We start from the raw sequence: 115,343 nt of genomic DNA, 5'->3' as shown, positions 1-115,343 counted from the left end.
CCGGCGATCTCGGGCGTTCGATCATGCTGAAGGCGCCCGTGACCGAGATCATCCTCGCGCGCCTGCCGACCACGGTCTTCCTGGCGCTCTATTCCGTTCTGCTGGCGATCTGTCTCGCAGGGCCGCTGGCGTTCCTTGCCGCGTCGCGGGTCAACGGTCCCGTCGATGTTGCAATCCGCAGCGTCTTCCAGGTCGGGCTGTCCATGCCGGTCTTCTACATCGGCCTCGTGCTGTTGACGGTCCTCGCAGCCCAGCTGCGCTGGTTTCCGGTCGGCGGCTACGGAACGGGCTTTCTCGACAATCTTCATCACCTGATCCTGCCGGCGCTCAGCGTCGCGCTTTACACCTCGGCCATCATTCTTCGCAATCTCAGGGCCTCGCTGATCGAGGTGCTCGATGCCGACTACGTGCAGTTCGCCCGCGCCAAGGGGCTTTCGCGGCGCATCGTCATGACCCGGCATGTGCTGCGCAACGCACTGGTCTCCACCGTGACGCTGCTCGGCCTTTCCATCGGCAACCTGATGAGCGGAACGCTGGTCACCGAGACCGTCTTTGCCGTTCCGGGCGTCGGCCGGCTGATGCTGGAGGCGATCTTCGCGCGTGACTATCCGCTGATCCAGGGGCTCACACTCACCTTCGCCGTGCTGGTTTCCGTCGTCTTCTTGCTGACGGACATCGTGCAATCCTGGCTCGATCCGAGGCTTCGTCAGTCATGAGTATCGTCGTGCAATCTCCCATCCGTAAGGCGGGTCGCGTGCGCGCCTTCCTCGGCCGGGCCTTCTTACGACCGTCCTTCGTCATCGGCTTTGCGATCCTCGCGCTGTCGATCGCGCTGGCGCTGTTCCCTGGGATGTTCGCGCCCTACGATCCGCTTGCCTTCGACCTGAGTGCAATCCAGCAGGGGCCGAGCCTCGCCCATCCCTTCGGCACCGACAATTTCGGGCGCGACGTGCTCTCGCGCGTCATCTGGGCCTATCGCGTCGACATGCAGATGGCCTTCTTCGCCACGATCTTCGCACTTCTGATCGGCATGACGGTCGGAGCTTTCGTCGGCTATTACGGTGGCATCGCCGACACCATCTTCGGCCGCTGCGTCGATGCGATCATCACCTTTCCCTTCCTCGTTCTGGTCATCGCCATCGTCGCGGTGCTCGGGCCTGGCCTCGTCAACATGTATGTGGCGATCACCGCGGTGAACTGGGTGTACTACGCCCGTCTCACGCGGGCCGAGATCATGGCGCAAAAGGCCAATGATTATGCCGCGGCCGGCCGCGTGCTCGGTTATTCCGACCGACGCATCATCTTCCGGCATCTGCTTCCCAACGCGATCTCGCCGATCATCGTCTACTGGATGACCGATATGGCGCTCGCCATCCTGCTCGGCTCTTCGCTCGGCTATCTCGGCCTGGGCGCACAGCCACCGGCGGCCGAATGGGGCGTGTTGATCGCCGAAGGCCGCAACTTCCTGCTGACAGCCTGGTGGATGAGCCTGATGCCGGGCATCGCCATCGTGCTCACCGGCCTCGGCTTCAGCCTCGTCGGCGACGCGCTGGCCGATCTGCTTCGACCGAAAGGGCGCTGACATGAACCAACTCGAGAAAGAAACGGTTCTGGACGTCCGGCATCTGCGCACGGAATTCGGCCTGCCAGAGCGCCCTCTTGTTGCCGTCGACGATGTTTCGTTTCAGGTGCGGGCGGGGGAGATCCTTGGGCTTGTCGGCGAATCCGGCTCGGGCAAGAGCATCACCTTGCGCTCGATCCTCGGCATCGTGCGGCCACGCGGCCGCGTCGGCGGCGAAATCCTCTGGAAGGGCCGGGATCTGGTGCCGCTCGACGAGGGCGCGCTCAGACGGGTGCGTGGACGCGAGATCGCGATGATCTTTCAGGAGCCGATGTCGTCACTGAACCCGTTGTTGACCGTCGGTTTGCAGATATCGGAAAACCTTGCCGCCCATACCGATCTGGATGGGAAAGCCAGAAAGGCGCGCGCGATCGAACTGCTCGACATGGTCGGCATTCCCGCGGCGCGCAACAGGCTCGGCGATTACCCGCACGAGTTTTCCGGCGGTATGCGGCAACGGGTGATGATCGCCATCGCCCTTGCGTCCAACCCGAAGCTGCTGCTGGCCGATGAGCCGACGACGGCGCTGGACGTGACCATCCAGGATCAGATCCTACGGCTCATTCAGGCGCTCAGCCGCGACCTCGGCATGGCCGTGATCCTCGTCACCCACGACATGGGCGTGGTGGCGGAGACCTGCGATCGTGTAGCGGTGATGTATGGCGGCCGTCTTTGCGAGACAGGACCGACGGCTGATGTCATCGGCGACGCCCGGCATCCCTATTCCCTGGGACTTCTGCGCTCTATCCCGCGCGATGTCGCACCACGCACGCCGCTCTATTCCATCCCCGGAGCACCGCCGTCACTCAACGCCTTGCCGGCCGGTTGCGCGTTTACGGCACGCTGTCCCGTGGCCGGGCCGGAATGCCGGGATGTTCGCCCGAGCCTCGAAGCGATCGGACGGCTGCGCCAGGTCGCCTGCCACCACCGCGAGGAAGCCCTCGTTCATTTCAGCGCACGGGAGGCGGCGCAATGAGCCAATCGATGCAAGAAGCGGCCACGCCGCTACTTTCCATCCGCGACCTTTTCATGCGGTTCGAGAAGCGTCGCTCGCTGTCGGATACGCTTGCCGGTCGGCCGCGGCAGGTCGTCTCAGCGCTCAACGGCGTCGATCTCGACGTGATGCCGGCCGAAACGCTGGGGATCGTCGGCGAGTCCGGTTGCGGCAAGTCGACGCTTGCGCGCTGTATCGCCGGTCTTCACCGGCCGACATCGGGCGATATCCGTTTCGAAGGCGAGAGTGTCATCGACCTCAAGGGCGCCAGGCGACGCGGCTACAACAAGCGCGTCCAGATGATGTTCCAGGATCCCTATACCTCGCTCAATCCGCGCATGACCGTGCGCGATACTCTGCGCGAGGCGATCACTGTCCATCGCATGCGCGAGGGCGCCGGCGTCGACCGCCGTGTCGACGAACTGCTCGACCTTGTGCGGCTGCCTGATGGCGCAGCCGACAAGTATCCGCACGAGTTTTCCGGCGGCCAGCGCCAACGCATCGGCATCGCGCGGGCACTCTCGCTGGAGCCGACCTGCCTTGTTGCCGATGAGCTCGTCTCCGCGCTCGACGTGTCCGTTCAGGCGCAGGTCGTCAATCTGCTGCTGGAACTGCAGGACAATCTGGGGCTGACGGTGCTCTTTGTTGCCCATGACCTCAGGCTGGTGCGCCATGTCTCCCATCGCGTGGCGGTGATCTATCTCGGCGCCATCGTCGAGATCGGGCCGTCGGAGGCGCTGTTTTCCAAGCCGATGCACCCGTACTCGCAAGCCCTGCTGGCCGCGGCCCCGTCGCTCGACCCGACGGAGCGGCGCAGGGCGCCAGCCCTGTCGGGTGAGTTGCCGAGCCCGCTCGACATTCCGCCCGGCTGCCCCTTCCACGTCCGCTGCCCGCACGCAACCGAGCTTTGCCGCCGGGAAAAGCCGGCACTGCGGCCGGTCGGCAACGGCATGACCGCCTGTCACTTCGCCGAAACGATCGGCGGCGCGTGAAGACAAATAGTCAATAGGGAAAGACCACATGACATCGAAAGACAGGCTGGAGGCTTCCGGCCGGATCGAGGCCCTGCGCCGCAAACTCGACGAGCAGGGGCTGGACGGCTACGTCGTCCCGCGGTTCGACGAACATCAGGGCGAGTATTGTGCGCCCCATGACAACAGGCTCGCTTTTGTCACCGGCTTCACCGGTTCTGCCGGCGTTGCGATCGTCATGCGCGACCGCGCGGCAATCTTCGTCGACGGTCGCTATCAGGTGCAGGTTCGCCAAGAGATTGATGCCGACAGCTTCGCCATCGAGCATTTCTACGACGCACCGCTCAAGGACTGGCTGCGGAAGAACCTGCGCAAGGGCGAACGCGTCGGCTTCAATTCGATGCTGCTGCCGTCGACCTGGGACATGGATTGCGGCCAATCGGTTGTCGCCGCTGGCGCCGAGTGGGTCGCCGTAACCGATGATCTCGTCGATGCGATCTGGTCGGACCAGCCCGAACGCCCGCTTGGCAACGTGATGGCCCTGTCGCGCGACTATGCCGGCGAAAGCGTCGCCGACAAGAAGCGCCGCATTGGCCAGATGCTGGCGGAGCAAGGCGCCGACGTGCTGATCGAGGCGCAGCCCGACAACATCGCCTGGTTCCTGAATGTTCGCGGCCGTGACATAGCGTTCAACCCAATGCCGCAATCCTTCATGATCGCCGACAGGGACGGCCGGGTCGAATGGCTCGTCGACCACCGCAAGCTGCCCAATGACCTCTCGGACTTCGAACTCGACGGCGTGACGATGTCCGAGCCGGAGGTGTTGCTCGACCGCGTCCGGACCGCTGCCGCCGGGCGGGTGGCGCTCGTCGATGCCGGCTTTGCCCCATCGGCGGTCGCCCATGCGACGCGCGAGGCTGGCGGCAGCGTGCGCCTTTTGCGCAGCCCGATCACGCTTGCCAAGATGCTGAAGAATCCCGTTGAACTCCAGGGCTTTCGCGATTGCCATCGCCATGATGGTGCTGCGTGGATCAGGTTCTTCGCATGGCTGGAGGCCAATGCGGCCAAGCGCGAGAAGGACGGGCGCCCGGTGACCGAACTGGAGGCGGAGGATCGTATTCTCGCCCTTCGGCAGATGGAGGAGACCTTCGTCGAGCCGAGCTTCCGCTCGATCTCGGCGGCCGCCGGCCATGCCGCCATGTGCCACTATGCGGCCAGCGCCAAGAGCGATGCGCCGATCACCTCGCAAGGCATCTATCTGCTCGATTCAGGTGGGCAGTATTTTACCGGCACGACGGACGCGACGCGCACGACCGCGATCGGAGCTGTCAGCGATGAAGTGCGCCGCACCTATACGGCGGTCCTCAAGGGGCTGATCTCCATGGTCTCGCTCAAATTCCCGAAGGGGACCTACGGCCATCACCTCGACGCCTTCGCGCGCCGGCCGCTTTGGGACCTCGGGCTCGACTATGATCATGGCACCGGTCACGGTGTCGGCCACTTCCTGTCGGTGCACGAGCAGCCGCAGCGTTTCGACCGGCGCGTCAACGAGATCGAATTGCGGCCGGGCATGGTGACGACCATCGAGCCTGGCTATTACAAGGCTGGGGAATACGGCATCCGCATCGAGAACCAGGTGGAAGTGATCGACGACGGCGATGGTTTCATGAGCTTCCGCAGCCTGACGTTGGTGCCGATCGATCTGCGGCTCGCGGATATCAGCCTGCTGAGCGAAACTGAGCGGCAGTGGATCGACACCTACCATTGGCGTGTAGCCAAGACCATGGAAGGGGTGTTCGATCCGGAGACCGCAGCGTGGCTGGCAGCGCGTACCGCGCCGATCGCCAGCTAGCCGAGCGAAAAGCGGCGGCGGGTTTCTTTGATCTACCGCCGTCGGCATTCTCAAAGCGACAATTTTCGACGACGGAGGCTTGCATTGCGGTCTCCGTCGTCTGCTTTTGCCGGGTCGTGTGAAGTTACTTGCCGAATAACGACACTTTGTGATAATTGTCACAAATTGTGTTCGGCCATCTCTGCTGTGATGTTTTGGCTCGAACGACCGGACAGACGGAACGATTATGGCCAGCCGCAAGACAGCCCGCATCATTCAACTCGCCGACGCGCTCTCCGGCCGTCGCGTTCTTCATCTGCGCGATGCCGCTGCCTTGCTCGGGGTTTCCGAGATGACCATCCGGCGGGATGTCGCCGATAATCCCGGGCAATTCACCTTCCTCGGCGGCCACATCGTGCCTGCGGGCGAGATCGATGGCGATATGCCCTATGAGCTGGCGCGCGAGGCCGACAGTCATGCAGCGGCAAAACGCGAGGCCTGTGTCCATGCGGCGCAGCACATTCGTCCGGACGAAACCATCTTTATCGATTGCGGTACGACGCTCGAGTATCTGGTCGATCTCATTCCGGACAATTATTCAATTACTGCAGTCTGTTACTCGTTAAATGTTGCTGACAGGCTGACGCGAAAACCCAATGTCCGCATCGTCATGCTCGGCGGTGTCTATCATCCGGCCTCGGCGTCGTTCTCGGGGAATTCTGGGCTGGAAACGCTCGATTTGCTTGGGATCAATGTCGCCTTTCTCTCGGCCGCAGGCGTGGACCCGGGACGTGGTGCAACCTGCGTGCATTTTCATGAGGTGGCGGTGAAGCAGAAGGTGATCTCGCTCGCGCGCGAAAGCCACCTCGTTGTCGACCTGAGCAAGATCGGCAAGCTGAAGCCCGCATTCTTTGCACCGATGAACGTCTTTCGTTCGGTGATCACCGAGGACGGCGACACGCGCATTCCGGTGATCTGAGACCTCGCCAAAAAATGGCAGCATTTCACCGAAACGCGATAGGTCGCTTGACACGTCGCGTTTCTGGTGGAATGCTAACAAAAATACGATAGAAAAATAACAAAATGAGAATCGCCGCCGACACGGGTAACAGCCGTGCTATCGTGCCGCGATGTCAGGGAGTTCGAGGAGCAATCGCTTGGAAGACCTTGCTGTGAAGAATGTGGCCGCGAAAGCCGTGGCACCTGTGGCCGCTGGCCATAACTGGCCGCGCAACGATGGCATGGAGCTTGATCTCGGCTGGGTTGTCGACCAGCGTGTCAACCTTTCGGCTGCCGAACGACGCGTCTCGACGCTGCCTGGTCGCCGGACGGTGAAGAAGGACGCGCAGGCCGCCTGGCTGCTGAAGGCCGTGACCTGCATCGACCTGACGACGCTCAACGGCGACGACACGACCGAACGCGTCAAGCGGCTCTGTGCCAAGGCGCGCCAGCCGGTTCGCCAGGACATTCTCGATGCGCTTGGCATGGGCAGTCGCGGTATCACCACCGGCGCCGTCTGCGTCTATCATCGTTTCGTTTCGACCGCCGTCGACGCGCTTGAAGGTTCGGGCATTCCGGTTGCCGCCGTCTCCACCGGTTTTCCTGCCGGCCTCATTCCGCATGACGTCAAGCTGCGCGAGATCGAGGCTTCGGTTGCCGATGGCGCCAAGGAAATCGACATCGTCATTACCCGCGAGCATGTGCTGACCGGCAATTGGCAGGCTCTCTATGACGAGATGCGCGACTTCCGCGCCGCCTGCGGCGATGCGCATGTCAAGGCGATCCTGGCGACCGGCGACCTGAAGACGCTGCGCAATGTGGCCCGCGCTTCGCTCGTCTGCATGATGGCGGGCGCCGATTTCATCAAGACCTCCACCGGCAAGGAAGGCGTCAACGCCACCCTTCTGGTGACGCTGGTGATGCTGCGCATGATCCGCGCCTATCAGGAACGCACCGGCATCAAGGTGGGCTACAAGCCGGCCGGCGGCATCTCGGCCGCCAAGGATATCCTCAACTACCAGTTCCTGATGAAGGACGAACTCGGTCGTGAGTGGCTGGAGCCGGACCTTTTCCGCGTCGGCGCATCGAGCCTCCTCGGCGATATCGAACGCCAGCTGGAGCATCACGTGACCGGCGCCTACTCGGCCCTCAACCGACACCCGATTGGATGATCCCGATGACAGTCGCAAGGTATTTTGACGAAATGTCCTATGGTCCCGCACCGGAAGCCGACACCGAAGCTCGCCAGTGGCTGGCGCGCCACAAAGGCGAGTTCGGCCACTTCATCAACGGTGCTTTTGTCGCGTCTTCCTCCGGCAAGGCCTTCGAAACCTTTGAACCCGCAACCGGCGCTCTTCTGGCAAAGGTCGCCCTGGGTAGCGCCAAGGACGTGGACGACGCGGTCGCGGCGGCACGAAAGGCGCAAGGGTCCTGGGCCAAGCTGCCGGGCCATGCACGTGCCCGCCACCTCTATGCCCTTGCCCGCATGATCCAGCGCCATGCGCGGTTGATCGCGGTGGTCGAGGCGATCGACAACGGCAAGCCGATCCGTGAAACGCGCGACATCGACATTCCGCTGGCCGCCCGCCACTTCTACCACCACGCCGGCTGGGCGCAGCTGCAGGAAACCGAGTTTGCCGATCAGGTGCCGGTTGGCGTCGTCGGTCAGGTCATCCCGTGGAATTTTCCGTTCCTGATGCTCGCCTGGAAGGTCGCGCCGGCCCTGGCGCTGGGCAACACGGTCATCCTCAAGCCGGCCGAGTTCACGCCGCTGACGGCCTTGCTTTTCGCGGAACTTGCCGCTGCAGCCGGACTGCCTGCCGGCGTGCTGAACGTCGTGACCGGCGAAGGCGAAACAGGCGCGCTGATCGTCGAGCATGCGGATATCGACAAGATCGCCTTCACCGGCTCGACGGAGGTCGGCCGCCTGATCCGCGAAAAGACGGCTGGTACCGGCAAATCGCTGACGCTTGAGCTCGGCGGCAAGTCGCCTTTCATTGTTTTTGACGACGCTGATATCGATGGCGCCGTTGAAGGTGTGGTAGACGCGATCTGGTTCAACCAGGGCCAGGTCTGCTGTGCCGGTTCCCGACTTCTGGTGCAGGAAGGCGTCGCTCCGCTCTTTTACGAGCGCCTGACGCGGCGCATGCAGACCCTGCGCGTCGGCCATCCGCTCGACAAGGCGATCGATATGGCGGCGATTGTTGCGCCGGTGCAGTTGCAGCGCATCGAGAGCCTGGTCGCCAAGGGCGTCGCCGAAGGCGCGAAGCTTCACCAGCCGAAGATCGAGCTGCCGAAGGGCGGCAGCTTCTATCCGCCGACCTTGCTCACCAACGTGCAGCCGACTTCGATCGTCGCGACCGAGGAAATCTTCGGACCCGTCGCCGTGTCGATGACCTTCCGCACGCCGGAGGAGGCAATCCAGCTCGCCAACCATTCGCGCTACGGCCTGGCCGCAAGCGTTTGGAGCGAAACGATCGGCCTGGCGCTGAACGTCGCAGCCAAGCTTGCGGCCGGCGTCGTCTGGGTCAATGCCACCAATCTCTTTGACGCTGCGGCCGGTTTTGGCGGCAAGCGTGAATCCGGCTTCGGCCGCGAGGGCGGCCGCGAAGGCTGCTACGAATATCTGAAGCCCAAGGCCTGGGTCGGTCGCAAGCTGCGTGCAGCACCGGCAGAACCGGTGTTGAAGCAGGCGTCCGGCGATTTCTCGCTGCCGTCGCTCGATCGCACGGCCAAGCTTTTCATCGGCGGCAAGCAGGCGCGCCCGGATGGCAACTATTCGCGCCCTGTCCTTTCGCCGAAGGGCAAAGTGCTCGGCGAGGTCGGTGAGGGCAACCGCAAGGATATCCGCAACGCCGTCGTTGCGGCGCATGCGGCCTCCGGCTGGGCGTCGGCGACGTCGCATAATCGTGCACAGATCCTCTATTACGTCGCCGAAAACCTGAGCGGCCGGGCGGATGAATTTGCAGACCGTATCGTCGCGATGACCGGCGCCTCGGCAGCCAACGCGAAGGCAGAGGTCGAGGCTTCGATCTCTCGGCTCTTCAGCTACGGCGCCTGGGCCGACAAATACGAGGGCGTGGTCCATCTGCCGCCGCTGCGCGGCGTCGCGCTTGCCATGCCCGAAGCGATCGGTGTCGTCGGTGTCGTCTGCCCGACGGAAGCGCCGCTGCTCGGCTTCATCAGTCTGGTGGCACCGTTGATCGCTACCGGCAACCGCGTCGTTGCGGTTCCAAGCGAACAGCACCCGTTGGCAGCGACGGACTTCTACTCGATCCTCGAGACGTCCGATGTTCCGGCGGGGGTCATCAACATCGTCACGGGCTCGGCGATGGAGCTGGCAAAAACGCTGGCAAGCCACAACGACGTCGACGCGCTCTGGGCCTTCGGCACGCAGGAGCTTTCGACAATGGTCGAAAAGCTCTCGGCAGGGAACCTGAAGCGGACCTTTGTCGACAATGGCAAGGCGACCGACTGGTTCGATCGCTCCGCAGAAGGACAAGCCTATCTGCGCCGCGCCACCGACGTCAAAAACATCTGGATCCCTTACGGCGAGTAAGGGATCCCCATCTCGGGGCGGGGGGAGCCGGCTCGAGAATGCAGCGACTGCAACGTTGCATGGTTAGATTTGGGAGAGCGTGGCGCCGACATGGCGGCACGCAGTTTCACGCCACTCGGGAGCATGCGAGCGGGCGTCTGGAGGAGGGTTGTCTATGCTGAAAAATCTGGACCCGGCGCTCAATGCCGATGTTCTGCACGCGCTTCGTTCCATGGGGCACGGTGATACACTGGTCATCTCCGACACCAATTTCCCATCCGATGCGATCGCCAGGCAGACCACGCTCGGCAAGCTTTTGCGGATCGACAACGTATCTGCTGCACGCGCCGTGAAGGCGGTCCTGTCGGTATTGCCGCTCGACACGCCGTTGCAGCCTTCGGCCGGGCGCATGGAGATCATGGGGGCGCCGACGGAAATTCCCGGCGTGCAACAGGAGGTCCAGGCCGAAATCGACCGCGCCGAGGGCAAGCCTGCGCCGATGTACGGCATCGAACGCTTTGCGTTTTATGAGGAAGCCAAGAAGGCCTATTGCGTCATAACCACCGGCGAGACGCGCTTCTATGGCTGCTTCCTTTTCACCAAGGGCGTCATTCCACCGGAAACGGCCTAGCTGACCATACGTTAGCCTAAGCATCAGCCGCCTGAGCTGATCGTCGTAAGATCTTGAAGTTGTGAAATTTAGCTGGATCTCCGCTTCGTCCTTCGTCGCGGCCTGACCAGGGGAGGCAGGAATGAAGGTTGGTGTTTCGATCCTGGGGATCTTCGTGGCCGATACGGCCTATCTGGCGCGGCGCATGCCCGTTGTCGGCGAAACGATTACCGGCAGCGGCTTTTCGGTCGGGCCGGGTGGCAAGGGGTCGAACCAGGCCGTCGCCGCAGCGCGGGCGGGCAGTCAGGTTTCCTTCATCTCGAAAATCGGGCGCGATACCTTCGGCGAGATGGCGCTTCGTACCTATGCCGAGGCAGGCGTGACACCCAAGATCGTCCAGATGGACGACCTTCCGACCGGTGCGGCCTTCATCTACGTCAACGACCAGAATGGCGAGAACGCGATCATCGTCTATCCCGGTGCGGCCGGGTCGATCGGTATCGACGATGTCGAGGCGGCGCGAGAAACGATCGAAGGATCGCGCATCTTCGTCACGCAGCTGGAGCAGCCTGCGGCTGCCGCCCAGCGAGCGCTCGAAATCGCACATGCGGCAGGTGTCGTCACCGTCTTCAATCCGGCGCCGGCGGAACCCTTCCCGGATGCGATCTACCCGCTTTGCGATTACATCGTGCCGAACGAGACCGAAGCGGCAGCGCTGGTCGGATTTGCTCTTGCCACGGCCGACGATGCGCGGCGGGCAGGTGACGCCCTTCTGAAGAAGGGCGCAAAGTCCGCGTTGATCACTCTCGGCGAACGGGGCGTCCTTCTCCACAGTGAGAGCCAGTCCGTTTTCGTCCCGGCGATGGCAAGCGGCGCGGTTATCGACACGACCGGTGCGGGCGATGCCTTCGTCGGCGGGTTCTCGGCGGCACTGGCGCGGGGATTGGCCCCGGTTGAGGCAGCACGCTTCGGCTGCGCGACGGCCGGGATCTCGGTTACCCGCCGCGGCACAGCACCTGCCATGCCGACCCTTGCGGAGATAGAGGCTCTACTTGGGCGAGGGGCGGCCGCATGACCACGCGCAACGACCCGATCAAGCACTTTTTCATCTGGCCGGCTCTCATCATCGTCCTGGTGATTTCCATCTTTCCGTTGATCTATTCGCTGACCACCAGTTTCATGAGCATGCGTCTGGTGCCGCCGATGCCGGCGCGTTTCGTCGGTTTTGGCAACTATGCGGATCTCTTACAGAACCCACGCTTCTGGCATGTTGCGGGCACGACCACGCTGATCGCGTTCATCTCCGTCGGCCTGCAATATGTGATCGGCCTTTCCGTCGCGCTTGCGCTTAATTCCCGTGTGCCGGGCGAGGGCATCTTTCGCGTCAGCTTTCTATTGCCGATGCTGGTGGCCCCGGTTGCTGTGGCGCTGATCGCCCGTCAGGTTCTCAATCCGACGATGGGTCCGCTCAACGAGTTGATGAGTGCTCTCGGTTTTCCCAATTTGCCGTTCCTGACGCAGACGAGTTGGGCGCTCGGGTCGATTATCGCCGTCGAGGTCTGGCAATGGACGCCTTTTGTCATTCTGATGCTGCTGGCCGGGCTGCAGACGCTGCCCGATGACGTCTACGAGGCCGCGGCGCTGGAGAACGCGACACCCTGGCAACAGTTCCGCGACATCACCTTTCCGATGCTGCTGCCGATCTCTGTTGCTGTCGTCTTCATCCGGCTGATCGAAAGCTACAAGATTATCGACACGGTCTTCGTGATGACGGGCGGCGGGCCTGGAATCTCGACCGAAACGCTGACGCTCTTTGCCTATCAGGAGGGCTTCAAGAAATTCAATCTCGGCTACACCTCGGCGCTGTCGTTTCTGTTCCTGATCGTCATCACGGTGATCGGCCTCGTCTATCTCGCCATCCTCAAGCCGTATCTGGAGAAGCACAAATGAGCGTGCGCACCCTCAAGGGGAAACGGCGTTGGGTCGCGCTCGGCGGTTGCCTCATCTGGCTCGCCATTACTTTCTTCCCGCTCTATTGGGTCCTGATCACGTCGTTCAAGACGCCGATCGCCGTCGTCGGCGGGCCGACCTATCTGCCCTTCGTCGATTTCGAGCCGAGCCTCACGGCCTGGCGCGAACTTCTGTCCGGCCAGCGTGGCCAGTTCTACAACACCTTCCTGGCCTCGACGATCATCGGCCTTTCAGCGTCTGTCCTCGCGACAGGCATCGGCGCGATGGCAGCTTATGCGCTGGTGCGCTTTACCTTCCGCTTCCGGCTGGCCTCCGCCCTAATCTTCGTCGTCATCGCCTTCGGCGGCTTCCTGCTCGGTCGCAATGTGCTCGGCTTCGGGCAGGGGATCTCGCTGATCTACGCCTTCATCGCCGCCTTGGCGCTGGCGGTGTTCTCAAGTCGCTTCCGGTTGCCGGGGCCTGAACTCGGCAACAACGACATCGTCTTCTGGTTCGTCAGCCAGCGCATGTTCCCGCCAATCGTTGCCGCCTTCGCGCTCTATCTGATGTACACCGAAATGGGCAAGCTCGGCTTCAAGCTGGTCGATAGCTATATCGGCCTGACCTTCGCCTATGTCGCCTTCTCGCTGCCGATCGTCATCTGGCTGATGCGCGATTTCTTCGAAGCGCTGCCAGTCGAAGTCGAAGAGGCGGCCATGGTCGACAACGTTCCGTCCTGGCGGATTTTCTTCGGCATCGTTCTGCCGATGTCGAAGCCGGGGTTGATCGCGACTTTCATGATCACGCTAGCCTTCGTCTGGAACGAGTTCCTGTTCGCGCTGTTCCTGACCAATTCGAGATGGCAGACGCTGCCGATCCTCGTGGCTGGTCAGAACAGCCAGCGCGGCGACGAGTGGTGGGCAATCTCCGCCGCCGCGCTGGTGGCGATCATTCCGATGATGGTCATGGCCGGGCTGTTGAGCCGGCTCATGCGCTCCGGTCTGCTGCTGGGGGCGATCAAATAACGACCTGTTTTTCGGCAAGAATTCATTCAAGGGAGGAAAGAATGAGGAAACTGCTACTGACATCAGCGTCGCTGGGTGTCCTTGCCATGGCAAGCACCGGCACGGCACTCGCCTGCGACCCCGATTATTCCGGCGTCGAACTGACGGCGACCACGCAGACCGGGCCTTATATCGCGTCCGCGCTGCAACTTGCGGCCAAGGGTTGGGAGGAAAAGACCTGCGGCAAGGTAAAGGTGGTCGAGTTTCCGTGGTCGGAACTCTATCCGAAAATCGTTACGTCGTTGACATCGGGCGAAGATGCCTTTGACGTCATCGCCTTTGCGCCGGCTTGGGCGCCGGACTTTACCGATTTCCTGTCGGAAATGCCCGCCGACATGCAGAAAGGCGCCGACTGGGAGGATATCGCACCGGTCTATCGCGAACAGTTGATGGTCTGGAACGGCAAGATCCTGTCACAGACGATGGATGGTGACGCCCATACTTACAGCTATCGTATCGACCTGTTCGAGAATGCCGACAACCAGAAGGCCTTCAAGGCGAAATACGGCTACGATCTGGCGCCGCCGAAGACCTGGAAGCAGTATCTCGACATCGCCGAATATTTCAACCAGCCCTCCAACAACCTGTGGGGAACGGCCGAAGCCTTCCGCCGCGGCGGCCAGCAGTTCTGGTTCCTCTTCAGCCACGTTGCCGGCTACACCAGCCATCCCGACAATCCAGGCGGCATGTTCTTCGATCCGGACACGATGGATGCGCAGGTCAACAATCCCGGCTGGGTCCGCGGCCTCGAGGAATATATCCGCGCCTCGAAGCTCGCTCCGCCGAATGCCCTGAACTTCTCTTTCGGCGAAGTGAACGCGGCGTTTGCCGGCGGCCAGGTTGCCGAGTCGATCGGCTGGGGCGATACCGGCGTTATCGGCGCCGACCCGAAGCAGTCGAAGGTGGCAGGCAATGTCGGCTCGGCGTCCTTGCCGGGTTCGGACGAGGTCTGGAACTACAAGACCAAGAAGTGGGACAAGTTCGACCACGTCGTGCAGACCTCCTTCATGGCGTTCGGCGGCTGGCAGGCGGCGGTACCCGCATCGTCGACCAAGCAGGAAGCGGCCTGGAACTACATTCAGTATCTGTCGAGCCCTGCCGTCTCCGGCCAGGCGGCGATCACCGGCGGTACCGGCGTCAATCCCTATCGCATCTCCCACACGACCAATGTCGATCTCTGGTCGAAGATCTTCTCCGAGCGTGAAGCCAAGGAGTACCTGGGCGCGCAGAAGGAGGCGGTGACCGCGAAGAACATCGCGCTCGACATGCGTTTGCCGGGCTATTTCTCCTACACCGAAGTGCTTGAAATCGAACTTTCCAAGGCACTTGCCGGCGAAGTCACACCGCAACAGGCGCTTGATAGCGTCGCTGAGCAGTGGAACAAGCTGACGGACGAATTCGGTCGTGACAAGCAGCTTGCTGCCTATCGCGCATCGATGGGCCTGCCACAGAAATAGGATGAGCCAGCGCCCGCTCCGAAGTGACCGGGGCGGGTTTCTCGATATCTGCGGCCGAGGCGCACCGTCCCGGTTGCAGCTACGCTACAGCGCCGCGCGTCAGATATGGCGCACTAAAGACGCTGTGGCGCTTGAAACCTGCTGCATAAAGTTCTCCTCAGATCGATGTCGATTTGAGGGATTATGCAGTATCCCGGTCGCTTTTCGCGCCGGCTATCGTCAGCAGAAAAGGCGTCAGCATGTCCCAGGTCCGGTTGGAGCAGATCACCAAGTCCTTCGGTAACATCACCGTCATCCCGCCGCTCGATCTTGAAATCGCCGACCGGGAGTTCGTCGTTCTCGTCGGGCCGTCCGGTTGCGGCAAGACGACCACCCTGCGCATGATTGCCGGCCTTGAGACGGCATCTTCGGGCACGGTGCGGATCGGCGAGCGTGACGTCACCGATTTACGCCCGGGCCTGCGCAATTGCTCGATGGTGTTCCAGAATTACGCGCTCTACCCGCATATGACGGTGGCCGAGAACATCGGCTACGGCATGAAGGTGCGGGGCACTTCGAAGGCCGACATCGAAAAATCCGTCGCCGAGGCGGCCCGTATTCTCAATCTCGGCGCCTACCTCAATCGCAAGCCGAGCGCCCTTTCCGGTGGCCAGCGCCAGCGCGTCGCCATCGGTCGCGCGATCGTCCGCCAGCCCGATGTTTTCCTGTTCGATGAACCGCTGTCGAACCTCGACGCCAAGCTGCGCATTGAAATGCGCACGGAAATCAAGCTGTTGCATCGACGTCTTCAGACGACTGCCGTCTACGTGACCCACGATCAGGTCGAGGCCATGACCATGGCCGACCGCGTCGTCGTCATGAATCAGGGACGCATCGAACAGGCCGCCGATCCGATCACCCTCTACGAGGCGCCGAGCAATCTGTTCGTCGCGGCATTCATCGGCGCGCCGAGCATGAATTTCGTCGAGGGAACGCTCGAGCGCGGCGACGGCGGGCTATGGTTCAAGGCGGATGGTGGCATCGCAGCCAGGATACCAGACACACGAGCCGAGAAACTCGGCGCTTTCATCGGTCAGGCCGTCGTGCTTGGCATTCGCCCGGAGCACACGATGGCGTCGGACGTCGATGCGCCGAAGCTCTCCGTGCAGGTACGCGATATCGAGCCCCTGGGGCCGCACACACTGGCGCTCGGCAAGGTCGGTCAGGCAGCGTTCACCGCACAGATCCACGCGGCATCGCGGGTCAGGCCGGACGACACGATCGAGGTCCCGATCGAGACGCAGAAGATGCACTTCTTCCTGAAGCAGACCGGCATGGCGATCGGTCGCTGAGGCAAAGGCGTGGCCGAGGGCAATCGATGCCCCCGGCCACGACATGTCAGTTCTTGGCCGAGCGAGCGGCGGCAAGGAAAGCCAGCTTGGCCGGCAGTTCCAGATGCTTCGACAGGGCAACGCGCTCGGGCGTGTAATGATGTTCGACGTCGAGGCAGTTGACGGTTCCGAGCAGTTCGCCACCGACAACGACGGGGATGTTGGCGACCGATCCGCAGCCGAGTGCCCAGATCGTTTCGTGGTCGCCGAATACCTTGGAGATGTCGACAATCGTATTGGCGACGAAGGTCTGATGCGCCTTGTGCACGATGTCGAACCAGCTGTCGTAGCGGATCGGCTTGGTGCCGGAGGTCGGGTATTCCTCCGGATGCGATGTATAGGCGCGACGGGCGACTTCGTTGACCATGTCGACGGTCATGATCGTGAAGAGCTTGGCGCCGATCACCTGGCGGCAAAGCGTCTGAAGCGCGCCCCATACGGCGTCCGCGTCGATGTCCTTGGCAATCGCCGCGTCGAATTCAGTCAACGCGGCAGCGATCTGTTCACTGTTCATCATAAGTCCTTGGAATGTTGATTAGTTCGCGTGCGCTGCGCTGATGTGCATCAGTTCGCGCGAATAGGGGTCCTTGAGGTCGCCACGCTTGAGGTCGGCGACATCGGCCACTTCGACGATGCGGCCCTGCCGCATCACTGCCAGCCGGTCGCAAAGGAAGGAAACGACTGGAAGGTTGTGGGTGACCATGAGGAAAGTCAGGTTCTGTTCCTGCCGCAAACGCTTGAGCAGGTTCAGGATTTCCGCCTGTACCGACACGTCGAGTGCCGAGGTAGGCTCATCGAGCAACAGCACCTTCGGCTTCAACATCAGTGCACGCGCAATGGCGACACGCTGGCGCTGGCCGCCGGAGAGCTGGTGCGGAAAGCGGAAGCGGAATTTCCGGTCGAGGCCAACGGCGGACATCACCTCTTCGATACGGGCACTGCGATCGCCGATGCCGTGAATGGTCAGCGCTTCGCCGAGCGTGGCATCGACGGTCTTGCGCGGATGCAGCGAGCCGTAGGGATCCTGAAACACCATCTGGCACTGACGGGAGAAGGCCCGGTCGATGCCGTGGCTGCGCGGTTTGCCGAAGACGTTGATTTCGCCGGTCCACTCGGGAGCCAGGCCGGCGATTGCCTTCAGCACCGTCGACTTGCCCGAGCCGCTCTCGCCGACGAGCGCAAAGCTTTCGCCATCGGCAATCTCGAGATTGACGTCGTGCGTGATGTGCGCGTCGCCGTAGAAGATGTCGAGGTTCTTGAGGGAAAGCGCCGTCATTTCTTTGCCCATGCGCTGCGGTCGAGCACGGGAAGCTCGGTCCGGGTTTCGTCGAGACGCGGGATCGAAGCGATCAGACCACGGGTATAGGGGTGTTTGGCATTCATCAATTCGCCCGCCTTGCACTCTTCCACGACCTCGCCGGTGTTCATCACCAGGATCCGGTCGCAGTAGCTCGAAACAAGGTTGAGGTCGTGGCTGATGAAGATCAGGCCCATGCCCTTGCGCTTGACCAGTTCGTCGATGATGTCGAGGACCTGTGCCTGCACCGAGACGTCGAGCGCCGAAGTCGGTTCGTCGGCGATCAGGAGGTCGGGTTCCGGGATCAGCATCATTGCGATCATGACGCGCTGGCCCATGCCGCCGGAAACTTCGTGCGGGTAAAGTTTCGCAACGCGCTCCGGGTCGGCGATCCGGACCGATTCCAGCATGGTCAGAACGCGGTTGTTCACTTCGCGGCGCGGCATACGCTGATGCGTCAGCAAGGCCTCGGCGATCTGTTCGCCGATCGTCATCACCGGGTTCAGCGAGAACTTCGGGTCCTGCATCACCATCGAGATGCGGGCGCCGCGGATTGGGCGCATCTGCCGTTCGGAGCGTGTCAGCAGGTCGATGCCGTCGAAGGTCAGCTTGTCTGCCGTTACCCGGCCCGGTGCGCGCACCAGTTTCAGGATCGAGCGGCCGGTCATCGACTTTCCCGAACCGCTCTCGCCGACGATCCCAAGGCGTTCGCGGCCGAGCGTGAAGGAGAGGCCACGGACGACCTCAAGGTCGCCGCGCGGCGTCGGGAAGGTGACGCGCAGGTTTTCGATTTCGAGAAGCGGGTTCATCAGCGTTGCTCCCCGCTCTTCGGATCGAGCACATCGCGCAGACCGTCTCCAAGGAAGCAGAAGCCGAGGCTGACGAGGATGATGGCAAAGCCTGGCATGGTTGCCACCCACCACTGGTCGAGAATGAAGGAACGGCCGCGCGAGATCATCGCACCCCATTCGGGAAGCGGCGGCTGGGCGCCCAGCCCGATAAAGCCGAGACCGGCTGCCGTCAGGATGATGCCCGCCATATCGAGCGTGACGCGCACGATCATCGACGATGTGCAGAGCGGCAGGACGTGACCAAGATTGACCCGAAGGCTCGACGCACCGAGCAGGCGCACGGCCGAGATGAATTCCGAGTTCTTGAAGGTCATCGTCTCGGCACGGGCGACGCGGGCGTAGCCGGGCCACGACGTTATGGCGATGGCGATGATCGCGTTTTCGATGCCCGGCCCGAGAGCCGCGACAAAGGCAAGCGCCAGGATCAGCTTGGGCAGCGACAGGAAAATGTCGGTGATGCCCATGAGGATGCGGTCGACCCATCCGCCGAAATAGCCGGCTGCAACACCGATCACCAGGCCGGCAGGTGCTGCAAGCACGGCAACCAGCGTCACGATCGCCAGCGTGATACGTGCACCATAGACGACGCGCGACCAGATATCGCGGCCGAGTTCGTCGGTTCCCATCCAATGCTCGGCACTTGGCGGCAGCAGGCGCTCGCCGAGTGCCTGGCGAAGCGGATCATGCGTCGCGATCCAGGGTGCGAACAGTGCGGTCAACACGAGCACCAGGATGATGATCGCGCCGACCACGGCGAGCGGATTGTGCATCAGCGCGCCGAAAATCCGGTAGAACCTGCCAAGGCGCGCTTGCATCGGCGAGGCGGGGCTGTCGTCGATCAGCCAGTCGCGAAGTGTTGTCATGTCCGCTTCTCCCTAGCGCGCACGCGGATCGAGCACGCGATAGAGCACGTCCGATATCTTGTTGATGCCGATGAAGACCGCGCCGATCACCAGGGTCGAGCCGAGGACGGCCGCCATGTCGGCGTTGAGCAGGGCGACGGTCAGGTAGTTGCCGATGCCGGGCCACGAAAAGATCGTCTCGATCATCACGGAGCCTTCGAGCAGGCCGGCATAGGAAAGCCCTATGACGGTGATCAGCGGCACGCGGATCGGGCGGAAGGCATGGCGCCAGATCACGAGCCGTTCCGGAACGCCCTTGACCCGCGCCGTCGTCACATATTCTTGGCTCAACTGATCGAGCATGAAGGACCGTGTCATGCGGGCGATATAGGCAAGCGAGAAGAAGCCGAGGCAGGACGCCGGCAGGATGAGATGCCAGACCGCGTTGCGGAAGATCTCCCAGTCGCCGGCGATGATGCTGTCGACGAGGATAAGGCCGGTGATCGGGGTGACGACGCCGTCGTAGAAGATATCGACCCGACCAGGGCCGCCGACCCATTTCAGCTTCGCGTAGAAGACGGCGAGCCCGACGAGGCCGAGCCAGAAGGCCGGCACCGAATAACCGAGCAGGCCGACGACGCGGATGCCCTGATCGAGCCAGGAGCCGCGGCGGCTTGCGGCGACGACGCCGAGCGGCACGCCGATCAGTACGCCGAGGATGATGCCGAGCGTCGCCATCTCCAGCGTCGCCGGGAAGACCCGGGCGAGATCCTCGATCACCGGCTTGCCGGTTGATACTGCCGTGCCGAAGTTGCCGGTGACCACATCGCCGACATAGCTGACGAACTGGGCGGCCAGCGGTCGATCGAGACCCATTTCCTCGCGGACGCGCTCATAGACGGCGACGGGGGCACGGTCGCCGACGACGGCGAGCACTGGGTCGATCGGCACGATGCGGCCGATGAAGAAGGTGATTGCGAGCAGCCCGATGAAGGTCACGCCAAGCGTGACGAGAAAGCCAAGCAGCGAAAAAAGGCGCCGTCTGCCCGGGCTTTGTGCCCCGGCGCGGCGCGTCGGCGCGGGCGCTGTAGTCGTGTTGTTGTTTGCCACGTGGCGATTCCATCCCTCGTTCGCTTGCGGTCGCGGCTGTCGATAGCGCAAGAATTCGCTTGGAGTATATAAATAAGTTTGCTTAAATCAAAAAAATTTTACTGGTGAGGAGAATCCATTGTGACCGTGCCATCTGAGGATGCAGAGACCGCATCCGCCAGGGCCGCGACTGCGGGCCAGCCGCGGATCGGCGCGCTGTTGCGTGCGCGCCGGCGGCAGATGCATATGACGCTGCAGGCGCTGAGCGATGCTGCGGGGGTATCGGTTGGCTATCTCAGCCAGATCGAGCGCGATCTCGCCATGCCTTCCCTCGGCACGCTTGCGCAGATCGCCCAGGGGCTGAACGCCGAGCTCAACCACTTCATCCTGGCACCGGCGATCGATACCGGTCTGTCACGCGCCAGCGAGCGCATGGTCTTTTCCGTCGGCGGCTCGCCGGTGTCCTATGAGCGGATCGGTGCGGACTTTGCCGGGAACCAGCTATCCAGCTTCGTCATCACCATCCCCGCCGGACACCGCTCGGAGGTGTTCAGCCATGAGGGCGAGGAACTGGTGTACGTCCTGCAGGGCGAAATCCTGTTCGGTCTCGATGACGACGAGACCACACTTACCCCCGGCGACGGCCTGCATTTTCGGGGTATCCAGCCACACTACTGGTGGAACAAGACGGATCGGCCCGTCCGGCTGATCTGGACCGGCACCCTGCCTCTGTTCCGATCCCGTACACCCTTGCCCAACGAGACCGGTATGCCTCAGGCAACCCCCAAGCCGGCGACGACAACAAAAACCAAACCTCATCGAAAATAGGAGAGCGATGATGAGAATGTTCAAGGCCGCGGTTTTCGCGGCATCCCTTATGCTGAGCGTGGCTCCGGCAGCTTTGGCGGAGACCCCGGCCGAAGTGCTGGTGGTTGCCCAGAACATCGACGATATCGTCAGCATCGATCCGGCCGAAGCCTACGAGTTTTCGTCCGGCGAATATGTGACGCAGACCTATGACCGTTTGGTGCAATATGATGCGCCCGACGTCCTGAAGCTTTCGCCTGGTCTTGCCAGCGAATGGACCGCCGACGATGCGGCAAAGACGATCACCTTCACCCTGCGAGATGGCGTCACCTTCTCCTCCGGCAACCCGCTGCGTGGCGAAGATGTTGTCTACTCCTTCAAGCGCGTCGTCGCGCTCAACAAGGCGCCTGCCTTCATCCTGACGCAGCTCGGCTGGACACCTGAAAATATCGACAAGATGGTGACTGCCGACGGCAACAAGGTCACGATCAAGTATGAAGGCGACTTCTCGTCGGCGTTCGTACTCAACGTTCTGGCGGCACGTCCGGCCTCGGTCGTCGACGCGGAAGCCGTCAAGGCGAACGAAGCCGACGGCGACTACGGCAATGCCTGGCTCAAGGCGAACTCGGCCGGTTCCGGCCCGTTCGTGCTCAAGGCTTTCCGCGCCGGGGAACTTCTGAACCTGCAGAGCAACCCGAACTATTTCGGCGGCGCTCCGGCCATCAAGGGCGTGATCATCCGTCACGTTGCGGAAGCCGCAACCCAGCAGCTGATGCTTGAAACCGGCGACGTCGACATGGCGAAGAACCTGACGCCCGACCAGGTCGCAAGCCTTGGGGCCAAGAGCGGCATGAAGGTCGAATCCTACCCACAGGCGGCCGTCCACTTCCTGTCGTTCAACCAGAAGGCCGCAGCCCTGCAGCCGCCAGCCGTCTGGGAAGCAGCCCGTTATCTCGTCGACTACAAGGGCATGACTGACAGCTTCCTGAAGGGCCAGATGGAGGTCCACCAGGCCTTCTGGCCGAAGGGCTTCCCGGGCTCGCTTGACGAGACGCCTTATACCTACGATGTCGAAAAGGCGAAGAAGATCCTTGCCGATGCCGGCATCCAGACGCCGATCAAGGTGACGCTCGATGTTATCAACTCGACGCCGTTCACCGACATGGCACAGTCGCTGCAGGCTTCCTTCGCCGAAGCCGGCATCAACTTCGACATCATCCCGGGAACCGGCAGCCAGGTCATCACCAAGTACCGTGCCCGTACGCATGAGGCCATGCTGCTCTATTGGGGCCCTGATTTCATGGACCCGCACTCGAACGCCAAGGCCTTCGCCTATAACGAAGACAATGCGGACGACAAGTATCAGTCGACGACCACATGGCGTAACGGCTGGGCAGTCCCGGCAGAGCTCAACGAAGCGACGAAAGCTGCGTTGAAGGAAGCCGATCCGGCCAAGCGTTCGGCGCTCTATGTCGATCTGCAGCGCAAGGTGCAGGAAACGTCACCGATCGTGATCATGTTCCAGGCCGCAACTCAGGTTGCGATGAAGGACAAGGTCGAAGGTTACGTCAACGGCGCCACCTCCGACTTCGTCTTCTACCGCCTCGTCAAGAAGAACTGATTCCTGTGCGCGCTCACTTGCGCCAGCGACTGGGCGCGGACATATCAGAGCCGTGGGCCACTACCGCATGTTTCCTTAAATCGCATCCGATTTAAGGACAAAAACATGCAATAATTCAAAGTGCTACAGCGACCTTTGCGCGTCTGAAAAGACGCGCGGCGCTGTAGTGGCCCACGGCACCACGGCCGAATCGGGACTTCTGCGTAGTGGCTGAACCCGTTTCTGCGAACATTGGAGAAGGCGAGTAAAATGGCAGACGTGAAGGTAAGGACGCGAGAAACAGGCGCCACGGCAGTGGTGGGCAGGACCGGCTTTCCGCACGTGACTTCGGTTACCGGCGGCGAACTGGATATCGTGACGGGCCCGTCGCAGCCGGGCTACGGACCGCTTGACCTGCTCTATGCTTCGCTCGCCAGCTGCCTGGTATTGAGCGCCCGCATAGCCGCCAGCCGATTTGGCGTCCTCGACCGGCTGACTGAAGTCAGCGCCAAGGTAACGGGCGAGAAGGCGCATGACGAACCGTCACGCATCGCCAAATTCGACATTCTGTTCGACATCAAGGGTGACTTCGATGAGGCGACGCGGCATGCGATTGCCGAGGCCGCCGAAAACGAAATCTGCACCGTTAGCAACACCTTGCGCGGCAATCCGGAATTCACCACCCGATACGCGGATTGATCCGCCTTCCTGCTGCATACGTCCTTAGGTCGGAAACGAGTCGAGGCGAAAATTATGCAATGGAGCGACAGCGCCTTTCGGGCGCTGTCATGTGGTTCGATTAGGCCATGAACCACGGCTGATTTCAGTCCATGAACGGCGCCAATTCCGCATCGAATTCGACTTCAACCACATTGTTGAACAGCGCCGTTGCGACCATGATCCCGGCAAACGCCACGAGGTTGACGAGTGCCGCATGGTCATAGCGCGCTTTCAACCCATCCCAGATTTCCGCAGGCACCGCATTCGAATTGGCGACGATCGCCCGGCCGAAGTCGATCAGCCGCTGCTCGTCCGAGGTCGGCACGATCGAATGAAAGTCGACGCCGGAATTGGCAAAGGCGCGGCGGAAAAAACCCATCGCGATCGGCGATTTCATCGCCTCGGAGATCGCATGCGACAGCAGCCAGATTGCCCGGTCGTCGAGCGCCGGTCGCAACTCCTCTCTGAGCGTGAACCATTCCGCATAGATCCGGTGGGCTGTGGGCGAATGCAGCAGCGTACGCTTCATGTTGGTCATGCGGCCGCGAACGCGGATCTCTTCGTCATGGGCGGAACGGATAACGTCGGAAGCGGTGTCGTAATCGATCTGGGGAATGTGGCTCACGGTCTTGCCTGTGTTTGAGAGGGCGCGAGGATGCGCCCCTGTCAGATGGAGCTTAGATGTCAGATGGTGCTGAGGAGAATGCTCGTCTCGCTGTTGAGCACGCCTTCGACGTCGCGGACTTCACGCAGGATGCGGTCGAAGTCGCTGAGGCTGTTGGCGCGAATTTCGGCCACCATGTCCCAGGCGCCATTGGTGGTGTGGAGAGCATAGAGTTCGGGCAGGCCGCGAAGGAATTTGATCACCTTTGTGGTCGTGCGCCCGCTGACCTCGATCATCATGATTGCCCGAATGGCGCGCTGGTCATAGTCCTGGCGGACGCGCAATGTGAAGCCCAGCACCGCCCCGGTTTCCAGCAGCCGGTCGATGCGCGTCTGTACGGTTGCACGCGATATGCCGAGAACCGAGGCGACCTTGGAGTAGGGCGCGCGGCCGTCTTCTCGCAGAAGCGAGATAAGCTGGTGATCGAGGTCATCGAAGATATGCATAAAAATCTTATAGATGAGTTGTACAATTTGCGCAATCTTTTGCAAGATTTTGCGCAAGTTTAAAATTTCAACTCGCTTCTTGCGTGCCTACGCTGACCTCATCGAATTTCCCGATGGAGATGAAATCGTGGTTCAGTATGTCGGTGTCGGCAACGTAATCGAGCTGGTCAAATCGATCGGCATTGAAACGTTCCTGTTGGGTCTTGCGGAATATATCGAAGACGATTTCCGCAGGTGGAACGCTTTTGAGAAAACCCCGCGGCTGGCGAGCCATTCGAAGACGGGGGTCATCGAATTGATGCCGACGTCCGACGGCGAGCATTACGGCTTCAAATACGTCAACGGCCACCCGAAGAATCCGAATGTTGGCTTGCAGACTGTGACGGCCTTCGGTGTTCTCTCGGACGTCAGCACTGGTTATCCCTGCCTCGTCTCCGAGATGACGATCATGACGGGTCTGCGCACGGCGGCGACCTCTGCATTGGCCGCAAAGTACCTGGCTCGCCCCGATGCCCGCTCGATGGCGATCATCGGGCTTGGCGCGCAGTCGGAATTCCAGGCGCTCGCCTTCCGGGCCCTGCTCGGGATCAAGCGCCTGCAGGTGTTCGATATCGACATCGAAGCGGCGGACAAGTTCCTGAAGAACCTCGCCGACATGGATTTCGATATCGTTGTCGCCAAGACCGCAGAAGAGGCCGTTGCTGGCGCCGACATCATCACGACGGTGACGGCCGACAAGCGCAACGCGACGATCCTCTCCGACAATATGGTCGGCGCCGGCGTGCACATCAACGCCGTAGGGGGCGACTGCCCCGGCAAGACCGAACTGCAGGGCGATATCCTGCGCCGTGCCGATGTCTTCGTCGAATATCCGGAGCAGACGCGGATCGAAGGAGAAATCCAGCAGATGGCGCCGGACTTCCCGGTGATCGAACTCTGGCGCGTGATTGCCGGCGAGGCTGAAGGCCGCCGGTTGGGCTCGCAGATCACCATCTTTGATTCCGTCGGCTTTGCCACGGAAGACTTTTCGGCGCTGCGCTTCCTTCGTGACAGGATCCAGGGCACGGCCTTCTACACCGAGCTCGACCTGACGACGCAGCCGGAGCATCCGCGTGATCTCTACGGACTGTTCAAGCAGCCGGCGGCCGCTGTCATTGCCGAGCGGAGCGTTGCCTGAGATGAAGAGACTGTCCGTACAGGCGCCGAAGGGTGTCGTGATGATCCGTCCGCACCATTTCGGCCCGAACCCGATGACGGCCAAGGACAATGCCTTCCAGTCGACTGACGAGGCGCGCAAGCCCTCGGCGATCGCAACTGCCGCTTTTGATGAAGTGACGCGCATGGCTGATGGCCTGTCGGCCGCCGGCGTCGCCGTCCACCTGTTCGAAGACGAGACGATGACCCGTCCGGACTCGGTGTTCCCGAACAACTGGTTCTCCACCCATTCGGGCGGACATGTGGCCATCTATCCGATGTATTCGGAAAGCCGTCAGAGCGAACGCCGCGCCGACATCATCGAGATGCTCAAGAACGAGTATCGCGTCCAGGACGTGATCGACTACTCAGGCCTCGAAAAGGACGGCGTCTATCTTGAAGGCACCGGCGCCATGGTGCTCGACCATATCGGTCGCGTGGCCTATGCGGCCCGGTCGAACCGCACCAACGAGGTGGCGCTGGAGCGCTTCTGCACCCACTTCAACTTCGAGCCGATGGTGTTTGGTGCGGTCGACCGCAACGGCAACTCGATCTACCATACCAATGTGCTGATGTGCATCGGTACGGATTTCGCGCTGATCGGCACCAGCATGATCCCCGACGCGGCAAGGCGACAGGAAATTTGCGCGCGGCTGGAGGAAACGGGCCGGCAGGTCATCGATCTCACGATCGATCAGATCGAGAATTTTGCCGGCAACGCGATCGAACTCGACGGCGCCGATGGCCGTGTCGTCGTGATGTCGGCGCGTGCGCTTGCGTCGCTTCGGCCGGACCAGGTCAAGGCGATCGAGGTTTCGGCGCGCGTGCTCGCCTTCGACGTGCCGACCATCGAGCTTGCCGGCGGCTCCGTGCGCTGCATGCTCGCCGGCGTGCATTTGTCACGCAGAGAACCCGCCGGTACGCAAAAGCTTTACGCCGCCACATCCGATCGATAGAAGCACCTCATCCAAGCCAAAGGTACTACAAATGTCGCAAGCAGGCCCCGTCTACAATTTCAACAACATCATCGTCCGCACGCCCTCGACCACCGTCGTCAACGGCCTGCGTGCCGATGACCGTGGCAATCCGACCTATGAGGGCGTGAAGGCCGAGCACGATACCTACATCGCTGCGATGAAGGATGCGGGCGTCAAGGTCACCGTGCTTCCGGCGCTCGAAGCCTTCCCGGATTCGATCTTCGTCGAAGATCCGGCGCTGGTGTTCACCGAAGGCGCGATCCTCCTGCGTCCGGGTGCTGCCACCCGCGTCAAGGAAACCATCGAGATCGAGCCGACGCTTCGCGCGATGTTCGAGACGGTTCTCGATCTGCCGGGCACCGGCCTTGCCGATGGCGGCGACGTGCTGACGACCCGCGAAAGCGTGATGATCGGTCTTTCCGCCCGCACCGACAAGGTCGGCGCCGAAGCGCTGCAGGCGTGCCTCGACAAGCTCGGCCGCAAGAGCGAGATCGTCACCACACCGGAAGGCGTATTGCACTTCAAGACCGATTGCTCGCTGCTCGATGAGGAAACCGTGCTCTCGACCGCTCGTCTTGCCAAGTCCGGCGTGTTCGACCGCTTCAAGCAGGTCATTATTCCCGAAGGCGAAGAGCCGGCGGCCAATGCGCTGCGCGTCAACGACGTCGTCATGGTTGGCTCCGACTTCCCGCGCACGATCGAGATGCTCGACAAGCTCGGCTACAAGGTCGTGCCGATGAAGACGACTGAAATCGGCAAGATCGACGCCGGCCTGTCCTGCATGTCGCTGCGCTGGTTCAGCAACACGCTCTGATCCAGACATAATATTCGCGGAGGAAACATCATGAGAACTTTCAAGTCGGCCCTGTTCGCGGGGATCGCCCTCACCATGGCGGCAAGCGCTGCTTTCGCTGAGGACACCATGCGCCTGGGCATGACGCCGGAGCCGTACATGCCGTTCACGCAGGTCAACGCCGGCGGCGAATGGGAAGGCCTTGAAGCCGACCTGTCGCGTGCCCTCTGCGAAAAGATGGCCGTGAAGTGCGACATCAACCAGATGGCGTGGGATGGCCTCATCCCGTCGCTGAAGGAAAACAAGGTCGATTTCATCATCGGTGCGTTCTCGATCACCGATGAGCGCCGCAAGGTCGTCGACTTCTCGACGCCTTACTACACCGAAGGCACGTCCTTCGTCGGCGCCAAGTCCGACACCAGCGAGATCAAGACGACCGACGCCGCCGACGGCGGTGGCCAGATCATCGATCCGGCCAGCGTCGAGGGCAAGATCATCGGCGTTCAGACGTCGAGCGTGCAATCGGCCTACGTCGCCAAGTATCTGCCGGGCGCCGAGGCCAAGAGCTACGATACCGCCGACAACTCCGTCGCCGATCTCGTCGCCGGCCGCGTCGACTACGTTCTGATCCCGGACCTCTACATCCAGACGTTCCTGAAGTCGCCTGACGGCGCCGACTACGAAGTCAAGGTCGAGGTTCCCAAGAACGCCGTACTCGGCGAAGGTGTTGCCTATGCGGTGCGCAAGGGCGACGCTGCGAACCTCGAGAAGGTCAATGCCGGCCTCGCCGCTCTCGAAAAGGATGGGCAGATCAAGACGCTCGTCGACAAGTGGATCTTCGGCAAGAAGTGATAACGGACGTTTTCGAGGGCGACGGGCCGAGGCCCTTCGCCCTCGATCGCCAAACGGACCGCAGCGTCCGGGGCATCATCGCAGCCTTTGGCTGACGACACCAATCGGGAACAGGTAGCGACGGATGGAGTATTACTGGCAATTGCTTGCCTGGGGCGGCGAGGGCTGGGGCGATGATTTCGCCTGGGGCCTGGTGATGACGCTGCAGGTATCCGTGGTCGCCTATGCGGTCGCGGTCGTCTTCGGGCTGCTGGGCGCTGCCGGCAAGCTGTCGAAGCACCGCTTGCCACGTCTTCTGGCCGATATCTACACGACCGTCGTGCGTTCGCTTCCCGAACTCCTGGTTATCCTGCTTCTGTATTTCTCGGTGGCAAGCGGCGCTGAGCGGCTGCTGAAGCATTTTGGTCTCGTCGCCGAGACGTTTCAGTTCAGCTCGTTCTGGGCGGCAATCATCGCGCTTGCCTTCGTCTCCGGCGCGTTCATGACAGAAGTGCTGCGTTCGGCCTTCCTCGCCGTTCCGCCCGGGCAGATCGAGGCTGCGGTTTCGATCGGCATGCGGCCACGCAAGGTCTTCACCCGTATCGTGCTGCCGCAGATGATGCGCCACGCCGTGCCCGGCATGGGCAATCTCTGGCTTTCCATCACCAAGGAAAGCGCCATCATCAGCGTGCTCGGCTCGTTCAGCGAGTTGCTCTATACCGGCTACCGCGCTGCCGCGGGCACCAAGCAATACATTTTCTTCTACGGGCTGACGGCCGTCCTGTTCCTGCTGATTACGCTTGTCTCAGCCTTGGTGATCGCGCAGATCGAACGCCGCCTTAACCGGGGGCACAATTGATGGAAACGATCTCCAACGTTGTCGGCTTCATGCCGGCGCTCATCAAGGCGACCCCGCTGACGCTGCTGTTGACCGCCGTTGCCGGCGTCTTCGGTCTGGTCATAGGCACGTTTGTCGCGCTCGCCCGGCTTTCGACCCGACGCATCCTATCGATGCCGGCCTATGTCTTCACCTTCGCGTTTCGCGGTACGCCGCTACTCGTGCAGATTTATCTCATCTATTACGGCCTCGGGCAGGTCCTGCCGGGAACCTGGGTTCGCCACAGCTTCCTGTGGCCGTATCTTCGCGACGGCCTGTGGTACGCGATCTTCGCGCTCAGCCTCAACCAGGCGGCCTACAATGCCGAAGTCATCCGCGGCGCGATCAAGGCGATCCCGCGTGGGCAGATCGAGGCCGCAAAATCGATCGGCATGCGATCGTCGATGATACTCAGGCGGATCACGCTGCCGCAGGCGCTGCGATCCTGCTTGCCGGTTCTGACGGGCGATCTGATCATCCTTTTGAAGACGACCTCGCTCGCCTCGACGATCACCATTCTCGAGGTGATGGGCACCGCGCGCATGCTGCAGCGTCAGTCGCTGTTGATCTTCGAGCCGTTGATCGCGGCCGGCATCATCTATTTCACCGTCGTCTTCATTCTGACGCGAGTGATGAACGTCGTCGAAAAGCGGCTGACCCGCTACCGCACGGCGAAGGCATAGGTACACGGCGCGCAGAGGCGCCACGGGAGGAACGATGATGGTCGCAACCGCACTGTCAGTGAAGAACATCCACAAGAGCTTCGGCTCGGTCGAGGTGCTCAAGGGTGTTTCGTTCGAAGCGAAATCCGGCGACGTCATTTCGCTGATCGGCAGCAGCGGCTCTGGCAAAAGCACGCTGCTGCGCTGCATCAACTATCTCGAGACGCCCGACGAGGGCGAAATCTCGGTATCGGGCGAAGTGATCAGGACGTTGAAGGGCAAGGACGGCAAGCTCGTTGCCGCCGACAAGCGCCAGCTCGAGCATATCCGCACCCGCCTCGGCATGGTGTTCCAGAGCTTCAATCTCTGGTCCCACAAGACCATCCTCGAAAACATCATCGAGGGGCCGATGCATGTGCTTGGCATGACGCGCAAGGACGCCGTCGGCGAGGCCGAGGTGCTGATGGAGAAGGTCGGCATCACGCCGAAGCGCGACCACTATCCCAACCAGCTTTCGGGCGGCCAGCAGCAACGCGCAGCGATCGCGCGGGCTTTGGCGATGAAACCCGATGTGATGCTCTTCGACGAGCCGACATCGGCGCTGGACCCGGAACTCGTCAACGAGGTGCTGCTGGTCATCAAGAAACTGGCGGAGGAGGGGCGCACCATGGTGATGGTGACGCATGAAATGTCGCTGGCGCGCGACATCTCCAGCGAAGTCATCTTCCTTCACAAGGGGCTCGTTGAAGAACGCGGCGCCCCGTCGCAGGTCATGCGTGACCCGAAGTCGGCGCGCCTGCGCCAGTTCCTGCAGATGGCTTGAGGAGAACACCATGCGCGACGCGATCCTGTCGAAATTCCTGCCTGAACTCGTCAATATCCGCCACAAGCTGCACGAGATGCCGGAGATCGGCCTGTCTGAAGTGAAGACCTCGGAATTCGTCGCCGGCCTGCTGCAGTCCTGGGGCTTCGAGGTGACGCGCGGGCTTGCAACGACCGGCATCGTCGCGACACTGAAGCGCGGCAACAGCAACCGGTCGATCGGCTTTCGTGCCGACATGGATGCGCTGCCGATGCAGGAAGAAACAGGACTCGCCTATCAGAGCCAGCATCCCGGCGCGATGCATGCCTGCGGCCATGACGGTCACACGAGCATGCTGCTGGGCGCCGCCTGGGCGCTGTCGCAGGATGCGAGTTTCAACGGAACCGTGCATCTGATCTTCCAGCCCGCCGAGGAGAATTTCGGCGGCGGCAAGCTGATGATCGAGGACGGCCTGTTCAAGCGCTTTCCCTGCGAGCGCGTCTTTGCGCTTCACAACTGGCCAGGTCTGCCGGCCGGTACCTTCTCGACGCGCGCCGGTGCCATGGCCGCCTCGATCGATGTGCTGACGCTGACGATCAGGGGCAAAGGCGGCCATGGGGCGCAGCCGGAACTGACGGTCGATCCGGTGGTCGTCGGCTCAAGCGTCGTCATGGCGCTGCAGACGCTCGTGTCGCGCAACGTCTCGCCGCATCAGCCCTCGGTCGTGACCGTCGGTTCGTTCCAATCGGGCTCGGCGTCCAACATCATTCCCGACACCGCAGTGCTGGAGATCAGCATGCGGGCAACCGATCCTGCCGTGCGAAAGCAGTTGCAGGAGCGCGTCGAGCAGATTGCGCGTTTCCAGGCGCAGAGCTTCAATGCCGATGTTACTTTCGGCTGGCAGGTCGGTTATCCCGCGACCATCAACGACGCGGAGGCGGTCGCAGAGGCGCGCGCCGTGATCAGCGAGAAATTCGGTGAAGGCGCGTTCGTCGAACTCGCCCAGCCGTTGATGGGCAGCGAGGACTTTTCCTTCCTGCTCGAAGAGGTTCCCGGCGCCTACGTGCTGATTGGCAATGGTGAGAGCAGCGGGCTCCACACCACGCGCTACGACTTCAACGACGAAATCCTCGAACGTGGCGCGATGTATTTCTACCATCTCGCACGCTCTGCGCTGGTCTGAACCAACACCTGACGGTCGGCTTGCCGACCGTCAGTTTGCCGGCGCGAGATCCCCGAAGACCGTCGGGATAAGCTCCGAAACCGTCGGGTGAATGTGCACCGCATGGGTGATCGTGGTGTAGGGCTTCTTGGCGTACATGACGTCGAGAATGCTCTGAACCGCTTCGTCGCCGCCGGTGCCCAGGATCGATGCGCCGAGGATCTCCTTGCTGTCGGCGTCGACGACAACCTTCATGAATCCCTCGGTCTCGCCTTTTTCGACCGCCCGGCCGACCCGGGTCATCGGCCTCCTACCGACGGCAATCTTGCGGCCGGTCTTGCGCGCCTCGGTCTCGCTCATGCCGGCGCGCCCGAGCGGCGGGTCGATATAGAGCGCATAGGTGGAGATGCGGTCGCTGACGCGCCGCGGCTCGCCGTCGAGCAAGTTGGCGGCGACGATCTCGAAGTCGTTATAGGCAGTGTGGGTGAAGGCGCCGCGGCCGTTGCAATCTCCCATGGCGAAGATGTGCGGCACGTTGGTCCGCAAGGCGTCATCGACCTCAATATAGCCGTGCGCGTCGGTCTTTACGCCCGCCCTGTCGAGCCCGAGATCGTCGGTGTTCGGCCGGCGGCCCGTCGCAAGCAGCAGATGTGAGCCGGTGACCTCCGGCGCGCCCGAGGTGCAATCGACGCCGGCGACGACATCGTCGCCTCGCCTGGCGAAACGAATGCATTCGGCGTTGAGCCGAAACCGGATGCCCTCCTTCTCCAGGATCGCAAGGACCGCATCTGAGACATCTGGGTCTTCGCGGGCAATCAGCTTCGGGCCCTTCTCGATCACCGTTACCTCGGAGCCAAAGCGGCGGAACATCTGGGCGAATTCAAGGCCGATATAACTGCCGCCGACGATGATCAGATGCCTTGGAAGAACATCCTGGTCCATCATCGACACATTGGTGAGAAAAGGCACGTCGTCGACACCGGGAAAATCCGGTACTGCCGCCCGACCGCCGGTGTTCAGGAAAATCTGGTCGGCAGTGAGGATTTCTTCGCCCACCCGGATCGTGTGCGGGTCCTCAAATTGGGCATGACCTTCGATGACGGTGCAGTTTTCCATCCCCTTGAGCCAGTTTTCAACGCCCGTGCGGGCGTCGGTCCTCACCTTGTCCTTGCGCGCCATGACGCGCTTGAAATCGACCGAAACCGGGCCGGTTGTCACGCCGAAATCGGCACCGCGACGCGCCATGTGCACGGCGTAGGCGCTGGCGACCATCGCCTTGGTCGGCATGCAGCCGGTGTTGACGCAGGTGCCGCCGAAGAGCTTGCGCTCGATAAGCGCCACGGCCTTGCCGGCCGCGGCCAGACGACCGGCCAATGATGGTCCCGCCTGGCCTGCGCCGATGATGATGGCGTCGAAATGTTTTGTCATAGGACCGAGGACACCACCCAGAGCGCGAGCAGCACTGCAACGACGTCTTCCAGCAGGGCAATCGGCAGGTCCTTACCGCCGGTGGCTGCGACCAGGCGTTTGCGCGCCTCATAGCCACCAAGCGTGCCGATCACGGCGCCGATGACGCCGGCAATCAGGCCGCCGACCAACGAACCGCCGGCAGTGCCCAGCACCGCACCGCAGAATCCGCCGCTGACGATGCGTGCGCCGAACTGTTGCGGCACCTTGCGGCTCGGTGTGCTCGGCAACTGGTCGGTGACGAATTCAACGAGCGCGAGGAGCCCGAAAATGTAAGGCGTAAAGCGGAAGCCCATGAAGGCTGCCCAGGTGCCGGAAAGCGGCAACCAGCCGGCGGCCGCACCAATGCTGACGGCGGCAGGTGCAGTCATGACGCGAAGGCCGGCGACCACGCCGATGAGAAGCGCGAGAAGATAGATCGACATCAATTCCCCGAACGTTCGCCGGGCGAACCCGCGCCGCCAGCCCCCAAGCGGTTCGGATCGAGCGGCATCGCAACCAAGAGTGAAAGCGGATGTTTCAGGCGGGCCTCAATCAGAGTGACCGACAACGCTGTTGATTGCAACGTCCAATCCTACGCTGCCCCATGCGGTAGTTGATGCTTTCGATCGCGTTACTTGATGTTGGAATTTTTCGCGCGCCGCACTTCCTGCGTGCAGCTCTATTTTTCGTCGAAGACTGACATATATGGAATGGCTTGCCCGGACGACGCGAATATTCCGTGATCAAACTGCGGGACTGAATTTCGAGGGAGATCTCCATGCGCCTGACCAAACTGCTTATCGGGACAGCCTTTGCCTTGACACTCACTGCAGCCGCCGCCAACGCCGACGTCGTGGTGTCCTCCAAGATCGATACAGAAGGCGGTGTGCTCGGCAACATCATCCTTGCTGTGTTGAATGCCAATAATATCAAAACTGTAGACCGCGTACAGCTCGGTGCTACACCGGTGGTGCGCAAGGCGATCACCGCCGGCGAGATCGACATCTACCCGGAGTACACCGGCAATGCCGCCTTCTTCTTCGAGAAGGCCGATGACCCGGTCTGGAAGGACGCGGCGAAGGCCTACGAGTCCGCCAAGAAGCTCGACTACGACGCCAACAAGATTGTCTGGCTGACGCCATCGCCGGCCAACAACACCTGGGCAATCGGGCTGCGCAAGGACGTCGCTGAAGCCAACAAGCTGGCGACGTTGTCCGATTTCGGCAAGTATGTTGCCGGCGGCGGAAACATCGTGCTCGCCGCATCGTCCGAATTCGTCAACTCGGCAGCAGCGCTTCCCGCATTCCAGACGACCTACGCCTTCACGTTGAAGCCGGAGCAGCTGATCACGCTTTCGGGTGGCGATACGGCAGCGACAATCGCTGCGGCTGCTAACCAGACGAATGGTGCCAATGCCGCGATGGTCTACGGCACCGATGGCGGCATCGCCCCCTCCGGCCTCGTGGTGTTGGAAGACGACAAGGCAGTCCAGCCGATCTACCAGCCGGCTCCGATCATTCGCGAGGCAGTGCTGAAGGAAAATCCTCAGATCGAGTCCCTGCTGAAGCCGGTCTTCGAGAAACTCGATCTGGTGACACTGCAGGAGTTGAATGGCCGCGTCCAAGTCGGTGGTGAACCGGCCAAGACGGTTGCCGAAGACTTCCTGAAGAAGAACGGCTTTCTGAAATAGGTTGACGCAAATGCGCGACGCTGGTCGGATGCACGCATCCGACCAGCGTTTTGTTTTCTAGGCGTAGAACGACTAAGGTCCGTCGAGCGGAAGCCGGGCGAGAAAAAGGGATCTGATGCAGCTCCGCGTGGACAAGCTTGGCGTGATCATTGCCGTGCTTACCGCCTACGGCGCCTTGCTGGCGCCCTTTGCGACTTTTCGTGCCAACCGCATCGTCGCCGGCGAGGCGAGATCGCTCGGCGAGGCGTTGCCTCCGGCGTGGGCTGCCATCATCCTTATCCTCGTGATCGCCACGGCGGTTGTCGCCCTCCTGAAAACGCCAAGCCCGCTACGCCTTGCCATCGCCTTTTCGACGATCGCGGCATTGGCGCTCGGTATCGGTGCTGCAGCCGGCCACCTGACGCCGCCTGAAAATACCTACGCCCGCGTTTCGCCAGCATCAGGGTTCTGGATTCTTTTGTTTGCGCTCGGTCTTCTAGCGGCCGACGCATTGACCCGGATGCGTCCATCCCCGCTCGTGCGAGTGCTGTTCCTTGCCGCCGTCCTTGGTTTTATTGCCGCGCTCCTGTGGTCCGGCACCTGGGACGGTCTGTCGCTTCTGAAAGAATATGCCAGCCGCGCCGACACCTTCTGGGCCGAGGCAGGCAAGCATGTGATGCTCGCCTTGGGTTCGCTTGCCGCCGCCACCATTGTCGGCATTCCGCTCGGCGTTCTCTGCCATCGTGTCACGCGCCTGCGCGATGGCCTTTTGGGTGTCCTGAATGCGATCCAGACGATCCCGTCGATTGCACTTTTCGGCATTCTGATAGCGCCGCTTGGCTGGATTGCGATCCATGTTCCGGGTGCTGCCGCCATCGGCATCCGTGGGATCGGGGCGGCACCGGCATTCGTTGCCCTTTTCCTCTATTCGCTGCTGCCTGTCGTCGCCAATACAGTGGTGGGGCTTGCCGGCGTGCCGCGAGAAGCCAACGACGCGGCACGCGGCATCGGCATGACCGACTTCCAACGCCTTGCCGGTATCGAGTTTCCGCTGGCTTTTCCGGTCGTTCTCACCGGCATTCGCATCGTGCTCGTTCAGAACATCGGGTTGGCGACGATCGCGGCGCTGATCGGCGGCGGCGGTTTCGGCGTCTTCGTCTTCCAGGGGGTGGGGCAGACGGCGATGGATCTGGTGCTGCTCGGGGCAGTGCCGACCGTTATCCTTGCCTTCACGGCCGCAATCGTCCTCGACGCCGTGATCGAGGCGGCTACTCCGAACCGCAACCAGGTGCAAAGCGCATGATCGAGATCGAAGGCATTACCAAGCGCTATGGCGAAACCACTGTCGTCAGGGATGTCCGCCTGACGATCGCGCCGCGCACGGTTACCGTTATCGTCGGCACGTCCGGTTCCGGCAAGACGACGCTGCTTAGGATGATCAATCGTCTGGTCGAACCGACATCGGGCACGATCAGGCTCGATGGCGAGGATAACCGCTCGTTGCCGGGCTACGAGCTGCGTCGCCGGATCGGCTATGCGATCCAGGGGCACGGGTTGTTTCCACATCGCACGGTCGCTCAGAACATCGCCACCGTGCCGACGCTGCTCGGCTGGGATCGCGCCCGCATAGACGCGAAGGTCGCCGAGCTGCTGACGCTTTTTCAGCTCGACCCCGCGGCGTTCGGCCCGCGCTATCCGCACGAACTCTCCGGCGGCCAGCAGCAGCGCGTCGGCGTTGCCCGCGCGCTTGCGGCAGAGCCGAAGGTGCTGCTGATGGACGAGCCCTTCGGCGCGCTCGACCCGATCATTCGCGCCAAGGCCCAGGACGACCTGCTGGCGATCCAGAAACACTTCGAAACGACTGTTGTCCTCGTCACGCACGACATGGAGGAGGCTTTCCATCTGGCCGACCGGATTGCGGTCATGGACAAGGGCGAGGTGGTGCAATACGCAACGCCGGCCGAAATGCTCGTCAAACCGGCGACCGCTTTCGTCGAGAGCCTGATCGGGGCCGGTGAGCGCCCGTTTCGCCTGCTGGCGATCGAGCCGGTGTCATCAGCCGTTGAACCGGGTACCGCTGAGGGAGAGGCGATCTCAAGCGCTGCCAGTCAACGCGAGGCCCTGTCGACGCTTCTCTGGTCCGGCCGCAAGGCTCTTCCCGTCGTCGGCCCCGATGGTGTCCTCATCGGCAAGGTCAGTCTTGAAAGCTTGGCGCAGCGTGCCGCGGGGCCATCGTGATGCTGCGTCTTCCCAACCTGTTCCGGCTGCTTGCTCTAGCCGTTCTGATCGCGTTTCTGGTCCAGCCGCAGTGGTTCGAGCCGCTGTTGCGACCGCTTGTGCAGGAGAATGCGCCGGCCATCTATAACCAGGGCAGCCTGCTGCAACTGACGTTTCTGCATCTGCGCACTGTCGCGATTGCAACGGCTGGCGCGACGGTGGTCGCGCTGGCTCTGGCGATCCTGGTGACACGCACTTCCGGAGCAGAATTCCTGCCGCTTTCGCGCAGCCTTGTGAACATCGGCCAGACGTTTCCGCCGGTTGCGGTGCTGGCGCTCGCCGTGCCGATCTTCGGCTTCGGCGAGAAGCCGACGCTGATTGCGCTCTTCCTCTACGGCCTGCTGCCGATCTTCGAGAATGCTCTGACTGGGCTTACGACCTTGCCGCCTTCGATCATGGAGGCGGCGCGGGGCACCGGCATGACCGGGCGCCAGCGGCTGATGAAAATCGAACTGCCGCTGGCGATGCCGGTCATCCTCGCCGGCATCCGGCTCTCCGTGGTGATCAGTCTGGCGACGGCGACGATCGGCTCGACGGTCGCGGCAAGGACGCTCGGCGAGGTGATCATCGCCGGCCTCCAGTCGAACAATCTCGCCTTCGTCGTTCAAGGCGGCCTCATCGTCGCGGTGCTCGCGGTGTTGATCCACGACGCCTTGCAGGCAGCCGAACGAAGCATCAGTTCTCGAATGGGACGGTAGTTTCGTCAACAATTCGTTCTGGCGCGATGGAGATGCACTGCGCGGCGAGCCCCATTGGTCTGGACCGCTTTCCCTCTGTTGTGGCGTGAAGGGGTTGCCTCTCTTATTGGTTGTAGAGGCTATTCCCGCATTTCCGGTATTTTCCGGGTTTATGAAAATGAATTTCACAATTTTACAAAATACGCGGATTTAGGTTGACGACCTGAAAAAACTGTCCCAGTCTGCGAAAATAAATTACGCCATAAGGCAAGGGAACAGTGCGCGCATGAAAGTCGGGATAATCGGACTCGGATTCCGTCTGGGATATCTGGGCTACGTTTTCAAAGCCATGGATGAGAATTTCGAGATCGCGGGATACGTCGATCCGAATCCGGCCGGACTGCCGGGCCTGACCGAAAAAGGCATCTCCGCCGGCACGGCCTATGCGACGCCTGAAGAGCTGATCGCCAATGAAAAGCTCGACCTGCTGATGATCGGTTCGCCCAACCACATGCATCTCGATCATATCCGGATCGGGCTCGAGGCCGGCCTCAAAGTCTTCAGCGAAAAGCCGATCGTGACGACGGTCCAGGAAAGCCTGGAGCTTGCGCAGTTGATGGCGAAATTCGGTCACGAGCGGCTGATGGTCGGCCTCGTGCTGCGCTACGCGCCGATGTATCGCGACCTGCGTGCGGCCCTTGCCGAAGGAAAGCTCGGCCAGGTCGTCTCGATCGAGGCATCCGAACATATCGAACCCTATCACGGCGCCTTCTTCATGCGCGACTGGCGCCGCTACGAGCGCTATTCCGGCAGCTTCATGCTGGAAAAATGCTGCCACGACCTCGACCTTTACAACGGCGTCGTCGGTGCGCGTCCGGAACGTGTCGCCAGCTTCGGCGGCCGCAAGAGCTTCATTCCCGCAAACGACCCCGCACGCGAGGGCATCAACGATCTCGAGCTTTTCCATCGCAAGCCGAGCGGCTGGATGGGATCCGACAAGGTGTTCGACAGCGACGGCGACATCATCGACTATCAGGTCGCCATCGTCGAATATGCCAATGGCGTCGGCATGAACTTCCACACCAATCTCAATGTGCCGGACCAGTTCCGACGCTTCTGCATCATGGGATCGCGGGGCATGGCCGAGGGGGATTTTATCCGCGGCTATTTTGACGTGCACGAGATGCTGAGCGGCAAGAAGGTGGTCGAGAACAAGTACGCGGCCACCGAGCTGTCGCAGCACTACGGCGCCGATGAGCAGATGGCGACCGACATCATCGGCCATGTGCGTGACGGCCGGCCGCTGCCGGTCTCGACGATCGATGCGCTCGAAGCCGGTATCCTCGCCTTGTCGATGGACGAGGCCCGGCGCAAGCGGACCGTGATCGATCTCAGGCCGATCTGGGATCGGTTCGACGAAGCCTTGCACTCGCGCGCGGCTTGAGGGGAGAAGCGGGATGAGTGTTCAACGCAGCACGATCATCTTCGCCTGGATCCTGCTCCTACCAGCCGTGCTCTACGTCACGGTCATCGTCGCCTATCCCCTTGTCGACACCTTCATCCTGTCGTTCACCGACGCGTCGCTGAAGAAGACGACGAAATGGGTCGGCTGGGCCAACTATGACAAGATCTTCAACGAGACCTTCGCCGAGGTCATCTTCCGCACCTTCATTTGGACCTTCTTCTCGGTCTCGATCAAAATGATCATCGGTGTCTTCGGCGCGACCATGCTGAACGCAGCCGTGCCCGGCCGCGCGCTTTTCCGGCTGCTCACCATGCCGCCGTGGATCGTCCCGATGGCCATCGGCATCTTCATGTGGGGCTGGATGTACAACGGCCAGTTCGGCATGATTTCCGGCGTGCTGCAGAACTGGGGTCTCATCGACGGACCGATCGCTTTCCTCGCACGCGGCGAGACGGCCTTCTGGGCGACAATCGTTACCGACGTGTGGATCGGCGTGCCGCTGGTCACGCTCTACATGCTGGCTGCGATGCAGGCGATCCCGCAGGATCTGTATGAGGCGGCCTGGACGGATGGAGCAGGGCGCTTCTATCGATTCCGGCGCATCACGCTGCCGCTGCTGGTGCCGTCGCTGATCACGATGTCGATGTTGTCGCTGATCGCGACCTTCAACTCCTTCGATATCATCTGGATCCTCACGCAGGGTGGTCCGAACGGCGAAACTACCACGATGATCATCGATACCTACCGCACCGCCATAGGGTCGAAGAAATACGGCGAGGGTGCTGCACGCGCGGTGCTGATCTGCATCTTCCTGTCGATCTTCTGCTTTGCCTATTTCCGGGTCACCAGCCGCCTGTCCTCGGGAGAACAGAAATGAGCCAGCCTGCCTTGATCAACCGCTATCGCTGGTATGAGCTTGTCGCCATCTATGCCGGGATCTTTGTTTTCCTGGCCTTCATTCTGGCGCCATTCGTCGAGGGGTTCCTCGTTTCGCTGAAGCCGCTGGGTCTGCTCTTTTCCTCCCCCTACAAGTTCTGGCCGGAAAACGGATCATTCGCCGCCTATCGGACCATGTGGGACAGCGTGCCCGGTTTCGCGCGGTACATCTTCAATTCCTTCTTTATCTCCACCATCGTCACGGCCATCGTGTTGCTGCTTGTCATTCCGGCGGCATATGCCTTTGCGCGTTTCAAATTCCGCGGCAGCGGCGCGCTGCTCGGCGCCTTCCTCGCCGTCAACATGTTCTCCGGCGCCGTACTGCTCATTCCGCTTTTCCGGCTGATGCGCAGCTTCGGCGTGCTCAACACCTATCTCGCCATGATCATGCCGGGTGTCGCCTTCCTTATCCCGTCGGCGATCTGGCTGTTGCGCACTTACATGATGCGCATTCCGCGCGAGCTGGACGAGGCTGCTTTCGTCGATGGCGCGAGCCACTTCTATACGCTGCGCCGCGTGATCCTGCCGATTGCCATGCCGGGCATCACGGTTGTTGCGATCACCACCTTCATCGGCGCCTATGCCCAGCAGTTCATCTACGCCCTCACCTTCAATTCCAAGACCGAATACATGCCGCTGCCGGTCGGGCTCTTCGCCTATTTCGGTCGCCAAGAGGTGATCTGGAACGAGCTCATGGCGGCGAGTTTCGTCGGCATCGCGCCGGCGGTCGTCGTGATCTTCCTCCTACAACGGTATCTCGTCAGCGGGCTGACCGCAGGCGCGGTGAAACAATAAGACCAACCAACCACCAGAGAACGGGAGCTTGCAACGTGTCAATTCAATTCAAGACAGGGGTACTCGCGCTCGCCCTGCTCGGTTCGACCGCGCTTGGCGCAGTCACCGCCCAGGCGGCCGACCAGGAGATCAGCTGGATCTACTGCGGCGACACCATGGATGCGGTTCACGCCAAATACATCAAGCAGTGGGAAGAAAAGAATCCAGGCTGGAAAGTCACGCCGGAAGTTGTCGGCTGGGCCCAGTGCCAGGATAAGGCAACGACGCTTGCCGCTGCCGGCACGCCGGTCGCCATGGCCTATGTCGGCTCGCGCACGCTGAAGGAGTTCGCCCAGAACGATCTCATCGTTCCCGTGCCGATGACGGACGAGGAAAAGAAGAGCTATTACCCCAACATCGTCGACACGGTGACCTTCGACGACAACCAGTGGGGCGTTCCGATCGCGTTCTCGACCAAGGCGCTCTATTGGAACAAGGACCTGTTCAAGCAGGCCGGCCTTGATCCTGAGAAGCCGCCGAAGACCTGGGCCGAAGAGATCGAGTTCGCCAAGGCGATCAAGGAAAAGACGGGTATCGCCGGTTACGGCCTTCCGGCCAAGACCTTCGACAACACGATGCACCAGTTCATGCACTGGGTGTACACCAACAACGGCAAGGTGATCGATGGCGACAAGATCGTCATCGACAGCCCGGAGGTTCTCGCCGCGCTCCAGGCCTACAAGGACATCACTCCCTATTCCGTCGAAGGGGCGACCGCCTACGAACAGAACGAGGTTCGCGCCATCTTCCTCGACGGCAAGGTCGGCATGATCCAGGGCGGGTCTGGTGCCGCTGTGCGCCTGAAGGACACCAAGGTCAACTGGGGCGTTGCGCCGCTGCCGCTCGGCCCATCGGCCAAGGGCGAGGGGACGCTGCTGATTACCGACAGCCTGGCGATCTTCAAGGGCTCCGGTGTCGAAGAGAAGGCGACCGAATTCGCCAAATTCATCACCTCGCCCGGTCCGCAAGGTGAGTATGAGTTGCAAGGCGCGGCCGGCCTGACGCCGTTGCGTCCGTCGCCGATGGTTGACGAATTCGTCAAGAAGGACCCCTATTGGCAGCCGTTCATCGACGGCATCGCGTTCGGTGGTCCGGAGCCGCTCTTTACCGACTACAAGGGCTTCCAGAACGTCATCATCGCAATGGTCCAGTCGGTGGTGACCGGCAAGGCCGAACCGGCCGACGCCTTGAAGAAGGCGGCCGCCGACCTCGAAGAGTACAAGTAAGATCACCGGGCCGCGGATCTTTGGTCCGCGGCCCAGGCCAATCCGCTTACGAACGTGCCGCTTCTCGCCGGTGGCCGGAGACAGTTTCTTGGGACAGCTCAATCTCAATACGGTTCAGAAATTCTACGGGACATTCGAGGTGCTGAAAGGCATTCAGCTCGAAGTCAGGAACGGTGAGTTCGTCGTTTTCGTCGGACCCTCCGGCTGCGGCAAGTCGACATTGCTCAGGATGATAGCCGGTCTCGATGAGACCAGCTCGGGGGACATCGTGATCGATGGCAAACGCGTCAACGACCTGCCGCCGGTCAAGCGCGGGATCGCGATGGTGTTCCAATCCTATGCGCTCTACCCGCACATGTCTGTCTTCGAGAACATTGCCTTTCCGCTTCGCGTGGAAAACATGCCGGAAGAGAAACTGAAGGCCAAGGTGGAGCATGCAGCGCGCATTCTCCATCTGGACCAGCGGCTACAGCAAAAGCCGGGAATGCTCTCCGGCGGCCAGCGCCAACGGGTGGCCATCGGCCGGGCGATCGTGCGCGAACCGAAGATCTTTCTGTTCGACGAGCCGCTCTCTAACCTCGATGCGGCGCTGCGCGCCGACATGCGCATTGAATTGGCGAAGCTGCATCGGCAATTGCGGGCCACGATGATCTACGTCACGCACGACCAGGTCGAAGCGATGACGATGGCGGACCGGATCGTCGTGCTCAATGCCGGTGAAATCGCCCAGACAGGCGCGCCGCTCGAGCTCTACCATAAGCCAGCCAACATCTTCGTCGCCGGTTTCATCGGCAACCCGAAGATGAACTTCCTGCCGGTCACCTGCAAAGGCGTCAGCGATGCCGGCGTAGAGGTCGATTACAAGGGGAAGACGGTTGTCGTCCCGGTCAGGCCGCACGATGGCCTGGTTGGGCGGACATTGACGCTGGGCGTCCGGCCCGAGCACATTTTGCTCGGCGCCGGAGACCTGTCGCTGACAGTCACGCCAACGGTGATCGAGCGCCTGGGCGCCCATACCGTTGCCTATGCCGCCATCAGCGGTGAAGGGGAGAACTATTGCGCGATGCTGCCGGGCACGGTGGCAATCCGCCCGGAGGAACAGGTGTTGACCGGCATACGTGCCGCCGACTGCCATCTGTTTGACGAGGCGGGCATCGCGCTCGAGCGGCGTGTCGAACTCACCGATATCGACATGGGCTTGCTCGACCCGGCGGCGGCCTGAGCGGAGCGTAGCTAGACTAAGACAAGAACGGCCGCTGTCCATGACCAGGACAGCGGCCGTTTTCGTTATTGGTGATGAGAATAGGCCAGATCAGAAGGCCGATCTGCTGACTGTCCGCCTCGATCGCGGCCGCCGCATAAACTGCCTTGGTTCACGCCGCTCCCTTTTCGAGACCATGCGGATCGGCGACCTTCGGCCAGATATTCCTGGGTGCGCGCAGATAGGCGGTCTTGGCGGGGTTGTTCGGGTAGGGGGTGCCGGCCGAGCAATATAGGATCTGCGCGGCGATCTTGGAGAACGAGGCGTAGAAGTGGTTGGTCGATTTGATGACCAGAATGCTCTTTGACTGCGGGTCGAGGCCCATCACCGAGAAGAGGCTCGGATCGAAGCTTTGCGCCCGCGTCGAATTCAGGATGATATCGATGCCGCGATAGGAAATGAGGGCTGCATCGCCGAAGGGGGCAAAACTCTCGCCGAACCGCATTTCGGCGTCGCGGACCAGCTTGACCACCTTGACGATGCCATCGACAGGATTGCCGGTTCCCGGAGCCGACTTGGCGCCGAAGCGCAACGGGATTTCGGCGCCTTCGCCGGCGGCCATGCAGATCTGCACGGCCATCGGATCCCAGATCGTTCCGACGGCGGCATTGGTGACACCCTGTGCCAGCAGTTCCTCGAGCAGCACCGTCGCGTCGCCCGCGGTTCCGCCGCCCGGGTTGTCCCAGACATCGGCGATGACGACCGGGCCTTCGGTCGCAGCCTTCGCCTCGGCGACAGCTTGCTTCTCGTCGATCTGCGGCATGATGAAGGTTCCGCGTTTCGAAAAGAGTTCGAGCCCGAGTTCCCGTGCGAGCGCCTCGCCTTTCTCCGGTTTGCCGTTGGTCACGGCGAGCACCTTCGTGCCCATTTCCGGAACATCGCCCGCCATGAAGCCGTGCACCATCGAAAGCGACAGGACATCGGCGTCCTCCGCTTCGATACGCATCAGCTTGTCGACGAAGGAGCGCATCGGCTCGCGCGAAGTTGGGTAGACGTCGATCATGCGGCAGTCGAACACTGACATCACAGGCGTCACGCGACCTTCCAGCGTGTCGATGGCGATCCGCCAGAGATCCTCGGCACGATCGACGAAGTCGGTGTGCGGGAACTCCTTGAAGTAGACGAAGAAGTCTGACGCCGAAACGCGCTTCTGGGTCAAGTGGCTGTGCGGGTCCAACTCGGCGCAGACGAGAACATCAGGGCCAACGATCTCGCGAATGCGAGAAAGAAGATCGCCTTCGGTGTCCTCGTAGCCGGCAGCGACCATCGCGCCGTGCAGTCCCATGACGACGGCATTGACCGGAAGCGCGGCGCGCAACTGGTCGAGGATTTCATCGCGCAGGCTCTCATAGGTCTGGCGGTTGACGAGGCCGGCAGGATCCGCCCAGGTGGCGGTGCCTTCGATCAGCGTCCAGCCTTTTTCCGCCGCAATGCGGCGGCCGACTGTGATCGGCGCCGTACAGAGCGTCGGCGTCTCAGGATGCTCGCCCGGCGGCGCGTAGAGCGACGCCTCGAAGGCGCGGCGATCTATGCAGATGGGCGAGAAGGTATTGGTTTCCGTTGCAAGCGCTGCTGTGAAGATCCGCAATGCCGTTGCCTTTTTGCTTTTTAGGCCGGTCCCATCGGGTTCGGCAGGTAGCCGGTGAAACCGGAGATCTTCCAGCGTCCCTCGTGCAGGCGGCAATAATAGACCGTCTGCCATTTCATCACGTCGAAGCTGCCGTCCGATTTCTTCAACCCGCCGTCGAACTTCTTGCGCGCAAGCGCGAAGTCGCCATTGACCTCGATGTCCTCAAGCGTCGTCGTCGTGAAGATCGCCGTGCGTGTGTCTTCCGCGAAGGAGAGGCCCGCGAAATCTTTCGCCTGGCGCAGCCACTCATCGCGATAGGCCGAAAGCGAGGGAAAGGTGAGGCGCCAATTGTCGGGATTGGTTTCGCGACGTCCATCGATGCCGATGAAGCCGTCTTCGACAAAGTCACCTGCCACCATCGACCAGTCGGCCGAAAGAAAAGCGTCGATATCGCGCGGAACAAGCATCTCCCAGATGCTATGGCGTGCGGTGTCGGAAGAGGGGAACGGATTGAGGAAGGGATCCCGCATGTTTTCGCCCTGGATTGAAATTCTTTTCATGAATGGTGTTTTTCTCTGGTCAAATTCAGCTTTCTATGGTCACTTGTCAACGATCAAAGAAAATAATTTGCACGAAGGCACACATGACCATCAAACGGTATGGCACTGAACAAGTCGGTGCGGGCGGTAAGCCATTACCCTTTGCGCGCGCGGTGGAAGCGGACGGCTGGCTGCATGTTTCCGGCCAGGTCGCCATGGAAAAAGGCGAGATCATCGAGGGCGGTATCATCCCTCAGACGCACAAGGCGATCGCCAATCTTCTGGCCATTCTGGACGAGGCCGGATACGGTACCGAGCACGTGGTGCGTTGCGGCGTTTGGCTCGACGATCCGCGTGATTTCTGGACTTTCAACAAGATCTATCAGGAGTATTTCGGTGCGCATCCACCGGCGAGGGCCTGCGTCCAGTCGGCGATGATGGTTGATTGCAAGGTCGAGATCGACTGCATCGCCTACAAGCCGAAGGAAGGCTGATAGACCCTAAGGACATCAGCAGCCGATGGATATTTTCGCGACACTTCAGGAAGAAAAGGGCCGGCTCTCGCAATCGGAGAACCGCATCGCCGATATTCTTCTGAATGACTTCGAGTTCGCGGTGAATGCATCGATCATCGAGCTGGCCGGCAAGGCCGATGTCTCTCCTCCCACGGTCACGCGCTTCTGTCGGCGGCTCGGTTGCGACAGCTTCTCCGATTTCAAGGTGCAATTGGCGCGCACCGCCTATATCGGCATGCGCTACCTGAAGCCGGAGCCGAAGAGCCGCGAGACCGGTGACGTCGCCCAGGACATCATCACCAAGGCGCAGAACGCGCTTTTCCTCCTGCATCGTTCGCTGGATCTCGCGGCAATCGAACAGGCGGTCGAGCGCATTGCGACGGCCGAAATGATCTATGCCTTCGGTTCGGGCGGCAATTCCTCGATGATAGCCAGCGAGTTGCAGAACCGGCTCTTTCGCTACGGCCTGCGTGTTACCGCCAGTTCCGACCACAGCATGCAACTGATGATGGCGGCCGCCGCTCGCCCAAGCGACGTTCTGATCGGCTCATCCTTCTCGGGCCGGAACGCCGAACTCGTGCGCGCCTTCACGTTGGCGCGCGAGCTCAAGGTGCCGACGATTGCGCTGACCCAGAGCAACAGCCCGGTCGCGGCCGCGGCGACGATCACGGTTCCTGTCGACCTGCCAGAAGGCAACAACATCTATCGTCCGACCTCCACCCGCATCGCCTATCTGGCGCTGCTCGATATCCTCTCAAGTCTCGTTGCCTACCGGGTTCAGCCGCAGGCGACGGTCACACTTCGGCGCATCAAGCAGCAGCTGGTGACGCACCGCGACGGTGATGACCGCCAGTTGCTGGGAGACTGACGTGCCGCGAAAGGTTTCCGCATGACGCAGTCCGTCGCCATCGTCACCGGTGCAGCCGGCGATATCGGCCGCGCAATCGCCAGACGTCTTGGGGAAGACCATGACGTCGTCCTGCTTGCCGACATCGACAGCGGTGCTGCCGAGAAGGCTGCGCGCGAGATCGGCGACGGCAAGCGCTTCGTTCCGGTCGCCTGTGACGTGACGGATGCGACAAGCGTCGGAAACTTGGCCGCGACGGCCGGCGAGCACGGTACGGTGCGCACGCTCGTCAACAATGCCGGCGCCGCACGCGCCGTCAGCCTGCACGATACGACGCCGGATATCTGGCGCATGGACAATGCGCTGAACCTCGAAGCGGCCTTTCTGTGCTTTCGCGCGGTGGAAGACATGCTGAAGGAAAGCCGCGGCTCGGTGATCAATATCGCCTCCGTCAACGGCATGAATGTCTTCGGTCATCCAGCCTACAGCGTCGCCAAGGCCGGCCTGCTGCACCTGACACGCCTCATCGCCGTCGAGTACGGCAAGTTCGGCATTCGCTCCAACGCCGTTGCGCCGGGCACTGTGCGAACGCAGGCATGGGAAGCGCGTGCCGCCGCCAATCCTGACGTCTTCGAGGAAGCGCGCCGCTGGTATCCACTGCAGCGCATCGTCAATCCTGACGATGTTGCCAACGCCGTACATTTCCTCGCAGGGCCGCTCGCCGCTGCGATCTCGGGCGTGTGCCTGCCTGTCGATTGCGGTCTGACCGCCGGCCAGGCTGAACTGGCGCGAACCTTCTCACAATCTAGCTACTACTGACCGAAAGACTTCTGGGAGGAAAATCATGGCGCCCGTTTCCTATCGTCTCGAAGCGTCCTGGCAGCCTGACGGCGGCGCATTTGGCCGGTTCACCTTCACGCTGTTCAATTTCTCAGCCACACCGCTCACGGGCTTCCGCCTGGTGTACACGTCGCTCACGCGCGTAATCGTGCCGGAGGCCTGCGACAACGCCACTTTCCTGCGCCGCAACGCCAATTTTCATGAATTCGCACCACCCGCCGGGCTGACGCTTGGCCCCGGCGAAAGCTGGACGTTCACGGTGAGCGGCCTGCATCGACAGGCGAAGCACTGCACTGATGGTGCCAAGTCAGCCTATCTGACGTTTTCGAGCGGCGAGCATGTGCCGGTCGCCGTCTCCGATCTGCTCCTGGAAAATGCCATGAGCGAGCCTCCGCCAGCACAACTGCCCGAAGGCAAGCTCGACCTGCCGTTTTCGATGCAGCCATGGCCGGCGCAAATCGACGCCTGGGCAGGCGACAGCTTTCCCGTCGTGCTTTACCCCGCGCCGATGACGGCGCCCGACGACGTGGCAGCGGTCGCGAGCGTGCTTGGGCTTTTTCATCGTCTGTTTTCGGCGGGGCATGCGCCATTCAGCCTGGTTGCCTCCAGTCAAGGGCGGGCAATTGTCTTCTCGAAGAATGCGACGCTTGCTGCCGAGGCCTACGAATTGGCCTTCTCGACCAAGGAGATCCGCCTTGCCTATGGTGGTGCTGCCGGCCGGCAATACGCGCTGACGACCTTGGCGCAGCTGCTGAACGGCGCGCGCACGCATCCGGAAAAATTCCGTTTTCCGGCGCAGGGCACGATCTCCGATGCGCCGCGTTACGGCTGGCGCGGTTGTCATCTCGACGTATCCAGGCAATTCTACCCGACATCGGACATTTCCCGCCTCATCGATATTCTCGCCTGGTTCAAGCTCAACATCTTCCACTGGCATCTGACGGATGACGAAGCCTGGCGGCTTGAAATCAAGGCGTTTCCAACGTTAACGACGATCGGCGTGCTGCGCGGGCCGGACGAACCGTTGTTGCCGCAACTCGGCAACGGTGCGGAACCCGCCGGCGGGTTCTACAGCCAAGAGGATGTGAAAGCCCTGGTGGCCCAGGCGACGGCGCTTCACGTCGAGATCGTTCCGGAGATCGACATTCCCGGCCATAGCACCGCCACGCTTGTCGCCCTGCCTGACCTGACCGATGGCCAAGAAGCGCCGGAAAGCTATCATTCCGTTCAGGGCTACCCGAACAATGCGCTCAATCCGGCGATCGCCTTTACCTATGACTTCCTCGAGAAAGTGCTCGACGAAATGGTCGAGTTGTTCCCGAGCCAGTACATCCATATCGGCGGCGACGAGGTTGCCAACGGTTCCTGGCTTGCCTCGCCGCTGGCGAAGAAGCTGATGGAGAAAGAGGGTCTTTCCGGCACCTTTGCGTTGCAATCCTTCTTCCTGAAGAAGGTCAAGCAGATGCTGACCGTCCGCGGCCGCAAGCTTGCCGGGTGGAACGAGGTCGCCCATGGCGGCGGCGTCGAGACCGAAGGCACGTTGCTGATGGCGTGGGAGCGGCCGGAGGTCGGCATCGAGCTTGCGCGGGAAGGCTATGACGTGGTGATGACGCCCGGTCAGGCCTATTATCTCGACATGGCGCAGGCCGACGCCTGGCAGGAACCGGGCGCCAGCTGGGCCGGGACGGCAACGTCGGCCCATACCTATGGCTACGAGGCCGAAGGCGAATTTCCGGATGAGCTGAAAGCGCGCATGAAGGGCGTTCAGGCCTGCATCTGGTCGGAGCATTTCCTGTCGCGCGGCTACTTCAATCGGCTCGTCTTCCCCAGGCTGTGCGCCATCGCCGAAGCCGCATGGACCCCGAAATCCGCCAAGGACTGGCAGCGCTTTGCTGCGATCGCTCCCTTGAGCCCGAAACTGTGACAGGAGCTTCCATGCGCATTGCCGTCGGCGGTATCCATACGGAGTGCAGCACCTATTCGCCGGTGCTGATGGCGGTCGAGGATTTTCGGGTGCTGCGCGGGGCGGATCTGCTCCAGGCGGAGTATTTCGATTTTCTCGACGCTGAAGGCATCGAGCATCTGCCGCTCCTGCACGCGCGCGCCGTGCCCGGTGGGCCGGTGTCCCGACCGACCTACGACGCCTTCAAGGCGGAGTTTCTCGACCGGCTGCAACAGGCCCTGCCGATCAACGGGCTCTATCTCGCCATGCATGGGGCGATCAAGGTCGACGGCATGGAGGATGCTGAGGGGGACTGGATCTCTGCCGCGAGATCTGTCGTCGGGCCGGACTGCCCGATCGCCACCAGCTACGATCTGCACGGCAATGTCAGCCAGCGTATCATCGACCAGATCGACATCTTCGCGGGCTATCGGACCGCGCCGCACATCGACACGCGTGAAACGATGATCCGCGCCTGGGCGATGCTCATTGAGGCGCTACGCAGCGGGACGCGCCCGGGTGTTGCGTGGGCAAAGATCCCCGTGTTGCTGCCGGGGGAATGCACCTCTACCGAGGACGAGCCGGCCAGGGGCCTCTACCGGCAACTGCCCGACATCGACGCGCGGCCGGGTGTGCTCGATGCCAACCTGATGGTCGGCTATGTCTGGGCCGACGAGCCGCGTGCAACGGCTTGTGCCGTGATTACCGCGACCGATCGGGCCGCGGCAGAGCAGGCAGCCGTCGACATTGCGGCGGCATACTGGGCGGAACGTCGCAATTTCCGTTTCGGTCCTGTGACGGGCCCGCTCGACGCCATGCTCGATGTCGCCGAAAAGGCGACGACAACCCCCATCATCCTTGCCGATTCCGGCGACAACCCGACCGGCGGCGGTGTCGGCGATAGGGCGGATGTGTTGAAGGCCCTGCTTGCGCGGGGGTGGCGCGGCGCACTCATCGCCGGTATCGCCGATCGTCCTGCCGTGGAAGCCTGCTTTGCTGCCGGCGTCGGCGAAAACCTGATGCTGAAGATCGGCGGCAGCCTCGATCCGGCAAGTCCCGTCGCGGAGATGCTGGTGGAAGTCGTACGGCTCGATGATCCTGGTCCTGCAAAGGAGCGCCAGGCGGTTGTCCGCGTTGGGGCGATCGACGTCGTGCTTTCGGCGCGACGTCGACCCTATCACGATATCGCCGACTTCACCCGCCTCGGCCTCGACCCGAGCAATGTCCGGTTGCTCGTGGTCAAGTCAGGCTATCTCTCGCCGGAACTCGCGCCGATTGCCAACCCCAACCTGATGGCGTTGACCGATGGTGTCGTCAACCAGGACATCCCCCATCTGGCAAGCCTGCACCGCTCTCGTCCCGCATTTCCCTTCGATCAGGAATTCGACTTTATGCCCAAGGCGAATCTCTCGGCGCGCTGGTCGGAATCGGTGTAAGCAGCTTCCCGCAATGCAACCGCCGGTGCGACCCGCCGGCGCCAAGCTCCCCTTTTGAAATCGCCTCCTTCGTGGACGTGCATCATCATGACTTCCTCGCTTTTCAGCGCCATGCGCAACCCGTCGATTCGGGTCAGCATGCTGGCGATCTTTCTCTTCGGCTTCGCCGGGGCGGCAACCTCACCCTATCAATCCGTGGTCGGCATCAACGAACTGGGCCTGAGTGACGGGCTCTATTCACTGCTGATTCTGGCCGCCGCGACGGTGAACGTCATCGTCAGCGTTTCCATCGGCATCCTTGCCGATCGGATCGGCAATTATCGCGTGCTGATGTCGAACGCGATCCTGTTCGGCGTGGTCGGCTACGGCATTGTCTATGTCCTGCCCTATCAATCGAGCTTTCTCGTCAGCGTGCTTCTGTTCCTGCCGATCTATGGCGCAGTCTACACGTTGCTCTTTGCCAATGTGCGCAGCGTCGCGCGGCGCATGAGTGGGCAGGACGCCGGCGCTCTGACGACCGGCGCGCGCGCGGCGATTTCGCTTGCCTGGGTATTGGTGCCCGGGCTGGTGGGCTTTGCGCTTGCCGGTGGCGACAGCATGCTGCCCGCCTATCTGCTCGCCAGCCTCGGATGCTCGGCCAACCTGCTTCTGGTCTTCTTCTCCTTGCCGAACGAGCGCGGCGTCGATCCGGGCCTGGGCAAGCGCCTTTCCTATTGGACATCCTTCGGCGAGATCCTTGCGCCGCGCATCTTCGCGCGCGTGGTCGCGGTGGCAATGATCACCTCGACATTGCATATCAATGCGGCCGTCCTGCCGCTGATCATGACCAATGCCGTCGGTGGTAGCGTCACGGATATCGGCATCATCGCCGGCGTTGTCGCTTTTCTCGAGGTGGTCTTCATCTTCGTCTGGGCGCGCATCCAGGTGAGCCTGCTGCCGGCGAAGGCACTGGCGCTCGGGACGGTCATCTATATCGGCTACATGGTCCTGCTCGGACTGTCGTCGGCGCCGTGGCACATCTATGCGCTGACGCTGATCAGCGCCTTCGGCGCTGCCGCGCTGATCACGATCCCCATCACCTACCTGCAGGAATTGATTGCCGACCGGCCGGGGCTCGGAAGCTCGCTGATCTCGGTCAACATCTTCATGAGCGGCGGCCTTTGCGCGGCGCTCTTTGCACTCGGCACCCGCATCAGCGACTATTCGGGAACAGCACTTCTTGGAGGTCTTGGCGGATTGGCGGGCCTTGGGCTACTGCTCTTGCTCGAAGGCGGCAATCGGAAAGCGACCACCCCGTAAGAACAAGGGGTAGGGGCGCCAGACCGGCGCCCCTAAATCTTCGTCAGTTGCCGAGGATGCCCGGCAGGCGCAGGCCCTTGTCCTTGGCGCAGTCGAGCGCGATGTCGTAGCCGGCATCGGCGTGGCGCATGACGCCGGTGGCCGGGTCGTTCCAGAGTACACGCTCAAGTCGCTTGGCGGCATCATCAGTGCCATCGGCGCAGATGACGACGCCCGAATGCTGCGAGAAGCCCATGCCGACGCCGCCGCCATGGTGCAGCGACACCCAGGTGGCGCCGGACGCAGTGTTCAAGAGGGCGTTGAGCAGCGGCCAGTCGGAGACGGCGTCCGAGCCGTCCTTCATCGCTTCCGTTTCGCGGTTCGGCGAGGCGACCGAGCCGGAGTCGAGGTGATCGCGGCCGATGACAACAGGAGCCTTGAGCTCGCCGTTTCTGACCATTTCGTTGAAGGCGAGGCCGAGCCGATGGCGATCACCGAGACCGACCCAGCAGATGCGTGCTGGCAGTCCCTGGAACGAGATGCGCTCGCGCGCCATGTCGAGCCAATTGTGCAGGTGGGTGTTGCCGGGGGTCAGTTCCTTGACCTTGGCATCGGTCTTGTAGATGTCTTCCGGATCGCCGGAGAGTGCGGCCCAACGGAACGGGCCGATGCCGCGGCAAAAGAGCGGGCGAATATAGGCCGGCACGAAGCCGGGGAAGGCGAAGGCGTTTTCGAGGCCCTCTTCCTTGGCGACCTGGCGGATGTTGTTGCCGTAGTCGAAGGTCGGGATGCCCATGTCCTGGAAGGCGATCATGGCTTCCACATGTTCACGCATCGAGGCGCGCGCAGCCTTTTCGACAGCCTTCGGGTCGCTCTCGCGCTTGGCCTTCCACTCGGCCATGGTCCAGCCCTTGGGCAGGTAGCCGTTGACCGGATCATGCGCGGAGGTCTGGTCGGTGACCATATCCGGGCGGATGCCGCGGCGAACCATTTCCGGCAGGATTTCGGCGGTGTTGCCGAGCAGGCCGACGGACTTGGCTTCGCCGTTTTTCGTCCAGCGGGCGATCATCTCCATCGCCTCGTCGAGCGTTTCCGCCTTTTCATCGACGTAGCGGGTGCGAAGGCGGAAGTCGATCGAGTCCGGGTTGCACTCGACCGCGAGGCAGGATGCACCGGCCATGACGGCTGCCAGCGGCTGTGCGCCGCCCATGCCGCCCAGACCACCTGTCAGCACCCACTTGCCTTTGAGGCTGCCACCGTAATGCTGGCGGCCGGCCTCGACGAAGGTTTCGTAGGTGCCCTGAACGATGCCCTGCGTGCCGATGTAGATCCACGAGCCGGCCGTCATCTGGCCGTACATCGCCAGACCCTTTTTATCCAGCTCGTTGAAGTGGTCCCAGGTTGCCCAATGCGGCACCAGGTTGGAGTTGGCGATCAGGACGCGCGGCGCATCCTTGTGGGTGCGGAAGACGCCGACCGGCTTGCCGGACTGGACGAGCAGGGTCTCGTCTTCGTTGAGGTCCTTCAGGGTTTCGACGATCTTGTCGAAGTCGGCCCAGGTGCGGGCGGCGCGGCCGATACCGCCATAGACGACCAGCTCGTGCGGGTTTTCTGCCACGTTCGGGTCGAGGTTGTTCATCAGCATGCGCAGCGGCGCTTCGGTCATCCAGCTCTTGGCGTTGAGCGTGGTGCCCTGTGGGGCGCGCACGTCGCGAATATTGTGGCGCGGATTGTTCATGGTCATGCCTCGCTCCCTGTCAGCGTTTTAAGGTCGAATGCGGTATTCTCGATGCTTTGAAGAATGGCCCGAAGGGGCGCGCGCAGGCGTTCCGCCTTGCTGGCGTCGAGCACGAAAGGCGGCTCCTCGGTGGCAAGATGGGTCGATTGCGCCAGTTCCATCTGGATGGCGTGCACGCCGGTTTCCGGGCGCCCGTAATGCCGGGTCGTCCAGCCGCCCTTGAAGCGGCCGTTGAGAATGCTCGTGTAACCATCGGCCGAAGCGGCGATATCGACGGCGGCCTTCTCGATAGCAGGCGCGCAGGTGCGGCCCATGTCCGTGCCGATGTTCAGGTCCGGCAGCTTGCCGTCGAACAGGAACGGGATATGCGAGCGGATGGAATGGCAGTCGTAGACGATGGCGATGCCGTGGATGGCCTTGACCCGCTCGATCTCGGCCAGAAATGCGGCGTGATAAGGCGCATGGAATTGGCGCAGGCGCGATGCCGTGTCGGCCTCCGTCGGGGCCTCGCCATCCTTCCAGATCGGCAACCCGTCGAAATCGGTCTCCGGGATAAGCCCGGTGGTGTTCTGCCCGGGATAAAGGCTGACGTTTTCCGGGTCGCGGTTGGCGTCGATTACGTAGCGGTGGAAGGTGGCGCGCACGACGGTAACATCAGGCAACAGGCCTTCATAGAGCTTGTGAATGTGCCAATCGGTGTCTGCGAGCAGGCGACCGGTATCGTTGAGACGGTCCCATATTTCAGCCGGCACATCCGTGCCGGTGTGCGGAAAGCCGAGGATGACGGGCGAGGTGCCCTGGCGGACTTCGAAGACGCTCATCTCAAGCCTCCAGTTTTGGCAGAATGCCGGCAGAAATCGCGGCATTCAGGGTGCCGGATGCGATCAGCTCGCCGGCCGCCTGCAGATCGTCGGCGAGATAGCGGTCCTCTTCGATCGTCGGCGAAACTGCACGTAGGGCTGCGGCGGCTTTTTGAAGTTCGGGGCTCGTTGTCAACGGCGCACGGAATTCGACGCCCTGCACGGCGGTCAGCGCCTCGATGCCGATGATCGAAAACAGGTTGTCGGTCATCTGCAGCAGCCGGCGGGCGCCATGGCAGGCCATTGAAACATGGTCTTCCTGATTGGCCGATGTCGGCGTGGAGTCGACCGAGGCCGGGTGCGAAAGTTGCTTGTTTTCCGACATCAACGCCGCCGACGTCACCTCGGCGATCATCAGGCCGGAGTTGAGGCCAGGCTTCTTGGCGAGAAAGGCCGGCAGTCCGTAGGACAAGGCCGGGTCGACAAGAAGGGCAATGCGCCGCTGGGAGATCGCGCCGATCTCGCAAACCGCGAGCGCGATCTGGTCGGCGGCAAACGCTACCGGTTCTGCGTGGAAGTTGCCGCCGGAGACGACGGAATTGTCGGAAAGGACAAGCGGGTTGTCGGTAACGGCATTCGCTTCGATTTCGAGCACGCGCGCGACCGAGCGCAACAGGTCGAGGCAGGCGCCGTCCACCTGCGGCTGGCAGCGAATGCAATAGGGATCCTGCACCCGCTCGTCGCCCTCGATATGGCTTTCGCGAATGGCGGAACCTGAGAGAAGCGCGCGAAGGGCGGCGGCGGTGTCGATCTGGCCCTGATGGCCGCGAAGTGTGTGAATGTCCGGATGGAAGGGCGCAGACGAACCCATCGCTGCATCGGTCGACATTGCGCCGGTGATGAGCGCTGCCTGGGCGGCGCGGTGGGTGCGGAAGAGGCCGGCGAGCGCGAGTGCGGTCGACGTCTGAGTGCCGTTGATCAGCGCGAGGCCTTCCTTGGCGGCAAGCACCACCGGCGTCAGCCCGGCCTTGGCAATGGCCTGTGCGCCGGACATGCGGGCGCCTTCGAAGAATGCCTCGCCGTGGCCCATCATGACGGCTGCCATGTGGGCAAGCGGTGCCAGGTCGCCGGACGCACCGACCGAGCCCTTTTCCGGAATGACCGGGATGACACCCTTGTCGAGCATCGCCTCTATCAGCCGCACCAGTTCGAGCCTGACGCCGGAGGCGCCGCGACCGAGAGAAACGAGCTTCAGCGACAGGATCAGGCGGACGATGTTTTCGGCGAGCGGCTGGCCGACGCCGCAGCAATGCGACAGGATCAGGTTGCGCTGCAGGGTGGCGACGTCAGCGCTGTCGATCTTGATCGAAGCCAGTTTGCCGAAGCCGGTGTTGATGCCATAGACAGGCGCATTGCCGGCGACGATCTCGGCGATGCGCTTGGCCGCCTTCTCGATTCCTGCGTCGAACGACGGATGCAGGCGGGCAGGTTCGCCGCTCCAATAGATGGTCTCGAGATACTCAAGCGGAACCGAGCCTGGATGCAGAATGATGGTCATAGACCGGTCCTTTCGCCCTTAAAGATGCGCAGATGAAGTGGATTGAAGCCGATGCGGTAGACGAGCTCGGCCGGATCTTCGATGTTCCAGAGTGCGAGGTCGGCAGACTTGCCGACTTCGATCGTGCCGGTTTCGGCGAGAAGCCCGAGCGCACGTGCCGCCTCGCGGGTAACGCCGGCGAGGCATTCGGCAATCGTCAACCGGAAGAACGTCGCCGACATGTTCATGGTCAGTAGCAGCGAAGTCAGCGGCGAGGTGCCGGGATTGCAATCCGTTGCGATGGCGATGTGCGCTCCGGCAGCGCGCAGCGCGTCCACCGGCGGAAGCTGCTTTTCGCGCAGCGCGTAAAACGCGCCGGGCAACAGCACGGCTACCGTGCCCGATTTGGCGATTGCCTGCGCTCCATCAGCGTCGAGATATTCGAGATGGTCGGCGGACAACGCACCGTAGGAGGCGGCAAGCTTGGCGCCACCGAGGTTGGAAAGCTGTTCGGCATGCAGTTTGACCGGCAGGCCGAGCGCCTTGGCGCGACCGAAGACGCGGGCGATCTCTGCGGTCGAAAAGGCGATGCCTTCGCAGAAGCCATCGACGGCATCGACCAGGCCCTCGGCGTGGGCGACATCAAGACCCGGAAGCACCACCTCGGAAATGTAGTCGTCGTTGCGCCCCTTGTAGTCGGCGGGGGTCGCATGCGCTGCGAGATAGCTGGTGACGATGCGGACCGGACGTTTGTCGCCAAGCTTGCGCGCGGCGCGCAGCATGTTGAGTTCGGCGTCGATATTCAGGCCGTAGCCGGACTTGATCTCGACCGTCGAAACACCTTCGGCAATGAGCGTGTCGAGCCGTGGCAGAGCGCTTTCCACGAGCGCGTCGACTGAGAGTGCATTGGTTGCCTTGACCGAGGAGACGATACCGCCACCGGCGCGGGCGATTTCCTCATAGGACGCACCTTCGAGCCGCATCTGGAACTCGCGAGCGCGGTTGCCGCCGTGGACGAGGTGCGTATGGCAATCGATGAAGGCGGGCGTCATCACCCGGCCGTTGCAATTCGTTGCTTCAAGTGTGCGGGATAGATCGGCGGGAAGGTCGCTCTCGGCGCCGGCAAAGGCAATGTGCCCGTCGACGACAGCCACTGCGCCCTTTTCCACCATGCCGAGGCCGTCTTGATCGGGTCGCAACGTCGCAAGGCGAAGATTGCGCCAGATGCCGGACGCGTTTGCGTTGGTCGAAAATTGACTCATCAGCCGATCCCCTCTCGTTGGATATAATGTATATACATAATAATCGTCTCGACAAGAGGAAAATTGACTTGCTGAAGGAAAAGGGAAGGAGACGGCGCACGGAATTGCCGCCGGGCGATGGCATTCAAATGCAAAAGACCCCGGAGCGGTTGCTCCAGGGTCTTAAAAAACGGCGCCTGGGAAAACGCGACACTTAGGCCGGATGGGCGGCACTCATGCGCAATCGCTCGACGAGGTCGACGAAGTGACGCCCGGCACTCTCAAGGCGACCGCTGTTGTCGATGATCGTGACATCCGGTCCCGATGTGACGTCGGGCACCTGTCGCGAGAGCCGGCGCAACACGTCCTCTTCGCTTTCGCGTCCGCGCTCGGCAAGACGCTTGGCGAGCGCGGCGGGCTCGGCCGTGATGACCGCGACGGCGATGTTGCCGAAGGCGGCGCGGAACGCCGGCAGGGCGCTTCGGCTGCCGTTGACGATTGCCGTGGTGCCGTGTTCGACATTGCGGCGAACGTCTTCGGGAATGCCGTATTTCAGGCCGTGCGCGTCCCAGGACACAGCGAAGGCGCCTGCCTGCTCCATGTCGACGAATTCGGCGACTGAAACGCTTTCATGCACCTCGCCTCCGGCGTCCGACGGCCGCGTGATCACGCGGCGAACGAAGTGGACATCGGAGCAGTCGCAGAAGTGTCGGGCGGCAAAGCCCATGACGCTATCCTTGCCGGCCCCGCTCGGGCCGACGACGACGACAAGCGCGCCACGCCTAAGTTCGAGCTGGCTCATGCGACACGCCGACCTTCGCGCCAGACCGAACGCACCACTGGAATACCTTCCTGCCTGTGGACACGCGCGATGTCGGCGCGCAAGCCGACGGCAATCCGGCCACGATCGTCGAGGCCGACGGTGCGGGCAGGGGTGGTGCTGACCATGGCGATCGCCTTCGGCAGGTCGATGGCTTCAAGCTCATCGGCGAGCACGAACGGCGCGTGGATCAGGCTGAAGGGCACATAATCGGACGAAAGCACGTCGAGCACGCCGCGGTCGGCAAGGTCACGGGCGGCGATATTGCCCGAATGCGACTTGCCGCGCACGATGTTGGGCGCGCCCATCAGCACACTAAGACCGGCGCGATGGGAGGCTTCCGCCGCTTCGAAGCTGGTCGGGAACTCGGCGAGCTTGATGCCGTAGCTGATAGATTCGTCGACATGGGCGATCGTGGCGTCGTCGTGGCTGGCGATGGTAATGCCGCGCTCAGCACAGGCCTTGGCGAGCGCATCGCGGTGCGGGCCGGCATACTTCGCCGAAAGCGCCTGCTGACGTTCAACGAATTTTCCGAATTCGGCGTCCGACAGGCCGCGCTTGGATTTGTAGTAGAGCGTGTACTGGTCCATCGTCTGGAACTGGCGCTGCCCCGGCGCGTGGTCCATCAGCGAGACGAGCTTGACCTGCGGATCGTTCTGGAAGTCCTCGTAGTGATCGAGCACGTCCGATGTCGAAACCTCGCAGCGCAGGTGGATCAGATGGTCGGCGCGCAGGCGGTCTTCCTGCTTGGCCTGGGCCAGCGCGTCCGCCATGCTGCGCATTTCGCCCTTCTGGAAACCGCCGTCTTCGTCCGAACCAAGGCGCAGGCAGTCGAATACGGTGGTGATGCCAGACGTGACGACCTGTGCGTCGTGTGCCTGGATCGCGGCGATCTTCAACCAGCGAACGCCGGGCCGCGGCGAGTAATGTGCCTCAAGGTGGTCGGTGTGCAGCTCGATGAGGCCAGGCAGAAGGTAGTCGCCTTCGAAGTCTTCACCAGTGTTGGTCGTGCCATGAGAGATATCGGCGATCTTGCCGTCGCGGATCAGCACCGAGCCGTCGAGGATACTGTCCTCCAGAACGATGCGGGCATTGGTCAGGACTTGTTCATTGCTCATCTCATGCGATCTTTCGTTGTGTCGCGCCGCGGAGCGGCAGCAGGGAATGGACCAGGAACGGTGCGCCACGGTGCGGCTCGACGAAGAGCGCAACTGACGTGACGTGAAGCGGCTTGCCGATGTGATCAGCAAAGGTGCTCTCAAGCACGGTCCGCATTGGTTTCGCTGTCTCGCCGGGTACCGGCCCGGTCAGCGTCAGGTGAAACTGAAATTCTTCGAAAACAAAGGGATATCCCCACTTTCTCAAGTATTCCCTCTGCCGCTCCGGAAGCTTGTCCGGGTTGCGTCGCGCCATGTCCAGGTCCGACAACGGCGCCCGAAACGGCTCGAAGGTTTGCACGGCCTGCGCCGCGAATTCCTGCAACGCCTCGCAGTGGGTCGCGGAAACCAGCGCGAAGAACGGGCCAAGCTGAAGGAGCGTGAGTTGAGGGATCTCGAAGGGTTCAAGGTTGTCGGCAAACGTTTCGAAGGCTGCGACCAGCTCGGCTTCGCTGCGGTCTTCGGCAAGTGTGAAGGGGGCCTTGAGAGTGCCGTGAAAGCCGTAGCGTCGCGGGTCGGCAGTCAGTGCATGTCGCGTGGCGGCATCAAGGCTGCCTAACGCTGAAAGTTCATTGGTCTCGCCGGTAAAGGCATCACGGCCGAGCCAACGGGCCGCCGTCTGCGACAGCCGGTCGTCTGCCGGCGGCGCGAAGTAGATTGCATAACGCACGGTCTTCACTTTCTTGTATCGACCGGCCCGCCGGAACGGCGGGTCGATTGTTCGCGGGATGCGATGCGCAGCTAGCCGATTTCCATGACAACATCATGATGACCGCGCTGCAAAAATTCTTCTCGTCAATGAGCCTTCTGCCCCATCAGTCGCGAGCGGCAGGCGTTCGAGATGCTGTCGAAAATAAACACGACCAGCAAGATGAGAAGCACCATATAAGCGACATTTTCCCAATCGGAGTTGGTACGCATCGCTTCCCAGAGTTTCAGGCCGATGCCACCGGCGCCGACAGCGCCGATGATCGTTGCCGAACGCGTGTTGGATTCCCAGAAATAGAGCGCCTGGCTGGCGAATACCGGCAGGACCTGCGGCAGGACGCCAAAGCGTTGCACGGCAAGCGGGGTGGCGCCGACGGATTTTACGCCTTCGCGCTGCTTGTCGTCGATGTTCTCCAAAGCCTCGGAGTAGAGCTTGCCCAAGGTGCCTGTATCGGTGAAGAAAATTGCCGACATGCCGGCAAGCGGTCCCGGGCCAAAGGCGCGCGTGAAGAACAATGCCCAGATGAACATGTCCACCGAACGCAGGAAATCGAAGAAGCGCTTGGCGATCTGGTTCGTCAGGAAATTCGGGGTGATGTTGCGCGCCGCCAGGAAGCAGAGCGGGAACGCGACCAGCGAGGCAAAAAGCGTGCCGACGAAGGCCATGACCACGGTCTGCAGCAGTTTGGTCCACACATCCAGATGCTGCCATTCGGCGTTGTAGAGGATGTTGTTCCAGGCAAGCGACAGGTTCGAGCGCGTGGGATCAATGCGCTCGCCGCTCGTGATCAACGAAAATACGTCGCCATAGCTCTTGCCGAAGAACGGTGAGTGGACGTCGAAGAGGAAATTGGCCCAGCCGAAGAAGCGATTGCGGATCGAGACGTCGTCACCTTCGACGTCGGCCCAACCAGTTGCACCAAAGGCGAGCGTGATCTTCTCGCCCGGGCGTTTCTGCGTGGCCCAGGCGGGAAGGGCACCCTGAGGGGTTACCGTGTCCTGGCCATCGACGGCCATCGTCAGCGTCTCGCCACGATGGGTTGCCTTGACGAGTCCGTCGGCAATTTCGATCTTCGTCGACCTGTCATAGGTGATGACGGCCCTGGTGATGATTTCCTCGGTCCGCATTTCGACGCGGTTCTGCTCACTTGGCGTATTGGCCGCGCCGAGCGCTGAACCCGGCGCCATGAAGCTGAAGGATGACGTCGTCTTGGGCTTTGCGGTCTGTGCGGTTGCAGCGGGTAATTCGACTTTTCGGGTCACGGTTTCCTTGTCGAGTTCCACCCATGCCGGATTGGGATTTGGCCCAAGTGGCGAGTTGCGCTGGTAATCGAGCGTCATCGTCTTGTCGCGGGCGATCTTGATCTCGGGTCGAACCTCGTAGGAGACCCAATCCGCGAGATAGGTCCCGGCAATGCCCCAATTGGCGTTGCCCAGAACATGCCCGATCGAAAAGAACCACCAGCTGAAGATGAGGTAAGCGACGAGGCCGACACTGATGACAATCGTGCGCAGGCGCTTGTTCGAGGAGCCCTGCAGCAAGTGCGGGTGACGCGATGCGATCGCATCCATTTCGAGAGCGCTTAATCTGGTCGTGGAGGTCATGATGCGCACCTACTGGGCAAGCTGGAAGGCCTGGTCGCCGACGAGGCGACGGCGCAGCCATGCGGAAAACTGGTCGACGGCGAAGATCGTTGCAAACAGCAGCATGACGATCGCCAGTGTCTTTGCCTGATGGCCCTGGCCGATCGACAGACGCAGCAGTTCGCCGATACCGCCGCCGCCAACTGCGCCGATGATGGTCGAGGCCCGCACGTTGATCTCGAGACGCAACAGGAAATAGCTGGCGAAATTGGGCAGCACCTGCGGCACCATGCCGAACCAGACGCGTTCGATCCAGTTGCCACCGGCGGCGCGCAGGCCCTCGTCCGGTTTCATGTCGGCGTTCTCGACCACCTCGAAAAACAGCTTGCCGAGTGCGCCGACCGTGTGGATCGAAACCGCCGCGATCGCGGGTATCGGCCCGAGCGAAAGGATTGCCAGGAAGAAGCCGGCGATGACCACTTCGGGAAAGGCGCGCAGGATCTCCATCAGCCGGCGCACGACACCCCGCACCCACGGATTGGGCATCAGGTTGCGGGCGGCGAGGAAACAGAAGATGAAGCCGAAGAACGTGCCGATGACGGTGGAGAAGATCGCGATGTTCACGGTCTCCAGCATCTTGTGCACATATTCAGGAATGTAGAAGCTCTCGGTCAGGTAGAGCCGACCCTCGGGATAATTGTACTTGAAGCTGCCGTCGTCGTAGGGCGAAGGCAGATCGAACATGGCGCGGAAGATTTCCAGGCCGTCACGCGGCGCGAGATCGCCGACGAAATCGAAGAAGTGCGGCAGGCGGTCGAAGAATTTGCCGGCATTGGAATCGTTGGCAAACCAGAGCGAGCCGGAAAGGGCGAGCAACAGCACGGCGAAGCCGAGCCAGGAGTAAAGCCGGCGACGGGAGTTCAACTCCTGCCAGTGGCGCTCGACCAGCGCGCCGTTTTCACTCAGATGCCTCGGGAGCATGGAAGTTGCCATGAATGTTCCGGCAATGCCGGCCTCTGTCGACAGGCGCTCCAGGCGCCCCAGAAAAAAGGCGAACGCTGGCCGTTTTGGCGGCCAGCGTCCTTGAATGATCAGGAAAATCAGCCGCCGATCGTTGCCTTGCGGGCGTCGATGATCGGCTTGTAGAAGTCGGCGTTGACTTCGGTGAAGCCAGTGAAATCGCCACCCTGGATGGCGGAGAAGCAGGCGGCATCGGTCTTCGGCAGGTCGAGCATGAACTGCTTGAACTTCGCCTTCATGTCGTCGTTCATCGTCGAGCGGACGACGATCGGGCCGTTCGGGATCAACGGCGACTTCCAGAGCTCGACCAGGTCGTTCATGTCGAGGATGCCCTTGTCGACCATCTTCTTCAGATTGCCCGAGGTGTAGCCGTCCTTGAATTCGCCGACGCCCGAACCGAAGGTCGTGCCGGCATCGAACGTGCCCTTGACGACTTCGAGAACCAGGTTTTCGTGACCGCCGCCGAAGCCGGTTTCACCGAAGAATTCCTTGACCGGCGCGCCGATCGATTCCGGCAGGGTGACGAGCGGGATGAGGTAGCCAGAGGTCGAGTCCGGATCTGCAAAGCCGAGCTTCTTGCCCTTCAGATCTTCGAGCTTGGTGATGCCGGAATCCTTGCGGGCGACCATGATCGAGTGGTAGCCGGTCGAACCATCGGTCTGGACGGTCGTCAGGATCGGCTCGACCGCGTCGGCCTTGGCGAGGTAGATCTTGGCAAAGCCCGAAGCGCCGAGTTCGGCGTAGTCGAGCGTACCACCGAGCAGGCCCTGGATGACGCCGTCATAGTCGGCGGCCGGGAACAGCGAAACCTTTTCGACGCCGATTGCGGCCGGCAGCTTGTCGACGATGCACTGGAAGTTGCGCAGGCGGTCGGCTTCGTTTTCGCCGCCGATGATGCCGACGCGGAATTCCTTGAGGTCTTCGGCCTGAGCGTGGCCGACGAGGGCGAGCAGGGCGACGGCGCCCAGAAGAGCTTTCTTCAGCATAAGGTTCTCCCGTTTCTCCGGCTTTGCCGGATGATATTCGGTTTCAAAGAGGTGCCCTTGACGTGGGCCTTCGATCCTGGCGGGCGTCAGATGCCGGCCAGTGCCAGCGGCTGGAGGCCGGCAGATGCCGTTTGTTCCTGCGGAATGGCCGCCGGAATGTTGATGCTTGTCGAGGTCATCGATTCCTCGATGCCCGTGTCGGCGCCGTAGATCTCGGCGACGGCGGCCGCCGTCAGATCCTTCGGCTGGCCGTCGAAGACGACGCGGCCGTGCGCCATACCGATGATCCGCTCGCAGTAGTTGCGCGCCGTGTCGAGCGTGTGGAGATTGGTGATTACGGTGATGCCGTCGCGCTCGTTGATGTCGCGCAGCGCGTCCATGACGATCTTGGCGTTGAGCGGGTCGAGCGAGGCGATCGGCTCGTCAGCGAGCAGAACCTTCGGCTGCTGCATCAATGCGCGGGCGATGGCCACGCGCTGCTGCTGGCCGCCGGAAAGCGTGCCCGCCGCCTGCAGCGCCGTCTGCTCGATGCCGAGGCGCTCCAGCGCGCCGATCGCCATGATGCGCTCTTCGCGGGTAAACATGTTGAGGATGCTCAGAACCGTCGAACGATGGTTCAGGCGACCCAGCAGCACATTGGTCAGAACGTCGAGGCGTGGCACCAGATTGAACTGCTGGAAGATCATCGCGCAGTCGCGCTGCCAGTTGCGCAGTGCGGCACCGCGCAGTGACGAGACTTCCGTGCCGGCAAACTCGATCGAGCCGGACGACAGGTCGACCAGGCGATTGATCATGCGAAGCAGCGTAGACTTGCCAGCGCCGGAGCGGCCGATCACGCCGACCATCTGGCCCTGGGGAATGTCGAAGGTAACCGAGCACACGGCTGTCTTCTTGCCGAACTGGCGGGTTACATTCTTCAACTGAAACATTTCTAGCAGGTCCTCTTTCGGGGAGACCGGTCATCGGTATGACACCTGCCATATCGGCGCTTCATGAAAGCGAAATGTCAGTTTCTTGTAGTTTATGTTACAGTTCACAGCCTCGCCGACATCCTTAACGGAATGTGACAATCGCAGCGGGATGGAGGTGCGTTGTCGCTACCTCAGGAAGCGCTCGGGGTTGAAACCGACGGGGTCAAGGCCGTTTGCGGCGAAGCTTTCGGGCGCCGGTAGGCCAATCAGCAGGTTTGCGGCAAGCGCGCCCAGTGCCGGCGACGTCAGAATGCCGTAGCCGCCCTGGCCGGCAAGCCAGAAGAAATCCGGTCGATCCTTGGCGTGACCGATCACCGGCAATTTGTCCGGTGAAAAGCTGCGCAAGCCGGCCCAGCTCTTGAAGATGCGGCGGACCGGGACGGTCGTCGCCTCTTCCACGTAGTGTGCGGCCCAGGCGACATCGATCTCCTCGGGCTGCACGTCCGTCGGTTCGCACGGCGTGGCGTCGGCGGGAGAGGCAAGCAGCCGTCCGCCTTCGGGCTTCATATAGAAGTCCTCGTCGATCTCGTTGATCTCGGGCATTGTCAGGGCATCGATTTCGGTGGGCAGGTCCACGGTGATCGCGCTGCGGCGATGCGGCACGATGCCGACCGGCGCCACGCCGAAGAGGCTTGCGACCGGATCGGCCCAGCCGCCAGCCGCATTGACGATGACCTGGGCATGGATCTCGCCGGCATTCGTCGAAAGCACCCAGCCATTTGCCTCGCGGCGCGGAGCCACGATGTCGCTGCGCTCAATCACCTCGGCGCCATGGCGACGTGCGCCGCGCAAGTAACCCTGCAGCAGGTTCTCGACCTCGATGTCCCAGAAGTTCGGGTCATAAAATGCGGCCGCCACATAGTCGCGCCGAAGAATCGGTACGCGGGTGATTGCTTCGTCGACGGTCAGCCTTCGCAGGTCGGGATTGACAGCGCTTTCCTCGGCAAACACCGCCTCAAGTCGTGCCGCTTTCTCCGCATTGGCGATCATGACGCCGCCACGCTGCTTCAACAGCGGTACGTCGGAAAAGCCTTCGGGAGGCTGATCGAAGAAAGTCTTGGAGATCGCCGCGAGCTTGCACACTTCAGGGGCGTTGTACCGCAGAACGAATTCGGCCGCGGAGCGCCCGGTGCTGTGATAACCGAGCCCGTCTTCCCGCTCGATGACGGCAACGGAGCGGTGCGGTGCCAGAAAAAAGGCCAGCGAAAGGCCGGCAATGCCGCCACCAACGATTGCCACATCAAATTCACGCATGTCCCAACCCCGCTCCTGATTTGGTGGGACCATAGGCAGCGCGTGTTACGCGTTCAAATTTATAACGGGAAATGTCGCTATCAATTCTGCTGATGATCAAGGCAGTGATCAAGCGGCGCGGTATCGGCCACATGCGTAAGGAAGGCGGCCTCGGCCGGATTGAGAATCGAGTTCGGGTTGGAGATGCGAAACACATCCGTCGTTGGCAGGTTGTGGTAGGGCGGCAGTTGCCAAAGTCGTCCGCCGGCGACGGCGGGCGCTGCCAGATGATCCGGCAGCATGCCGATGCCGACGTTGGAGGCGATCAGCCGCATCACTTCCTCGACATTGCAGGAGACGGCCCGAACCTGCTGGCCAAACGAGCCAATGGCGCGCACTGCCGTCACGGAGTTCATATGCTGTCCGCCGAGCACATCGGCGATGAACGCGATGTAGGCATTGCCGCGAAGATCGTTGAAATCAACACCCTCGACGCCGAACAGGGGATGCTCGCGGCCGCAGTAAAGCGCATAGCGCTCACGTACGTGGAAGCTCTTGTTCAGCCAGGCGGGGATGTTGCCGTCGCAAAGACCCATCGTCGCGATGTTGCGTTCGACTGCGCTCAGAACGTCCACAGTCGTGGCGACCGTCACCGAAATCGTTACCTTCGGATGCTGGATAAAGAAGCTCTCGAGCTTCCGGTCCCAGGCCGGGTTGTGGGCATGGCTGACGACATGAATGTTGAGGTGGCCGGTGATTTCCTCGCCCACCGTTTCAAGGACGTTGGGAAGCCGGATGACGGCCGCGAAGATGTCGCGGCACTGCGCGTGCAATCGGGCGCCGGCGTCGGTCAGGTCGAAGCGGCCCGGGCGGCGGTCGATGAGCTTTTGCCCAACGGTCTGTTCGAGCCGCTTGAGCGCCATGCTGACGGCCGGCTGCTGCAGCAGGAGCCTGTTGGCCGCAGCGGTGATGCTGCCTTCCTCCACCACGACGACGAATGTGCGCAGCAAGTTCCAGTCGAGATTGTGAGCAAAGCGTTCTAAGCGGTCGTTGGCCATTGGCGGGTACGAGCATGGACCTTTAGCGTGGCACTGGCGCGGCGCGGTCACGACGAGCGCCGCCAAGTGAACCCGACCCTTGTCGCTATATTTCGACGGATTTGCAACATGAACGGCACCTGGCGACCGGTGGCGCGCCCAATGTGTAGCGCGCAAGGAGTCCTGCGGCACTTCACAGCCGATTGTGTGGCGCTCAGCGAGGCCATTCCGCAGACGCATGAGGCGGTGCCTCAATTTCGTTTGAAAGCCTTGGTTCTGCTTGCCATAACCGCAAGTGGAAAAATCCGATGGGAGAGAAACATGGCCGGCAAGACGCAATTTCAATGGGACGACGCGTTCCTCCTCGAAGATCAGTTGACCGAGGACGAGCGCATGATCCGCGACACGGCGCGAGCCTATGCACAGGATCGCCTGCAGCCGCGGGTCATCGCTGCCTATCGCGAAGAATCGACTGATCCCGAAATCTTCCGGGAAATGGGCGAACTCGGTCTGCTCGGCGCGACCGTATCGGAGACCTACGGCGGTGTCGGCGCTTCCTATGTCGCCTATGGCCTTGTCGCCCGCGAAGTCGAGCGCGTCGATTCGGGCTACCGATCGATGATGAGCGTGCAATCCTCGCTGGTCATCTACCCGATCTACGCCTACGGCTCGGAGGAGCAGAAGCAGAAGTATCTACCGAAGCTGATCAGCGGCGAATGGATCGGCTGCTTCGGCCTGACGGAGCCTGACGCCGGTTCCGACCCCGGCGGCATGAAGACCCGCGCCATAAAGACGGAGAACGGCTACCGTCTCGTCGGTTCGAAGATGTGGATCTCCAATGCGCCGCTCGCCGATGTCTTTGTCGTCTGGGCAAAGTCCGAAGCCCATGGCAATGCCATTCGTGGCTTCGTGCTCGACAAGGGCATGAAGGGCCTCTCGGCGCCGAAGATTGCCGGCAAGCTGTCGCTGCGCGCCTCGATCACCGGCGAAATCGTCATGGACAATGTCGAGGTCGGCGAAGATGCGCTGCTGCCGAACGTCGAGGGGCTCAAGGGCCCGTTCGGCTGCCTCAACCGCGCCCGCTACGGCATTTCCTGGGGTGCGCTTGGCGCGGCCGAGTTCTGCTGGCACGCCGCTCGTCAATACGGTCTCGACCGCAAGCAGTTCAACCGCCCGCTCGCGCAGACGCAGCTCTTCCAGAAGAAGCTCGCAGACATGCAGACGGAGATCTCGCTCGGACTTCAGGGTTCGCTGCGCGTTGGCCGCCTGATGGATGAGGGCCGGATGGCGCCGGAAATGATTTCGATCGTCAAGCGCAACAATTGCGGCAAGGCGCTCGATATCGCCCGCATGGCCCGCGACATGCATGGTGGAAACGGCATCTCCGAGGAATATCAGGTGATGCGCCACATGGTGAACCTCGAGACAGTCAACACCTATGAGGGCACGCACGACGTTCATGCGCTGATCCTCGGCCGCGCCCAGACCGGCCTCCAGGCCTTTTTCTGAGCGGCCGATCATGGAAGCGCCACTGAAGGGTATTCGCGTTCTTGAGCTGGCCCGCATTCTCGCCGGTCCCTGGATCGGCCAGACGCTCGCCGATCTCGGCGCCGACGTCATCAAGGTGGAGAGCCCGGCGGGTGACGACACCCGCACCTGGGGGCCCCCATTTGTCGCCGGCGAGGAGGGGGAGAAGCTCGACGCGGCCTATTTCCACGCCTGCAATCGCGGCAAGCGCTCGGTCGTGCTCGATTTCACGACCGAGGAAGGGCAGGAGGCGGTGCGGCGGCTGGTGGCACAATCCGATGTCCTGCTGGAAAACTTCAAGGTCGGCGGCCTCGAGAAATATGGTCTCGACTACGCGAGCCTGAAGAAGGTCAATCCACGCCTGATCTATTGCTCGGTCACGGGCTTCGGTCAGGATGGTCCCTATGCGCATCGCGCCGGCTACGACTATATCGTCCAGGGCATGAGCGGGATCATGGATCTGACCGGCGAGCCGGATCGTGAACCGCAGAAGATCGGCGTCGCTTTTGCCGATATCTTCACCGGGCTTTATGGCGTCATCGCCGTCCAGGCGGCATTGGCGCAGCGCGAGCGAACCGGTAAGGGCCAGCAGATCGACATGGCCTTGCTTGATTGCATGACCGGCGTGCTCGCCAATCAGGCGCTCAATTTTCTCGTCTCGGGAAAGGCGCCGCGCCGCCTTGGCAACGCCCACCCGAACATCGCACCCTACCAGGTGTTCCCGACGGCGGACGGGCACCTGATTGTCGCCGTCGGCAATGACCGCCAGTTCGTCAAGTTCTGCAACCTGCTTGGCCGCGGCGATCTGGCGACGGACGAGCGCTATCTGACCAATGCCTCCCGCGTCCAGAATCGCGAGAGCCTGACACCGGCGCTTAGCGCCGAAACGGCAAGGTACGAACGGGACGCGCTTTTGACATTGCTGGAAGAGGCAGGCGTGCCGGGCGGTCCGATCAACACGGTCGCCGACGTCTTTGCCGATCCGCAGGTCGTGCATCGGCAGATGCAGATCGACACGCCGCATTCCGGTGCGGCCGGTGGAACGTCGCCGGGCGTCCGTACGCCGATCCGTTTTTCCGATGCCTCGCTGGTGCTTGACCGCGGTGTTCCGCGTCTCGGCGAGCATACGGCGGAGGTGCTGGCGGAGATCGGCATGACGGCTGCGCCCGAAAAAGCGAAAGGGTGAGAGGGATTTCTCCCTCTCACCCTTTCATCGCTGCAATTACAGGTGCTTGAACCGGTGCGTTAAACCTTGAGCGCCCGGTTGAAGACGCGTGACAGGCGCTCGGCGAATGCGCGTGGATCCTGCGGCTTGTCGCCATCGAGGACGCGCGCCTGGTCGAGCAGAAGCTGAACGGCGTCAGTCCGAAACGCGCTGTCATCGGCCGGGCAGGCGGCGATTGCGGCAATCAGCGCATGGCCGGGATTGATCTCGAGGATCGGCTTTGCCGCTCCGTCGAGGCGGCCGGCGCCCTGCAGCATCTTTTCGAGCTGGCGGTCGGGGCCATTCTCGGGCGCGACCAGGCATACGGCGCTTTCCGTCAGGCGATCGGACGTGCGAACTTCCGACACGGCGTCCCCAAGCGTTTCCTTGGCGAAGGCGACGAAATCCGCCACCGCCTGGCTTGCCTCGGGTGCGCTGTCGGCACTGCCCTCCGGCTTTGCGACACTGCCCAGATCGGCCGAGCCCTGCGTGATCGACTTCATCGGCTTGCCTTCGAAGTCCGGTGCCGACGTCACCCAGAAGCTGTCGACCGGGTCGGTCAGCAACAGCACTTCGATGCCGCGTGCACGGAAGCCTTCAAGTTGCGGCGATGCCTTGAGCTGGGCCAGGTTGTCGCCCGTCAGGTAGTAGATCGCCGACTGGCCGTCCTTCATGTCCTTGACGTAGTCGGCAAGGCTGCGGTGACCGTCTTCCGAGGTGGTCGTGCGGAAGCGGGAAAGCGAGATCAGCTGGGCACGGCGTTCGAAGTCCTCGTAAATGCCTTCCTTGAGCACGCTGCCGAAGTTTTCCCAGATCTTGTCGAAGGCCTCGCGATCGCTCTCCGCCAGCTTTTCGATCGCCGTCAGCACGCGGTTGGTCAATCCCTTGCGGATGCTCGACAGCAGCGGGCTTTCCTGGATCATCTCGCGCGAGACGTTGAGCGGAAGGTCCGAGGTGTCGACCAGACCCCGCACGAAGCGCAGGTAACGCGGCAGCAATTCCGCCTCGTCGGTGATAAAGACGCGCTTGACGTAGAGCTTCATCCGGCCCTTGCGGTCCTGATCGAAGAGGTCGAAGGGCTTGGAGCCAGGCACGAAGGCAAGTGCCGTATATTCGTGCCGGCCCTCGGCGCGGAAATGCACCGTCAATGCCGGATCGTCGTACTGGCCCGAAACGCCCCGATAGAAGTCGGCGTAGTCTTCCTTGGAAATCTCGCTCTTCTGCTTGGTCCAGAGCGCCGTGCCGTCGCCGACGGAAACCGGTTCGGCACCGGGCTTTTCGACGATCGAGATCGGAACCGGAACGTGGCCGGACTGGTCCTTGACGATGCGCTCGACCGTCCAGCGCGAGGTGTAGGTCTTGGCATCTTCCATAAGATGCAGGGTGATGCGCGTGCCGCGTGCCGGTGCGTCAGCACGATCGGCGGCTGCGACCGTGTAGCTGCCCTTGCCGTCCGACGACCAGTGCCAGGCGTGGTCCGAACCGGCGCGGCGCGAGACGACGTCGACATTGTCGGCGACCATGAAGGCGGAGTAGAAGCCGACGCCGAACTGGCCGATGAGCTGCGCGCCTTCCTTGCCCTGTGCGGCTTCGATGCGCTCCATGAAGGCGCGCGTGCCTGAACGGGCGATGGTGCCGAGCGCCTCGACGAGTTCGTCGCGGCTCATGCCGATGCCATTGTCCTCGACGATGAGGCGGTTGTTTTCCTCATCGAGCGTCAGCTTGATGCTGGGGTTCGTATCGCCTGCCAGCAGTTCCGGCGAGACGATCGCCTCGTAACGCAACTTCTCGCAGGCGTCCGCGGCGTTCGAAATCAGTTCGCGGAGGAAGACATTCTTGTCGGAATAGACCGAGTGCACCATGAGATGGAGCAGCCTGGCTACATCGGCTTCAAAGACATGTTTCTCGACGGACATTTCAGCTTCGCTCATCGCGGTGGCAACTCCTATGGTTCCTTGGTTCCTGCCCCAATTGGCAAGCCCGCCGATCAATTTCAAGTGCTGTTTATGACAGGCCGGGTACCGGCAGGCATTGCGCCCGCCGCAGTCCACAAACATTGCGATCAGCGGCGAGGCGAGAGGTTCAAGCAGTTCACGTGGAAGGCAACGCTCAGATGTTGCCCATGCAGAGATACTTCATCTCCAGATAGTCTTCGAGCCCGTGACGGGAGCCCTCGCGGCCGATGCCGGATTGCTTGATGCCGCCGAAGGGGGCGGCCTCCGAAGACATGCGGCCGGTGTTGATGCCGACCATGCCGTATTCGAGTGCCTCGGCCACATGCCAGACGCGCTTGAGGTTCTCGGCATAGAAGTAGGCGGCGAGGCCATAGATCGTATCATTTGCCTCGGCGATCACCTGTTCGGCGGTCTCGAAGCGGATGATCGGGGCAATCGGGCCGAATGTCTCTTCCTGGGCGATGCGCATGTCGGTCGAAATGCCGGTCAGCACCGTCGGTTCGAAGAAGGTTCCTGACGTGCCGAGGCGATGACCGCCGCTGCGCACCTCGGCGCCCTTGGACACGGCATCGGCGACATGGGCTTCGATCTTCTCGATCGCGTGCCGGTCGATCATCGGCCCGATCGTGACGCCGGCGGAAAAGCCGTCCCCGACCGAGAGTTCGGCCACGCGTGCGACGAATTTCTCGGCGAATGCGTCATGCACCGCCGATTGCACATAGATGCGGTTTGCCGAAACACAGGTCTGGCCGGCATTGCGGAACTTCGCCTGGACGGCGCCATCGACCGCCTCGTCGATATCGGCATCGTCGAAGACGATGAAGGGCGCGTTGCCGCCGAGTTCCAGGCTGACCTTCTTGATCTGGTCGGAGCACTGGCGCATCAGCAGGCGCCCGACTTCCGTCGAGCCGGTAAAGCTAATCTTGCGAACCTTGGGGTTACTGCAGAGTTCCCGCCCGATCGCAGCACCTTCCGAGGCGTAGAGCAGATTGACGACGCCGGCCGGGAAACCCGCCTTCTCGGCCAGGACGAACAGGGCTCCGGCAACGAGCGGCGTCTGTTCGGCAGGTTTCAGGACAATGGCGCAGCCGGCGGCGAGTGCTGGAGCGATCTTGCGGGCGACCATCGAGGCCGGGAAGTTCCACGGGGTAATCGTGCCGACGACGCCAACGGGTTGCTTGATGACCAGCATGCGGCGGTCATTGGCCGGAGCCGGAAAGGTCTCGCCGTAGATGCGCTTGGCTTCCTCGGCATACCATTCGACATAGGCGGCCGCGTGCAGCACTTCGCCTTTCGATTCTCCGACCGGCTTGCCCATTTCGGCGGTCAGGATGGCGGCGAGATCGTCGGCATGGGCGATGATCAGGTCGTGCCAACGTCGAAGCACGGCACTTCTATCCTTGGCGGGCTTTGCCGCCCAAAGGGTTTGCGCGGCGGCTGCCGCGTCGATCGCCGCACTCGCCTGTTCGATGCCCATATCCGGCAACGACGCCAGAAGCTCGCCGGTAGACGGATTGAAGACGTCGAAGGCCTCGCCCGTCCAGCTCCCGGCGAAATGCGCAATGCCGTCCAAGGCAGAAAACAGTTCGCCGTCGCGCAAGTGTTTGGTCAAAGCCGGCGTCAGGGTCATGATGGGCGTCCTCCAGCGATGCCTGTCGGACGCCGACCGACCCGCTTCCTGTTTGTTCTTGCGGGTGTCGTTCCTCCCGACACCCGGAGCCATTTCATCGGCCCGGACAACCGCGTTAGCGGTCGCCCGGCAAAGCGTCAACCGCGTGCTTCGAGGATCGATGCCTCAAGGATGTCGAGCGCCTCGGCAAAGACGTTGTCCTGGATGGTAATCGGCGCGAGGAAACGGATGACGTTGCCGTGCACGCCGCAGGTCAGCAGGATCAGACCCTTGTCGAGCGCAATCAGGCGCACCTTGTTGGCAAAGTCGGCGCTCGGCAGATTAGTCTTCACATCGTTGAATTCCACGGCGTTCATGAAGCCGGGGCCGCGGATGTCGACGATCTCGGGCGCCTGTTCGCGGATTGCGGCGAGGCGCTGCTTCAGACGACCGCCGAGCAGTTCGGCACGTTCGCAGAGGTTCTCTTCCGCGATGACGTCGAGTACGGCATGCGCGGCGGCGATGCCGAGCGGGTTGCCGCCATAGGTGCCGCCAAGGCCGCCCGGCGCCGGTGCGTCCATGATCTCGGCACGGCCGGTGACGGCAGCGAGCGGGAAGCCGCCGGCAAGGCTCTTTGCCATCGTCATCAGGTCGGGCGCGACCTCATGATGGTCCATGGCAAACATCTTGCCCGTCCGGGCAAAGCCGGTTTGAACTTCGTCGGCAATCAAGAGGATGCCGTGCTGGTCGCAGATTTCGCGCAGCGCCTTCATGAAGGTCGGCGGAGCCGGGTAGAAACCGCCTTCGCCCTGCACCGGCTCGATGATGATTGCGGCCACGCGACCCGGATCGACATCGGCGGCAAAGAGCTTCTTCAGCGCCGCCAGCGACTGGTCGACGGTGACGCCGTGCAGCTCGATCGGGAAGGGGGCGTGGAAGACGTCGCCCGGCATGGCGCCGAAGCCGACCTTGTACGGGACCACCTTGCCGGTGAGCGCCATGCCCATGAAGGTCCGGCCATGGAAGCCGCCGCCGAACGCGATCACGGCCTGGCGGCCAGTCGCCGCGCGGACGATCTTCACTGCATTTTCAACGGCTTCCGCGCCGGTCGTGACGAAGATCGTCTTCTTGGCGAAGTCGCCGGGCGCAAGCGCATTGAGGCGTTCGGCGAGATGCACATAGGTCTCGTAGGGCACGACCTGATGGCAGGTGTGGGTGAAGCGATCGAGCTGCGCCTTGACGGCGGCGATCACCTTCGGGTGGCGGTGGCCGGTGTTGACGACTGCAATGCCCGAGGCAAAGTCGATGTAGCGGTTGCCTTCCTTGTCCCAGATTTCGGCGTTCTCCGCACGGTCGGCGTAGATCTGCGTGGTCATGCCGACGCCGCGGGAAATGGCAGCGTTCTTACGATCGGTGAGGCTAGTCATGGCGCGTGTCCTGTTGCTGGCGGAGGCAATATATTGCATTTTTTCTGCAAGATTGTCTGGGAAGTGGTACATCTTTCAAAATGGAATGCAAATCAAATTTGGTGATCGAGAGAACACCGGCGCTGATGACGCATTCTTGTAAAAGGTCATGCCCGGCAGGTAAGTTCGCCAACGCGCAGGCGCGGCGCAGATTCGCGCCGGCACCCGCGATCGAAACAGGGAAACAGAAAATGGGCGGCGTGCGCTACAAGGTTGCCGAGGCTGCACGGCTGGCGGGTGTATCCGCCTCGACGCTCCGATTGTGGGAAACCCAAGGACTGGTCGTGCCCGAGCGCTCACCGACGGGCCACCGGCAATACACCGAAGGCGATCTCGCCCGGCTGAAACGCATTTCCTGGTTCCGGGTCGAGCGCGGTCTCAATCCCGCGGCCATCAGGGAAGCGCTCGAAGCGGAAGCGGCCGGGGACGACGACGCGCCCGCACCGGGCGAAAGCGGTCTCGACAATCAGGTCGGTCGCAAGCTGCGCAGTCTGCGGCATGCCGCCGGCCAGACTCTCGAACAGGTCGCAGGCGACGTCGGCATTGCCGCTTCTGTCCTCTCGACGCTCGAGAGAACCTCGCAGGGCGTGTCTGTCGCTGTTCTGCACAACATCGCCGAATATTTCGGGTCGACGGTATCGAGCCTGTCGGGCGAAGAGGAGACCGATGGTCGAGCCGTTGTCCGTGCGGGAGAATGGCGCACCTGGCCGAAGACGACGCCCGGTGTCACCGTGCAGCTTTTGGCCGACGGTCGCAACCAGATGGATTGCCATCGCTTCGTGCTGGAGCCGGGTGCTTCGAGCGAAGGCGCCTATCGGCATGAAGGCGAGGAATTCGTCTATGTGCTTTCGGGGCGTGTCGAGTTCATTCTCGACAGCGATCAGTTTTACGACCTGAGCGCCGGCGATTCGCTCTACTTCGAAAGCAAACGCCGCCATGCGTGGACCAACCGGCATGACGGCGAAACGGTTCTTCTCTGGATCAACACGCCGCCCACGTTCTAACCCTCGGGCTGACTGGAGGACGCTCGTTTCTGAAACGAAACAAGCGCTTGCGGTGCGGTTCTGCAGCGGCGACCGAATTTGCAGGCGTGGCGTCAGCCGCCAGCCGCCGGTAAATGCGCGCGCTTGCCAATCAAGCGGTCAAAGTTTGGCCCTATTCGGCCCTAAGGTTTTGGGGGCCGCCCTCAACGCGTCTTGCGACCGACCGGACCCTTCGCGCTTCTTCGAAGCAAATGGCAACCTCGCGGCAAAAATCGTAGCTGACCACGGAGTTGGCTCCACAGGAAGTAGACCGCAGCGGTCGGAACTCCGAGGGGACGTTGAATGCTGACTATGCGCGACCGGCAACTGGACGGATTGAGAGCCGTTGCCGTTTTGATGGTGCTGTACGCGCATTTCTTTGCCGCCGATGATTCCCATTGGGGGCATCTCGGCGTGCGGATGTTCTTCGTGCTCAGCGGCTTTCTGATAACGCGGCTGCTCCTCGACGCGCGTTCCGCGGCTCAGTTCGAAGCAGCGACGACCCTCAGGTCGTTCTATATCCGCCGTGCCCTGCGCATCTTCCCACCCTATTTCGGCATGCTTGGCTTCGTGTGGCTGGTCAACCTGGAAGGCGCCAGGGAAGGCTGGGCATGGCACGCGCTTTATCTCTCGAACTTCTGGTACGCGCTCGAGGATGCGTGGACGCCGTGGGTGCTCTGCCACACCTGGAGCCTGAGCATTGAAGAACAATTCTACATCGTCTGGCCGCTCCTCATTCTGCTGACGCCGCGCCACTGGATCGGGCGGCTCTGCATCGGCGTCATCGCCTGTTCGCTGGCATACCGATTTTATTGGCCGCTCACGGGGGAGCCCTCGCTTGCACGAGACCTGCTGCCTCCGGCATCGATGGATGCGCTGGCGGCTGGTGCCCTCTTGGCTGTTCACCGATCGACGGCCACGGCCTGGCCGCGATGGATGACAGTCAGTTGGCTGCCGTTTTCCATATTATCCCTCGTGCTGCTTTGGGGTCGATCGATGCCGGTGGGGCCGGCACTTGATTGGATCGTTTGGATCGGTCTCGAAGTTTTGCCTCTCGTCCCGCTTGTAATGTTGGTCGGCACCGCTTCCGCCGGGTTTCGTCGCGATTTCGGCAGGTTGCTGGAACTCCCGCCGCTAACTGCGCTTGGGCGTGTCAGCTATGGCGTCTACCTGTTTCATCCGGTCGTGCTGGCGCTGGTCGTCAAGGCGCAGGGGTGGATACCGGTCAACGTTTCGGAACAGGGCGTTGGGCGCTTGGTCGTCGCAGGTGCCGCCACTCTGGTCGTGGCGGCGTTCTCCTGGCTGGCGTTAGAGAGGCCGCTCAACGGCTTGAAGCGGCACTTTCCCTATCTTCGTGCCAACGGTCGGCCAAGTGCACCATCCGCGAGTGCTGGAAGCACTGTAGACTGGTTTCAGGGGCGAGGGGACGAGCGGCCGCATCCGGCTTATCGTGCGGACGCCGCTGGCCGGGGAAACGCGCTTCAAGCCTCAGATCTGCAATAGTGTTCGAGATTGTTCATGACCGTTCCGTTGGTTTCCGTCCTGCTGCCCGTCTACAACGCCGAGTCCTATCTCGCCGCGGCGCTTGAGAGCATTCTGAGGCAGGACTACCAGCGGCTGGAGATCATCGCCATCGACGATGGTTCGCGTGATCGCTCACTGGAAATCATGCGGCGTTATCAAAAGGCCGATGACCGCGTCACTATCATCTCCCGCGAGAACCGCGGTTTGATCGCGAGCTTGAACGAAGGTCTCGCTCTGGCAAAGGGCGATCTCATCGCCCGGATGGATGCCGACGACATTTCCTATCCGTCACGGCTGTCGCGGCAGGTGTCGCTGTTCATGCAACAGCCGCAGCTCGCGCTGTGCGGCACCGGCATCGATACGCTCATCGGCGATCGTATCGTCCGCGGCACGCCCAATCCGATCTATCGGCCGGAGAACCTGAAGGCGCTGTCGATGTTCTTCACGATCTTCATGCACTCGACCGTCGTCTACAACAGGCATGTCATTCCGGAGGATATGCTCACATATGACGCGCTTTATGTGCATGCGGAGGATTTCGATCTCTTCCGGCGTGTCACCGACCGTTTTCCGGCGATGATGATCGACGAGGCCATGGTCGCCTATCGTATCCATGGCAACAGCGTGACGAACAAGCACAAGCGCCAAATGCGCCGTACCCACTTGAAGATTGTTGCTGAAAACCTCGAGCGCGAACGTCTTTGCGACAATCCCCAGGCGCTCAATGACATCGGCCTTGCCGTCACGGCCGAGACGATCGGAAATGCTGCGAACAGCATTCTGGCGCTCGAAGACAGGATTTCCGGGTACCCGAAGCAAGGCCGCGCCGGCTATGAGGAAGGCGCCTTGAACCTCTTCTATTTCCTCTACCAGCTTGTCAGCGACGAGCGGCGGCCGCAGCTCACCCATGAGTTCCTAACGCGGACGGGCAAATGGGGGCTTATCCGGCGCCGGGAGCGATACGGCCTCATCGCAGGCGTTCATGCGCCCTGGTGCAGCAGCATGTCGCTGGCTGCGATGAGGCGCATGGATGCCCTGTCGCGATACCTGCAGTCGGTGCCGGCAGCGAACGTCCTTCCTCGTCATGGCCCGGTCTAATATGACAGTCGAACGCCCGGCATGGGCGGCAAAGGGATGCGCGAACGCGACGGAGACGCCGTGGGTGCCGACGTCGGCCGCGCGCGAAGAGACCTTCGCAAGCTTCATCGTCTGCACGCGCAACCGCGTTGAGGCGCTCGATGCCTGTATCCGATCGATCGAGGCGGCGTGCCGCTCCCATGCCACAGTGCGATGCGAGCTTGTTGTGGTGGATAACGGCTCAACGGACGGCACACCCGATCGCATCAGCCGGATTGCGGCCGCGTCACCCATGGCGATCACGCATGCCGTCGAGACCCGACCGGGCCTGGCTGTCGCAAGAAATACCGCAATGGCACATGCACGCGGCAGGATCCTGATCTTCATTGATGATGACTGCGAAGTCGACGTCGGCTATCTGCGCGATCTGGAACACCACTGTGCAGGCGGCGGGGGCGGGGTCATCCGCGGCGGCCGTGTCGAGCTCGGCAACCCCGCCGACTTGCCATTCACCATCAAACGGTCGAACGTGCGCGAACGGCTGACGCATGAGGTTCATCCAGGCGGCTTCGTGCTGGGCTGCAACATGACAATGCATCGTGAGGTCGCATTGCGCGTCGGCCCCTTCGACGAACGGTTTGGCGCCGGCGCGCCGTTGCTGTCGGCAGAGGACACCGATTATCTCGTGCGCGCCGATCGACTTGGTATCCCCGTCGAATATGTCCCCGACATGGTCGTCTTCCATCATCACGGCCGTCGCGCACGGGCGGCAATCGAGACGCTTCATTGCAACTACAGCTTCGGCAATGGCGCGCTTTGCCTGAAGCACCTGCGCACCGCGCCGTGGCTGCTGCGGCATTTCTGTTGGACCGTCAGGTCGGCGTTCGGGGAAATCTTCGGTGGCGCCCGGTTCGACCCCGTCTTGCACCTATCGCACTGGCCGATCGTTTTCATGAACCTGCTCGGTGCCCTCAAGTTCGTGGGCCTGTTCGTCGCGGAGCGATCGCCAGGTCCGGCCGAGCAACGGGCCGAAGAGCAACTCCACCGCTGAGGACGGTCGCCATGTTCAGAATCTTCTTGCCGGGCCTGCAGCTATTGCGCGATGCGCTCGGCGGACAAATGCGTCTGCTTCCGGCCGTGGTGATTCTCGGCCTTTGCAGCGCAGCACTCGAGGGCGTCGGTATCGGCCTCATCATCCCCATGCTGGGCATCATTGCCGGCGATCAGGATCCAGCGGCATTGAACGGCGTCTCCTCGCTGTTCCAACAGGTCGGGTCGGGGCTGGACGACGGCGAGCGGCTGATTGTCATCGCAGGCGCGGCTTTTGCCTTGATCGCGCTCAAGAACGTCATCGCCTTTGCCAACACCGTGCTCGCGACCTTCATCAACGGCAAGGCAGGACACTCGATCCGCAGCGCCCTGTCGGGTCAGCTCCTGCGGGTCGGCTATCCCTTTTTCATGAAGGAGAATCCGGGGCGCCTGCTCAACATCATTTCAAATGAGTCCTGGCGGGCCTCCGATGCAATCCAGACCGTCCTTGCGGCGATCGTGAATGGCTCGGCCGCCGTCATTCTCCTGGCATTCCTCCTACTTCTGTCCTGGCAGATGACGCTGTTCGTGGCGCTCGGCCTCGTTCTCGTCCAGCTCGTGCACTACGTCCTGTCTGCAACCCTCAAGGGGCCGAGCCGAGAAGTCACCTCCTTTAACAGCGAGCTTGCGGCTCGAATGCTCCATCTTGTTCATGCCGGTCGTTTGATACGGATATTCGGCCAGGAGGCGCGGGAGAAGGCCGTGTTCGATACGGCGTCGGATGCGGTCAGACGCGCCGGGTTCTCGCTACAGGCCCGTCAGGGCGTGCTGCCGCCACTCACCGAGACGCTCCACTCCGCCCTCTTCCTGGCTGTTGTTGTCGCCGCCTGGTCTGTCGGCGTCAGCTTTCCCGTCATCGTTGCCTTCGTGGTCCTGCTCTATCGATTGCAGCCGCACGTGCGTGCGCTGCAATTGTCCTGGAGCCAGATCCAGGGCTGGAGCGGCTCATTGGAGGAGGTGCGGTGGCTGTTGGACGCATCCGACAAGCCAAAGCCACCCGAGGGGAGGGAGCCATTCGATTGTCTGCGACAGCAGCTGAGATTTGATCGGGTGACCTTCCGATATCCGAGTTCTGGCTCGCGTGCCGTGGTGCTGCATGCCGCGACATTCAATATCCGTGGCGGCCGCTCGACGGCGGTCATCGGCCGGTCCGGTGCCGGGAAAACCACGATCGTCAATCTGTTATGCCGCTTCGTCGAACCGGACGAGGGGCAGATCCTCGTCGATGGTATCCCCCTGAACCGGATAGACCCGGTTCAGTGGCGGAACCAGATCGCGCTCGCCAGCCAGGACCTGGAATTGGTGGATGGTACGATCCTGGAGAACATCACCTATGGCCGGGAGGCGACGACCGCAGAAGTGGAGCACGCGGCCAGGATGGCCGAAGCACACGGCTTCATCGAAAGCCTGCCGCAGGGTTATCAAACCGTCGTCGGATACAGAGGCGCCAGCCTCTCGGCGGGGCAGCGGCAGCGGGTTGCCCTGGCCAGAGCCCTCGTGCGCGACCCCGAGATCCTGATCCTGGACGAAGCCACCAACGCGGTCGACGGCCTGTCCGAAGCGGCCATCGTCGAGACGCTGAAATCGAGGGCCGGGCACCGCACGACCATCGTCATCAGTCATCACCGCAGCACGATTTCATTTTGCGACGAGGTCGTCATCCTCGGCGGTGGCCGGGTGAAAAGCCAGACGCCTTTCGCTGACGTGGCCACCTTGAGCATGGATCAGCTTTACGAGCACGAAGCGGCGGGCGAGCGCCGCGCCTGAATGAGCGCTGGGGCCGAGTGAGTACTTGGATATCGCGTGGCCTGGCGTCCGCTCGCCGAACCAGCCATCGCGATCGAAACGAAATCGGCGCGCGGCCGCTTGATCACGGGCCGCGCGCCGACTGTTGTCTGTCGCCAAGCGCTCGAACAGGCCACCCCCGTTCCCGTCGTTCCATCGGGAAGAGGGGCGGCCGGTTCGCGGATCAGGCGGCTGCGTAGCGCTTTGCCATCTCCGGCAAGCGCAGGGTGCGGATCTTCGATGCCTTGCCGGCGGTGCGGAAGGCTTCGAAACGCTCCCTGCAAACCTCGGTCATGAGAGCCGTTGCTGGCTTTAGGTAGGTGCGCGGGTCGAAATTCTCCGGGTTTTCAGCGAAGTTCTTGCGGATCGTTCCGGTCATGGCCAGACGCAGGTCGGTGTCGATGTTGACCTTGCGCACGCCGAGCGGGATCGCCTTCTGGATTTCCGACACCGGAACGCCCCAGGTCGGCTTCATCTTGCCGCCATAGGTGTTGAACAGGTCCTGCAGATCCTTCGGAACCGAGGACGAGCCGTGCATGACGAGGTGGGTGTTCGGCAGGCGCTTGTTGATCTTTGCGATCGTCTCGATCGACAGGATCTCGCCATCCGGCTCGCGGGTGAACTTGTAGGCGCCATGGCTCGTGCCGATGGCAACGGCCAGCGCATCGACGCCGGTCTTGGTGACGAAGTCGAAGGCCTGTTCCGGATCGGTGAGCAGCTCCTCGCGCGACAGCTTGCCTTCGAAGCCGTGGCCGTCTTCCTTGTCACCAGCGCCGGTTTCCAGGTTGCCGAGGCAGCCAAGTTCGCCTTCAACGGAAACGCCGGCCGCATGGGCGATCTTCACGACTTCGGCGGTGACCGCGACATTGTATTCATAGCTGGCGACGGTCTTGCCGTCCTTTTCCAGCGAACCGTCCATCATGACGGAGGTGAAGCCGTTGGTGATCGCCGAAATGCAGGTCGACGGCTGGTCGCCGTGATCGAGATGCAGACAAACGGGAATGTGCGGATATTCTTCCGCCGCACCAAGGATGAGATGGCGCAGGAACGCATCGCCCGCATAGGAGCGAGCACCGCGGCTTGCCTGCAGGATGACGGGGGAATCAGTGGCGTCAGCAGCGCGCATGACGGCCTGAATGTATTCGAGATTGTTCACATTGAACGCCGGCAGCGCGTAGTCGTTCTCCGCCGCATGGTCGAGCAGTTGCCGCAATGTGATCAATGCCATTCGATATCTCCCTTTAGTGTTTCGGCACAGCCTTGTGCGCCACGAAAAATGGTCCGGCGTAGTGCCGCACGTGCTTGCATCGACGCAAAGTCGATGGCCGGATTGTCGTGCGACGTGGCAACGCGTGCGAAATGGTCGCGCCCACCGAAGTCTGGCGCACAATAGTTCATCAAAGTGGTTTGGCAACGGTCAAGAGGCAGCCTGCGAGGGGCACCGAAGCCGCTTCAATCGATTTTACTGTGGACTGGATGCAACACAGCGGATCTAACCGTTTCGCTTTCTAGTGGTGCGCCACGGACGAGCGGGTCGGGGAAGGTCAATACCACTTTTCCGCGTGCTGATGGCGGGTTGCACCGAGATAGAAAACACCTATAGGGAAACACAGTGTCGCTGCTGAGTGAACGCTTTGCAAGAAGATTGCGGCAAAGGCTCTGTTTCTTTCCGCACATTACGTAAACTGCGCCTTGAATTCACGAAATTTGCATCAGGGCCGATTCTTGCCGTTCTGGGGACAGAGCGGCGCCAGCATCTAAAACGTTGCAGTAAAAACGCGTGGATTGCCGCCCGGTTGTCACACCTGCGTCGCAAAAACGACGAAAAGGACCGCAAACGAAATACAACCTGTGATTTCGTAAAATTACAGCTCTATAGATAAAGATGCAGCAGGTTGCAGAATCCGCCTTGCGTTCGAGAAAGATTTGCACTTCTCTCCTGCGATCACAAACCCAAAAAAGGGGAAGGAGAGAAACAAAATGGCATCACTGAAACTCAACCTAAGCGCCGCCGCGCTGATCGGCTCGTTGCTCATCGGAGCAAGCCCGGCTCTTGCCGAAGCTGTCCTGCATCGTGGCAACGCCGGTGAGCCGCAGACGCTGGACCAGGCCCATACGTCGATCAACATCGAAGAGTTCATCCTCAAGGATCTCTACGAAGGCCTGACGATCTATGACGCCTCGGGCAAGATCGTCCCGGGTGCAGCCGAAACGTGGGAGCTTTCGGACGACGGTACGGTCTATACCTTCAAGCTGCGCGCTGACGCGAAGTGGTCCGACGGTTCACCGTTGACTGCAGAAGATTTCGTCTTCTCGTTCCGCCGTGTCGAAGACCCGAAGGTCGCGGCCGGCTACGCCAACATTCTCTTCCCGATCAAGAACGCCGAAAAGGTCAACAAGGGTGAACTGCCGACCGACCAGCTCGGCATGAAGGCTGTCGACGACAAGACGCTCGAAATCACGCTTGAGCGCCCGACCCCGTTCTTCCTCGAGCTGCTGGCGCACCAGACGGCACTTCCGGTCAGCAAGGCAAGCGTCGAAAAGAATGGCGCGGACTTCGTCAAGCCGGGCGTCATGGTTTCGAACGGTGCATTCACGCTCGCCGCGCACGTTCCGAACGACAGCCTGACCGCCGTCAAGAACCCCAACTACTGGGATGCCGCCAACGTCAAGCTCGACAAGGTCATCTTCTACCCGATCGACGACCAGGCCGCCTCGGTTCGCCGCTTCGAAGCGAAGGAAATGGATCTCGCCTACAACTTCTCGGCCGATCAGCTCGATCGTCTGCGCAAGTCCCATGGCGAACAGGTTCATGTTTCGCCGACGCTCGCGACCTACTACTACGCCTTCGATACCCGCCAGGAGCCCTATAGCGACGTTCGCGTTCGTCAGGCCCTGTCGATGGCAGTCGATCGCGACTTCCTCGCCAAGGAAATCTACGCCGGCTCGCAGCTGCCGGCCTACTCGATGGTGCCCCCGGGCATCGAGAGCTACGGTGATCCGTCCAAGGCCGAGTTCGGCACCCTGTCGCAGCTCGATCGCGAAGACAAGGCACTGGCTCTGATGAAGGAAGCCGGTTACGGCGAAGGTGGCAAGCCGCTCGAAATCGAGCTGCGCTACAACACCAACCCGAACCACGAGCGTGTTGCAACGGCCGTTGCCGACATGTGGAAGAACACCTTCGGCGCCAAGGTGTCGCTGGTGAACCTCGACGTGTCCTCGCACTATGCCTACCTGCAGGAAGGCGGCAAGTTCAACGTTGCGCGCGCCGGCTGGGTTGCCGACTACGCCGACGCCGAGAACTTCCTCGCTCTCAGCCTTAGCTCCAACAAGACCTTCAACTACGGCCACTTCGAAAACGCTGAATTCGACGCGCTGATGAAGAAGTCTTACGAGGAGCAGGATCCGGCAGCTCGCTCCAAGCTGCTGCATGAAGCTGAAGCTCTGCTGATGAAGGAACAGCCGATCGCTCCGCTTCTGACCCAGGCCGACCTGTGGCTGGTTTCCGACCGCGTCAAGGGCTGGCAGGACAACTCGCCGAACCAGCACTTGAGCCGGTTCCTGAGCGTCGCCGAATAACGAACAGGGACGACGCGCGGTGAAAATGCCGCGCGTCGCCTCCGGAGCACGTCAATGATTTCCTTCATCCTTCGCCGATTGGCGAGTGCGGTGCCGACCTTGTTTATTGTCGTCACCATTTCCTTTTTCCTGATGCGGTTTGCCCCTGGCGGCCCCTTCAACCTCGAGCGTCCTCTTCCGCCACAAACAATGGCGAACCTGATGGCGACCTATCAGCTCGATCAGCCCCTGTGGCGCCAATACGTTCACTATCTCAGCAATGCGGTGACCGGCGACTTTGGCCCGAGCTATATCTACAAGGATAACAACGTCGCGCAGTTGATCGGCAAGGGCTTGCCCTATTCGATGGAGCTCGGCCTGTACGCACTGCTGTTTGCCGTGATCGGCGGCGTTACCGCCGGTACGATCGCTGCACTCCGGCAAAACAGCATCCTCGACTTCACGATCATGTCGGTCTCGACGCTCGGCGTCACCGTACCGAATTTCGTCGTTGGTCCTGTCTTGACGCTGGTCTTCGCCATCGTCCTGGCCTGGCTGCCGGCCGGCGGTTGGGGTGACGGTTCGTTGCGCTTCCTGATCCTGCCGATGATCGCGCTCGCACTGCCGCAGCTCGCGGTCTTCGCGCGGCTTACCCGCGGTTCGATGATCGAGGCGCTGCACACCGACCATATCCGAACGGCCAAGGCCTACGGCCTTCCGGCAAGGACAGTCGTCATCACCCACGCCATGCGCGGCGCGATGCTGCCGGTTGTCTCCTACCTCGCACCTTGCGCGGCGGCATTGCTCACCGGTTCGGCTGTGGTCGAGACGATCTTTACCATTCCGGGCGTCGGCCGCTACTTCGTCCTCGGGGCGATCAACCGCGACTATACGCTGGTGATGGGCACGGTCATTCTCGTCGCCATCTTCGTTATCGTTTTCAATCTATTGGTCGACATTCTCTACGGCCTGCTCGATCCGAGGGTTCGCCATGACTGATGTCGTCCAGACGCCGGCGGTAACGCCGGAAACCAAGGGGCGCAGCCTCTTCCAGCTGGCGGCCATGCGCTTCAAGCGCAACCGAGCTGCCATGGCCGGCTGCGTCATGCTGGCCCTCATCGCGGTATTCTCGTTCCTCGGGCCACTGTTTTCGCCGCATACCTACGACCAGGTGTTCCCGTCCTACGTGAATATCGGACCAAGCCTCGAGCCGCGCCCTGACACGTCCACCCTGCAAGGGGTGATGGAAGGGATCGCAACACGCGCCCGCGTCACGCTCAAGGAGTTCAACATCGACGGTGAGACCTTCACCGCGACGATCACCTCGGAGCAGCCGATCGATGCCCGCGCGACGCGCTACTTCGATCGTGCCAACGAGTTCCGTGACACTCAGGTCGTGGCAACGGAGGACGAGGGTCGTACTCTCAAGGTGACCGGTCAGGTCAGTCGCGAGTATTTCCCGTTCGGCACCGATTCGAACGGCCGCGATCTGCTGGTGCGCGTCATGCTCGGCGGCCAGATCTCGATTGCCGTCGGTCTCTTGGCAAGTCTCGTGTCGCTCGGCATCGGCGTCGTCTACGGCGCGACGTCGGGTTACATCGGCGGCCGCGTCGACAACGTCATGATGCGACTGGTGGAGATCATGTATTCTCTGCCCTTCGTCTTCCTCGTTGTCGTGCTCGTGGTCTTCTTCGGACGCTCGTTCATCCTGATCTTCCTGGTGATCGGCGCGGTCGAATGGCTGGATATGGCCCGTATCGTGCGCGGCCAGACGCTGGCGCTGAAACGGCGGGAGTTTGTCGGTGCAGCCCAGGCGCTCGGCCTGACGGACTGGCAGATCATCCGCCGGCACATCATTCCGAACACCATCGGTCCTGTCATCGTTTTCGTCACCGTCGTCGTGCCGAAGGTGATCCTGCTCGAGAGCTTCCTCTCGTTCCTCGGCCTTGGCGTTCAGGCGCCGCTGACGAGCTGGGGAGCGTTGATTTCGGAAGGTGCCAACAACATCCAGTCGGCGCCCTGGCTGCTGATCTTCCCGGCCATCTTCTTTGTTCTGACGCTGTTCTCGTTGAACTTCGTCGGCGACGGCCTGCGCGATGCGCTCGACCCGAAGGACCGCTGACATGGCTGACACAAACGAAACCATCCTGGCCGTTCGCGGCCTCAAGGTGAACTTCTCGACGCCTGACGGGACGGTCGAAGCGGTCAAGGGTATCGATCTCGACGTGCGTACGGGCGAGACTCTTGCTGTTGTCGGCGAGTCCGGCTCGGGCAAAAGCCAGACCATGATGGGCATCATGGGACTGCTCGCCAAGAACGGCACCGTTACCGGTTCTGCCCGCTATCGCGGTCAGGAGCTGGTGGGTCTTTCGCCCAAGGCGCTCAACGGCGTGCGCGGTTCCAAGATCACGATGATCTTCCAGGAGCCGATGACCTCGCTCGACCCGCTCTACACGATCGGCCGGCAGATCGCCGAACCGATCGTGCACCACCGCGGCGGCACGTTCAAGCAGGCGCGCAAGCGCGTGCTGGAACTGCTCGAACTGGTCGGCATCCCCGAGCCGGGTCGACGCATCGACAGCTATCCGCACGAGCTTTCGGGCGGCCAGCGTCAACGCGTGATGATTGCGATGGCGCTCGCCAACGAGCCTGACCTTTTGATCGCCGACGAGCCGACGACAGCGCTTGACGTGACGATCCAGGCTCAGATCCTCGATCTCCTGAAGTCGTTGCAGAAGCGCTTCGGCATGGCGATCGTGCTGATCACGCACGATCTCGGCATCGTCAAGCACTTTGCCGAACGCGTCGCGGTAATGCGCCGCGGCGAAGTGGTGGAGCAGGGAACGACCGCAGACATCTTCGAGCGGCCGCAGGCCGACTATACGAAGATGCTGCTCGCAGCAGAGCCGAGCGGCCGCAAGGCACCTCCGGCAGACAGCGCACCGATCATCCTTGAAGGCCGGGACGTCTGTGTCGACTACGCGATCGGCGGTGGGTTTTTCACCCGCGGCAATGCCGTCTTCCGCGCGGTCGACAAGGTCAACCTGCGGCTTCGCGAGGGCCAGACGATCGGCGTTGTCGGTGAATCCGGCTCCGGCAAGTCGACGCTTGGGCGTGCTTTGCTGCGGCTTTTGCCGAGCAGCGGCTATTACCGCTTCGGCACGACCGACATCTCCGGCTTCGACCGCGGCCAGATGCGCCCGCTACGGCGCGCGCTGCAATTGGTGTTCCAGGATCCCTATGGCTCGCTGTCTCCGCGCAGGACCGTCGGTGAAATCATCACGGAAGGCCTGCACGTGCACGAGCCCTCGCTTAGCCGTGCCGATCGCGACCGTCGTGCCATCGAAGCGTTGAAGGAGGTCGGGCTCGATCCGGCCTCGCGCAACCGCTATCCGCACGAGTTTTCGGGTGGTCAGCGGCAGCGCATCGCGATCGCGCGTGCCATGATCCTGAAGCCGAAGGTGGTTATTCTCGACGAGCCGACATCGGCGCTCGACCGCTCCGTCCAGGGCCAGGTTATCGAGCTGCTGCGCGATCTGCAGCGCTCGCACGGCCTGTCCTACATCTTCATCAGCCACGATCTGTCGGTGGTGAAGGCAATGTCGGACTACGTGATCGTGATGAAGAACGGCAAGATCGTCGAGGAAGCCGATACCGACGGGATCTTCACTGCACCGAAGGAGCCTTACACCAAGACGCTCATCGGTGCGGCCTTCAACGTTTAAGGCGGAACCCTTACCAGGGCTTTGCAGGGGCGCGGCATCCGCGCCCCTGTTCTCGTTTTGGGTTGGGCGCAGCAGTGTCGCGGGTACGCGGTATTGCGGGGACACCATGCGCATGACGTCCGGCGTCGCCGCGTGGTCGCCGACGTTACCGCCCGTCGCTTTCGCCAGACATGTCCGTCGCAACGAGCTTCTTGTCGAGGCCAAATTTCTGCATCTTCTCGTAGAGCGTTTTCCGTGAGATGCCGAGCGACTCGTATACGGGCTTCAGGGCGCCGCCGTAGGTGGCTATGGCATTGGCAATCAGCCCCTTCTCAAACGCTGCGACCTTGTCGGCCAAACGGCCGCTGTTCGGCTCGGACGAGTTGATTTCGTTCGAGGCCGTATCGAGCCCAAGAACCAGCCTTTCGGCGGCGTTACGCAATTCGCGCACGTTGCCCGGCCAGTTGCGTTCCGCCATCTCGGCCAGCAGGTTCTGCGATACCTCGACTTCATCGCGGCCGTAACGAGCCGCAGATTCCCGTACGAGCTGCAGGAACAAGAGCGGAATGTCGGCACGACGCTGCGTCAGCGGCGGCACGCGCAGCGTCGCGACATTGAGGCGATAGAGAAGGTCGGGCCGGAAGCGGCCGGCGGCCACCTCCTGCTCGAGATCGACCTTGTTGGTAGCGATGAAGCGTACATCCAGCGGCACCACCTCGTTGGAGCCGAGCCGCGTGATCACGCGCTCCTGCAGGACGCGCAGAAACTTGGCCTGCAGATCGATCGGCATCGAGCCGATCTCGTCGAGCAGGATGGTGCCGCCGCGCCCATGTTCGAACTTGCCGTAGCGTGGACGGATCGCGCCGGGAAACGCGCCTGGCTCATGTCCGAAAAGCTCGCTCTCGATCAGGTTTTCGGGCAGGGCTGCACAGTTGATGGCGATGAAGGGATTGTTTGCCCGGCCGCTCAGATCGTGCAGGGTGCGGGCCACGACCTCCTTGCCGACGCCGGTGTCGCCGATGATCAAGGTGTCGGCATCAGAGGCGCCGATTGCGCGGACCCGATAGCGCAGATCGACCATGACCTGACTGCGGCCGGGCAGGCGTTGTTCAATGTCGTCGCGCTTGCCGGCCACCGCCTTGAGCCGCCGGTTTTCGAGTACCAGTGCGCGCCAGTCGAGCGCGCGGCGAATGGTGCCGGCAAGCATCTGTGCGGTGAAGGGCTTTTCGACGAAATCATAGGCGCCTTCGCGCATGGCGCGCACGGCCAGTTGAACGTCGCCATGGCCGGTGACAAGGATCACCGGCACCTCGACGTCGATCTCGCGGATGCGCTGCAGGAAGGTCATCCCGTCCATGCCCGGCATCCGGATGTCGCTGATGACGACACCGGGAAAGCTGAAGCCGATGAACTCCAGGGCGTGTTCTGCGCTCGCGAAGGTATCGACGCGGAAGCCGGCGAGTTCCAGCGCCTGCGCACTCGAATGGCGCAACTCCTCTTCGTCATCGACAAGTAGGACGCGGCTCTCGATCATTCGGCGGCCTCCTGGCCCTGCTCATCGGCGACGGGAAGTTCGATGCGGAATTCCGCACCGCCTTCGGCGAGGTTCGTGGCAGTCAGGCTGCCGCCGAAGTCCTTGACGATGTTGTAGGAAATGGACAGGCCAAGGCCTAGTCCCTTGCCGACGCCTTTGGTCGAAAAGAATGGGTCGTAGATGCGCTCGGCGATCGCCGCAGGTACGCCGGGACCGCGGTCGCTGACCGCGAGCACGACCTTGTCGCCGTCGCTCCAGGCGCGAAGCCGGATGTGGCGATCGTCCAGCCCCTCGACCGCGTCGGCTGCGTTGGAGATGACATTGACCAGCACCTGTTGCAGGCGGACAGAACCGGCGCGCACCACCAGCGGCGCTGGACCAAGATCGATGTCGACGTCGGCCGCGGCCGCCTTCAGCCTGACGGCGACGATCTCCATCGTGTCGCGCACGACATCCTCGATCAACACCGGCCCGAGCTTTTCATTGGGCTTACGCGCAAAATTGCGCAGATGCCGGCTGATTGCCGCCATGCGGTCGACCAGGCCGGAGATGCGCCGGATGTTGTCACTTGCCTCTTCGGCCCGCCCACGCTCGATCAGCAAGGCTGCGCTGTCGGCATAGGTTTTTGCCGCCGCCAGTGGCTGGTTGAATTCGTGCGAAAGCGCCGCTGACATCTGGCCGAGGCCCGCGAGTTTACCCGCCTGGATGAGGTCCGCCTGGGTCCGACGCAATTGTTGCTCGGTCTGGCGCCGTTCGGCGACTTCTTCCTCGATCTGCACGTTGACGCGCGCAAGGTCCGCGGTGCGTTCGTCGACGCGTCGCTCGAGTTCGGCCTGGGCTTCCGCCTGCATCGAGATGCGCTCGTTAAGGCGGGAGCGTCGCTGCCAGAGAATTGCGGCGGCAAGGCCGGTGAGGCATAGAAGTAGAAGGGCAGCGATGACGGTGGTCAGCGCCTGGGTGCGGACGGATGCCGTGTCGGTCAGCACATTCACAGTCCAGTCGGCATCGGCCATGTATTGCGACAGCAGCAGGTATTCCCGGCTCGTGTCGCTGGACGCGATCGTCATCAGGTCGTGATCAGTGAGGCTGGTGCGCGAGATAGGCAGCGCGCGCAAGGTGGCATTGGCATAGCGCCTTGATGTCTCCGTGCGTGCAAGCCGCTCCGGGGTCAGCGGCAGGACTGACGCATAGAGCCATTCCGGCGTGCCGGACATGAAAATGATGCCCTCCGGGTCGGAAACGAAGATCTTGTATTCGCCTCCCTGCCAGGATGCCTCGATGCTCTCGATATCCACCTTGAAGACGATGACGCCGCGAATGTCGTCACCCACGCGGATTGGCGAGCCGAAATAGTAGCCGCGTTTCAACGATGTCGTGCCGAGTGCGTAGAAGCGGGATTGCTGCCCGCGCAGGGCTTCCTGAAAATAGGGGCGATAGCTGAAATTCTGCCCGACGAAGCTCGTCGGACCGTCATAGTTGCTGGCAGCAATCGTGTCGCCGTCGGGTGTGATCACATAGATATCGGATGAGTTGAGAAGTGCATTGATATCTTTGAGATAGGCGTTCACAGCCTCTCTCAGCCGACGGTCGCGCGGTCGTGTGGCCAGTTCGCGGATGTCGTCGTGGTCGGCGATCAAAGCGGGCAGGGCCTGGTAGCGATTGAGGTGACCATCGAGGGCCGCCACCGCGAGCCTGAGCGCCGTATTTGCCTGCGCCGATGCTTCATCGAGATAGCTGCGCGTGGCCACGGCATTGCCCTGCCAGGCAAGAGCGGCAACCGCCAGCGGCAAAAGGATGACAGCAACAACCAGGCGGTATTTCACGGAATGTCTGGGCTCCTCCTCCCGCACGTTCCCGACAGCCACAATGTGACCGATGGCGATCTTAAGCAGCAGCCGATCCACCCACAAGGCAGGGAACGTCTGCTCGTCATTCGTTCAACGATTTTCTCCAGTCGTCAACGGTATGTTGACAATGCGTTTGGTCGCGGCCGTCTTTCGCAACGATCCGGATGGGCGCATCTATGCGTCATGACAAAGCCCGGTCTTGGCGGGCAGAGAAAGGATCACGGCAATGCTCAATCAGATCAAGGGCCTGCACCACGTTACATCGATGGCGGACGACGCGTTCACCAACAATCAGTTCTTCACGAAGACACTGGGCATGCGTCGCGTCAAGAAGACGGTGAACTTCGATTCCCCCGACGTCTATCATCTCTACTATGGTGATGAAGCCGGCACGCCCGGCACGGTGATGACCTATTTTCCTTTCCCGCAGATGCCGCGCGGACGTGCCGGCACGGGCGAAGTCGGGACCACCGTCTTTTCCGTTCCCGAGGGCGCACTCGGCTTCTGGCGCGAGCGGCTGTCAAGCCTCGGCGTCAGCGGGCTCAAGGATGAAGAGACCTTCGGTGAAAAGCGTTTGAACTTTGCAGGCCCTGATGGTGACGGCTTTGCGCTGGTCGAAGTGCGCGACGATCCGCGGTCGCCTTGGACGGATGGCGGCGTTTCGCAAGACCATGCAATCCACGGCTTCCATTCGGCCGCAATGCGGCTGCGCGACGAAGGGGCGACAGCGGAACTTCTGAAGTTCATGGGCTACGAGGAGCTGGACCGTAAGGACGGCGTCACCCGCCTGATTATGCCTGATGGCAACGGCGCGGGCCTGATCGACCTTGAGACCATGCCGAACCTCAACCGTGCCGCTCAGGGGGCGGGTTCCGTTCATCACATCGCCTTTGCCGTCGACAATCGCGAAAAGCAGCTCGAAGTCCGCAAGGCGCTGATGGACACCGGCTACCAGGTCACCCCGGTGATCGACCGCGATTACTTCTGGGCCATCTACTTCCGCACGCCGGGCGGGGTCTTGTTCGAGATCGCCACCAACGAGCCGGGCTTCAACCGTGATGAGGATCTGGCCCATCTCGGCGAGGCGCTGAAGCTGCCGCAACAGCACAAGCACCTGCGCCCGGTTCTCGAAAACCATCTGCAGAAGCTGGAAGCCTAAATCTATTGGCTGAAGCGCACGGCGGCGGGCGACGCCGCCGATGCCACATCCGGCAAGCAATAAGGAGACTTTCCATGGCAGATCACGGCTACGTCCATAAACTGAAGGCCGGCGAGCCCGGCAATCCGATCTTCTTCGTCTTCCACGGCACGGGCGGCGACGAAAACCAGTTCTTCACCTTCGGAACCCAGCTGATGCCGGAAGCGACGATCATTTCGCCGCGTGGCGACGTGTCGGAGCATGGCGCTGCCCGCTTCTTCAAGCGGACAGGCGAGGGCGTCTACGACATGGCGGACCTATCCCGTGCAACCAAAAAGATGGCCGAATTCGTCAGGGCCGTCGCAGGCGAACACCAGGCATCCGAGGTCATTGGGCTCGGCTATTCGAACGGCGCGAACATTCTTGCCAACGTGCTGATCGAGAACGGCCTATTCGACAAGGCTATCCTGATGCATCCGCTAATCCCGTTCCGCCCCAGAGACAATGCAGCGCTCGCGGGGCGTCAAGTTCTGATCACCGCCGGGGAGCGCGATCCGATTTGCCCGGCGCCTCAGACGCAGGCGTTGGCGGACTATTTCAAGGCGCAGGGCACCGCCACCGAGATCGAATGGCATGCCGGTGGGCACGACATCCGCCAGAATGAAATCTCTGCGATCGAGCGTTTCATCAAGGGTTGATATTCATTCCAGCCGGCGGCGGAACAGCCATGAAGCGGCCGAGAGCGTGACAAGGGCGATGACGCAGAGCGGAATCGTCTGGCGCACGACCTCGGCCAGCGGGATGTCCTTGAGGAATACGCCCTTCACGATCACCAGGAAATAACGCAGCGGATTGACGAGCGTGACCGGCTGCAGCCAGGCGGGCATGTTCTCGATCGGCGTGGCGAAGCCGGAGAGCAGCATTGCCGGCACCATGAACAGGAAGGCGCCGAGGATTGCCTGCTGCTGTGTCATCGACAATGCGGAAATGAACAGGCCGAGCCCGACAACGGCGGCGAGATAGAACACTGCGCTGCCGTAGAGCAGGAACAGCGAGCCACGCAGCGGCACGCCGAAGATGAAGACGGCGGCGAGAATATAGACGGTGATGTGGAACAACCCGATCATCATCGGCGGGATCAGCTTGCCGATCAGGATCTCGTGGGTGCGCAACGGCGACACCATCAACTGGTCGAAGGTGCCAAGCTCCCGTTCGCGCGCGATCGAGAGCGCCGTGACGATCAGCCCGATCAACAATGCGATGCTGGCAACGAGATTGGGCACCATGAACCATTGATAGGTGAGGTTTGGGTTGAACCAGTTCCGGGCCACGACCGCGATCGCCTCGGACGACACGCGCTTGCCGGCCGGCGTATCGGCGGCGAGCATGCCGACGATGCGTCCGAGGTAGCCCGAGACGATCTGCGACGCATTCGACCGACGCCCGTCGAGAATGATCTGGACCTCGGCGGGCCGGCCCGCCTCAATGTCGCGCGAGAAGGTTGGGCCGATCTCCAGGGCGGCAATAGTGCGTTGCATGTCGATGGCATCGCGAACCTCGTTCTGATCGTCGGTAAACGCAATGCTTCGAAACGTCGGAGAGCCGTCGATCCGTTCGACCAGTTCTTGTCCCCAATGGCCGTTGTCGCGATTGAGAACCATGACGTCGACATTGGTCACCTCGAGCGTGGCCGCATAGGAAAACACCAGAAGCTGCACGATCGGCGGTCCGATCAGGATTGCGCGGCCCTTGGGGTCGCGCAGCACCGTCAGCAGTTCCTTGACGATCAACGCCTTGAGCCGGGTCCACCACATGTCAACCAATCCTCTTGCGGGTGCTTCGGGCCGCGAGCGCGAAAAACACGCAGCCGATCAGCAGCATGACGGCGATCGCCTGCAGGAACATCGGCCAGATGTCGCCAGCCAGAAACACCGTCTGCAGGCTCGGAATGAGATAACGGGCTGGCACGATGAAGGTGATCCATTGGATGACAGTCGGCATCGAGTTGATCTCGAACAGGAATCCGGACAGCAGAAAGGCCGGCAGGAAGGCCGAGATCAGCGCAAGCTGCGAGGCCAGGAACTGGTTCTTGGTGGCCGCGGAAATCAGAAGACCCTGGCCGAGCGCCGGCATCAGGAACGTTGCCGAAAGCGCGTACAGGGCTGCAACGGAGCCGCGGAACGGGACGCCGAAAAGGAAGACCGCGAGAAGTACACAGAGCGTCATCGACGCCAGCCCGAGCAGAAAATAGGGCAACAGCTTGCCGGCGAGCAGCTCCGCTGCCGATACGGGTGTTGCCATCATCGCCTCCATCGTGCCGCGCTCCCACTCGCGCGCGACGACCAGTGAGGTCAAAAGCGTGCCGACGAGGGTCATAACGATGGCGATCGAGCCGGGCACGAGGAAGTTCCGGCTCGTCAGCTCCGGGTTGAACCAGAACCGTTGCTCCGCGGAGATTGCCGGCGGCCGGCCGGCATCCTCCTCGAGCCGTTGGCGCTCCCAGTTGGCGACTGTAGCCTGGGCATAGTTCTGCACGAAGTTGGCGGTGTTCGGATCCGAGCCATCGACGAGAACCTGTAATGCCGGGTGTCGTCCGGCGGCATGATCGGCAGCAAAGCGGGCAGGGATGATGACGATCCCACGGATACGCCCGAGCACGAGATCGTCTTCGAAATCGCGACGGTCACGGCCGAGACTGACAGAGAAGTAGCGCGATGCCTGAAAGCCTGCGGCGAGATCGCGCGTCAGGGGCATCTCCTGCTCCACCACCAGGCCGATGCGCGTTTGCGTGGTATCGAGCGATACGCCGTAGCCGAACAGGAACAGGAGGATCAGCGGCAGGACGAAGGCGATGAGGATGCTGCTCGGATCGCGGACGATCTGGTAGCTCTCCTTGCGCACAAGTGCTGCAAAGCGGCGTCCGCGTCCGGTCGTCGGCGTTTCGATTTGTGCCGAGGTATTCATGCCGCGGCCTGTTTTTCGTCAGACCCCTGCACCAGGGCGATAAAGGCGTCTTCCATCGTCGGGTCGGGGTTGGCCGCATCGGCCACCTGCTTCTTCAGGTCATCCGGCGAGCCGAGCGCGATCGAGCGCCCGCGATAGATGAGCGAGATCCGATCACAATACTCTGCCTCGTCCATGAAGTGGGTGGTGACCAGCACCGTCACGCCCTTTTCGACGAGGCCATTGATGTGGGTCCAGAACTCGCGACGGGTGATTGGATCGACGCCCGAGGTAGGCTCGTCAAGGAACAGCGCTTCCGGTTCGTGCAAAACGGCGCAGGCAAGGGCAAGGCGTTGCTTGAGGCCGAGCGGCAGGTCCTTGGCGGACATGTCGAGCAGACGGCCGAAACCGAAAATCTCGACCATCAATCGCGTCCGCTCCCGCTTGCGCTCGCCGGACAGGCCATAGACACCGGCAAAGAAATTGAGGTTCTGCGCGACGCTGAGATCGCCGTAGAGCGAGAATTTTTGAGCCATGTAGCCAAGGCGGTTGCGCGCTTCGGCGGCGTCGCGGCGCAGGTCGAAGCCGGCGACGCGTCCTTCGCCGGCGCTCGGCTTCAACAGTCCACAGAGCATCTTGAACGTCGTCGATTTTCCGGCGCCGTTGGGCCCGAGAAGTCCAAAAATCTGGCCACGTGGAATCTCGAAGGTGATGTCGTCGGCAGCGGTGAAATCGCCAAAGCGCTTCGTCAGGCCATGGGCCTCGATCACTGGCCTGCCGTTCTCGTTCGTAAACGGCGTCTGCGCCTCGGCCAGTTTCGAGCGGCCGCCCGGACCACCGCCGAGCATGTCGATGAATGCATCTTCAAAACGCGGCGGCGTCACCGTCGCTTGCGGCGCGGCGTCATTCTTCTCTGGCGATGCTGATGGCGGGGCTACCCCTGATGCCATGACAAGGCGGATGGCTTCTCCCTGGATGACACCGTCGACGACGCCGTCTTCATCGAGATATCGCGCAAGCGCCTCGCGGCGGCGTCCCGTGATGCCGGAAATCTTGAAGACACGATCGGCGACGCGCCCCGTCAACTCGGCGGGCGCGCCGGCAAAAAGCAGCTTGCCCTCGTTCAGCAGCAACACCCCGTCGCAGGCCTCCGCCTCGTCGAGATAGGCTGTCGACCAGACGACGCCGATGCCGGAGGCCGTCAGGTTTTCGACCATCTTCCAGAGGTCACGTCGGGAAATCGGGTCAACGCCGACGCCCGGCTCATCGAGCAGCAGCAGGCGTGGTTTGCGGAGCAACGCGCAGGCAAGCCCGAGCTTCTGCTTCATGCCACCGGAAAGCTTGCCCGCCAAGCGCGACGTAAAGCGCTTGAGGTCGGTGAATTCGAGCAACTCGTCGTATGTCGCAGTGCGTTCGGCGAGCGGAAGGCCGCGCAGGTCCGCATAGAGATCGAGGTTTTCCTGGACGCTCAGGTCTTCATAAAGGCCGAAGCGCTGCGGCATATAGCCAATGGACGCCTGAATGCTGGCGGGGTCCTTCGCGGTGTCGAAACCCAGGACGTCTACCTTTCCTTCGTCGGGCAGCATCAAGCCAGTCATCAGCCGGATCAGGGTGGTTTTTCCCGCACCGTCGGGGCCGACCAGACCGGTGATGCGACCGCCGAGAATTTCCCCGTCGATCTGATCGAGCGCGGGCGCGCGCTCGCCAAAGCGCTTTACCACGCCGGAGATCCGAACGAAGGGTTCGTCGGTCATGGCACGTGCCCTTCAGCCGTTGGCAGACGTACGGTGACGGGCATGCCCTGGCGCAAATCCTCTCCCGGCTTGGTTACCACGATACGCAGGCGGTAGACGAGATCGGTGCGCAGTTCCGGCGTTTCGACCGACTTCGGCGTGAATTCGGCAACGGGAGAAATAAAGCCTACCGTTGCCTCATAGGGCCGGTCCGGGGCCGTATCCGAGACGATCTCGACTTTCATGCCGGGATGCACGCGGCCGAGGTCGGGTTCGGCGACGTAGGCGCGAACCCAGACGGGCTCATTCAGCGAAAGCACATAGGCGGTATCCGCTGGCGCAATCATCGCGCCGGGCTCGCGTACACGGGAAAGCACGATGCCGTCGCTCGGCGCCAGTAACTGCGTATCGGAAAGCGAGGTGCGCGCGCTGGCAAGCTTGGCTTCGGCAGCCTGCACCTGTGCGGTGGCAGCCGCGATGTCTTCGACCCGACTTCCTTCCTCAAGCAGTGCAAGTGCCTCGCGGGCGGAGGTGGCGCGAGCGGCCGCCGCGGCGCGAACGGCGCTTGCTTCGTCAAGGTTCGCCTGCGAAATCGTGCCATTCGGCCGCAATTGTCGGGCGCGCTTATAGGCGAGCTCGGCATTCTGGAGATCGGCGAGACGCTCCTCATGGGCGGCGCGCGCCTGAGCGATCTCGGTCTTGCGTGCACCGGCTTTCAGCTTTTCAAGATTGGCGCGCAGCGCACCGAGGTCCGCCTCGGCCGCATCGACCGCCTGTTGAAAAGGTGTGGCGTCGAGGTTGCCGAGGATATCGCCCGTCTTGACTGGATCTCCTTCGTCGACAGCAAGCTTGTCGATGCGGCCGCTCACGCGAAAGCCGAGAGACACCTGCCTGATATCGACATTGCCGTAAAGCACTGAGGCCGAGCGCTGTTCGGTCCATCCAAGCCGCGAGGGTAGCTCGAACCACCAGCCGGCAGCGACTGCTCCGGCGAGGAGGACGACCGGGATGAGTACTTTCCGGTTCATGGTCGGCGCTCCCCATTCTCTCCGAGCGCTTCGACGAGGCCGGCGGCATGGCGCTGCAGCATCTCCAGTTCGGCGGGGCCGACGGCCTCCCACCGCATCTGCCGTAGCAGTGCGGCATGCGCCATGCGGAAGACGAGGATGCTGCCGACGAAAGACAGCGTCTTCAGCCGGACCTGCTCCGATGCCGGGTCCTCACCAAGGATCGCGCCGACCAGCCGGCCGGCCATGCCGATCATCGGCCCCATGATGTTTTCGTAAACCCGTGCGAAGGCTTCCGTCGGCTCCATCTGCTCGCGGATGATGAATCGGGCCCAACTCTCGGACTGCTGGCTGACGAAGAGGCCGACCATGCGCTGGGCCATCTGCGTCAACAAGGCGCGTGCCTCCGTTGGGCTCATGGCGCCACCTTCCGCATCAAGCCGTGCCAGGCGTTCCAGGATCACGGTTCGCAGATCGGCGACATGTCCGCCGATGATCGCAGCCAGATGCTCGGCTGCGGCGATGTAGAGGCCTTCCTTGCCGCCGAAGTAGTAGGGGATCGCCTGCAGGTTGACGCCGGCCGCATCTGCGAGTTTTCGAGTACTTGCCCCGTCAAAGCCATAGCGTCCAAAGACGTCGATCGAGGTCGAAAGCAGCTTCTCTTTGGTGAGGTCGCCGCGATCGGGTTTTGGTGTGGGCTGGGAGTTTTTGTTTTTCATCACCTGCGCATACTGCGGCATTCGAGAGAGTAAGTCAATCGAATGAATGTACATAAAAACAAGCCGACGGATCGCGCGCCATTTTTCTAGAAGATGGCTTGGTAGTGTCGCCCTCGAAAGGCCCAACGCTAAAGTGCGAGACTACGCGACGTCGCGCTCGTCATTTTCCAGCCTTCGCTGGAAGAGGGCGGCGATCAGATCGGATTGCGTGATGATGCCGACCAATCGGTTGTCGGCGTCGACAACAGGCATGTGGTGCAGGCCCATGTCAGCCATCGGCGGGACGAGCTTGGCGATCATCGTTTCCGGCAGTGCCGATTGGACGCGACGCGTCATGATCTCGGAAACCAGCCGTGGTGGCTTCGGGCCGATTCCGATGACGTTGCCGAGGCGCTGCCTGAGGCCGCCGTGCTGTGCCAGCATCGTATGCTTGATGAAGTCGGTCTGGGTGACGATGCCGACGAGACCTTCTTTTTCCGTGACCACCGGCAGGGCCTTGATGTCGTGCTCGAGCAATGTCTGCCAGGCTTTGCGCAGTGAGGTTTCCGGCGTCGCCGTCGCCACGTCGCGTGACATGACTTCGCCGCAGGTGATTTCGCCCGAGCGCCGATTGAACGCGCGGATCTGCGCCTGATGAATGAGCGCATCGAGTTCGTCCGGGCTGATATCGACAACTTCGCCATATTGCGCCAGCACCGCCTGCAAATCTTCCGGCACGATGCCGAGACGCTGCATCGGCGGCGGGTCATCGGTGCGGTGCGTATTGCCGGCGGGCGCTAGGTGCGGATAACGGCGGCCGGTGGCGTTGTTGAACAACAGCGCGACGACGAGGATGAGCGCGGAATTGATCGCGACCGGCGACAGCACGAACCAGTAGCCGGCCTCATGGATCGATGTGCCGCCAAGCACGGCGGTCAGGGCGACCGCGCCGCTCGGCGGATGAAGGCAGCCGAGCAACAGCATGATGGCGATCGCAAGTCCAACGGCAACGGCCGCCGCGACCACCGGTTCCGGAATGAGAAACGCGCAGGTGACGCCGATCAGCGACGACACGATGTTGCCGCCGAGGATGGACCAGGGTTGCGCCAACGGACTGGACGGCGCGGCGAACAGCAGGACCGCGGAGGCGCCCATCGGCGCGATCAGCAGGGGCAGATTGGCATCGGCACCAAGTGCCAGAGTGCTGACGAGGCCGGTCAGGAGAATGCCGACAAGCGCGCCAAGCGACGCGCGCAGCCGCTCCATATGGCTGACGGGGACGAGCGATGGGATGAAACGCTTGAGATAGGCACTGGCCTTCGACATGGCAACTCGCGGGCGGCAGAATGACTAATTGCCCAGCCCAATAGCACATGACGGAGAATTGGGCAGGAAATCCACATCCAAAAAAACGCGATGGATTAAAATATATGCACGGCGCCTGCGTCGGAAGCATCGCGGGCCTCGGCCTCCCGCGTATCGATCGTCAGGTCTGCGACCCATCCGATCGGGCGGCAGAGAAGTCGATGGTAATCTTCGTGCCTTGATCCCATGCGGTCTCGAAGGCGATCGGGGCGTCATGCAGCTCACTGATGCGCTGGACGATTTTCAGGCCGAGGCCGAGCTGTCCCGTACGCTTGATATAGCCGAGATCTTCGTGATGTTCCGGAAGATCGACGAGCCCCTTGCCGTTGTCCTCGACGCTGACGATCGCGCCAGGGCCGCAGGTCAGCACAATGCGGGTGCCCGTTGGATTATGCTTGACCGCATTCTCGATCAGGTTGCGCAGCATGTTTTCGACGAGCGCCGGGATAACCGTGACCGCAGGCGTTCCTTCGTCGACGAATTCCAGCGATTTGTCGTGGTCAAAGACAAAGGGCGCGATCGCCTCTGCGAGGCTCGCACCGATCTGCGAGAGGCTGGCCGATTGATAGGCCGAAGGGTCGACGGCATCGGCCCGGGCGAGCGAGGTCAGCTGCTCGAGAATATGCGTGAGGGCATCGAGGTCACGTTCGGCATTGCGGGCGCGAGGGTCGTTGATGTGGCTGAGTTCCATTTTTGCGATCGAAACGGGGGTGCGGATCTCGTGCGCTATGGAGGAGGAGAACAGTTTCTGGGATTGGACCAGGTCGGCGACCCGCGCCAGCATGCGGTTGACGGCACTGATCAGGCGAGCGATCTCCTCGGGCATGCGGGTGAGTGGCAGCCGAGCACCGCTATCGCGGGGATCCAACCGATCTGCCGCCGCAGCCGCCATGGCCACCGGTTTCAATGCGCTGCGGATCGACCAGATCGTCGCGCCGATGACGAGGCAGAACATCAAGGTCATCGGCACGATCATGGAATCGAACATCTCGTGCAGCAGTGCGCCGTACATGAAGCCGTTCGGGTCCTTCAGGATCGCCAGTTCGACCAGGACAGTCGCCCCGGCACGCTCGAAGGTTTGTCCGCCGGCGACGCTGAACGGTTTGCCTGGTTGAATTTCGCGTTTCCAAAAATTCGGCGCGTCGATGCTCATTGGAAGAAAATGCTCGGCGCATTCCGTCGTGCAGTTTGAATAGAGCGGCGTACCCGTCTCCGTTCGGACCCTGAGGAAGATCGAGCCATCGCGATCATGGCGGTCGATATAGCGTTCCCTCAGCTCGCGATCCGGTTCGAAAATTACAATGCCGTCGCGGACGTGGATGGCACGCGAAAGAGCCTCCGTCTCCTGTTGCAGCATGAGAACGCTGAGCTTGTCGTCGTCGAACCAGTAATCTGCAAAGACGACGCCGATCTGGATTGCCATGGCGAGCAGCGAGAACGCCACGATGCGGCGGGCAACGATGCCGATCAGCGACGAGTGCTTCATAAGGCCCGCCTGAGCAGATAGCCGATCCCGCGTACGGTCTCGATCTGGATGCCGGTCTCGTAGACCTGCAGCCGTTTGCGCGCCCTGGAAACGGCCAACTCCAGCGCATTGGGGCTAATCTCCTGGCCATATTCCGAAAGTGCGGTTTCCAGCCTGCGCTTCGGAACGACCCGGCCGACCTCGCGCATCAGGATTTCGATCAGCGAGCGTTCGCGCGGCGGCAGCGGTACTACAATGCCATCACATGTCAGGTCCGCGGTCGCAGGGTCGTAGCGTAGGGCGCCTGCCTCGAGAACCGGCTGCACCGCTTGCGGATTGCGCCGCAACATCGCGCGGCAACGCGACAAGAGCTCCCGGTGATGAAAGGGCTTGACCAGATAGTCGTCGGCGCCGGCATCCAGTCCGGCAATGCGCTCATCGACCGATCCCCGCGCCGTGATGATCAAGACGGGCAGCCCCGGATACTCCTGGCGAATGCGGCGCAGCAGTGTCAGGCCATCGCCATCCGGCAGGCCGAGGTCAAGCAGAATCAGGTCGTGTTCCTGAGCCGCGATTGCCGCTTCAGCGTCCGAAACGCTCGAAACGGCGTCGAGCCGCCAGCCCGCATCGCGCATGGTCTCTCCGACCAGTTCTACCAGTCGCGGACTGTCTTCAACCAGGAGCAGGCGCATCGAGTCGTCTCGGCATGACCATTCTTCGTTCGACCATATGGGCTTTCTCAAGGGCTGCCAACTCCCCCGCGCATGCCAACCAAAGCGGGTGTCGCAGAGGCAATGAGCAATCTTGACGGGGTTTCGACAGCTTACGGGGCGTATGTCGACAGAGCAGAGGCAGGCTGCAGTCGAACCGGCGAGCCCGCATGACGTGGCCTCCGCCTCTACTGGATGCCCGCGACAGCATCGGCCGTAAAGCAAAATCGGCCCGGCAGTCGCAGCAGGAGAAGACTGTTTTGATGGTCACGAAAATCCGCCGGCCAGAGCTCGGCAGCATTGCGCTCAGTGCGATCGTCAGCGTTTATTTGCTCGCTATCACCAATAATTCCTTCTGGACGCATGCCGCGGTCTATTTCGACCATTCACGGCTGTCGCTTCTGTCCTTTGGGACCGCACTGGCGCTTACGACCTTCGCGGGTATGATGCTGGCGTCGGCCAAGTACATCATGAAGCCGGTGTTGATCTTTCTCATAGTCGCTTCCGCGGCGGCTGCCTATTTCATCGATTACTTCGGTGTAATCATCGACAAGGACATGATCGGCAACGCTGCCGTGACGACGCAGGCCGAGGCGAGCCATCTGTTGACCGGCAGCTTGGTGCTGCATCTGTTTCTCTATGCTGTCGTTCCTTCACTGTTCGTGGTCTGGGTCAAGGTACGCCACCAGCGGGTCCTGCCCAAGACAGCAACCACTCTTGCCATTGTCATTCCCTGCCTGCTCGTCAGCGGCGGGCTGATCTATTCGGATTTTGCAAGCGTTGCCTATGTCATTCGCGAGCACAAGGATCTGATGAAGCGCTTCAATCCCACCGGGCCGGTTTCCGCTGCGTTAAAATACGTATCCTCGACCTTTAAGGAGCGCAATATTGCCGTGCAGCCGCTAGGCACTGACGCCCGGCAGGGTGCGCGTGTCGCCGCGGCGGGCAAGCCGGTTGTCGTGGTCGTCGTTGCCGGTGAAACCGCCAGGGCGATGAACTTCTCGCTCAACGGTTATGACAGGGAAACCAATCCGGAGCTCAAATCTCTCGGCGTGATCAACTATACCGACACGACGAGCTGCGGCACGGCAACGGCGATCTCGCTTCCCTGCATGTTCTCGGTCTATCCGCGCAACGAGTATACGGAATGGAAGGCCCGCTCGACCGAAAACCTCGTGAACGTTCTAACCCGCGCCGGCGTTTCTGTGTCCTGGTGGGACAATAATACCGGCAGCAAGGGCATTGCCGACCTCATCAGCTTCGCCAGCATGACGAACCAGAAGAACAGCCCGCTGTGCAACAATGGCGAATGCCTTGACGAGATTTTCCTCGGCGAACTGGACAAGAAGCTGACAGCGACCAAGTCGAACAGCGTTATCGTGCTGCACCAGCTCGGCAGCCACGGCCCGTCCTACTATCTGCGTTATCCGGAAAAGTTCCGGAAGTTCAAACCGGATTGCCGCACAGCTGAGCTGATGAAATGCTCAGTCGAAGAAATCACCAACGCCTACGACAATAGCATCCTCTACACGGACCATGTGCTGGCAAGCGTTTCCCGCCTCTTGGAGAAGCATCAGAACGACATCTCTGGCGCGATGATCTACATGTCCGACCACGGCGAATCCCTTGGCGAGAACGGTATCTATCTGCACGGCGCGCCCTATGCGATCGCGCCGCGCGAGCAGACTCAGGTTCCCTTCGTCACATGGTTCTCGAAACCGTATCAGGCGGCAATGGGCGTCGACACAAGCTGCCTTGCCAAGGAGACGGATCAGCCGAAATCGCACGATAACCTGTTTCACACCGTGCTTGGCATGATGGATGTCGAGACGAAGGTCTACAATCGCGAGCTTGATGCCTTCGCCAACTGCACCCGGCAGGATCCGCCCGGCAAATCGAACGGTTCCGCCTTCCAGGCCGCCGATACGGCAAAAGACCTGCCGGCGCCGATTGTCCCGGCAACGATCATGCCGGGTGCGAAGGCGCTCTAAACGATCGGTCCGACCGCGGATCCGGTACAAATCTGATCGACCGGTGGAACAAAGCAACCATCTGCGCACTTCCCTGAATGGACACTCGTTTGCGCCACAGTGCGGCAATGCAAACGAAGGGTGGCAAAGACGCCAGCGCCAATCGGCGCCGGCGATCCATGCTTTTGCAGAGGGAGAGACTGATGCAGGTCGTCGGAATACAGGTTTCCGCTGAACGCGCCGGCAAGGCCGGCTTCACGGTCGAGTTCGTTGGCGCCGAGGGCGAGGTCGTCACGGTGACATGTCCGCAGGATGCGGAAGGATCGCTGAACAGGTTGAATGCGGTGGCGAGGGCAAAGGACATTCTGTCCGCCGCGCTCGGAGCCGATGAAAAATTGCAGGATACGCCAGATCCGCGCGCAAGTGCCGCCGCGCTGCGCCCGATCCCCAATGCGCGGACTGCACATGACCGTAAAACCATGGAAGAACAACTCGACGAAGGTCTCGAAGATACCTTCCCGGCAAGCGATCCGGTCTCCATTGCCAGCTCGGCGATTGCCAAGGGAAACTCCCGCCGTTAATCAGTGGGTTCTCAGTGGTTCAAATCGAGCCCAAGATGGCGCACCATCCTTGCCCGGCGCCTTGGCTGCTTTTTCGGCTTGATCATCGCTGGCATTGCCGTGTTTCTGCCATCCATGCAGTCTATCGGCGCTCGCATCCAAGCGCCGAACATCCGTTGCGGCGTCAACCCTTTCGTCGAGTACCGGAGGACTGGCGCATGAGCGCGCAGCATCTGACCTTTGCCGTCGGCGATATCCACGGCTGTCTGACCGAGCTTCAAGCGCTCCTGAGGCAGATCGAAACCTATGCGCCCGAGGGCAGGGTGATCTTTCTTGGTGACCTGATCGACCGCGGCCCGGATAGCCGAGGCGTGATTGAATTGATCATGGCAGGGCCGCAGAAGCAGGGCTGGTCCTGGCTGACGCTCAAGGGCAATCACGAGGAAATGCTGCTCGGCGCACGCAGCGGCGAGAGCGATGTCGACTGGTGGCTGCTTAACGGCGGCAAAGAGACACTGGCATCCTACGATCACACTATTCCCGCAGCGCATTTGAAGTGGCTGATGCAGCTTCCCTCCATTATCGTCGAACCGTTTCGCATCTTCGTCCATGCGGGCGTCGATGAAACCATGCCGCTGGAGCGCCAGGGCGAGGAAATCTTCCTGTGGATCAGGCGGCCCGACAATCACTCCGGCGATTATTGGGGCAAACACCTTTGCCATGGCCACACGCCGAGCCGCTCCAATCCACGCACCGTCGGTAACCGGACCAATGTGGATTCGGCTGCCGTGTTTGGCGGCAGTCTGTCCTGCGCGATTTTTGACGATGACGTTCCGGGTGGCCCGATCGGTTTTCTGAGCGCCGGGCGTGGCGCTGACCATTCGTAACTCACCGTTGCCGAAGATGATCACGGGCACACCGAATTGCGTTGTGCCCCTGATCTCCAGGCTGTAGGTGTGCCGGGACTGTCGGGCGGGCTTTCTCGCCCATCATTGCAGCTTCAGGGGATCACCGTTGGATACCGCGCCTTCATCTCTCTTTGCCAAGAACTTCGCCGCTCTCCTGTTCGATATGGATGGCACGCTGCTCAACTCGATGGCCGTCGTCGAACGCGTCTGGGGCGCCTGGGCTGTCCGGAACGGGCTCGACCCCGTCGAAATGATGAAAACGGTACATGGCGTTCGCGCCGTGGATACGATCCGCACGCTCGAACTGCCGGGCGTTGATCCGGAGCATGAGGCGCACGAACTCGCGCTCGCCGAAATCGCCGACGTCGAAGGCATCATCGAGATCGAGGGCGCTGTCGCCTTCCTCAATTCACTGCCGCCGGAGAAGTGGGCGATCGTCACATCGGCGCCGCTCGACCTTGCCGTTCGTCGCCTCGCGGCCGCAGGTATTCCCACGCCGAAGCTGATGATCACCGGCGAAGACGTGTCGGTCGGCAAGCCCCATCCCGAGGGCTATCTTTTGGCCGCCGAAAAACTTGGCGTGCGGCCGGAAGACTGCATCGTTTTCGAAGACGCTCCGGCCGGAATTCTCGCGGGCAAGGCCGCCGGCGCCGAAGTCATCGTGATCATCGGCGCGCACTCTGCCGCGGCAGACACGCCGCACCTGACGCTCGCCCGCTACAACGATATCGAGGCAGGCATTGCCGATGACGGCCTGCTGTCGCTGCGCCACCGTCGCTAGAGCGTTTCCGATTTAGACGGAACCGCACACGCATTTCCTGAGGGAAAGCCGCTTCGCATTTTTCCTGGAAATGCGCTAAGCGCTGCCCTTGAAAGACGCGGGCCGCCATGACGGTGCCACCTCGCGAAGTTGATGAAAGCCGGAGAGCCTGATCAGGGCCTCCGGCCTTTCCGTCTCCTGGCTCAGGCCGTGACCCAGCACTTCGTCAAGGCGTGGCCGCCCATCAGTTCGCCGTTCGGATCGTCGGCCCAGCCGCCGACCTTGTCGTTGGTGGCGTCGATATAGTTGTTGAACATCGGCACGATGACGCCGCCTTCGTCGCGCAGCATCATTGCGGCCTGGCGATAGATCGCCTTGCGCTTGGCCTCGTCGAGTTCGCCGCGAGCGGCGAAGATCAACTTGTCGAAGTCTTCGCGCTGGAAACGCGTGTCGTTCCATTCGGCCTTCGACAGATAGGCAATCGAATAGACCTGATCCTGCGTCGGTCGGCCGGTCCAATAGGACATGCTGAAAGGCTGCTTGTTCCAGACATCCGACCAGTAGCCGTCGCCCGGTTCGCGCTTCAGGTCGATGGTGATGCCGCATTTGGCAGCGCTCATCTGGAAAAGCTGGGCGGCATCTACGGCGCCGGGGAAGGCGACGTCGGACGTGCGCAGCAGCACGGAGCCGTCGTGCCCGGATTTCTTGTAGTGGAACTTCGCCTTGTCAGGGTCGAAGACACGCTGCTTGATGTCGTTGTCGAAGAGCGGATAGCCATTGATCATCGGCGTATCGTTGCCGACGGTGCCATAACCGCCGAGAACCTTTGCCACCATCTCCTCGCGGTCGACGGCATATTTCAACGCCAGCCGCAGGTCGTTGTTGTCGAACGGCGCGGTGTTGCAATGGGCAATGAACACGTAATGGCCCTTGCCCGGCACATTTCGGATGACCACGCCGGGAAGGCGCTTGATCAGTTCGACAAGCTTCGGCTCGATGCGGTTGATCATATGCATCTGGCCGCTTTGCAGCGCCGCGGTGCGCGCGGTCGAATCGTTGATGACGACGATTTCGATCTGGTCGGCATGACCGCGTTCGGCCGATCCCCAATAGCCTTCGTGGCGCTCAGCGACGTGTTTTACGCCCGCCTCGTTCACGACAACCTTGTAAGGACCGGTGCCAATGCCGGCGGTCGGATCGTCCTTGCCGCCGTTCGGCTGGATCATCAGGTGGTAGTCGCTGACGATATAGGGCATGTCCGCATTGGGCTGCCGCAAGGTGATCACGACATTGTCGCCGTCAGCCTTGATCGTCTCGAACTCCTGCACAAAGGGCAGGGCCGCCGATTTCGAGTCTGCATCGCCGTGGCGCTCGAGCGTTGCCACCACGTCAGCCGGCGTCAAAGGCTTGCCATTGTGGAAGGTGACGTCCTTGCGGATCTTGAAGCTCCAGGTTTTTGCGTCGCTGGAGGCCTCGTAGGACTCGGCCAGGCGGTACTCGATCTCGCCGGTCGGTGCGACTTCCAGCAGCTGCTCGCCCCAGCAGCGACCGAGCGTGTATGGCACCTGGCTCGCCCATGTCGCAGGGTCGAGGCTGTTGGTCGATTCGCCGCCGACCAGGCCCGCCCGCAGCGTCCCGCCCTTGACGGGGCCCGCCGCGCGGGCGGCACTGCCTAGCAAAATCTGCGCCGACGCGATCGTCACGCCCAGCGCCGCTGCCCTCCCCAAAAATTCCCGTCGTGACAGGCGGCCCGCTGCAACCTGTCGGCTCATGTATTCCAGTTCTGTTGGCATCGCTTACTGCCTCCCTCGCAAGACGCGCCCGGCATACCGGCAACGTTGCAGGATAGTGTGGGAGAAGAGACGTCTGAGATTCTCACCCGACGACAGTTCATGCCGCAGATGATGAACACAACGTCGTATTCGGCTCTGCCTTCATCCTTCAGTCCATCCGTCGCAGACGCGCGAAGCGGGCTAAGATCAACATGCAGCGTGAGACCACCTCACGCACGAACCGTGTCTGCGCCGGGGTCCCGTCAGTTCGGCAAGCAGGATGTGATATTCGCCGGCAAGGCGGATGGAGAGCGGCCCGTGGTCGGAGACACACGCACGCCTGTCGGCACTGAGATCGACGAAGCCTTCGGCATTCAGGCGCACGAACGCACCGCGAACGCTGGTGCGACTGACCTTGAAATGATCGGCGATCGTGTCTTCGGATTGCTTGGTGCAGGGCTTCAGCGCGTGCTCCAGGACGGCCTGCGCAACAACCGATAGACGGACTCGCTGCGACTTGATCTCTCAGACAACGCTGTCCCCCCAAGCAAGCCGGGCGGGTCTGCAATACATGCCCCATAACCTCGATAGTGTCCCCAAACTATACGCGTCAATATTGTATACAATAATGTTGCCATTCGTATCCGGCTATCGTATGCAATTGGTGACACGCCGGGTTGATCCGCTGTGTGCCTAGGCGGGAGGAGGCATGCGACGTGGATCGCATGACCCGCAGAGGCGGAGATTGTCGAAGTCAACGGGAGGGGAAAATGAAGAAAAGAATTCTGCAACTTTGCGCCACCGCAGCAGGCATCGTGGTCGGCCTCACGGCGTTCACCGCCAGCGCCGCCACCACGCTTGAGACAGTCAAGGCGCGCGGCAAGCTGATCTGCGGTGTCTCGATGAGCACGCCCGGGTTTGCGACGGCTGACGCCAAGGGCCACATGCAGGGTTTCGATGTGGACGTGTGCCGTGCCGTTGCGTCGGCTGTTTTCGGCGACCCGGAAAAAGTCGATTTCGTTCTGACGAACATCAACACCCGGTTCCAGGCTCTGCAGTCAGGCGAAATCGACATGCTGTCGCGCCAGACCACCCATACCTTCTCGCGCGAAGTCTCGCTCGGTCTCGATTTCGGCCCGACGGTATTCTATGACGGTCAGGGGTTGATGGTGCCGAAGTCGCTCGGTGTCAACAGCGCCAAGGAACTGACGGACGCAGCGATCTGCACACTGCCCGGCACGACGACGGCCCAGAACCTCAGCGATTTCTTCCGCACGATCGGTGGCAAGTTCGAACTGGTTGTTTTCGAAAGCCCGGATGAAAACCGCAACGCCTTCTTCTCGGGCCGTTGCGAGGCGATCTCGTCCGACCGGTCTGACCTGGCGTCGATCCGTGCGGTTGCCAACAATCCGGACGACTATGTCGTCCTTCCCGAGACCATCTCCAAGGAGCCGCTCGCTCCGTCGGTCCGGCAGAACGATTCCAACTGGCGCGATATCGTTTCCTGGTCCGTCTGGATGCTGATGGCGGCCGAAGAGCGCGGCATCACCCAGGCCAATGTCGACGAAATGACGAAGAGCGAGGATCCGGAAATCCAGCGCATGCTCGGTGTCAACGAAGAGCTCGGCAAGATGCTCAACCTCGACAACAAGTGGGGCTACAACATCGTCAAGGGCGTCGGCAATTACGGCGAAGTGTTCGAGCGCAACCTCGGCACCAAGACCGCGCTTGGCCTGACCCGTGGGCCGAACACCCGATGGAGCGAAGGCGGCCTGCTCTACGCACCGCCGTTCCGTTGATATTCGTCGGCCCGCGCCCTGGCGCGGGCCTTTTTCGTCTTCGACGTTCCCCTTTGCCCGGCAGACGTGTCGCCATGTCCCTGTTTTATGACGCGCGCATCCGCGCCTTCCTCTATCAAACGATCGCGATCGGCGCTGTCGTCTTCGTCGCCTGGGCGATGTTCAGCACGGCGAGCGCCAACCTTGCCAAGCAGGATATTGCCACCGGCTTCGGTTTCCTGGCGCGTCAGGCGGGTTTCGTCATCACCGAGACTGCGATCGCCTATGAGCCGACCGACAGATTCGGCCGTGCCATCCTTGTCGGCATCGCCAATACGGTGAAGGTTTCGGCACTCGCCGTCTTCTTCGGTACGATCCTCGGTGTGCTCGTCGGCATCGGCCGGCTGTCGCACAATCCGGTTCTGTCGCGCCTGATGCTTGCCTATGTCGAAGCGCTGCGCAACGTCCCGCTGCTCCTCTATCTGCTGCTCTGGTATTCGCTGATCATCTCCGTGTTTCCGCCGGTAAAGCAGGCGATCGAGATGCTGCCGGGCGTGTTCCTGTCCAATAGCGGTCTGGTCATGCCGGCCATGCGATGGGCGAGCGGCTTTGAAGCTGTGCTCGTCGCCCTGGTTGTCGGCGCCATCGCCGCCGTCTTGATTGAACGCGTCCTTGCACGCCGCCGGATCGCCACGGGCAAAGAGATGCCTGTTGCCACCATCGCGACACTCGCCTTCCTGTTGCCGCTCGTGGCCACATTGCTGCTCGCCGACATTTCGGTCTCGATGGATGTCCCCGAGCTCGGCCGGTTCCGCTTGACCGGCGGCTATCACGTGCGCCCGGAATTCGTGGCACTGCTGATCGGCTTGACGCTGAGCGCTTCGGCAAATGTCGCCGAGATCGTGCGCGCCGGCATTCAAGCCGTCAGCAAGGGACAATGGGAGGCCGCCACGGCCCTCGGCCTGCCACGCTCGCGCACGCTGAAACTCGTCATCCTGCCGCAGGCGCTGCGTATTATCGTGCCGCCGTTGACCAACACCTATCTCACGGTCTTCAAGAACAGCTCGCTCGCGATTGCCATCGGCTATCCGGATCTGGTGATGGTTTCCAACACCATCATGAACCAGACCGGCCAGGCCATCGAAGCCATTGCCATCTTCATGGCCGTCTATCTCGGCCTGTCCATCCTGATCTCGCTGGTGATGAACTGGTACAACGCGCGCGTTGCGCTGAGGGAGCGCTGAGCCATGGCCCAGTTCGAAGGCTTCGTTGCCGACCCGATCCTGATGGCGCCCGCCGCCCGCCCGATGGTGCGCAACCGTACCTGGCTTTCCGCCTATTTCGGAACGCCGGGCAACGCACTGATCACCATACTTTGCCTCGGCACGATCTTCGGCCTTGCCAAGCTCGCGATCGGCTGGCTGTTCGTCGACGCGATCTTTTCCGGCACGCCGGCGGAGTGCAAGGTTTCAAGCGGCGCCTGCTGGCCGTTCCTGTCGGCCAAGCTGCGCTATATCTTCTTCGGCTTCTATCCCTTCGACGAGCAGTGGCGACCGCTCACGGCGATGCTGCTGTTTCTCGGCGCTTGCGGCGTGTCGATGGTGCCGCGCACTTGGGGCAGGGCGCTTGCGGTCACATGGATCGTGGTGATGCTGCCGACGCTTTACGCGCTGATGGCCGGTGGCCTATTCGGGTTGACCGTCGTGCCGACCACCCAGTGGGGCGGCCTGCCGCTGTCGTTCATGCTTTCCTTCGTCGGGCTCGCCTGCGCCTTGCCGCTCGGCATTGCACTTGCGCTGGCGCGTGCTTCGAGCCTGCCGGCGATCCGCATTCTCGGCGTCGGCTTCATCGAAATCGTCCGCGGCGTACCGCTGATCAGCATCCTGTTCATGGCGACCGTCATGCTGCCGCTGTTCATGCCCGATGGTGTCACCATCGACAAACTACTGCGGGCCCAGGTCGCGATCATTCTCTTTGCCGCCGCCTACATCGCCGAAATCGTTCGCGGCGGATTGCAGGCGGTTCCCAAGGGGCAGATCGAGGCGGGCCATTCGCTCGGGCTGCATTACTGGCAGATCATGCGCAAGATCGTGCTGCCGCAAGCCCTGAAGAAGGTTATCCCGCCGCTCGTCGGTCTGTTCATCGGCTTTTTCCAGGATACGACCCTGGTGACGATTGTCGGCCTGCTCGATTTTCTCGATACCGTGCGCACCGCCATGCGCGATCCGCAATGGCAGGGCATCGCCGTGCTCGAAGGCTACGTTTTTGCTGCGGTCGTTTACTTCTTTTTCAGCGCATTAATGGGCGCTTATAGCCGTTTCCTCGAGCAATATTTCAGGGCCACGCATGACTAGCAATATTAACGTCATCCGCAGGGCGCATACGGTTGTCGGCTTCGACACCGAGACGAAAAGCCATGTCTATCTCAACGACGTCGACGTCGCCTATGACGATACCGGTTTCGTCCATGTCGGCGGGCATTATGACGGCGCCTTTGCCAGCGAAACCTCCGGTGCCGACCGGATGGTGATGCCGGGTTTCGTCAATGTGCATTGCCACTCCGGCGAGGAACCGATCTCCAAGGGCATCTTCGAAGACGCGGGTACGGCAGCACTTTGGGGCAACGCCCTCTACGAGTATTCCAACCTGCTGGAAATCGACGATGGCGCGATCGAGGCGTCGTTGACCGTGATGCTCGGCGACCTCATGCGCAGCGGCGTCACCACGCTGCTGGACATTGCCGGGCCGCATGAAAGCTGGCTGTCGACCTTGGCGCGAAGCGGTGCTCGCGCCTTCGTCGCTCCAGGCTTCCGCGAAGCGCAATGGCATGTCGAAGACAGCCATCGCCTTGATTTCATCTGGGACAAGGCTCGAGGCCGCGAGGCTTTCGCCCGGGCGCTTGATGTCCTCGACACTGCCGCAGCCCATCCCTCCGGACGCCTTGGCGGGGTGGTGGCGCCATCGCAGATCGAGACCTGCTCGGCCGAATTGCTGCAAGACGCGGCCGCAGAGGCGCGCAAGCGCGGCATGCCGATCACCATCCACTCCGCCCAGACCATGGCGGAACATGAGGAAATGCTGCGCCGGACCGGCCTGACCGCGGTGCAGTATCTGGAAAGCCTGGGGATCCTCGGCGACAACCTGATCCTTGGCCATTGCATATTTGTCGACAGCCATTCCTGGACGCGCCAGCGCACCAATATCGATCTCGGCCTGCTGGCAGAGCGGCAAACGACCGTGGCTCACTGCCCGGTGACCTTCTCGCGCAGCGGCATGGCGCTGGAATCGGTCGGGCGCTATCGCCGCGCCGGCGTCAACGTCGCCCTCGGGACCGACAGCTATCCCTTCAACATGCTTGAAGAAATGCGCCAGGCGATGATCTGTGCGAGGCTTTCGGGCAAATCCGTGTTCGACGTATCGACCGCGGATATTCTCGATACGGCAACGCTTGCGGGTGCCCGCGCGCTTGGCCGTGACGATATCGGCCGGATTGCCGTCGGCGCAAAAGCCGACTTTCTCATCGTTGACCTGAAACACCACGCCATGCAGCCGGTTTACGACCCCTTGCGCAATCTGCTGCATTGCGCGGCGGAGCGCGCTATGGAGGAAGTGTATGTCGATGGACAATGCGTCGTGCGCCATGGGCGTCCGACCTTGATCGACTATGACGGCGCCGTGGCGCTGCTGCAGGACGCGCAGGATTACGCGTGCCGCAAGGCGCCGGAGAACGATCCCAAGAAGCGGCCGATGCGCGACCTGGCGCCGTTGTCGCTGCCCGTCCGTTGCTAGAACACCACGCGGGCGGTAATCATTGATCCAGAAAGCGCCGGCTATGCCGGCGCTTTTGAAAGGTCAGGCTTGCGCGACCAGTCGCGGTTTCTCGGTGGCGGCATCGTCCTGTTTCGACTTCACGAGAGGCTGCCCCTCCCTGAACAGCTTCCACTTGGTTGGTCGGAATGCGACCCTTGCGCGGTCCTGTGTTGTGGTTCTCTCGGGTGGCAGTTCGATTTCGGCATGTGGGTG

At 61.9% G+C, this 115,343-nt stretch carries 101 protein-coding genes (1 of these 101 running past the window's edge); 62 read left to right on the top strand and 39 right to left on the bottom strand.

Going from position 1 to position 115,343, the window contains the following annotated elements; genetic code table 11:
• The 14 genes from ASD02_RS10850 to ugpC (ASD02_RS10785) all read left to right on the top strand — a co-directional run.
• Positions 1-716: the 3' portion of an ABC transporter permease gene (locus tag ASD02_RS10850; protein ID WP_025428615.1), read on the top strand. The gene continues 226 nt to the left of window position 1, outside the view; only the last 716 of its 942 coding nucleotides appear in the window; its start codon lies beyond the left edge, outside the window; its stop codon occupies positions 714-716.
• The gene (locus ASD02_RS10845) at positions 713-1,582 is read left to right on the top strand and encodes an ABC transporter permease (protein ID WP_025428616.1); all 870 of its coding nucleotides are present in this window, start codon (positions 713-715) and stop codon (positions 1,580-1,582) included. The genes ASD02_RS10850 and ASD02_RS10845 overlap by 4 nt, the downstream gene beginning before the upstream one ends.
• Before the next feature lies 1 nt (position 1,583).
• Positions 1,584-2,597, top strand: a complete 1,014-nt coding sequence (locus ASD02_RS10840; protein ID WP_025428617.1) for an ABC transporter ATP-binding protein — start codon at positions 1,584-1,586, stop codon at positions 2,595-2,597.
• Positions 2,594-3,607 carry an oligopeptide/dipeptide ABC transporter ATP-binding protein gene (locus tag ASD02_RS10835; RefSeq protein ID WP_082523801.1) on the top strand — a complete coding sequence of 338 codons (1,014 nt, stop codon included), beginning with the start codon at positions 2,594-2,596 and terminating at the stop codon, positions 3,605-3,607. The genes ASD02_RS10840 and ASD02_RS10835 overlap by 4 nt, the downstream gene beginning before the upstream one ends.
• A 28-nt stretch (positions 3,608-3,635) precedes the next feature.
• Entirely contained in the window at positions 3,636-5,438 is a 1,803-nt protein-coding gene (locus ASD02_RS10830; RefSeq protein ID WP_025428619.1) for an aminopeptidase P family protein, read from the top strand.
• Positions 5,439-5,664: 226 nt separating this feature from the next.
• Positions 5,665-6,396, top strand: coding sequence for a DeoR family transcriptional regulator (locus tag ASD02_RS10825; protein WP_038577837.1), 732 nt, complete (start codon positions 5,665-5,667; stop codon positions 6,394-6,396).
• A 178-nt stretch (positions 6,397-6,574) separates the two neighbouring features.
• Positions 6,575-7,588: a deoxyribose-phosphate aldolase gene (gene deoC, locus ASD02_RS10820; RefSeq protein ID WP_025428620.1), complete on the top strand. Its 1,014-nt coding sequence runs from the start codon at positions 6,575-6,577 to the stop codon at positions 7,586-7,588.
• Positions 7,589-7,593: 5 nt separating this feature from the next.
• The gene (locus ASD02_RS10815) at positions 7,594-9,975 is read left to right on the top strand and encodes an aldehyde dehydrogenase family protein (RefSeq protein ID WP_057220675.1); all 2,382 of its coding nucleotides are present in this window, start codon (positions 7,594-7,596) and stop codon (positions 9,973-9,975) included.
• 154 nt (positions 9,976-10,129) lie between these two features.
• Positions 10,130-10,585, top strand: coding sequence for an RbsD/FucU family protein (locus ASD02_RS10810; RefSeq protein WP_025428622.1), 456 nt, complete (start codon positions 10,130-10,132; stop codon positions 10,583-10,585).
• A gap of 121 nt (positions 10,586-10,706) precedes the next feature.
• A complete protein-coding gene (rbsK, locus tag ASD02_RS10805) occupies positions 10,707-11,639 on the top strand; it encodes a ribokinase (protein WP_025428623.1) in 933 nt (310 codons plus the stop codon).
• Positions 11,636-12,514, top strand: coding sequence for a sugar ABC transporter permease (locus tag ASD02_RS10800; protein ID WP_057218111.1), 879 nt, complete (start codon positions 11,636-11,638; stop codon positions 12,512-12,514). Before rbsK ends, ASD02_RS10800 begins: the two co-directional genes overlap by 4 nt.
• Complete coding sequence (locus ASD02_RS10795) at positions 12,511-13,539, top strand: carbohydrate ABC transporter permease (protein ID WP_057218109.1); 1,029 nt, start codon at positions 12,511-12,513, stop codon at positions 13,537-13,539. Before ASD02_RS10800 ends, ASD02_RS10795 begins: the two co-directional genes overlap by 4 nt.
• Positions 13,540-13,580: 41 nt before the next feature.
• Complete coding sequence (locus ASD02_RS10790) at positions 13,581-15,035, top strand: extracellular solute-binding protein (protein WP_025428626.1); 1,455 nt, start codon at positions 13,581-13,583, stop codon at positions 15,033-15,035.
• A gap of 239 nt (positions 15,036-15,274) precedes the next feature.
• Complete coding sequence (ugpC, locus tag ASD02_RS10785; protein WP_025428627.1) at positions 15,275-16,366, top strand: sn-glycerol-3-phosphate ABC transporter ATP-binding protein UgpC; 1,092 nt, start codon at positions 15,275-15,277, stop codon at positions 16,364-16,366.
• A 46-nt stretch (positions 16,367-16,412) separates the two neighbouring features.
• On the opposite strand, the gene ASD02_RS10780 is transcribed toward ugpC (ASD02_RS10785), so the two are convergent.
• From ASD02_RS10780 to ASD02_RS10760, 5 genes are read right to left on the bottom strand one after another with little or no spacing between them, the layout of a single operon-like run.
• A complete protein-coding gene (locus ASD02_RS10780) occupies positions 16,413-16,919 on the bottom strand; it encodes a GAF domain-containing protein (protein WP_057218302.1) in 507 nt (168 codons plus the stop codon).
• Positions 16,920-16,940: 21 nt separating this feature from the next.
• Entirely contained in the window at positions 16,941-17,681 is a 741-nt protein-coding gene (locus ASD02_RS10775; RefSeq protein ID WP_057218107.1) for an ABC transporter ATP-binding protein, read from the bottom strand.
• Positions 17,678-18,511, bottom strand: coding sequence for an ABC transporter ATP-binding protein (locus ASD02_RS10770; protein ID WP_025428630.1), 834 nt, complete (start codon positions 18,509-18,511; stop codon positions 17,678-17,680). Before ASD02_RS10770 ends, ASD02_RS10775 begins: the two co-directional genes overlap by 4 nt.
• Positions 18,511-19,416 (bottom strand): ABC transporter permease, encoded by a 906-nt coding sequence (locus tag ASD02_RS10765; RefSeq protein ID WP_025428631.1) that lies wholly within the window; start codon positions 19,414-19,416, stop codon positions 18,511-18,513. Before ASD02_RS10765 ends, ASD02_RS10770 begins: the two co-directional genes overlap by 1 nt.
• A gap of 12 nt (positions 19,417-19,428) precedes the next feature.
• Positions 19,429-20,421, bottom strand: coding sequence for an ABC transporter permease (locus ASD02_RS10760; protein WP_038578191.1), 993 nt, complete (start codon positions 20,419-20,421; stop codon positions 19,429-19,431).
• Positions 20,422-20,625: 204 nt separating this feature from the next.
• Here ASD02_RS10760 and ASD02_RS10755 point away from each other — a divergent pair, with 204 nt between their 5' ends.
• The 3 genes from ASD02_RS10755 (at position 20,626) to ASD02_RS10745 (ending at position 23,590) form a co-directional block, all read left to right on the top strand.
• Complete coding sequence (locus tag ASD02_RS10755; RefSeq protein WP_025428633.1) at positions 20,626-21,312, top strand: XRE family transcriptional regulator; 687 nt, start codon at positions 20,626-20,628, stop codon at positions 21,310-21,312.
• A 10-nt stretch (positions 21,313-21,322) separates the two neighbouring features.
• Positions 21,323-22,912 (top strand): ABC transporter substrate-binding protein, encoded by a 1,590-nt coding sequence (locus tag ASD02_RS10750; protein ID WP_057218105.1) that lies wholly within the window; start codon positions 21,323-21,325, stop codon positions 22,910-22,912.
• Between the two features lie 249 nt (positions 22,913-23,161).
• A complete protein-coding gene (locus ASD02_RS10745) occupies positions 23,162-23,590 on the top strand; it encodes an OsmC family protein (protein WP_057218103.1) in 429 nt (142 codons plus the stop codon).
• A gap of 124 nt (positions 23,591-23,714) precedes the next feature.
• Here ASD02_RS10745 and ASD02_RS10740 read toward each other — a convergent pair whose 3' ends face one another.
• Together ASD02_RS10740 and ASD02_RS10735 are read right to left on the bottom strand one after the other, a co-directional pair.
• A complete protein-coding gene (locus ASD02_RS10740; protein WP_057218102.1) occupies positions 23,715-24,236 on the bottom strand; it encodes a hypothetical protein in 522 nt (173 codons plus the stop codon).
• A gap of 59 nt (positions 24,237-24,295) precedes the next feature.
• Positions 24,296-24,721 carry an Lrp/AsnC family transcriptional regulator gene (locus ASD02_RS10735; protein WP_025428636.1) on the bottom strand — a complete coding sequence of 142 codons (426 nt, stop codon included), beginning with the start codon at positions 24,719-24,721 and terminating at the stop codon, positions 24,296-24,298.
• 124 nt (positions 24,722-24,845) lie between these two features.
• On the opposite strand from ASD02_RS10735, the gene ASD02_RS10730 reads away from it, so the two are divergent.
• From ASD02_RS10730 to ASD02_RS10695, 8 genes are all read left to right on the top strand, one after another.
• Positions 24,846-25,898, top strand: a complete 1,053-nt coding sequence (locus tag ASD02_RS10730) for an ornithine cyclodeaminase (RefSeq protein WP_277996353.1) — start codon at positions 24,846-24,848, stop codon at positions 25,896-25,898.
• Position 25,899: 1 nt separating this feature from the next.
• Complete coding sequence (locus tag ASD02_RS10725; protein WP_025428638.1) at positions 25,900-26,871, top strand: arginine deiminase-related protein; 972 nt, start codon at positions 25,900-25,902, stop codon at positions 26,869-26,871.
• Between the two features lie 31 nt (positions 26,872-26,902).
• Complete coding sequence (locus ASD02_RS10720) at positions 26,903-27,706, top strand: arginine deiminase family protein (protein ID WP_057218100.1); 804 nt, start codon at positions 26,903-26,905, stop codon at positions 27,704-27,706.
• Between the two features lie 30 nt (positions 27,707-27,736).
• Positions 27,737-28,537 carry a transporter substrate-binding domain-containing protein gene (locus ASD02_RS10715; protein WP_057218098.1) on the top strand — a complete coding sequence of 267 codons (801 nt, stop codon included), beginning with the start codon at positions 27,737-27,739 and terminating at the stop codon, positions 28,535-28,537.
• A gap of 124 nt (positions 28,538-28,661) precedes the next feature.
• Positions 28,662-29,375 (top strand): ABC transporter permease subunit, encoded by a 714-nt coding sequence (locus tag ASD02_RS10710; protein ID WP_025428641.1) that lies wholly within the window; start codon positions 28,662-28,664, stop codon positions 29,373-29,375.
• Positions 29,375-30,076: an ABC transporter permease subunit gene (locus ASD02_RS10705; protein WP_057220674.1), complete on the top strand. Its 702-nt coding sequence runs from the start codon at positions 29,375-29,377 to the stop codon at positions 30,074-30,076. Before ASD02_RS10710 ends, ASD02_RS10705 begins: the two co-directional genes overlap by 1 nt.
• 37 nt (positions 30,077-30,113) lie before the next feature.
• Positions 30,114-30,878, top strand: a complete 765-nt coding sequence (locus ASD02_RS10700; RefSeq protein ID WP_025428643.1) for an ATP-binding cassette domain-containing protein — start codon at positions 30,114-30,116, stop codon at positions 30,876-30,878.
• Between the two features lie 10 nt (positions 30,879-30,888).
• The gene (locus ASD02_RS10695; protein WP_025428644.1) at positions 30,889-32,040 is read left to right on the top strand and encodes a M20 aminoacylase family protein; all 1,152 of its coding nucleotides are present in this window, start codon (positions 30,889-30,891) and stop codon (positions 32,038-32,040) included.
• Positions 32,041-32,070: 30 nt separating this feature from the next.
• Here the strand turns inward: ASD02_RS10695 and ASD02_RS10690 are convergent, their stop codons facing one another.
• Together ASD02_RS10690 and ASD02_RS10685 are read right to left on the bottom strand one after the other, a co-directional pair.
• Positions 32,071-33,447, bottom strand: coding sequence for an FAD-containing oxidoreductase (locus tag ASD02_RS10690; RefSeq protein ID WP_025428645.1), 1,377 nt, complete (start codon positions 33,445-33,447; stop codon positions 32,071-32,073).
• Positions 33,444-33,911 carry a membrane protein gene (locus tag ASD02_RS10685; RefSeq protein WP_025428646.1) on the bottom strand — a complete coding sequence of 156 codons (468 nt, stop codon included), beginning with the start codon at positions 33,909-33,911 and terminating at the stop codon, positions 33,444-33,446. The genes ASD02_RS10690 and ASD02_RS10685 overlap by 4 nt, the downstream gene beginning before the upstream one ends.
• A gap of 335 nt (positions 33,912-34,246) precedes the next feature.
• Between ASD02_RS10685 and ASD02_RS10680 the strand changes: the two genes are divergently transcribed.
• From ASD02_RS10680 to ugpC (ASD02_RS10640), 9 genes are all read left to right on the top strand, one after another.
• Positions 34,247-35,158: an ABC transporter substrate-binding protein gene (locus tag ASD02_RS10680; RefSeq protein ID WP_025428647.1), complete on the top strand. Its 912-nt coding sequence runs from the start codon at positions 34,247-34,249 to the stop codon at positions 35,156-35,158.
• A 115-nt stretch (positions 35,159-35,273) separates the two neighbouring features.
• The gene (locus ASD02_RS10675) at positions 35,274-36,440 is read left to right on the top strand and encodes an ABC transporter permease (RefSeq protein WP_025428648.1); all 1,167 of its coding nucleotides are present in this window, start codon (positions 35,274-35,276) and stop codon (positions 36,438-36,440) included.
• On the top strand, positions 36,437-37,375 hold the full coding sequence (locus ASD02_RS10670) for an ABC transporter ATP-binding protein (protein ID WP_025428649.1): 939 nt from the start codon (positions 36,437-36,439) through the stop codon (positions 37,373-37,375). Before ASD02_RS10675 ends, ASD02_RS10670 begins: the two co-directional genes overlap by 4 nt.
• Positions 37,375-38,112 carry an ABC transporter permease gene (locus tag ASD02_RS10665; protein WP_057218092.1) on the top strand — a complete coding sequence of 246 codons (738 nt, stop codon included), beginning with the start codon at positions 37,375-37,377 and terminating at the stop codon, positions 38,110-38,112. Before ASD02_RS10670 ends, ASD02_RS10665 begins: the two co-directional genes overlap by 1 nt.
• Before the next feature lie 265 nt (positions 38,113-38,377).
• Entirely contained in the window at positions 38,378-39,535 is a 1,158-nt protein-coding gene (locus ASD02_RS10660; RefSeq protein ID WP_025428651.1) for a Gfo/Idh/MocA family oxidoreductase, read from the top strand.
• 13 nt (positions 39,536-39,548) lie between these two features.
• Positions 39,549-40,433 (top strand): sugar ABC transporter permease, encoded by an 885-nt coding sequence (locus tag ASD02_RS10655; RefSeq protein ID WP_025428652.1) that lies wholly within the window; start codon positions 39,549-39,551, stop codon positions 40,431-40,433.
• The gene (locus ASD02_RS10650; protein WP_057218090.1) at positions 40,430-41,287 is read left to right on the top strand and encodes a carbohydrate ABC transporter permease; all 858 of its coding nucleotides are present in this window, start codon (positions 40,430-40,432) and stop codon (positions 41,285-41,287) included. Before ASD02_RS10655 ends, ASD02_RS10650 begins: the two co-directional genes overlap by 4 nt.
• Positions 41,288-41,322: 35 nt before the next feature.
• Positions 41,323-42,552: an ABC transporter substrate-binding protein gene (locus ASD02_RS10645; protein WP_025428654.1), complete on the top strand. Its 1,230-nt coding sequence runs from the start codon at positions 41,323-41,325 to the stop codon at positions 42,550-42,552.
• Between the two features lie 88 nt (positions 42,553-42,640).
• The gene (ugpC, locus tag ASD02_RS10640) at positions 42,641-43,774 is read left to right on the top strand and encodes a sn-glycerol-3-phosphate ABC transporter ATP-binding protein UgpC (protein WP_025428655.1); all 1,134 of its coding nucleotides are present in this window, start codon (positions 42,641-42,643) and stop codon (positions 43,772-43,774) included.
• Between the two features lie 151 nt (positions 43,775-43,925).
• On the opposite strand, the gene ASD02_RS10635 is transcribed toward ugpC (ASD02_RS10640), so the two are convergent.
• Complete coding sequence (locus ASD02_RS10635; protein WP_057220673.1) at positions 43,926-45,401, bottom strand: M81 family metallopeptidase; 1,476 nt, start codon at positions 45,399-45,401, stop codon at positions 43,926-43,928.
• 20 nt (positions 45,402-45,421) lie between these two features.
• Positions 45,422-45,913, bottom strand: a complete 492-nt coding sequence (locus tag ASD02_RS10630) for a hypothetical protein (protein WP_025428657.1) — start codon at positions 45,911-45,913, stop codon at positions 45,422-45,424.
• Between the two features lie 113 nt (positions 45,914-46,026).
• Between ASD02_RS10630 and ASD02_RS10625 the strand changes: the two genes are divergently transcribed.
• From ASD02_RS10625 to ASD02_RS10600, 6 genes are all read left to right on the top strand, one after another.
• Positions 46,027-46,416 carry a RidA family protein gene (locus tag ASD02_RS10625; protein ID WP_025428658.1) on the top strand — a complete coding sequence of 130 codons (390 nt, stop codon included), beginning with the start codon at positions 46,027-46,029 and terminating at the stop codon, positions 46,414-46,416.
• A 25-nt stretch (positions 46,417-46,441) separates the two neighbouring features.
• Positions 46,442-47,305: a MurR/RpiR family transcriptional regulator gene (locus tag ASD02_RS10620; RefSeq protein ID WP_025428659.1), complete on the top strand. Its 864-nt coding sequence runs from the start codon at positions 46,442-46,444 to the stop codon at positions 47,303-47,305.
• A 21-nt stretch (positions 47,306-47,326) separates the two neighbouring features.
• Positions 47,327-48,103, top strand: a complete 777-nt coding sequence (locus ASD02_RS10615; protein WP_057218085.1) for an SDR family oxidoreductase — start codon at positions 47,327-47,329, stop codon at positions 48,101-48,103.
• 25 nt (positions 48,104-48,128) lie between these two features.
• Positions 48,129-50,048: a beta-N-acetylhexosaminidase gene (locus ASD02_RS10610; protein WP_057218083.1), complete on the top strand. Its 1,920-nt coding sequence runs from the start codon at positions 48,129-48,131 to the stop codon at positions 50,046-50,048.
• Between the two features lie 11 nt (positions 50,049-50,059).
• Complete coding sequence (locus tag ASD02_RS10605; protein ID WP_057218081.1) at positions 50,060-51,502, top strand: M81 family metallopeptidase; 1,443 nt, start codon at positions 50,060-50,062, stop codon at positions 51,500-51,502.
• Positions 51,503-51,589: 87 nt separating this feature from the next.
• Positions 51,590-52,801 (top strand): MFS transporter, encoded by a 1,212-nt coding sequence (locus ASD02_RS10600; protein WP_057218079.1) that lies wholly within the window; start codon positions 51,590-51,592, stop codon positions 52,799-52,801.
• 43 nt (positions 52,802-52,844) lie between these two features.
• On the opposite strand, the gene hutU is transcribed toward ASD02_RS10600, so the two are convergent.
• The 13 genes from hutU to ASD02_RS10535 all read right to left on the bottom strand — a co-directional run bounded on the left by hutU (position 52,845) and on the right by ASD02_RS10535 (position 67,633).
• Positions 52,845-54,518: a urocanate hydratase gene (gene hutU / locus ASD02_RS10595; protein WP_057218298.1), complete on the bottom strand. Its 1,674-nt coding sequence runs from the start codon at positions 54,516-54,518 to the stop codon at positions 52,845-52,847.
• A 2-nt stretch (positions 54,519-54,520) separates the two neighbouring features.
• Entirely contained in the window at positions 54,521-55,339 is an 819-nt protein-coding gene (gene hutG, locus ASD02_RS10590; protein WP_057218078.1) for an N-formylglutamate deformylase, read from the bottom strand.
• 1 nt (position 55,340) lies between these two features.
• Entirely contained in the window at positions 55,341-56,876 is a 1,536-nt protein-coding gene (gene hutH / locus ASD02_RS10585) for a histidine ammonia-lyase (protein ID WP_057218076.1), read from the bottom strand.
• Positions 56,873-58,117: an imidazolonepropionase gene (hutI, locus tag ASD02_RS10580; RefSeq protein ID WP_057218073.1), complete on the bottom strand. Its 1,245-nt coding sequence runs from the start codon at positions 58,115-58,117 to the stop codon at positions 56,873-56,875. Before hutI ends, hutH begins: the two co-directional genes overlap by 4 nt.
• A 193-nt stretch (positions 58,118-58,310) precedes the next feature.
• On the bottom strand, positions 58,311-58,898 hold the full coding sequence (gene phnN, locus ASD02_RS10575) for a phosphonate metabolism protein/1,5-bisphosphokinase (PRPP-forming) PhnN (RefSeq protein WP_057211228.1): 588 nt from the start codon (positions 58,896-58,898) through the stop codon (positions 58,311-58,313).
• Positions 58,895-60,034 carry an alpha-D-ribose 1-methylphosphonate 5-triphosphate diphosphatase gene (locus ASD02_RS10570; RefSeq protein ID WP_057220671.1) on the bottom strand — a complete coding sequence of 380 codons (1,140 nt, stop codon included), beginning with the start codon at positions 60,032-60,034 and terminating at the stop codon, positions 58,895-58,897. Before ASD02_RS10570 ends, phnN begins: the two co-directional genes overlap by 4 nt.
• A 1-nt stretch (position 60,035) precedes the next feature.
• Complete coding sequence (locus ASD02_RS10565) at positions 60,036-60,743, bottom strand: DUF1045 domain-containing protein (RefSeq protein WP_057218297.1); 708 nt, start codon at positions 60,741-60,743, stop codon at positions 60,036-60,038.
• A gap of 125 nt (positions 60,744-60,868) precedes the next feature.
• Positions 60,869-62,386, bottom strand: a complete 1,518-nt coding sequence (gene phnE / locus ASD02_RS10560) for a phosphonate ABC transporter, permease protein PhnE (RefSeq protein ID WP_057218295.1) — start codon at positions 62,384-62,386, stop codon at positions 60,869-60,871.
• A gap of 9 nt (positions 62,387-62,395) precedes the next feature.
• Positions 62,396-63,358, bottom strand: coding sequence for a phosphonate ABC transporter, permease protein PhnE (gene phnE / locus ASD02_RS10555; protein ID WP_057218070.1), 963 nt, complete (start codon positions 63,356-63,358; stop codon positions 62,396-62,398).
• Between the two features lie 107 nt (positions 63,359-63,465).
• Positions 63,466-64,371 carry a phosphonate ABC transporter substrate-binding protein gene (gene phnD / locus ASD02_RS10550; protein WP_025428673.1) on the bottom strand — a complete coding sequence of 302 codons (906 nt, stop codon included), beginning with the start codon at positions 64,369-64,371 and terminating at the stop codon, positions 63,466-63,468.
• Positions 64,372-64,457: 86 nt separating this feature from the next.
• On the bottom strand, positions 64,458-65,300 hold the full coding sequence (gene phnC, locus ASD02_RS10545; protein WP_057218067.1) for a phosphonate ABC transporter ATP-binding protein: 843 nt from the start codon (positions 65,298-65,300) through the stop codon (positions 64,458-64,460).
• 168 nt (positions 65,301-65,468) lie between these two features.
• Positions 65,469-66,596 (bottom strand): FAD-binding oxidoreductase, encoded by a 1,128-nt coding sequence (locus tag ASD02_RS10540; RefSeq protein ID WP_057218065.1) that lies wholly within the window; start codon positions 66,594-66,596, stop codon positions 65,469-65,471.
• An 80-nt stretch (positions 66,597-66,676) separates the two neighbouring features.
• Complete coding sequence (locus tag ASD02_RS10535; protein WP_057218063.1) at positions 66,677-67,633, bottom strand: LysR family transcriptional regulator; 957 nt, start codon at positions 67,631-67,633, stop codon at positions 66,677-66,679.
• Positions 67,634-67,933: 300 nt separating this feature from the next.
• Here ASD02_RS10535 and ASD02_RS10530 point away from each other — a divergent pair, with 300 nt between their 5' ends.
• Together ASD02_RS10530 and ASD02_RS10525 are read left to right on the top strand one after the other, a co-directional pair.
• Positions 67,934-69,121: an acyl-CoA dehydrogenase gene (locus tag ASD02_RS10530; RefSeq protein WP_057218061.1), complete on the top strand. Its 1,188-nt coding sequence runs from the start codon at positions 67,934-67,936 to the stop codon at positions 69,119-69,121.
• Between the two features lie 10 nt (positions 69,122-69,131).
• A complete protein-coding gene (locus ASD02_RS10525) occupies positions 69,132-70,325 on the top strand; it encodes a CaiB/BaiF CoA-transferase family protein (protein ID WP_057218059.1) in 1,194 nt (397 codons plus the stop codon).
• 59 nt (positions 70,326-70,384) lie between these two features.
• On the opposite strand, the gene htpG is transcribed toward ASD02_RS10525, so the two are convergent.
• From htpG to ASD02_RS10510, 3 genes are all read right to left on the bottom strand, one after another.
• Complete coding sequence (gene htpG / locus ASD02_RS10520; protein ID WP_057218057.1) at positions 70,385-72,274, bottom strand: molecular chaperone HtpG; 1,890 nt, start codon at positions 72,272-72,274, stop codon at positions 70,385-70,387.
• 178 nt (positions 72,275-72,452) lie between these two features.
• Positions 72,453-73,928 carry an NAD-dependent succinate-semialdehyde dehydrogenase gene (locus ASD02_RS10515; protein ID WP_057220670.1) on the bottom strand — a complete coding sequence of 492 codons (1,476 nt, stop codon included), beginning with the start codon at positions 73,926-73,928 and terminating at the stop codon, positions 72,453-72,455.
• Between the two features lie 137 nt (positions 73,929-74,065).
• Positions 74,066-75,334, bottom strand: coding sequence for a 4-aminobutyrate--2-oxoglutarate transaminase (locus tag ASD02_RS10510; RefSeq protein WP_057220669.1), 1,269 nt, complete (start codon positions 75,332-75,334; stop codon positions 74,066-74,068).
• Positions 75,335-75,564: 230 nt separating this feature from the next.
• Between ASD02_RS10510 and ASD02_RS10505 the strand changes: the two genes are divergently transcribed.
• From ASD02_RS10505 to ASD02_RS10485, 5 genes are all read left to right on the top strand, one after another.
• Complete coding sequence (locus tag ASD02_RS10505) at positions 75,565-76,377, top strand: cupin domain-containing protein (RefSeq protein ID WP_057218053.1); 813 nt, start codon at positions 75,565-75,567, stop codon at positions 76,375-76,377.
• Between the two features lie 321 nt (positions 76,378-76,698).
• On the top strand, positions 76,699-77,898 hold the full coding sequence (locus tag ASD02_RS10500) for an acyltransferase (RefSeq protein WP_057220668.1): 1,200 nt from the start codon (positions 76,699-76,701) through the stop codon (positions 77,896-77,898).
• Between the two features lie 15 nt (positions 77,899-77,913).
• Positions 77,914-79,017 carry a glycosyltransferase family A protein gene (locus ASD02_RS10495; protein ID WP_057220667.1) on the top strand — a complete coding sequence of 368 codons (1,104 nt, stop codon included), beginning with the start codon at positions 77,914-77,916 and terminating at the stop codon, positions 79,015-79,017.
• A 1-nt stretch (position 79,018) separates the two neighbouring features.
• Positions 79,019-80,047 (top strand): glycosyltransferase family A protein, encoded by a 1,029-nt coding sequence (locus ASD02_RS10490; protein WP_082555518.1) that lies wholly within the window; start codon positions 79,019-79,021, stop codon positions 80,045-80,047.
• 11 nt (positions 80,048-80,058) lie between these two features.
• The gene (locus tag ASD02_RS10485) at positions 80,059-81,852 is read left to right on the top strand and encodes an ABC transporter ATP-binding protein (RefSeq protein WP_057218047.1); all 1,794 of its coding nucleotides are present in this window, start codon (positions 80,059-80,061) and stop codon (positions 81,850-81,852) included.
• 202 nt (positions 81,853-82,054) lie between these two features.
• Here the strand turns inward: ASD02_RS10485 and fba are convergent, their stop codons facing one another.
• Positions 82,055-83,098, bottom strand: a complete 1,044-nt coding sequence (fba, locus tag ASD02_RS10480) for a class II fructose-bisphosphate aldolase (RefSeq protein ID WP_053248972.1) — start codon at positions 83,096-83,098, stop codon at positions 82,055-82,057.
• A gap of 752 nt (positions 83,099-83,850) precedes the next feature.
• Between fba and ASD02_RS10475 the strand changes: the two genes are divergently transcribed.
• From ASD02_RS10475 to ASD02_RS10460, 4 genes are read left to right on the top strand one after another with little or no spacing between them, the layout of a single operon-like run.
• Positions 83,851-85,449, top strand: a complete 1,599-nt coding sequence (locus ASD02_RS10475) for a peptide ABC transporter substrate-binding protein (RefSeq protein WP_025428689.1) — start codon at positions 83,851-83,853, stop codon at positions 85,447-85,449.
• Positions 85,450-85,503: 54 nt separating this feature from the next.
• Complete coding sequence (gene oppB / locus ASD02_RS10470) at positions 85,504-86,427, top strand: oligopeptide ABC transporter permease OppB (protein WP_025428690.1); 924 nt, start codon at positions 85,504-85,506, stop codon at positions 86,425-86,427.
• Positions 86,420-87,550, top strand: a complete 1,131-nt coding sequence (locus tag ASD02_RS10465) for an ABC transporter permease subunit (protein ID WP_057220666.1) — start codon at positions 86,420-86,422, stop codon at positions 87,548-87,550. Before oppB ends, ASD02_RS10465 begins: the two co-directional genes overlap by 8 nt.
• A gap of 1 nt (position 87,551) precedes the next feature.
• Positions 87,552-89,153, top strand: a complete 1,602-nt coding sequence (locus ASD02_RS10460; protein ID WP_025428692.1) for an ABC transporter ATP-binding protein — start codon at positions 87,552-87,554, stop codon at positions 89,151-89,153.
• A 145-nt stretch (positions 89,154-89,298) separates the two neighbouring features.
• Here the strand turns inward: ASD02_RS10460 and ASD02_RS10455 are convergent, their stop codons facing one another.
• A complete protein-coding gene (locus tag ASD02_RS10455; protein WP_025428693.1) occupies positions 89,299-90,666 on the bottom strand; it encodes a sigma-54 dependent transcriptional regulator in 1,368 nt (455 codons plus the stop codon).
• Positions 90,663-92,489 (bottom strand): sensor histidine kinase, encoded by a 1,827-nt coding sequence (locus ASD02_RS10450; protein ID WP_057220687.1) that lies wholly within the window; start codon positions 92,487-92,489, stop codon positions 90,663-90,665. The genes ASD02_RS10455 and ASD02_RS10450 overlap by 4 nt, the downstream gene beginning before the upstream one ends.
• Before the next feature lie 250 nt (positions 92,490-92,739).
• Between ASD02_RS10450 and ASD02_RS10445 the strand changes: the two genes are divergently transcribed.
• Complete coding sequence (locus ASD02_RS10445; protein WP_025428695.1) at positions 92,740-93,672, top strand: VOC family protein; 933 nt, start codon at positions 92,740-92,742, stop codon at positions 93,670-93,672.
• 74 nt (positions 93,673-93,746) lie between these two features.
• Positions 93,747-94,349: an alpha/beta hydrolase gene (locus ASD02_RS10440; protein WP_025428696.1), complete on the top strand. Its 603-nt coding sequence runs from the start codon at positions 93,747-93,749 to the stop codon at positions 94,347-94,349.
• Positions 94,350-94,352: 3 nt separating this feature from the next.
• On the opposite strand, the gene ASD02_RS10435 is transcribed toward ASD02_RS10440, so the two are convergent.
• The 8 genes from ASD02_RS10435 to ASD02_RS10400 all read right to left on the bottom strand — a co-directional run bounded on the left by ASD02_RS10435 (position 94,353) and on the right by ASD02_RS10400 (position 103,554).
• The gene (locus ASD02_RS10435) at positions 94,353-95,465 is read right to left on the bottom strand and encodes an ABC transporter permease (RefSeq protein WP_057220665.1); all 1,113 of its coding nucleotides are present in this window, start codon (positions 95,463-95,465) and stop codon (positions 94,353-94,355) included.
• 1 nt (position 95,466) lies between these two features.
• Positions 95,467-96,615 carry an ABC transporter permease gene (locus ASD02_RS10430; RefSeq protein ID WP_025428698.1) on the bottom strand — a complete coding sequence of 383 codons (1,149 nt, stop codon included), beginning with the start codon at positions 96,613-96,615 and terminating at the stop codon, positions 95,467-95,469.
• Complete coding sequence (locus tag ASD02_RS10425; protein WP_057220664.1) at positions 96,612-98,348, bottom strand: ATP-binding cassette domain-containing protein; 1,737 nt, start codon at positions 98,346-98,348, stop codon at positions 96,612-96,614. The genes ASD02_RS10430 and ASD02_RS10425 overlap by 4 nt, the downstream gene beginning before the upstream one ends.
• Positions 98,345-99,355 carry a secretion protein HlyD gene (gene hlyD, locus ASD02_RS10420; RefSeq protein WP_057218033.1) on the bottom strand — a complete coding sequence of 337 codons (1,011 nt, stop codon included), beginning with the start codon at positions 99,353-99,355 and terminating at the stop codon, positions 98,345-98,347. The genes ASD02_RS10425 and hlyD overlap by 4 nt, the downstream gene beginning before the upstream one ends.
• The gene (locus tag ASD02_RS10415; RefSeq protein ID WP_113567421.1) at positions 99,352-100,053 is read right to left on the bottom strand and encodes a CerR family C-terminal domain-containing protein; all 702 of its coding nucleotides are present in this window, start codon (positions 100,051-100,053) and stop codon (positions 99,352-99,354) included. The genes hlyD and ASD02_RS10415 overlap by 4 nt, the downstream gene beginning before the upstream one ends.
• A gap of 141 nt (positions 100,054-100,194) precedes the next feature.
• Entirely contained in the window at positions 100,195-101,358 is a 1,164-nt protein-coding gene (locus ASD02_RS10410) for an HPP family protein (protein ID WP_057220663.1), read from the bottom strand.
• A 160-nt stretch (positions 101,359-101,518) separates the two neighbouring features.
• Positions 101,519-102,883, bottom strand: a complete 1,365-nt coding sequence (locus tag ASD02_RS10405; protein ID WP_057220662.1) for a HAMP domain-containing sensor histidine kinase — start codon at positions 102,881-102,883, stop codon at positions 101,519-101,521.
• The gene (locus ASD02_RS10400; RefSeq protein ID WP_057220661.1) at positions 102,880-103,554 is read right to left on the bottom strand and encodes a response regulator transcription factor; all 675 of its coding nucleotides are present in this window, start codon (positions 103,552-103,554) and stop codon (positions 102,880-102,882) included. The genes ASD02_RS10405 and ASD02_RS10400 overlap by 4 nt, the downstream gene beginning before the upstream one ends.
• 278 nt (positions 103,555-103,832) lie before the next feature.
• Here ASD02_RS10400 and ASD02_RS10395 point away from each other — a divergent pair, with 278 nt between their 5' ends.
• The 4 genes from ASD02_RS10395 (at position 103,833) to ASD02_RS10375 (ending at position 107,791) form a co-directional block, all read left to right on the top strand.
• Positions 103,833-105,563 (top strand): phosphoethanolamine--lipid A transferase, encoded by a 1,731-nt coding sequence (locus tag ASD02_RS10395; protein WP_057220660.1) that lies wholly within the window; start codon positions 103,833-103,835, stop codon positions 105,561-105,563.
• 182 nt (positions 105,564-105,745) lie between these two features.
• Complete coding sequence (locus tag ASD02_RS10390) at positions 105,746-106,123, top strand: hypothetical protein (RefSeq protein ID WP_057218024.1); 378 nt, start codon at positions 105,746-105,748, stop codon at positions 106,121-106,123.
• 197 nt (positions 106,124-106,320) lie between these two features.
• Complete coding sequence (locus ASD02_RS10380) at positions 106,321-106,989, top strand: metallophosphoesterase family protein (protein ID WP_057218021.1); 669 nt, start codon at positions 106,321-106,323, stop codon at positions 106,987-106,989.
• A 127-nt stretch (positions 106,990-107,116) separates the two neighbouring features.
• Positions 107,117-107,791 (top strand): HAD family hydrolase, encoded by a 675-nt coding sequence (locus ASD02_RS10375; protein WP_025428708.1) that lies wholly within the window; start codon positions 107,117-107,119, stop codon positions 107,789-107,791.
• Between the two features lie 182 nt (positions 107,792-107,973).
• Here the strand turns inward: ASD02_RS10375 and ASD02_RS10370 are convergent, their stop codons facing one another.
• Entirely contained in the window at positions 107,974-109,563 is a 1,590-nt protein-coding gene (locus ASD02_RS10370) for an ABC transporter substrate-binding protein (protein ID WP_057218019.1), read from the bottom strand.
• Positions 109,564-109,860: 297 nt separating this feature from the next.
• Between ASD02_RS10370 and ASD02_RS40580 the strand changes: the two genes are divergently transcribed.
• From ASD02_RS40580 to ASD02_RS10345, 5 genes are all read left to right on the top strand, one after another.
• Positions 109,861-110,043 (top strand): hypothetical protein, encoded by a 183-nt coding sequence (locus ASD02_RS40580; RefSeq protein WP_234907890.1) that lies wholly within the window; start codon positions 109,861-109,863, stop codon positions 110,041-110,043.
• Positions 110,044-110,312: 269 nt separating this feature from the next.
• Positions 110,313-111,341 carry an amino acid ABC transporter substrate-binding protein gene (locus tag ASD02_RS10360; protein ID WP_057211213.1) on the top strand — a complete coding sequence of 343 codons (1,029 nt, stop codon included), beginning with the start codon at positions 110,313-110,315 and terminating at the stop codon, positions 111,339-111,341.
• Between the two features lie 74 nt (positions 111,342-111,415).
• A complete protein-coding gene (locus ASD02_RS10355; RefSeq protein WP_057220658.1) occupies positions 111,416-112,564 on the top strand; it encodes an ABC transporter permease subunit in 1,149 nt (382 codons plus the stop codon).
• 3 nt (positions 112,565-112,567) lie between these two features.
• Complete coding sequence (locus ASD02_RS10350; RefSeq protein WP_200951684.1) at positions 112,568-113,674, top strand: amino acid ABC transporter permease; 1,107 nt, start codon at positions 112,568-112,570, stop codon at positions 113,672-113,674.
• Complete coding sequence (locus ASD02_RS10345; protein ID WP_057220657.1) at positions 113,667-115,109, top strand: amidohydrolase family protein; 1,443 nt, start codon at positions 113,667-113,669, stop codon at positions 115,107-115,109. Before ASD02_RS10350 ends, ASD02_RS10345 begins: the two co-directional genes overlap by 8 nt.
• The last annotated feature ends 234 nt before the right edge of the window (positions 115,110-115,343 follow it).

Origin of the sequence: Ensifer sp. Root1252 (assembly GCF_001425885.1) — a bacterium.
Taxonomy (GTDB): Bacteria; Pseudomonadota; Alphaproteobacteria; order Rhizobiales; family Rhizobiaceae; genus Ensifer; species Ensifer canadensis.
This window is presented reverse-complemented; position numbering and strand designations above follow the sequence as displayed.

Excerpts from the sequence above, each read along its gene's own strand:
- ASD02_RS10845 (WP_025428616.1), top strand. The coding sequence starts at position 713 with ATGAGTATCGTCGTGCAATCTCCCATCCGTAAGGCGGGTCGCGTGCGC.
- ASD02_RS10840 (WP_025428617.1), top strand. The coding sequence starts at position 1,584 with ATGAACCAACTCGAGAAAGAAACGGTTCTGGACGTCCGGCATCTGCGC.
- ASD02_RS10835 (WP_082523801.1), top strand. The coding sequence starts at position 2,594 with ATGAGCCAATCGATGCAAGAAGCGGCCACGCCGCTACTTTCCATCCGC.
- ASD02_RS10830 (WP_025428619.1), top strand. The coding sequence starts at position 3,636 with ATGACATCGAAAGACAGGCTGGAGGCTTCCGGCCGGATCGAGGCCCTG.
- ASD02_RS10825 (WP_038577837.1), top strand. The coding sequence starts at position 5,665 with ATGGCCAGCCGCAAGACAGCCCGCATCATTCAACTCGCCGACGCGCTC.
- ASD02_RS10815 (WP_057220675.1), top strand. The coding sequence starts at position 7,594 with ATGACAGTCGCAAGGTATTTTGACGAAATGTCCTATGGTCCCGCACCG.
- ASD02_RS10810 (WP_025428622.1), top strand. The coding sequence starts at position 10,130 with ATGCTGAAAAATCTGGACCCGGCGCTCAATGCCGATGTTCTGCACGCG.
- rbsK (WP_025428623.1), top strand. The coding sequence starts at position 10,707 with ATGAAGGTTGGTGTTTCGATCCTGGGGATCTTCGTGGCCGATACGGCC.
- ASD02_RS10800 (WP_057218111.1), top strand. The coding sequence starts at position 11,636 with ATGACCACGCGCAACGACCCGATCAAGCACTTTTTCATCTGGCCGGCT.
- ASD02_RS10795 (WP_057218109.1), top strand. The coding sequence starts at position 12,511 with ATGAGCGTGCGCACCCTCAAGGGGAAACGGCGTTGGGTCGCGCTCGGC.
- ASD02_RS10790 (WP_025428626.1), top strand. The coding sequence starts at position 13,581 with ATGAGGAAACTGCTACTGACATCAGCGTCGCTGGGTGTCCTTGCCATG.
- ugpC (WP_025428627.1), top strand. The coding sequence starts at position 15,275 with ATGTCCCAGGTCCGGTTGGAGCAGATCACCAAGTCCTTCGGTAACATC.
- ASD02_RS10780 (WP_057218302.1), bottom strand. The coding sequence starts at position 16,919 with ATGAACAGTGAACAGATCGCTGCCGCGTTGACTGAATTCGACGCGGCG.
- ASD02_RS10775 (WP_057218107.1), bottom strand. The coding sequence starts at position 17,681 with ATGACGGCGCTTTCCCTCAAGAACCTCGACATCTTCTACGGCGACGCG.
- ASD02_RS10770 (WP_025428630.1), bottom strand. The coding sequence starts at position 18,511 with ATGAACCCGCTTCTCGAAATCGAAAACCTGCGCGTCACCTTCCCGACG.
- ASD02_RS10765 (WP_025428631.1), bottom strand. The coding sequence starts at position 19,416 with ATGACAACACTTCGCGACTGGCTGATCGACGACAGCCCCGCCTCGCCG.
- ASD02_RS10750 (WP_057218105.1), top strand. The coding sequence starts at position 21,323 with ATGAGAATGTTCAAGGCCGCGGTTTTCGCGGCATCCCTTATGCTGAGC.
- ASD02_RS10745 (WP_057218103.1), top strand. The coding sequence starts at position 23,162 with ATGGCAGACGTGAAGGTAAGGACGCGAGAAACAGGCGCCACGGCAGTG.
- ASD02_RS10735 (WP_025428636.1), bottom strand. The coding sequence starts at position 24,721 with ATGCATATCTTCGATGACCTCGATCACCAGCTTATCTCGCTTCTGCGA.
- ASD02_RS10725 (WP_025428638.1), top strand. The coding sequence starts at position 25,900 with ATGAAGAGACTGTCCGTACAGGCGCCGAAGGGTGTCGTGATGATCCGT.
- ASD02_RS10720 (WP_057218100.1), top strand. The coding sequence starts at position 26,903 with ATGTCGCAAGCAGGCCCCGTCTACAATTTCAACAACATCATCGTCCGC.
- ASD02_RS10715 (WP_057218098.1), top strand. The coding sequence starts at position 27,737 with ATGAGAACTTTCAAGTCGGCCCTGTTCGCGGGGATCGCCCTCACCATG.
- ASD02_RS10710 (WP_025428641.1), top strand. The coding sequence starts at position 28,662 with ATGGAGTATTACTGGCAATTGCTTGCCTGGGGCGGCGAGGGCTGGGGC.
- ASD02_RS10705 (WP_057220674.1), top strand. The coding sequence starts at position 29,375 with ATGGAAACGATCTCCAACGTTGTCGGCTTCATGCCGGCGCTCATCAAG.
- ASD02_RS10700 (WP_025428643.1), top strand. The coding sequence starts at position 30,114 with ATGGTCGCAACCGCACTGTCAGTGAAGAACATCCACAAGAGCTTCGGC.
- ASD02_RS10695 (WP_025428644.1), top strand. The coding sequence starts at position 30,889 with ATGCGCGACGCGATCCTGTCGAAATTCCTGCCTGAACTCGTCAATATC.
- ASD02_RS10690 (WP_025428645.1), bottom strand. The coding sequence starts at position 33,447 with ATGACAAAACATTTCGACGCCATCATCATCGGCGCAGGCCAGGCGGGA.
- ASD02_RS10685 (WP_025428646.1), bottom strand. The coding sequence starts at position 33,911 with ATGTCGATCTATCTTCTCGCGCTTCTCATCGGCGTGGTCGCCGGCCTT.
- ASD02_RS10680 (WP_025428647.1), top strand. The coding sequence starts at position 34,247 with ATGCGCCTGACCAAACTGCTTATCGGGACAGCCTTTGCCTTGACACTC.
- ASD02_RS10675 (WP_025428648.1), top strand. The coding sequence starts at position 35,274 with ATGCAGCTCCGCGTGGACAAGCTTGGCGTGATCATTGCCGTGCTTACC.
- ASD02_RS10670 (WP_025428649.1), top strand. The coding sequence starts at position 36,437 with ATGATCGAGATCGAAGGCATTACCAAGCGCTATGGCGAAACCACTGTC.
- ASD02_RS10665 (WP_057218092.1), top strand. The coding sequence starts at position 37,375 with ATGCTGCGTCTTCCCAACCTGTTCCGGCTGCTTGCTCTAGCCGTTCTG.
- ASD02_RS10660 (WP_025428651.1), top strand. The coding sequence starts at position 38,378 with ATGAAAGTCGGGATAATCGGACTCGGATTCCGTCTGGGATATCTGGGC.
- ASD02_RS10655 (WP_025428652.1), top strand. The coding sequence starts at position 39,549 with ATGAGTGTTCAACGCAGCACGATCATCTTCGCCTGGATCCTGCTCCTA.
- ASD02_RS10650 (WP_057218090.1), top strand. The coding sequence starts at position 40,430 with ATGAGCCAGCCTGCCTTGATCAACCGCTATCGCTGGTATGAGCTTGTC.
- ASD02_RS10630 (WP_025428657.1), bottom strand. The coding sequence starts at position 45,913 with ATGCGGGATCCCTTCCTCAATCCGTTCCCCTCTTCCGACACCGCACGC.
- ASD02_RS10625 (WP_025428658.1), top strand. The coding sequence starts at position 46,027 with ATGACCATCAAACGGTATGGCACTGAACAAGTCGGTGCGGGCGGTAAG.
- ASD02_RS10620 (WP_025428659.1), top strand. The coding sequence starts at position 46,442 with ATGGATATTTTCGCGACACTTCAGGAAGAAAAGGGCCGGCTCTCGCAA.
- ASD02_RS10615 (WP_057218085.1), top strand. The coding sequence starts at position 47,327 with ATGACGCAGTCCGTCGCCATCGTCACCGGTGCAGCCGGCGATATCGGC.
- ASD02_RS10610 (WP_057218083.1), top strand. The coding sequence starts at position 48,129 with ATGGCGCCCGTTTCCTATCGTCTCGAAGCGTCCTGGCAGCCTGACGGC.
- ASD02_RS10605 (WP_057218081.1), top strand. The coding sequence starts at position 50,060 with ATGCGCATTGCCGTCGGCGGTATCCATACGGAGTGCAGCACCTATTCG.
- ASD02_RS10600 (WP_057218079.1), top strand. The coding sequence starts at position 51,590 with ATGACTTCCTCGCTTTTCAGCGCCATGCGCAACCCGTCGATTCGGGTC.
- hutU (WP_057218298.1), bottom strand. The coding sequence starts at position 54,518 with ATGAACAATCCGCGCCACAATATTCGCGACGTGCGCGCCCCACAGGGC.
- hutG (WP_057218078.1), bottom strand. The coding sequence starts at position 55,339 with ATGAGCGTCTTCGAAGTCCGCCAGGGCACCTCGCCCGTCATCCTCGGC.
- hutH (WP_057218076.1), bottom strand. The coding sequence starts at position 56,876 with ATGACCATCATTCTGCATCCAGGCTCGGTTCCGCTTGAGTATCTCGAG.
- hutI (WP_057218073.1), bottom strand. The coding sequence starts at position 58,117 with ATGAGTCAATTTTCGACCAACGCAAACGCGTCCGGCATCTGGCGCAAT.
- phnN (WP_057211228.1), bottom strand. The coding sequence starts at position 58,898 with ATGAGCCAGCTCGAACTTAGGCGTGGCGCGCTTGTCGTCGTCGTCGGC.
- ASD02_RS10570 (WP_057220671.1), bottom strand. The coding sequence starts at position 60,034 with ATGAGCAATGAACAAGTCCTGACCAATGCCCGCATCGTTCTGGAGGAC.
- phnE (WP_057218295.1), bottom strand. The coding sequence starts at position 62,386 with ATGACCTCCACGACCAGATTAAGCGCTCTCGAAATGGATGCGATCGCA.
- phnE (WP_057218070.1), bottom strand. The coding sequence starts at position 63,358 with ATGGCAACTTCCATGCTCCCGAGGCATCTGAGTGAAAACGGCGCGCTG.
- phnD (WP_025428673.1), bottom strand. The coding sequence starts at position 64,371 with ATGCTGAAGAAAGCTCTTCTGGGCGCCGTCGCCCTGCTCGCCCTCGTC.
- phnC (WP_057218067.1), bottom strand. The coding sequence starts at position 65,300 with ATGTTTCAGTTGAAGAATGTAACCCGCCAGTTCGGCAAGAAGACAGCC.
- ASD02_RS10540 (WP_057218065.1), bottom strand. The coding sequence starts at position 66,596 with ATGCGTGAATTTGATGTGGCAATCGTTGGTGGCGGCATTGCCGGCCTT.
- ASD02_RS10535 (WP_057218063.1), bottom strand. The coding sequence starts at position 67,633 with ATGGCCAACGACCGCTTAGAACGCTTTGCTCACAATCTCGACTGGAAC.
- ASD02_RS10530 (WP_057218061.1), top strand. The coding sequence starts at position 67,934 with ATGGCCGGCAAGACGCAATTTCAATGGGACGACGCGTTCCTCCTCGAA.
- ASD02_RS10525 (WP_057218059.1), top strand. The coding sequence starts at position 69,132 with ATGGAAGCGCCACTGAAGGGTATTCGCGTTCTTGAGCTGGCCCGCATT.
- htpG (WP_057218057.1), bottom strand. The coding sequence starts at position 72,274 with ATGAGCGAAGCTGAAATGTCCGTCGAGAAACATGTCTTTGAAGCCGAT.
- ASD02_RS10515 (WP_057220670.1), bottom strand. The coding sequence starts at position 73,928 with ATGACCCTGACGCCGGCTTTGACCAAACACTTGCGCGACGGCGAACTG.
- ASD02_RS10510 (WP_057220669.1), bottom strand. The coding sequence starts at position 75,334 with ATGACTAGCCTCACCGATCGTAAGAACGCTGCCATTTCCCGCGGCGTC.
- ASD02_RS10505 (WP_057218053.1), top strand. The coding sequence starts at position 75,565 with ATGGGCGGCGTGCGCTACAAGGTTGCCGAGGCTGCACGGCTGGCGGGT.
- ASD02_RS10500 (WP_057220668.1), top strand. The coding sequence starts at position 76,699 with ATGCTGACTATGCGCGACCGGCAACTGGACGGATTGAGAGCCGTTGCC.
- ASD02_RS10495 (WP_057220667.1), top strand. The coding sequence starts at position 77,914 with ATGACCGTTCCGTTGGTTTCCGTCCTGCTGCCCGTCTACAACGCCGAG.
- ASD02_RS10490 (WP_082555518.1), top strand. The coding sequence starts at position 79,019 with ATGACAGTCGAACGCCCGGCATGGGCGGCAAAGGGATGCGCGAACGCG.
- ASD02_RS10485 (WP_057218047.1), top strand. The coding sequence starts at position 80,059 with ATGTTCAGAATCTTCTTGCCGGGCCTGCAGCTATTGCGCGATGCGCTC.
- fba (WP_053248972.1), bottom strand. The coding sequence starts at position 83,098 with ATGGCATTGATCACATTGCGGCAACTGCTCGACCATGCGGCGGAGAAC.
- ASD02_RS10475 (WP_025428689.1), top strand. The coding sequence starts at position 83,851 with ATGGCATCACTGAAACTCAACCTAAGCGCCGCCGCGCTGATCGGCTCG.
- oppB (WP_025428690.1), top strand. The coding sequence starts at position 85,504 with ATGATTTCCTTCATCCTTCGCCGATTGGCGAGTGCGGTGCCGACCTTG.
- ASD02_RS10465 (WP_057220666.1), top strand. The coding sequence starts at position 86,420 with ATGACTGATGTCGTCCAGACGCCGGCGGTAACGCCGGAAACCAAGGGG.
- ASD02_RS10460 (WP_025428692.1), top strand. The coding sequence starts at position 87,552 with ATGGCTGACACAAACGAAACCATCCTGGCCGTTCGCGGCCTCAAGGTG.
- ASD02_RS10455 (WP_025428693.1), bottom strand. The coding sequence starts at position 90,666 with ATGATCGAGAGCCGCGTCCTACTTGTCGATGACGAAGAGGAGTTGCGC.
- ASD02_RS10445 (WP_025428695.1), top strand. The coding sequence starts at position 92,740 with ATGCTCAATCAGATCAAGGGCCTGCACCACGTTACATCGATGGCGGAC.
- ASD02_RS10440 (WP_025428696.1), top strand. The coding sequence starts at position 93,747 with ATGGCAGATCACGGCTACGTCCATAAACTGAAGGCCGGCGAGCCCGGC.
- ASD02_RS10435 (WP_057220665.1), bottom strand. The coding sequence starts at position 95,465 with ATGTGGTGGACCCGGCTCAAGGCGTTGATCGTCAAGGAACTGCTGACG.
- ASD02_RS10430 (WP_025428698.1), bottom strand. The coding sequence starts at position 96,615 with ATGAATACCTCGGCACAAATCGAAACGCCGACGACCGGACGCGGACGC.
- ASD02_RS10425 (WP_057220664.1), bottom strand. The coding sequence starts at position 98,348 with ATGACCGACGAACCCTTCGTTCGGATCTCCGGCGTGGTAAAGCGCTTT.
- hlyD (WP_057218033.1), bottom strand. The coding sequence starts at position 99,355 with ATGAACCGGAAAGTACTCATCCCGGTCGTCCTCCTCGCCGGAGCAGTC.
- ASD02_RS10415 (WP_113567421.1), bottom strand. The coding sequence starts at position 100,053 with ATGAAAAACAAAAACTCCCAGCCCACACCAAAACCCGATCGCGGCGAC.
- ASD02_RS10410 (WP_057220663.1), bottom strand. The coding sequence starts at position 101,358 with ATGTCGAAGGCCAGTGCCTATCTCAAGCGTTTCATCCCATCGCTCGTC.
- ASD02_RS10405 (WP_057220662.1), bottom strand. The coding sequence starts at position 102,883 with ATGAAGCACTCGTCGCTGATCGGCATCGTTGCCCGCCGCATCGTGGCG.
- ASD02_RS10400 (WP_057220661.1), bottom strand. The coding sequence starts at position 103,554 with ATGCGCCTGCTCCTGGTTGAAGACAGTCCGCGACTGGTAGAACTGGTC.
- ASD02_RS10390 (WP_057218024.1), top strand. The coding sequence starts at position 105,746 with ATGCAGGTCGTCGGAATACAGGTTTCCGCTGAACGCGCCGGCAAGGCC.
- ASD02_RS10380 (WP_057218021.1), top strand. The coding sequence starts at position 106,321 with ATGAGCGCGCAGCATCTGACCTTTGCCGTCGGCGATATCCACGGCTGT.
- ASD02_RS10370 (WP_057218019.1), bottom strand. The coding sequence starts at position 109,563 with ATGCCAACAGAACTGGAATACATGAGCCGACAGGTTGCAGCGGGCCGC.
- ASD02_RS10360 (WP_057211213.1), top strand. The coding sequence starts at position 110,313 with ATGAAGAAAAGAATTCTGCAACTTTGCGCCACCGCAGCAGGCATCGTG.
- ASD02_RS10355 (WP_057220658.1), top strand. The coding sequence starts at position 111,416 with ATGTCCCTGTTTTATGACGCGCGCATCCGCGCCTTCCTCTATCAAACG.
- ASD02_RS10350 (WP_200951684.1), top strand. The coding sequence starts at position 112,568 with ATGGCCCAGTTCGAAGGCTTCGTTGCCGACCCGATCCTGATGGCGCCC.
- ASD02_RS10345 (WP_057220657.1), top strand. The coding sequence starts at position 113,667 with ATGACTAGCAATATTAACGTCATCCGCAGGGCGCATACGGTTGTCGGC.